This window comes from Nostoc sp. DedQUE08 (genome assembly GCF_034530895.1).
Classification (GTDB): domain Bacteria; phylum Cyanobacteriota; class Cyanobacteriia; order Cyanobacteriales; family Nostocaceae; genus Nostoc.
Genome location: NZ_JAVRCD010000033.1, coordinates 1 through 91,705, shown reverse-complemented (window position 1 = coordinate 91,705; position 91,705 = coordinate 1). Strand labels below are relative to the sequence as shown.

Sequence of the window (91,705 nt, the reverse complement as noted above, 5' to 3'; positions counted from 1 at the left end):
GAGATTTGCGGCGGTTGAGCGATCGGTTAGCAGATGCTTTACGCGAGTGGTTGAATAAAGGGGAGAATGAAAAATACTTAATGCAGGGGGGATTGCTGGCAGAGGTGCGCGAAAATTGGGACAAGCTAGAGTTTTTATCATCACCTCAAGCCAAAAATTTTTATCAATGCAGTGATGCTTATGAACAGCACCAGATTGCCACATTAGAAAAGGCACTCACTGAATCACGATTGCGAGAGAAAGCCACGAGGGTAGAGAATTTATTGCCTTTCCAACCCCTAGAAAGTCTAGTTTTGGCAATTCAAGCTATGGGTGAGAATCTGGAAAAACTACCCCAGCAGATTCTCGCACCAGTTCAGAACAGTTTGAATCAAGTGACGAATAAAGCAAGAGTCTCCATTCCTTTCCGTGGTCATGAGGGTGTTGTCAGTTATGTAGCCATCAGCGCCGATGGGCAGACGATTGTCAGTGGCGGTGAAGACGGCACTGTGCGGTTGTGGAACCTGCAAGGTCAGACCTTAGCTCAACCATTGCGTGGTCATCAGGGGAATGTCTCTTCTGTAGCCATCAGCGCCGATGGGCAGACGATTGTCAGTGGCGGTGAAGACGGCACTGTGCGGTTGTGGAACCTGCAAGGTCAGACCTTAGCTCAACCATTGCGTGGTCATCAGGGGAATGTCTCTTCTGTCGCCATTAGCACCGATGGGCAGACCATTGTCAGTGGCGGTGAAGACGGTACTGTGCGGTTGTGGAACCTGCAAGGTCAGACCTTAGCTGAACCTTTGCGTGGTCATGAAAGTTATGTCAATTCTGTCGCCATCAGCGCCGATGGGCAGACCATTGTCAGTGGCGGTCGTGACGGCACAGTGCGGTTGTGGAACCGCCAAGGTCTTCCTTTAGCTAAACCATTGCGTGGTCATAAGAATAATGTCAATTCTGTTGCTATTAGTGCCGATGGGCAGACGATTGTCAGTGGCGGTCATTACGGCACGGTGCGGTTGTGGAACCTCCAAGGTCTTCTCTTAGCTGAACCTTTGCGTGTTGATGAGAATACTGTCAATTCTGTTGCTATTAGTGCCGATGGGCAGACGATTGTCAGTGGCGGTCATTACGGCACGGTGCGGTTGTGGAATCGCCAAGGTCTTCTCTTAGCTGAACCTTTGCGTGGTGATGAGAGTACTGTCAATTCTGTTGCTATCAGCGGCAATGGGCAGACGATTGTCAGTGGCGGTCGTGACGGCACAGTGCGGTTGTGGAACCACCAAGGTCTTCCTTTAGCCGAACCTTTGTGTGGTCATGAGGGTATTGTTTCTTCTATCGCCATCAGCGGCAATGGGCAGACGATTGTCAGTGGCGGTGAAGACGGCACAGTGCGGTTGTGGAATCGCCAAGGTTTTCCCTTAGCTGAACCATTGCGTGTTCATGAGGGTGTTGTCGATTCTGTCGCCATCAGCGCCGATGGGCAGACAATTGTCAGTGGCGGTGAAGACGGCACAGTGCGGTTGTGGAATCGCCAAGGTTTTCCCTTAGCTGAACCATTGCGTGTTCATGAGGGTGTTGTCGATTCTGTCGCCATCAGCGGCAATGGGCAGACGATTGTCAGTGGCGGTCGTGACGGCACAGTGCGGTTGTGGAACCACCAAGGTTTTCCCTTAGCTGAACCATTACGCGGTCATGAGGATGTTGTTTGGTCTGTCGCCATTAGCGCCGATGGGCAGACGATTGTCAGTGGCGGTCATTACGGCACGGTGCGGTTGTGGAATCGCCAAGGTCTTTCCTTAGCTGAACCATTGCGTGGACATGAGAGTATTGTTTCTTCTGTCGCCATTAGCGCCGATGGGCAAACGATTGTCAGTGGCGGTGAAGACGGCACAGTGCGGTTATGGAATCGCCAAGGTCTTCCCTTAGCTGAACCATTGCGTGGACATGAGAGTATTGTCAATTCTGTCGCCATCAGCTCCGATGGGCAAACGATTGTCAGTATCGGTACTAACGACACAGTGCGGTTGTGGAATCGCCAAGGTTTTCCATTAGCTGAACCATTGCGTGGTCATGAGGGTAAGGTCTATTCTGTTGCCATTAGCGGCGATGGGCAGACGATTGTCAGTGGCGGTGAAGACGGCACTGTGCGGTTGTGGCGGGGTGGTTGGCGTGCATGGTTGCAAGTCTGTTGCGACAGGTTACGTTACCATCCCATCTTCACCAATCCGCAAACAGAGGAAGCAAAAGCCGCTTGCGAAACCTGCCGTAAATATGTTTGGAGTAAAGTAAGCGGGTAAAAACACAGCATTGCCGTGTCTCTAAGAAGGTCTGTACTCGATTCAATTGCAAACGGCGATCAAAGCAGTAAGTGCCGATTTGCGCTGGCAGTAACTTGCTGCTTACCTGCAACCACAAATACACGAATACGCGATCGCCTTCCTGGATTTGCAATATATCTATGCATTGGTACGGGGGGTAAAGATGACTGGGCGGCAGAGATGTTAGAAAGTATGCAAACTCATGGAGAAAACGTCTTATATCATGTCCGGCTAATTAGTTATAATGCTTTTTTAGGCAGTATTCAAGATTTTTATTCATACTTGTTATTTCTAACGGTACAAGACAAAGAACTAAAAATGGTGCAATTTAAAAGTAGTGTAAATATGGTCAATTATGGACGCTGCCAAACGCCTTGCTACTCTAAATCGCATCCGCAAACTTAGCCGTCTGATGGATACATCAATACGTATCCCTTTAACAGGTTTTCGCATTGGCATAGACCCAATCATTGGTCTAGTTCCAGGTGCTGGTGATTTAATCAGTACAGCGTTTTCAGCTTACATTATATTTTTAGCTACTCAGTTTGGCATCCCGCGTCAAGACTTAGTCAAAATGATTTTTAATGTAGGTTTGGAAACAGTCGTTGGTACTGTGCCTTTAGTGGGTGATTTGTTTGATGCTTTCTATAAGTCCAACATTCGGAATTTGGCAATTTTGGAGCAACATTTGACAGTAGTTGAACCAGAACTAAAAAAAGTGTCTGATGAACTTTACTCTCAAAAAATCAGCCAAATTTAAGTAGGAAAAGAGCGTAGTTTACGGCCGCAGGCACTACCATTGCACATTTACTATGTATTTTCTAGTACATTACTAGCCAGTTGTAGTGAAGCGATGACCGAGCGCTGTGGGGGGCTGCTGAGTTCGTCTACAGCGTTAGGTCAACAACTGGCGATTTGCGTCTGTTCTGTTGATATCTTATTTAAAGGGCAATTCAGAGATAAGTTATGCCAAATTGCCAGAACCTTTGAACGTGGTATCGTCACTTCAACTTTTTCTTGAAGTGGAAAGAATTGATGCGCGAACCTATCGGTTAAATTAAGCCTTGGTGTAATTAGACCTCTTGCATAAATAAAAAATAAAGAACCCCACCCCGCATTTGCTAACGCAAACGCTCCCCTCCCCGCTAGCGGCGGGGAGGGGTTGGGGGTGGGGTGTTAGAGACTTTTGCAAGAGGTCTATTGAAAATATTGTAGAGTATAGAGTTGTCCTAAGTATTGCCCTACGCAACTCCCCCTATGACTACCGCACCCTTAAGCTGGGAAGAACTAGAAACCCTCACGGACTATCAAATGGATACCGTTAATGGTCTCACCAATGCTAGAGCCAGGTTGCGCTTGTTTAGTCAGGCGGAATCTGATGTGCGGGTAACGCTGTACCGCGATAACCACGCTTGGTGTCCTTACTGTCAAAAAGTTTGGTTATGGCTAGAGGAAAAACAGATCCCCTACCGCATCGAAAAAGTGACAATGTTCTGCTATGGGGAAAAAGAAAGTTGGTACAAACGTAAGGTACCATCAGGAATGCTCCCCGCGATCGAGCTAGATGGACGGATTATTAAGGAAAGCGATGACATTTTGATCGCTTTGGAAAAGGTTTTTGCTCCATTGAACCAAGGGATGGAAGACCATAGGGTGCTTCCTCTACGGCAATTAGAACGACTTTTATTTAGAGCCTGGTGCGTTTGGCTATGCTCTAAAGCAGGTTCGTCTCAACAAGAACAACGCAACCGAGAACAATTTATCGGAGTGGTGGCTAGGGTAGAGTCGGCTCTGGGTAGCACCCCAAGCCCTTACTTTCTAGATAGCTTCGGCATTGTCGATGTCATTTTTACGCCATATCTCGAACGGATGAATGCGAGCCTTTACTACTACAAAGGCTACTCACTGCGGGAGGAAAACCCTCGTTTGAGTGCATGGTTTGCCGCAATGGAAAGCCGACCGACCTACTGCGGTACCCAGAGCGACTTTCACACCCACGCACATGATTTGCCGCCCCAGATGGGAGGTTGTTGGGAAAACGGCGAAAGCCAGATGCTTCTCAATAAAGCGCGGGTGGATAACGGCCCCTGGTTCGGGCTACCAGATGTTACTTATCCAGAACCGGAAAACTCCCGTATGGAAGCTCTTAAACGAACAATCGATCACCGCATTAATATTATCCGAGTCAACCCCTTAGATGATAAATTGTTCGATCGCGCGCTACGTTGTGCTTTAACACACATGATGACAGGGGAAGACTGCGTACCTCCATCGGGATCTGATGTGGCTCTGCGATATTTGCGCGATCGCATTAATGTACCACGAGATATGTCTATCTACGCAGCCAAGCGATTGAGAGAATCCCTGGAAAAAACCGCAGCCCTTGCGGGTGATGGGCAGCCAGCCCCCATTCCCATTAAGCATCGACGAGATCAAGACCCGTCTAACTTTGCCATCAAGTAGGATTTCAGATATTTATGTCTAACCGAGTGGCAGCAACCATGTAGCGAAAGATGTAGTCTAATAACTCAATATAATTACGAGCAGCTTCAAGAGAACAAGCCCAAACTGTCAAACCATGATCCCGAATTAGTAATGCGGATATTTGCGGTGGAGTGACGGCAAAGCGTTGTTCAATATCACCAGCAATCTGGGCAACTTGGAAATGATTAGCAAAAATTGGCATTACACAACAGGAATTTTCTTGCCAAACTCCCAAACCTTTGAGCATTTCTAGGGGTGGTAAAAGTAAACTATCACCTTCAACCAAACGAGAAACCAAATTGCTCTCAATAGAATGTATATGATAACAAGCAAGTGATTGTGGAAACAGGCGGTAAACTAATTGATGAATAGCTGTTTCAGCTGAAGGTATCATCTGGGTGGCTGATGCTTCTATTTTGCCATCTGGAGCAATCAGAACAAAATCGTTGAGTAATAACTCACCCTTAGATTTACCACTAGCTGTAATCCAAAAACTACCATCAGCTAATCGAGCCGAGAGGTTGCCGGCAGTTCCTACCATCCAACCTTGTTGGTAAAAATACCGAGCAGTGGCAATTAGTTGCAAACGAGGATCTGGTAATGTTGGGTTTAACTCCATGATTTTGCTAAATAATCGCGGATTTGGAAAAAATCATTCCAAGGAATATAGGGTTTTTGGTGTTCATCTAAATATTCTGCTAAGGGAGAGCGTGCAAAGACAACAGAAGCTTGCAATCCCATATTTAAGTCGGTAATGGAGTCACCAATCGCGATTTTTTCATCGGCTGGGTACCGATCCATAACTTGCACCTTAGCGATCAGTTCCGTATCTCCTTCGTATTCAGAATTTACTTTTAAATAAGCACTGCTAATATTGACATCTACAGCATAAATTTTCTCTATTCTATGCACTATCCTATCCAAAACAACCTCTACCATTCCCCGTAGTCCCCCAGAAATTACTATTAATGAAACTCCCTGAAACTCCAGAAAATCCAACAATTCTATAAACCCAGGACGTATCAATTGAGGTTTAGTAAATTCCAGAATTTCTGGATAACTTGCAGATGGAATTGATTGCAGAATTTCTTTGACTCCCTCTCGCAGTGTCAGCCTTTTTGCATACATTTCAGGCAGTAGTTTTGCAGAAAGTACTGGTGCAAACTTTTTCAGAACCGCGACAAAAGTTTCATCAACTGTAATAGTGCCATCAAAGTCACAAAAAACAATCCGCTTCATACTAATTCGTAATTCGTAATTCGTAATTCGTAATGTTTGATAATTTAGAATTGAGCGAAGAAAGATAGAAGGCAGAAAATATATTTTTACCCTCTGCGGAGCGGGTTTAAAGCCTCTAAATTTATTTATGGGGATTATTTTCTGCCTTGTGCCTTCTCAACTCAGCAGGGGTTGGCGGGTGCGAATTTCTCTGCCTGTATATTGGGGTATCCAACCTTCTGTGGTGATGAAATAGCGTACTGCTTTCACTCGCTTTGCTGGGGTGAGATAAAACCAATGTTCGGTTCCGGCTGGAATGTTGATATATTCTTCTGGTTGTACTGTCAGTTCTACTTGACTACCATCAGAACGTACAAAGCCAAAAATCGCTTCTCCATCAATGATGTAACGGACTTCATCATCTGCATGGGTATGAATTTGGTCAAACTTTGCCATTGACTCATCAAGGTTAGGAATCCCTTGATGAAGGACAACCAAATCACGAGATTTATAGCCGGCTGTCTGTTGTAGTTGCTCAAAGTAACTATCTATTGCTTTGAGTACTTGTTCCTTTTCATCTTCGTTAAGACTATCTTGTGCCAACAAATGTTGGAGTTTGGGGTTATCTCCTACCGTCTGACGATTAATTTGAATATTCAGGGGGGCTAATTCTTGAGCAATGTGAATTAAATCGGTGTAGAGAGTTCCATTTTCTAGTTTGAGAACTGCCATTTTTGACCTCCAGTAAAATAGTTAGAATAAGCCTTTTGAGGCATAAGGAACTTCCAACTAAAAAAATATCCTATCGTTCGTTGTGTAAGTAAAGGAGAAGGCTTGCTGTGAGTGACCCGTGCCGAGCGGTACTGAGGTAAGCCAACGGGAGCAGGGGAAGAAATGGTATTAGGTAATTTCTATTGTGAGCGCGGTGAAACTTCTGCATTCAACCAATTGACAAAACCCTGATTAACTGCTGTCGGAGAAATTTCGGCGATGAAATTAGTATAAGTAATGTGCTCATGAATAAGTTTTTCGATTTCTAAAGCATAACCATCTTGAGTTTTGATAATTAAAACAACTTCTGGTTCTTCAGTAATTTCTCCTTGCCAACTATAAGCACAAGTAATCGGGAACCAATTGACACAAACTGCTAACTTACATTCTAGTAATGCCCGACCAATTTGACGCGCTTCATCTGTATTATTTAAAGTTACATAGTAGATTTTCATAAAAGTTTCCGACTTACAATTAGAGTGAGAAAACACGCCTTAATCCCTCTTGCTGGGCTACTGTTGCTTGCAAATGGGGTAAATGAGTATCTAGAGCTTCCACAGATGCCCACTTCTGTCCAAAAGTAAACTTATTTTATCTCGTTATGCCAGTATATTGACTCTGTTCTATCGATTGAGGCAGCAGTCGTGACTATTGCTTTGAAGTTTTGGGCTTACCTACTAATAGGATCGGTAGGGCTGGATGCCATTTAATACTTCTTGGTTAAGCAGAAAAGGGAAAAGAAAAAACCTTTAACCCAAACCCAGTAACCTTTTCGCAAAATCCGATTCCGAATTAAAAATACTTAACCGAGAAATATTGGGATGCCATTGAGTCGTGTGTGAATCTTTTGGCAGGGGGAGTAATCCAAGACTCAGCTAATAGTACTTCTTTAGTCGCTTTGATAGCAGCTAAAAAACAGTTAAAAGCAGATATTAATCAACTGGTTGTCTACACTTCTACTCAAGCACACTTTTCAATTGAGAAAGCCGCTATTGTAGCGGAAATTAAGCGAGAAAATTTCCATTTAATTAAGGTTGACGCTGATTATACAATGTGTCCCGAATTACTACAACAGCAAATTGTTACAGATATTAAATTTGGGTTAATTCCTTTTTATATTGCTGCTACTGTGGGGATATTAACTTATTCGTCTCAAAAAAGTATTTCACGGACGAGTAAGCTTTTTCTACCTTTGTCACTTTGGGGGTTTATCTTTTGATAGCAACATTTTGACTGCGATCGCAAAGCCTTCAAGCTCTTTAAATAGTAATTTTTGTTTGAATATTTATCTAAGATTGTAGACCATAGGCTTTTCTATAACATAGCTTATGGTCTAGGCTCCTAATCTTGTAGATTGCAAAGTTGATGAAAATTTTTACCCATTTACTTTAAAGACTTCTGAGCTTGGATTCGATCGAAAATAGCACCTTCATCAAAAAATTTCTGTTGAATCTTGTTCCATCCTCCTAAATCTTCAGCTTTGAACAGAGTTTTAACTTTAGGAAAATTGCTACCCAATTCTTTTGCAATTGTATTATTCACAGGACGAAATCCTATTTTGGAAAATTCCCGTTGTACCTCTGGGGTATAGAGATATTGAACAAATGCTTCTGCAACTTTCCGAGTCCCGTGTTGCTCGACGTTCTTATCTACCACAGCAATTGGATTATCAATAGATATATTCACATTAGGGACAATATATGAGAATTTTTCGCCTTTTTGTTTTGATAAAATCATTTCATTTTCATAGTTGAGTAAAGCATCCCCTTGACCTTGTTTAAAGAACAATTCGCTGGCATTACGAGCAGTCTTGGGTAGCACAGGTACATTTTTATAAACTTTAGAAGTAAAATCTAATGCTTGCTTCTCATTCTGACCAGTTTTTGTTATGTAACCCCATAAACTTAAGAAGTTCCATCGCGCACCACCAGATGTTTTTGGGTTAGCTGTCAGTACGCTCACTCCTGGTCTTGTCAAATCTGTCCATGTTTTAATATTTTTGGGATTTCCCTCACGAGTAGCGATCGCACCTACGGATTGGGTGACAATTGCATTATTTGGTGCTTCTTTTTCCCAACCCGGTTGAATAAAACCTGTCTGAACCAGTTTGTCAACATCAAGGGCTAGTGACAGATGTATCACATCAGCCTCTAAACCATCAATCACATTTAGGGTTTGAGAACCAGACCCATCATAACTTTCAGTAAACTTCAGATTTTGGTTATGCTCTTTTTTCCATTTTTCTACAAATTGGGGAATAATTTGCTCGTATGCAGCCTTTGTCACTGAGTAAGAAACAAACGTTAGGTTTAGATCGCGCTCTGAAGTGGCGATTCTATTACCACTGTTATCAACATTAGCTCCAGAGCAAGCACTCATCACTATACTTAAGCTTACTCCCGCCAAAAATAGGGATATAAACCCCCAGTTTCTTATAGCTTGCCAAGCTTTAACAGTACGAGTGTGAACTTGTTTCCTGATATAGTTTAACTTCCAAGTATGCTGCCGCTTGTTTCTCAAAATTTCCCTCCTCTATTAAATTCGGTAAGCCGAGAGATTTACTGTAGTTTAGAGGTATTATAAGATAGTTGCGATTCATTGCATAACCTTTGGTTAACCTCAATTTAAACAAGTTGTATATGTAGAACACCGAAAGCACTTCGCCTGCCGGATCGTTGAGGCTCAAATGGTGTCAAGTTAAGCTCAAACAAGCAACTAGTAGTTCGCGAAGGAAACGCAAGCGGGGTAAAGGGAAAGGGGTAAAGGGGAAAGGGAAAATAACAAACCTTTCCCCCTTTCCCCCACCCCTTATCCCCAGAGGGGGCCCCACCTTCACTTTTTCCCGACTTTTGCCAAGAAGTCTAATGACCATGAAAATTGCAAATCCCTCAAAGCGTCGGCTAGAGAGGGATTTTTGGTTGTTGGGTATTGGGTGTTAGGGATTGGGTTGCTAGTTTAAATTATTTGCTTTCTCAACTGCTTCCTTTAACTTTTCAAAGGTAATACTACCGTCTTTGTCTGCATAATTTACTAGCAATTCCTGGGGACTAGTGGTATTTGTTTCTGATGAAATGATTGCACTTAAGCCAGGACTTAAAAAAAGATCGTTAATGAATACTTTACCATCTCCATCGGTATCTAAGGAATTAAAAAGGGATTGAAGCTCTTGCTCGGTCATGATAAGTTTCTATCTGAACTAGTTTTTCAACTTAATATCTCATTAATCTTTGATTAATATCTCAAAATTAAAAAAACTTGTATCTTTAGACGTAGAAACGGCGATCGCTGGGGCTTAGATCGGTTGTACGCTGTGGGTTACAGGGTTTACAGTCTGACAACGAAAATAAATCGACATGGATGCGCCTTCTTTCTAACGTAGTCAGATATTTCCCTCGACGACTGCCCGAATTCAATATAGGAATTTAGCAAACTTGCTTTTATTAAACACAAAAGCGATCGCTTTGCCAACGCCTGCCGTAGGATGCTCGAAGGGCTGTAGGGCGCGCAACAGTTGAACTGATACAAAGCGTAGACGCTGCATCAGTGAGGAGTCGCAGTCTTCTTCCAAGGGGAGACAGTTAGTAAGGGCGGGTTTCCCGACTTGAGACGACTGTCGTAGGCTCTGCCGACTTGTACTCCTACGCGGTAATAGTTACATTAAAGAAAAAGTTACAAATCACTAATCAACCTCGCCTTACGGAGAAAGAATTGCAGCACGGTTTCTTCACGGGAAATAATATCAACCCTACCCTCCATACCCAATTGAATATGACACTGGTTTTTCCCTTTACCTAAAACCAGAGTTTCCGGTTCAATTGTGACTTCATAAAAAGCACCAGGCGCAGTAGCTTTTGGGCTAGTAGTCCCATTCATCGATGTATTTGTGCCATTCTTTTGAGGAGCGATCGCATCTGGAGAAATGGTCTGCACTTGACCATTCAGAGTACCATAATCTGGGTAAGGACAAGCGCTGACCCGCATTTGGACTTTTTGACCAATTTTTAACTTACTTTGCTCATCAGATGCCACCGCAGCCTTCAAAACTTGAGGTGCATCAGTGGGGACAATTTGCAATACTTCCTCGCCAGCCCGCACAGTTTGACCTGGGTTTCGCAGATTGAGTTGGGAAATGATACCATCGGCGGTAGCTGCGATCGCGGTTTGAGCTAAATCTATTTCTGCTTGCTTGAGTTCGCTAGTATCATGCTCTAACTGCTTTTCAATTTCAATCCGTTGGTTAACTAGGGTTTGGCGTTCTTTTTCTAATGTTGCTTTGTTGCTTTCCCCTCCGGCTTTTTCTTGAGCGATTCGCTCAGTAGCAACAGTTACTGCTGCATTACTTGGATTTACGGCAACTTGGGCGCGTTGTTTTCTGGCAATCACAGCAGATACCGCTTGTTGTAACCGTTCAATTGTCTGTTTTTGCGCCTCCACTGCTGCAAGTTGTGCCTTTACCGCTTGCTCTTGCTGTCTGGCAGATAATTGTGCTTCTTCCAATTGATCTTGAGATAGCGCCCCTTGGTTAGCTACACTCTCATATCGCTTCTGTTTTGACTGAGCTACACCCAAAGCAGCTTCAGCAGCATGGAGATTTGCTTGTGTTGTTTTTAACTGTGCTTCCCCAGCCAGCAATTCTTTCTCAGCAATTTTGACGTTGGCATCAGCTTCTTGAAGTTCGGAAACAGTGGTAAGATTTTTATCTTGATACTCGCGACGGCGACCGCTCAATTCGGCTTGAGCGCCAGTAATAATCCGGTTAAGGCGGTCAGTTTCGGCTCGAATCTGGCTATTAAGAGAACTAATCTGGGCATTGATTTGCACTAGTTGTAACTTAGATTGTTGAATACTAGTTTGCAATTGGCTTTTTTTAGTTTGCAGACGCGAGTCATCAATAGTTGCGATCGCATCTCCTTTTTTGATAAGCTGATTTTCTTTGACATAAATGTGCATAACCTGACCTTCAGTCGCCGCTTGCACAATTCGCAATTCACCCGCCGGACGCACAACCGCCTGTGCTTGGACTGTAACCTTATACTTACTAATAGCAGCAAGTGGCCCAGCTAATCCGAGAACGCAGAGAATAAACATTCCGCCCCATGTTGTCCAACGAGTAATTGGTGGGAGGAATTCGTTTGTTTGAATTGGGGGGAGAAAATTTGTATTGCTAACCATGATCTCTTACGAATTACAAATTAGGTTGCCGAGCGGAGCCGAGGTACGAATTATCTTAATTAATAGTGGCAGTCTTGCCATTATGATGAGCCGGGGAAGATATCAGCGCCAACCCATTATGAGAAGGAAAAATATCATCTAAGAAATCTAAATGTTCGCCAGGTAAAGAGCGCAATTCTTCTGGTGTACCTTGGATTTTTAAGCGTCCTTGTTCTAAAAATACAATTAAATCTGCTCTCTGTATTACCTTGGGACGGTGACTAATTAAAATAGTCGTTTGATTGTGACGATGGGATAAAAGTCTATCTAATACTTGTCTTTCGCTTACTGGGTCAAGTGCCCCCGTGGATTCATCTAAAATTAAGACTGGTGGCTGAGTAACTATGGCTCTGGCTATGGCTAATCTTTGACGTTGTCCACCAGAAAGATTTGCCCCAAATTCTCCTAAAACAGTTTGATATTTGTCAGGTAGTTTGCTAATAAATTCATCTGCACCTGCAATTTGACAAGCTTTGACAATTTCTTCAAAACTAATATGGGGATAGCTAAAGTTGAAGTTATCAATAATCGAACGACTCCAAAAGTGGGGTTCTTGAGGAACTAATACTACTTGTTGACGCAAACATTCTAAGGATAAATCTTGCTGATTATAAAAACCATAACGAATATTGCCAGACTCAACTTTATATAAACCAGTCAGCAATTTTGCCAGGGTACTTTTACCACAGCCAGATTTGCCAATTAAAGCAATAACTTTACCGCCAGGAATAGTTAAGGAAAAATCTTGTAAGAGGTCAACTCTACCTGCGTGATGAAAGTTCAGTTCAGTGCAAGTTATATCTGCATTGCCAGGAATTTGTGCCCAAGGCTTTTTAAAATCATTTTCGGATTCTGGGGTAGCGTCAATCACTTCTGTCATCCGTTGCAGGACTATCTGGGCTGTGATAAACTCATCTACTAAGCCGATCGCAGCACCTAAGAAGCCAAGAAAGTTGCCACTCATGCCGTTATATGCCATTAATTGACCGATTGTTAAGGTGCGATTAATGACTAAATAGCTACCCATCCAAAGAATGCCAATACTAATGAAGGTAGAAAGAATACCAGTAACTGTACTGCTATACAGTCCCAGTTTCATCATACTCCAGCCCAAGTTGGCGAGGCGACCATAATTCCCTTGATATTCTGACCAAGCTTGGGGAGTGGCTTGGGTAGTTTTTAATACTTGGATGCCGCGAAATGTTTCTACCAAAAAGCCTTGGTTTTCTGTACCAGAAATAATCAGATTCCGGGTTTTCTGGCGCATCGCGGGTAAGAAAAGCAGGTTAACACCCGTGACAACTATAAATGCAACTATGGAAGCTAAAGTTAGTTCCCAACTGTAAAAGAGCATAAAACCTAAGGAAATTACAGCAATAAAGAATTGACTGGGTAATCCGAGGACAATTTGGGAAACTAAGTTATTGATGGCTTTGACATCGGCAATGCGGCTGACAACTTCTCCACTGCGTCGTCCTTCAAAGTAAGATAGGGGTAAATGTAAGAGTTTGCGTCCGTATTCTAGAATTAACCCTAATTGCAATCTTTGACCGAAATGACCGATAAGGTGAGATTGGACTAAGCTAATGGCGCTTCTAATTAAGTTCATGGCAATAACGCCAATGGCGACGGTGGTTAGTAGTTGGGTATCACCTCGTACTAAGACATCATCGGTGAGGAGTTGCATCATGAAGGGAGATGCCAAAGAAAGTAGTCCAATAGCGATGTTAATAGCGATCGCTTGAGCGAGAATAGAACGATAAGGCCAAACCCGTTGCAGATATCTTCCCAAACCGCCAATTTTATCTGATTCTTGTTGATAAAAACGACTGTCGTCTGGAGTCAGCAGTAACATGACGCCATTACCCCAACCCGCCATTAACTCTTGACGGGTAAGATAACGAATACCAACACCAGGGTCAGCGATGACGTATTTTTTGCCTTTTTGCCCGTATAATACGACCCAGTGGTAGCCTTTCCAGTGGATAATTGCTGGTAAGGGAGCTTGATGTAATTGGTCGATTAGTTGGGGACTAGCTTTAACTTGACGGGCGTTGAATCCTAGTACTTCTGCACCCCGCTTCAATCCTAGCAAGGATGTTCCTCTACAACCAGTGCCTACGGCTTCTCGAACGCGGTTGAGGGTAAATGTGCGTCCGTAGTGTTTGGCAATCGTGGCAAGACTTGCTGCACCGCAGTCTTCTTCGCTGTGTTGAAGGACTATTTGGTATTTCATTGTCAAGACGAATAGTAATGGAAAAAGAGAAGTCGGGGAGAAAACCCCGACTAGAGATGATATTTAGTTTGTCTAACCTAAATATCTAAGTACTAAGCTATTTCTGGAAAGTTCTACCAATTTGAAAAATGATTGCAATATATGGATTGCCCAAAAGCTTAGTCACTAACTCTTTTACAATCCAAAATCCAAAATCTAAAATCCAAAATGGTACTACTCAAGTCGGTTTGTAATCTCTTCAACTGACTGAGTAAGATACTCTGTATCTAGAACCGCCCCCACTTATAGTAGTTCTTTGTATGCCGTTTGTTGGGCCGGAGACGGAAAAACCGCCTAGAGCGTCGTCAGAGTCTGGCCAATCACTATCGAAAAAGCTGATTTCTGCATTTTCAAAAAAGTTAAATTCCCAACCTAGATTTTTACCATCTCCTGCACTCATGCCACCTACATCGAGTCTACTGCTTATCTCGTCAACAGTGACGTTAGCATAAACATCATCCTGGCTAAAACTATCTGCACCATCTTTCAGGCAAACTATACTACTTACATAGAGGTTATATCCTCCTTCGATGATAGCCGCTTCTTCTGGTGTTAGGTTAGTGAAAAGTTGTTCTTGAGCAACAACAGAAGCGTTAGTAGAAATGATTTTTGACATGATTTTTATCCTTGATTTTAGTTTGCTAAATACACTTAAGAATTGCAGATTAGGCTACCTTGTTAATTAGATCGTACAAAGATAATTAAGTAGCTTTTAAAAAGTTGCATATTTGTGGGATGAATTTGCGGCTGTAACCATCGAAATTTTGTTCTGTATTTGACGAACTTATCCAATGATTGCGCTAGTCTCCAAAGAAAGCATCTTTCTAAATGAACTTCTCTGCATATCACTTTTTACGATGAATTTTAGTCTTTATGCACTGCGATCGGAAAAATTTTGAAAAAGCTGTAAAATACTTATGCATAAAAAATCGGGGCACTTGCCCCGACGTTATATTGTATTCAGCTTTTTAGCCCAGATTTTTGAGTAGTTAGCTCTTTGAACTGAACCGAGATAGGATAATCTAACCTCGAAAATTAAAATCAGTAAATCAACTTGAGAATTGCAGATTAGTCTACCCGATAGAGTTCGATATCATATGGATTGCCAGGAGTATTTAGGTTGTCTTGAAACTCATACACTCCTCCATCGGCTAAATTGTATTTTTTGTATAGCTCGTAGCCACTTCGACCGTCAGAGTCAAATTCAATGATTCCTCCACTGTAAGCAGTCCATATACGGTCGGAGCCAGGTGATGGATCGCCTGTTGTTGTACCATCAACAGTGTAGGGAATATTGTATCCCGTTTTGTTTTTAACTTCAAAAACTTCGTAACCGCCACTAATTGTTTCAGCAGCTTGTTCGTCAAGTTCTTCAATTAAACCAAAAGATTCTAAGCAGCTTTGATTAGTTAACATGGTTTTTCCCTCTTTGTTAATTAGGTGATGCAGAGATAATTAGGTAACTTTTAAGAAGTTGCATATTTGTGGAATAAATTTGCGGTTGTAACTATCGAAATTTGGTTCTGTATTTGACGAACTTATTCAATGATTCCGCTAGTCCCCAAAGAAAGCATCTTTTTAAATGAATTTCTCTGCATATAACTCTCTACGATGACTTTTAGTTTTTATGCACTTGGATAAAAAATTGTTTGGAAAATCTGTAAAGTCCTTACGCAGCAAGCAATTAGCTTTTGTACCTCTGGCAGTATAATTGAAATCAGCTATGGTTCTTGAAAATTTTAATTGTGAATTGGTATGATTCACATCCAGGTTTTTTCTTCCGGTGACAGTTGATTTACTTGCTGTTTAAACCAAGTTTCAAAATTTTCTTGCAGTAATCGCTGGCGCATAAAGTTGTCCAACTGGGCAGTTATAAACTTTTCCACACGTAAAATGATCCATGATTCTCCAAAGGGTATGGGTGGTTGAACTATACCCACTTGCCTTGTGCAAAGTAACTGAGCAAAATTGGGAGTAATACTACCAAGTTCTACTGGGCCGACGATGCCGCCTGTATCAGCTTCTGTCCCTTGAGAATATTCACGCGCTAGTTCAGCAAATGACTGTTCCCCTTCTGTAATTCGGAAAAATAGTTCGTTGGCAGTTTCTCTATTTTCAGTCCGAATTAAAGAATAAATGACTTTATCAAAATGTTTTTTGTATTTGATAAAGTAAGATTCTAGTTGATGTCCCCAAGTTATTTGCTTGAACTTTTCAACTCTGAGCTTTCGGGTTGCGAAAAGTTCTAATTGCTCTTGAGTCAGACAATAACGCGAACACCAATCTTGGATTTTTTGCTCGCTTGTTAAATCCCAATGCTGATAAAATTGCTCTAGAGCATGAGATGTTTCTGCTTGTGTGCAGGTGATTGGTGCGATCGCAGATTCGATAATGCTCTGAGATAACAATTGCCCAATCAGGTTGTAACTAGCCAAAAATGGAATAATTTCTTTAGGTAAGACCGAGATGCAGCTATGCCCGTCGTAGACATCGCCTATTTGTAAAGCTTTAGTCATATTTCAAGACTATTTTGTTGAAATATTTAATAAGTGCAGCGATCGTTTTTGGAATAAAGCGGCAAAGTTCAAGTATGATTCTTTGCCGCAATACTATTTACGTACACTTGAGAACATTACCTTACAATGCTTTCAATTACCGCCTATCACTTCTAATGCCTAAACTTAAGCATCGGTGGTGGTAAATTGGTCAAAAGTTAAGGTGTAAGCAGTCTGTGTACTACTAAATTGATTGACCTGCAAGAAGTAATTACCAGAAAGATTAGTGTTGGAAATTACTTCCGATGTAATACCACTACTGGTAGAACGTGCAACTTCCTCACCTACATCAACAATACGATTGTTGTTATAGTCCGCAATCAGTCGGATGTCAGCATCACTTTGGAGTCCGCTTAGTGTAATGTCGACACCCTCAAATAATCCCAGAGAGAATTCGTAAGTATCTGTGGTGTTGGTATTACTTATTGTCCCAAAGCGGGTAACATCACCTGACAAGTCACCAAGTGCAAACTCTCTAGGCAAAAGATTGCTGAAACCACTTGTCGAATTGGGTGTAGTTGCAGACAAGGCTAAATTGTAACTTACATCGCCTGATGAAGTGCTAAAGCGACTGACTTCGGCAAAATAAGTACCTGCGTCTGCTCGACGATTAAGGAAGTCATCTTGGTTGCTTCCCCTTCTGGAAGAATCAACTAGTTGGTCGCCTGTATCAAAGAAACCGTTACCGTTATCTTGATAAAGGCGCAAATCGGCATCATCACCAGCACTGATATTTGTCAGAGACAAATTGATGTTTTGGGTAGTGTCAATTCTGAACTTAAAGACATCAGTGGAATCTAAAACATTTAAATTAAAGTCATTGCGGGTAACAGGGGTAGCAGGTAGAACACCGATATCATCGTAGACAGTCATTTTTGACTCCTTTTGTTGTTGATGTTGGTTAATTAGGTGATGCAGAGATAATTAGGTAACTTTTAAGAAGTTGCATATTTGTGGAATAAATTTGCGGTTGTAACTATCGAAATTTGGTTCTGTATTTGACGAACTTATTCAATGATTCCGCTAGTCCCCAAAGAAAGCATCTTTTTAGATGAACTTCTCTGCATATCACTCTCTACGATGACTTTTAGTTTTTATGCACTTGGATGAAAAATTTTTTGAAAAATCTGTAAAGTCCTTGCTGCATAAGGATTTAGCTTTTGTACCTATGGCTGTATAATTGAAATCAGCTATGTTTCAAACAACGGCAAGTATTCCATGCAACCCCGACAGGGCATTATTGAAATCTTTTCTACGTTTGTGCAATTCGATGTAGACCAATTTAGTGGTTGGGCAACAGATGCCAAACTGCGACGTAGTATGAAATTTTGCCTGGAGGAGTCGTCAACTGAGAAATCAGATACCTTTTGGGCACTTTACTGGTATAGAGTTTGGCAGACTCAATCTAGTGCTGTGGCACAGGCACATATTTCTGCTTATTTACAAGAGGTGTGCTATTGGACTGCTAGAAAATTCGCCCTCAACTTTCCCACGCAGTCGTCTGTAGCCGATTGTTTTCAGATGGCGATCGCTAATATTAACAAAATCCTCAAAACTTTCAACCCTCAATACAGTTCGCATTTAAAAGCCTATGCACAATTAACTTTTGAATCGATTATCAAAGATACAGTGCGCTTACAGCGAGAAGCAGACATTTGCTCAGACTGGGCATTATTGCATAAACTCAGCCGCAAACGATTAGTGCAGTCATTAGAAAATGCCGGATTTAACAAAGAAAGCATCGAGAGTTATGTTTTAGCCTGGGAATGCTTTAAGGAACTCTACACAGGTGACAATACAAAAATTCGTCAGCTTCCTAAACCAGATGCTCGGACTTGGGAGGCTATTAGTAATCTTTATAATGCAGAACGTTTGGGCCGATTGAGTTCGTCCACTGCCGCAGTCAATCAGCAAACTATAGAAACCTGGGTATTATCTGCTGCTAAAGCTGCCCGTACTTTCCTCTATCCTAAGTTTGTTTCCGCAGACGCTCCCCTCAAAGAAGATGAAGGTAATTTATTAGATATACTGCCTGTAGATTTGCAAACATCTTTACTAACGGAAATTATTGAGCAGGAAGAAGCTGTGAATATGCGATCGCAGCAAGCTCAGTTAAACCAAGTTTTGTCCGAAGCGATCGCTGGACTCGATGCTGAGTCTCAAAAAGTACTACAAGCTTACTACGTTCAACAACTGACTCAACAAGAAATTGCTGCCCAGCTAGAAATTAAGCAATATACTGTTTCCCGTCGCCTGAGCAGCATTAAAAAGTCATTGCTCCTGACTCTCACACAATGGAGTCAAAACACCTTGCATATTTCCCCTAAATCCGATGTAGTAGATGCCATAAACACAAGTTTAGAGGAATGGCTCAAAGTCCAATATAGCCATACCCAAATTCAATCAGTAGACAAGAAATAATTTTGTCTCTTCCCTCTCCCTAATATGGTCTTTATATGGAGCCATTCTAAAATTATTTATGTTGAACCCACCTCACCCATTCACTATTAACTCACAGCATTTATACTTGGAAATTACTCAATTTCCAGAAGTGCAAGAACAACCATACTCAACAGCTGGTGCTTGTCAACGTGGGTGGATAAATCAAAAATGCTTGCAAGCATTTTTGCCTTGGTTCCAGGAGGAAATTGCTCCCACCGCCAGGGTTTATCCTAACAGTGCGGCATTGCCGAGTTTTTGGGAAATAGTCAATGGCACAGCTATTACTTTCGATCGCGATCGCCTTGTCTTAATTCCCACCCTGGCGATCGATGATGATGAGTTACGCGTACCGCAAGAATGGGTAGATATACCAGAGTGGGTTGCTGACTATTACGTAGCAGTACAAGTCAATCCCGATGATGGCTGGATGAAGATTTTTGGCTACACAACCCATCAAATTCTGAAAACAAAAGGAGTTTATGATGCTGGCGATCGCACTTACAGCTTGGAAAGTGAAGATTTAATTCCAGATATTAATGTGCTGTGGGTTACACGCCAACTCGCTCGCTCAGAAGCCTTACGTGCTGAGATTGCACCAATAGATCCTATTGGCAAAACCCAGGCAGAAAACCTTTTAGAAAGGTTGGGCGATCGCGATGTAAAATTCCCGCGTTTGGCAGTTCCATTTTCACTCTGGGGTGCGCTCTTGGCACATAGCGGTTGGCGAAAAAAGTTGTATGAACTGCGTCAGGGTTTACTCATACAGCGATCGATTCCGCAATGGTTGCAGACAGGAGTAGCCAATTTAGCTCAACAGTGGGGATGGGAAAAAAGAGAATTCGTTGTAGTACCTGCCGGAATGCGGAGTGCAGAACCAGTTCTCGGTTTGTCTCGGCAAATAAAAGTTGCAGAGCAAACATACGAGTTACGCATTTTCCCAAAAAGCACTTCTGAGGATTATGTTTGGCGTTTTGAATTGCGAAGTACAACTGTTGATGGTCAAATTCCGGCTGGGTTTAAGCTCCGACTACTAACGGAAGATTTACAAACTTTTGAAAATAATCAAGATACAGCAACAACTCCTGTAGATATGTTGTATTTGGAAGTAATTTTGGAACTAGGAGAAGGATTGGTTTGGGAAATAGAACCCACACCTGAAGACTATGACCGAGAGATTTTGCGGTTTTAAGTTTTACCTTCAAAAATCTTCACGGTTAGCTTCTATTATTTACTCTTAAACTGAATTTTACTACACACAACAACCTAGTTAGCAACCAAGATATATATAGCAGGGTGTAAGGGCACGGCAGTGCCCATAGGTGTCAATTTAACGTGAAACCTTGTCAAGACGTGATATTGAGTTCATTCACTTATGGTTACTCACAGCGTCACCTCACCTCGGTTTTGTCTAAACCCAAAACCGTCCCTCCTCTTACCACGGCTACGGTGTACACACAAGTCAAATTACCCCCCTCAATCCCCCCTTGTAAAGGGGGGAAGCCGGAAATCGAATTCCCTCTTAAAGGGGCTGGAGAATTGTCGCCCACTAACTAACCTTGCAAAGAAGAGAAGCCGGAAATCCAGTTCCCTCCCCTTTACAAGGGGAGGGTTAGGGTGGGGTAAAACATATGTGCAACAAGCGTTTAAGCTGAAGTTGACACCAATGGTCAGTGCCCTGCCCCTACGGGTGTACTCAACATCTAGGGAGAACTAGCTGTGGACAAGTTAATCATCTTAAAGTTAGGGGAGGGAAACTTTGAACAAGGGTTTACCGTGACTCTACAGATTGGCGATGAAAATGTCCGCCCGACTGTGGAAATCACAGGTGAGCTTCCCCCCAACCCAGAGATTCTCCGCGATTATCATCGTTGGCAATCTATTTATCGTAATTTAAGGCTGCCATCTCGTCCGATTGGTTTAGCTAAAGAACTTACCCAAGCCCCTAGCCTCGAATACTGCCAGCAGGTGAGTGAGGAATTTAAAGTAAGTTTTAACGCTTGGCTTGCTTCCGATTCCTTTCGTTCCATCCGCGAGAAATTGTTAGAAAAACTCATGCTTGCGGATAATATTCGGATGCTTTTACAAACCAAAGACCTGCGATTACAGAAATTCCCCTGGCATCTTTGGGATTTGCTAGAACGCTATCCCCAAGCGGAAATCGCCTTGAGCGCTCCCGCCTACGAACAAGTCAACCTTAACCGCATAGCAACTACATCCGACAAAGTAAAAATCTTAGCGATTTTGGGTAACAGTCAAGGTATTGATACCAAAGCAGACCAAGCGCTACTTAATTTGTTACCCAATACAGATATCACTTTTTTAGTTGAACCACAATGCCTTGACCTTACCGATCAGTTATGGGAGCAGAATTGGCAGATTCTATTTTTCGCCGGACATAGTTCCACTCAGGAAACGAATCAAACCGGAAAAATCTATATCAATCAAACTGAAAGTCTCACAATTAGCCAGTTAAAGTATGCCTTGAAAAAGGCAGTAGAACGAGGTCTAAAACTAGCGATTTTCAATTCTTGTGATGGCTTGGGATTGGCCTGGGAGTTTGCAGATTTACATATTCCCCAAATTATCGTGATGCGAGAGCCTGTACCCGATCGCGTCGCGCAACAGTTTTTAAAGTATTTTTTAGAAGCCTTTGCGCGGGGAGGCTCGTTGTATTTAGCCGTCAGGGAAGCACGAGAAAGGTTACAGGGACTAGAAAACCAATTTCCCTGTGCTACATGGTTGCCTGTCATCTTTCAAAATCCGGCTGAGATGCCGTTGAATTGGCGGGAATTGTTTAGAAATCCACCCAATCTTCCTGCATCTTTGTCTCAAACCACGCCTGTTAGAAGAACCACAAATCGGCTTGGCTTCTCATTAATCTTACTGACGAGCATGGTAGTAACCGTAATATTAATTGGGATAAGGTTTTTGGGCGTGCTGCAAACATTAGAGTTAAGTGCATTTGACCAACTGGTACGCTTGCGCCCTCCTGAAAAACCAGACTCACGCCTACTGATTGTCACTGTAACTGAAGAAGATGTCCAGGCGCAAAAACCGGAAAAACCTCAAGGTTCGTTGTCAGACAAATCACTTGCCAAACTGTTAGAAAAATTAGAGGCATATCAACCACAAGTTATTGGTTTGGATATATACCGAGATTATCCAGTGGATAAAGATTATCCAGCATTGGCAGCAAGGATGCGAAAAAGCGATCGCTTTGTCGGGGTGTGTCAACTCAGCGATTCTCAAGCCAGAAAACCAGGTGTAAAACCACCCCCAGAAGTTTATTCACATAATCTCGGTTTTAGCGATATCGCCATCGATTCAGATAATGTTGTGCGTCGCCATCTGTTAGCGTTAACTCCTGCGCCCTCATCTCCTTGTACTGCGCCCTATGCCTTGAACGTTCAACTGGCGCTGCGTTACCTGTATACGAAAGGAATTCGGTTGCAATTTACCCCTGATGGCGCATGGCAATTAGGGAAGGTGACATTTAAACCAATAGAAGCTCATACCGGAGGTTATCAAGGAGTTGATGCTTTTGGACACCAAATTTTATTAAATTATCGTTCTTCTCCTTCACCAGAAGCGATTGCACCAAGTATGACCTTACAACAAGTGTTAAGAGGTAAGCTAAATGCCAATGCAGTCAAAGGCAAAATAGTAATTATTGGCACAACAGCAGAAACTTTTGGTGATTACTGGTTAACTCCCTACATCACTCCTCAAGGAAAATTACAGGCAATACCAGGAGTATTTTTACAAGCCCAGATGGTCAGTCAACTGCTCAGTGCTGCTTTGGACGGAAAACCTCTGTTGTGGACTTGGCCGCTTTGGGGTGAGGTAATTTGGGTTTGGGGTTGGTCTTTTTTAGGCGGTTTATTTACTGCTTATCTGCACCGATTCATTTACTTAAGTTTGGCAGGAGGAATAGCCATTATTAGTTTATACGTTAGCTGTTTTATATTTTTAATTGTATATAGTTGTTGGGTTCCGCTAATTCCTGCTATGTTGGCTTTAGTAGTTAATAGTTTAATAGCTACAACTTACTTAAACATGAAATTTAAAAATTAATAATAATGCCAATTTGAAGCATGAAAATCGCCGTTCAGCAAGCAAGTGTTAGGAGGTTTTATGAAAAGCTATTGGCAAAAAATGCAATTAATCGCGGCAGTGGGAATGACTTTGTGGGGAATTATCGGCTATTCTCCAATGATTTGGATGACACCAGTTGCGGCGGCGGCTACTCCTAAGAAATTTTCGCCTCCTCCGCCTCCTCCAGACAGGGGTGCAGCAGGCGATCGCGGAGGGGCTGCCAGTCGCGGTTGTGGCGTTGGGAATCAGTCTGTAGTTGGACTTATACCTATATATAAAGAGACAGTCAATCAAGGAAAAACAGAAGCTGTTTCTGTTACTAAAGTTTGGGGCTTGACGAATGAGGAATATCCAACTTTTTGGTTTTTTGTCCCCTATCAAAAGTCTCTAATTGATTCCATTGAATTTGTTGTCAAAGATGAGTCAGGTAAATCAAGTCAAACTCTTTACCGAACAATAGTAACAATACCAGAAACACCAGGAATTGTTAGCATTCGCTTAAACGCAAATGCTTCTCCATTGCAAGTAGACAAGATGTATCACTGGTTTTTTAAGATAAAAGTCATTTGCAATCCACAACAACCTCCAGAACGAGAGTATGTGGAAGGATGGGTGCAACGAGTCAATCCAAATCCTCAATTAGTAGATAGCTTGAAGCAAGCAACTCCTCAGCAACGGGTAAACCTTTATGCCGAGAATGGTATTTGGTTCGATGCCTTAACTACTTTAGCTGAATTACGTCTTAGCAAACCTGAAGATCCAACTCTAGCGGTGGAGTGGATGAATTTGCTTCAATCCGTAGATTTAGAGAATTTAGCTAAACAACCTTTGATAAAATGTTGCCAAGCTAATGCAAAGTAGCACAGCAGAGCAATAGACCTTTTGCAAAAGTCGTCAGGCAAATTCGGTTTGAGCGATCGCTCATGAACAGCTTTTGTCACACTCCAAAAGGGCAACCTCTAGAAACTTCAATAAATGAGTAGAATTTGTCAAAGCCAGTTACCAACTAAAACATAAGGTGCCCAGTAGCCAGGACGACTGTAATTGGGATAATCTTTTAACAACTTTATTTGGGCACGACGCAAGGCTTCAGCCTTTGTCACCTCATTTTTAACTAACTCACGATAAAATTCCCCAATTAAGATAGCAGTAGATTTATCGCTGATATGCCATAGTGAAGCCAAGGTACTACGGGCGCCAGCTTTCACGGATGCTCCTGCTAGCCCTAGCGTGGCGCGATTGTCACCAGTAGCAGTTTGGCAAGCACTTAACACCAGCAATTCCAAGGCTTCTGAGCGAGTTCGATCTCGACGGCGCAACAAGCTATCAAATTGCGTAACGTTAATCGGCCCATCGTTTGCAAGTATAAAAGTATTCTCAACATTGGAGCTAAATTGACCGTGGGTTGCCAGATGTAACACATTAAATGGTACGGTATTTACCTTACTCTCTAGGTTTTTGCTGTTGAAGTCTCGATCTAGTAACTGGGTGGTAGAGGCGATCGCTTGGGAAATAGAGTCGAATTCTGATTTAATTTCTGGTAGCGGTGGAAATTGCTGTTGAAAGCCTTGTGGTGGTTGCATTAACCCGGCAGCTAGTACATTGAGTTTTGTTTGTGTCAAGGGTTTGAGTGCGAGTAACTGGAGTCCTAAGCTGAGTGCTACAGCGTATTTTTCTACCAAATATTGCTGACCGTCATACAATATAGCCATTGGCACATTTCGCAATATGCCATCCAGTACAAATACAAGGGTTTTGACGCCACTATCTTTTAAATCTGACTCAATTTCTTTGATTAACCACGCATAGACTTCCTGTGATAGCGCCTGCACTTCTTCATTGCGATCAGGTTCTAATAAATACTCTCTGAGTTGTTTTATAGTACCTTCTACCTCATTCTGGGGCTTATTTACTGTATAATTACGCAGTGGTTGTTTAGGAATTTTGACAATCACTTGGAGTCGATCGGGCAAAATAATTGGATAAACGATCGCGGCTGTAGGATTATCTTTATCTACCACTGTGTCAAGCAAAACAGTTTTGGCATTAATGCAAGCTTCCCGAAAAAAGTCGTCTAATTCGGCTAGTTGCAGTGCTTCAATCCTCTGTCTGGCTTTGTCTAGGATTGGTTCGCTCGGATGAGTTTGCTGAAACTGCAACAATAATTCTACGGACTCTCGATATACAGGTTCTACACTTTCTTTAAAGGAAAACTGGACATCTCGATTCACAACTACTAAGTCACTACGGAGAGTCTGCAACTCACCGATCGCAGTATCATAGCTGGCAATAGCGCCCTCAATTTCTCCCTGCTGTTTTAACAAGCGTCCTAACTGCCAATGCCAACGATAAGCGATATCTGGGGCATTAATTGTTTGGGCGATGTTCAGTGCTTGTTGGGTGAGGTTCTGGGCAATTGACCATTGCTTAGTTTGTTCGTATACACTACCTAGAGTCCCAAGGGCAAAGCTCTCGGCTCGTTTATCTGCTAAATTTTCAGCTTGTTGCAAGGCTCTGGCGCAGATTTGAGCGATCGCTTCGGGTGTAGTTCCGAATTTCATCAAGCTTTGAGCTAGATTAATCTGCGCATAAATAGTTGTCACAGAAGCAGGTAGTTGTGCCAGCTGAGTTTGGATTTGCGGCAATAATGTCTGCACGGCGGCTGTTTGTCCCGCGTTCACTAGTAAATTCAACTGATTAACTTGAGCCTGAACTTTGCTAATCGGGTGAGGAGCGATCGCAGCAGCTTGCTGATAAAACTGTATTGCACCCTTAAAATCTTGCTGTACTTGTGCCGTGTTGCCTAAACTAAATAAAGCCGCGCTGACATCCTGGGGAGAATCCAATTTTTGGGCAATTGACAAACTTTGCTGTAATATCTGACGAGATTGATTCAAATCTCCTGCTAATTGCAGAGCATTCCCAAAAGACCGTAATTCTACTGCTTTACTAACTGAATTAGGTTTTGATTGTAACTCCTGCTGCAATTGAGTCAAGATCGTCAAAGCCCGACGGTAAAATCCCAAAACTTGCCATGCTTGTGCTTGATTGATGCGATCGCGGATAATGCCATTGCGATCGCCTAATTGCTTATAGCTAACTTCCGCACGTTGCCAGGTGTTGAGTGCCTGTTCAGCTTGTCCTAAGTCTAGTTGAATACTACCTTGAATATCTAGAATTGGAGCCAAAACCTGAAGATTTTGGGAATTAGAGGATTTTTCGAGCAACTTCAAGCTATCTGTAATTGCCTGTTGCGCTGGTGGTAAATTACCCAGTTTTTGATATGCCAACGCCAAATTACTTAATGCTACAGCTTGTTGCAATTCATTGCCTTGGCTGCCAAAACTTTTAACTGCTTGTTGCAAAACTTTAACCGCTTCTGCAAATTGTCCTGCCTCATACAGCACTTTACCCTGTTGCAGCAAGTCTTGTGTTTGTGCAGTCGGATTTTGGATTGAGACTCCAAGAGGTGCGATATTTTGTGTTTCTATAGTTGCAGCAACGGGAAAAGCAGTAACGCACAAAAAAGCTGTCACCACAACCAAGAGGATGAAAACAGGCAAGTTATAGTTTTTAAAGAAACGAATGAACCATCTGTTGCATCCGTTATATATCTGTTGCCACTGATTATTTTTATAACTCTTGAGTTTCATCGTAATTCCTCTCCCGATTCTTGGAGTAACGAATTATTGACTACAGGACATGGCAGAAGGAATAGAAGAACTTTGCCCAGACTGAGCCACAAGCATAATATCACCGTTACCATCAACAATCCATCCTTGAGCCTCCACAATTGGGTTGCTAGATTTGGTGATAGTTGCAGTAGATAAATTATCCGCGATCGCTGTTGCTTGTGGTGGCATATCTACCCAACCAGTAATCACTGCTCGTCCCTGCAACGGTTCGTTAGGACTTTGAGGTAATCCACCGCGTCCTGTAGCGATAAAACGACTAGCGTTTTGTCCTCTTCTGGGAGTGCAACCTTGGGCAATTTGTTGAGATGCATCCACGAGGTTAGAGGGTAGTTGAATTAAGCCGCGACTGGGGTCAGTATCTGGACTGTTGATAGTTACTTCCCCACTCACTCCCAATTCTGAACTTGCTGTAATGTCGCTATTTTCGGTTGGGCTTTTTTGCGAGAGAATACCGAAAATACCGTTAGTTGTAATGTCAACTCTACCACCAATTCCTGTAAAGGCGTTAGCGCTGATATCGCTATTTTCGTTGGGAACTGCAACGATAAATCTTGAATTGATTTTGATGTTACCGCCATTGCCACCTAATTTTTCTGTTCCTGCGTTGGTGGAGATTTGACTATTGCGGCGGAGTAAGAGTAAGTCGCTGTTGACGTTGATGTTACCACCGTTACCGGATGCAGATTCGGCGTTGAGTTTACCTTGGTTATCTAAGGTAATTTTGGGTGAGTTAATTTCGATGTCGCCTGTGATTCCTGAACTAGTAGAACTTACAAATAAGCCACTGTTATCGCCGATATGACTAGTTCCAGAAACAGTTACCGCATCTTTTGCATTGATGCGAATATTCCCTGCATTCCCCACTCCTGAAGTTGAGGCAGAAAGTTTAGCACCATCTCGTAACCAAAAGTCACGAGAATCGATAGTAATGTTACCCCCATTGCCAACTGTTCCCGTTTCCACACTGCTGAAAATTGCACTAACCAAACCATTTTTCTCTCCAGCAATATCAACAGCGCCAGTAACATTCACATTGACATTCCCCGCATTCCCCTGTCCTGCTGGCTGGGTATCAAATGCACTACGAGTAAAGGTTAGCAGTTGAGCACCATCAGTGAGTGACAGGGTTGCTGCATTGATGTTGATATTGCCACTCTTACCCACACCTCCGGCTTCCACCGTACTGAGAATGCCAGCATTAACTAGGGAAACAGCATTTTTTGCAATTACCATCACATTCCCTGCATTCCCCTGTCCAAGAGTTGAGGCAGAAAGTTGAGCGCCATCTCGTAGTGAGAAGTCACCAGAATCGATGGTAATGTTACCCCCATTGCCAACTGTTCCCGTGGACACTATACTGGCGATCGCACTTTTCAAACCGTTTTTCTCCCCAGCAATATCAACAGCACCTGTTACCAAAATATTGACATTCCCCGCATCCCCTCTTCCTGCTGGTTGGGTATCAGATGCACCACGAGTAATGGTTATCAGTTGAGCGCCATCAGTGAGTGACAAAGTTGTTGCATTGATGTCAATATTGCCACCCTTACCCACACCTCCGGCTTCCACGGTGCTGAAGATGCTAGCATCTGCAAGGAAAACAGCATCTTTTGCAATCACCGTCACATTCCCTGCATTCCCCACTCCAAAAGTTGAGGCATTGAGTCGAGCACCATCTCGTAATGAGAAGTCACCGGAGTCGATGGTAATGTTACCTCCATGGCCAACAGTCCCGGTATCCACTCTGCTGAAAATCGCACTGGGAAAATCGTTTTTCTCTCCAGCAATATCAACGGCGCCAGTGACTTTCACATTGACATTCCCCGCATCCCCTATTCCTGCTGGCTGGGTATCAGATGCTTCACGAGTAATAGTTAGCAGTTGAGCGCTATCAGTGAGTGACAAAGTTGCTGCATTGATGTCGATATTGCCACCCTTACCCACACCTCCGGCTTCTACGGTGCTGAGGATGGCAGCATCTGCAAGGGAAACAGCATCTTTTGCAATTAACGTCACATTCCCTGCATTCCCCTGTCCAAAAGTTGAAGCATTAAGTCGGGCGCTATCTCGTAATAAGAAGTTACCAGAATCGATGGTAATGTTACCCCCATTGCCAACTGTTCCTGTGGCCACACTGCTGACAATCCCACTGAGAAAACCGTTTTTTTCCCCAGCAATATCTACAGCACCTGCTACTTTAACATTGACATTCCCTGCATCCCCAATTCCTGCTGGTTGGGTATCAGATGCTTCACGAGTAATGGTTATCAGTTGAGCGCCATCAGTAAGTGACAGGGTTGCTGCATTAATGTCGATATTGCCACCCTTACCCACACCTCCTGCTGCCACAGCGCTGTAGATGGCAGCAGCATCTGCAAGAGAAACAGCATCTTTTGCAATCACCGTCACATTCCCTGCATTCCCCACTCCAGAAGTTGAGGCATTAATTTCAGCACTATCTCGTAATGAGAAGTCACCAGAATCGATAGTAATGTTACCTCCATTTCCTTGTCCACGAGTTGAGGCATTAATTTCAGCACTATCTCGTAATGAAAAGTCACCAGAATTAATGGTAATGTTACCCCCATTGCCAACTGTCCCCGTTTCCACACTGCTGACAATCCCACTGAGAAAACCGTTTTTCTCCCCAGCAATATCAACATCACCTGTTACCAAAATATTGACATTGCCTGCATCTCCTCTTCCTGCTGGTTGAGTATCAGATGCTTCACGAGTAATGGTTATCAGTTGAGCACCATCAGTGAGTGACAGGGTTGCTGCATTAATGTCGATATTGCCACCCTTACCCACACCTCCGGCTGCCACTGTGGTCAAAATGCCAGTATTACCTGTCAGAGACACACCATCTTTTGCACGCACCGTTACATTCCCCGCATTCCCTTGTCCAAGAATTGAGGCAGAGAGTGTAGCGCCATCAGTGAGTGACAGTGTTGTAGCATTGATGTTGATATTGCCACCTTTACCCACACCTCCGGCTTCCACTCTGCTGAAGATGGCAGCGTTACCTGCAAGGGAAACAGTATTTTTTGCATCCACTGTCACATTCCCCGCATTTCCCACTCCAGAAGTTAAGGCAATAAGTTGAGCGCCATCTTGTAATGAGAAGTCACCAGAATCGATAGTAATGTTGCCTCCTTTGCCTTTTGCTCCTTCTTCTACAAAATTGGCAATCCCGCTACCATAATCAGCAATTTTGATGTCTCCGGTAGCATTTAGCGTGATATCCCCAGCAACAGTCTCAGGTGTACCCAAACCCCCCACAATCCCAGCATAAAGGACACTCCCGCCTAATATCTCCAAATTTCGGGCATTGATAGCAATATTACCGCCACCAGCAGCTTGTACATACACACGCGCCTGATTGGTAAGCGATACCGAAGCACGAGTCGCATTATCAGGAAATTTCAAGCTGAGATTATCTCCATTAAAAAGAAGATTGACATTTCCAGGTGCTGCTAACCCTCCTAACTCAACTCTCCCACCATAAGCATTTAACTGTCCGCCATCCATGCTGACATTACCACCCACTAACAGCAAACTTTTACCATCTCCTACTCGTAAACCAAATGCATTAAAACCAGCAGGAGCTATTCCTGCTGGTGCAATTGACCTGTTTTCAATTCTGCCAGCCTGAAGTTGATTGAATAGCAAAGCGGAAGGATTGACCGTCAGTAGTGCAGGAGAATTTGGATTGTTAACATTGAAAAAACCTTGATTGCCAAATTGAATCGCATTTGCGGTCATTGCAACAAACGACCCGCCAATATTCAATTGGCCATTTTCGCCAAAAATAATCCCATTGGGATTAAGGAGAAACAGGTTTGCTGTACCCGACGCGCGGATTAACCCATCAATGTTAGAAACTGACTTACCCGTTACCCTGCTAATGATATTCTGAATGTCAAGAGCATTATTAAAGAAAGCAGTGCTTGCAGTGGGAACGGAAAACTCCCTAAAGCTGTGGAACAAATTGCCACCCGCTCTGGTTCCTCCTTCAATAATTCTGGTGTTACCTTCTAGTTTGACGGTGGAATTATTAGGTAGAGTGGCATCGGGAGTAATTTGGGCAGAAGCGCAATTTGCCCAAAAAGCTGCGATCGCAATTCCCATCCCCACACAAACAGCAATTGTTGAATCAAGGTTAGTTTGTATAGTAATTGTGGTGGTGGGTCTTTTAGGCTGTGTCATCGCTGTAGCGATTCGCTTTAATGCTTTGGCCTAATTTTATTCTGCTAAGAGTAGTGAAAAGTAATAACTTTTCTGAAGAAATACTTAGATCAATAGAAATTCCTCTGCCGATTAGAGTAACAAATTATTGACTACAGGATATGGCAGAGGGAATAGAAGAACTTTGCCCAGATTGAGCCACAAGCATAATATCACCGTTACCATCAACAATCCATCCTTGAGCCTCCACAATTGGGTTGCTAGATTTGGTGATAGTTGCAGTAGATAAATTATCCGCGATCGCTGTTGCTTGTGGTGGCATATCTACCCAACCAGTAATCACTGCTCGTCCCTGCAACGGTTCGTTAGGACTTTGAGGTAATCCACCGCGTCCTGTAGCGATAAAACGACTAGCGTTTTGTCCTCTTCTGGGAGTGCAACCTTGGGCAATTTGTTGAGATGCATCCACGAGGTTAGAGGGTAGTTGAATTAAGCCGCGACTGGGGTCAGTATCTGGACTGTTGATAATTACTTCCCCACTCACTCCCAATTTTGAACTTGCTGTAATGTCGCTATTTTCGGTTGGGCTTTGTTGCGAGAGAATACCGAAAATACCGTTAGTTGTAATGTCAACTCTACCACCAGTTCCTGTAAAGGCGTTAGCGCTGATATCGCTATTTTCTTTAGGAACGGCGACAATGAAAGGGCTATTAATGGTGATGTTACCGCCATCGCCACCGAATTCGCTACTGCCGGCGGTGGTAGAAATTTGACTATGATTGCGTAGTAATAATAAGTCTTGCAACTTCAGGGTAATATTACCACCATTCCCCGATCTGGTTATGGCGGCGATCGCTCCTTGATTATCCAGGCTCAAAGACCGAGCTTGGATGTCAAGGTTGCCTGCCGTCCCTGCGCCGGTACTACTGACAGTGACTTCACCTCCATCCCGGACACTCATCTGCTCAGTTTCAATCTTTATACTTCCCCCACTACCAGTACCTTCTGGCGTCACCGCAGCGCTGATTTGGCTGTTAAAGTTACCATTTGCTGATTTGCCAACGACTTCTACAGATTTCGACGCCTGAATTCGTAATTTACCTGCATTGCCCACTCCAGCAGTTCCAACCGATACTACTGCACCACCTCTCACACTCAAGCGATCGGTTTCAATTGTTAAATCGCCACCGTTGCCTCTGGGTGGAATCACTGTTTCGTCTGCATCTACTTCAACACCTGCATTGATACCTGTAGCATAGAGGTTATCAATAGGTGTATCAAATACTTCTACCTCAGAAGCCCGAATTGTGAGATTCCCAGCGTCGCCTTGACCAAAAGTAGCGACTTGCACTTTACCTCCATTACTGACACTCAAGCGTTTTGTCTCAATGGTCAAGTTGCCACCGCGACCCTCACCTCTAGGGTTTACCTGAGCAAATAAGCCAGCAGGATTTTCAATATTAGATGTAAATGATTTGATTTTTCCGCTAATTTCCACTGACTCGGCAGCGTGAATAGTCAAATTTCCGGCAAACCCTTTACGATAAACACTGCTTCCCACTTGACTATCAATGATATTCATAGTGACAGTTTCAATGTTTATATTGCCAGCATTCCCTTGTCCAAAAGTACTGGCAGATAGTTGTCCTTGTCGGACAATCAACTGATTGGTATTAATTGCCAAATCTCCTGCTGTTCCTGTACTCGATGTTTGAGTTAACAAACTGCTGGGAAAGGGAAATAAACTATTACTATTAGTAGCAGATCCTATCAGTTTAACTGATTGGGAGGCATTGACTGTCAAGCTTCCTCCAGCCCCACTACTGCTAGTTCGAGCTGAAATTGCTGCTCCATCTTGGATTAATAACTGATTGGTGTTAATCGTAATCTTTCCTGCGGGCCCTATGTCATAGGCGTTAGAACTTATTCTGCTAGGATACCATCTATTAGGAAACTGTGGCAGAATAGCAGTACCGACTAGCTGCACTGATTCGGCATTTACTGTTATACTCCCTCCAACCCCTTTACCTTCGCTATCGGTTATAATTCCGGCTCCATTTTGGATAAGTAACTGTCTAGTGTTAATCGTGATGTCTCCGGCGTCTCCTACTCCATTAGATGCAGCAAACATACCAGTAGAGCCTAAATTGGGATTATCTGGAACACCGATTATTTGCACTGATTCTGAGGCATTCACAATCAAATTTCCTGCCACACCTGCATTTGTTGTACTAGATGAAATCTTTCCTCCTGCTAATATTTGTAACTGTCTGGTGTTAATTGTCAGGTCTCCTGCATCTCCTGTTCCAGAATTTTCAGCAAATAAACCACTGCGAATTCCAGTAGGTGATTCTCCAACGACTTGCACTGATTCGGAAGCATTTACACTCAATCCTTTTCCAGGTAATGCTCCTAAAGTGCTGGCTTCAATCTTGGAACCTCCACTAACTGTAACTCCTTTACCCCACACCTGAATAGCGCCGCCACCTTCGCCACTGGTACTGACCAAGGCTTGATTACTGAGTGAGATATCGGCTTTAGCTAGATTATCAGGAACAATCAAACTTAAATTATTACCATCCACATTCAGTCCGACTGTCCCCTCACCTGCAACTCCTGCCAATTCCACTCGCCCACCCGGAGCATTCAATTGACCTTCGTTGATGGCAATTTCTCCACCGACTAATAGCAAACTTCGAGCATCTGGTACTCGTAGACCAAAGATATTATCTCCTGTTGGTGCAATTGACCTGTTTTCAATTCTGCCAGCCTGAAGTTGATTGAATAGCAAAGCCGAAGGATTAACTGTTAGTAATACAGAAGGAGTCTGAGGATTAGTTGCACTAAATTCCAACCCATTGCCAAACACAAAAGAATTCGCCGTACTCGCCACAAACGAACCCGCCACATCTAGTCGTGCATTGTTCCCAAATAAAATGCCATTGGGATTAATCAAAAACAAATTTGCATTCCCATTCACCCCCAATGTGCCAAGAATATTCGAGATATTACTTCCCGTCACCCTTGTGAGAATATTGGAGATTCCCGTGGGATTGGCAAAATAAACACGCTGCAATTCACTCACATTGAATTCCTGGAAACTATGGAACAGGTTTGTACCGCGAATTGCTCCACCATCAATCCGGTCAGCAGCACTACCTTTGATATTGACATTGCCAGTGATTATTGAAGAGTTATTACCCAATGTTCCATCAGGGGTAATCTGGGCTAAGGCGTGATTTTCACAAGAAAATATGCCATGAGCAAGCACTCCAATAATGCTTATAGCTTCTAATAAATCTGAGTGCCAATTCCTATTTTTACAGGTTGTCATATCAGAACCAGCCTCGCTTGCTCATTTCTTACCTGTGAATATGCAATCAATTTTTTGAGAAATTTATCTATAATTAATTTTATTTCAGCAGATATTTTGACTAGATGAGAGGAAAATATTAAAAAATTAAAATTAATTAATAGACATTTAGTGAAATTAAATATGCGTTATCCAGAACCCTTGTAAGCAGTTTAAAGAAAAAATAGCACTATAGATGAATTGCTTTACCACTAGCAATAACCAGGATTTTAAATCCATTGAGTATCAAAAGAGTCTTGCCCGGCACCATAAATTAAGTCGCCATACTCCTGCCAATGAGTTAATTCCTGCTGCGAAAGTTGGGGTGAGTGCAGCACAGAAAGATTTTCCAGTAATTGCTGCCTATTTTTTGGGGCAGTAAGTGCCAGACGCACTGCCCGATGGCTTAGTGCCATTCGGTAACAGTCTGCTGCTAGTGGTGGTTTTTGTTGCCAGTTGGGATGCCCCTTAAGTAATGACCCCCAACGAGTACAGGTAAAGGCTACTACTGGAATACCTGCCTTTGAAGCGCTGGGAAGAACATCTTCTTCAGCTTTTCGATGTGCCATATTATAACGGAGCATCAGCACATCAATGTGACGTGCTTCAATTAATTGTTTGGCAATAGGTAGGTTGTGAGTTGTGACTCCTACATAACGCACGAGTTTTTGATCTTTCCAAGAATGCAGTTCGTCAAGTACCGCTTGAAGTTGACCTATGTCATCAGCAGGGGAAACATATTCAGCAAAAAATACATCTACTTGCGCGATATTTAAACGATGGCGCACGCAGTCCAAGTAATTGCGTAAAGATTCTATATTCCGATTTTCACTACCTGTTGCTATCAAGGTCTGCTCACGCTTTCCTACCAACAGAGATTTCAAGCCATCCAAGAAGTTTTCCGATTCCAAATTGTAAAAGAAAAAGTAATTGATCCCCGCTTCAAATGCCAATGAAACAGTTGCAGCATCTATCGATTGCCCTGCTAAACCAAGAATGCTTGCTGGCTGTCTGTGTATAGTTACTAACTCCACGTCAACGCTCCAATTCTCACTTTTACTCTATTACACCTTCATGATGTTAGTGAAAACTCAATGAATCTTAATTTTTAATCATCTTCTGCAATGATTGATAAAAATTGGTTAACTTATGAAAAAAGGAAGTCAGGAGTATTGAATTAGAAGCTACAAGTTGGAAACCACGCAATCATGTCACGGGTAAGTATATAGCAATTCCTAGTTACGTGAAGTACAGAAATAATGTTTTTAAACGCAGAGGAGCGCAGAGTCAAACGCAAAGGTACGCAGAGGCTTACCTAAAAGCTTGAGGCTGTTGTCAAAGAACGGGATCTATTGTTGATTCGTACCGCTTGGTCAGATCAGCATGGGATTGTTCGCAGCAAATCGCTCTTACCGCAGACATTTTTCAGCGCCTTAGAAAATGGTATACAAATCAGCACAGGGACATTTCTGTTTGATACTGGTGATGCAATAGTATTTAACCCGTTTGTTCCTGGCGGTAGTTTAGATATGCCTTTGATGACAGGTGCGCCAAATCTTGTGGCTGTTCCTGTCCCTGATACCTTCAAAATTCTGCCTTGGGCAAAACGTACTGGTTTTATTCTCTGTAACGAGTACTTTCAAAATGGTCAGGTAATGCCCTTTTCCAGTCGCGGTATTTTGCGCCAATCATTGGTAGAGTTACATCAAAGGGGATTGGAGTATATTGTCGGCTTAGAAGTTGAGTGGTATCTGGCAAAATTAGAAGATCCAATGTTAGCGATCGCTAATGTTGGTACTTCTGGAAAACCTGGTGAACCTGCAAAAGTTAGCGCTGTAGAGCATAGTTTCCAATATCTTTTAGAATCCCACAATCCAGAGATTCACGACTTACTGCGCGTTTTAGCAGAAAACTTAACAGAATGAAATTAATCGCTTTTTGCAGTCCGTCGGCGATCGCCCACCAGAAGACTATTTAAAACAGGTGACTAACTGGGAGCAAAGAGAATATTTTGAATTATTTTGAAGTAAATAATTCCTAGAAATGTTGCGCTTTTAAGGATGATTATTAAGATATTTAAGTGAATTTTTTGATAATTACCTGCCCCACCATCCCCAGTCCCCAGTCCCCAGTCCCTTGCTATACTGTTTCACAATTGCGCCCCGTTCATACTTGCTGTAAGAAAAATTATTATATTTTTAACTTTATACAAGCAATGATTATACAAAAGTAAATATTTGTTAAAGGATAAATTAATACTTATTTTGGTAAGTCAAACTTCGCCAATTTCCGAGGTTGAGTTGATGTATAAACTCTTTTTTTGGCAAAGGTATTAGTATGTAATATGTCATATAATACAGGAGATATTTAAGTTCAGTTGTTATAGGAGAAAGATTGTGTCTGAAAACAAACCAGAAAAGTTGAATTCACAAGCAGTACCATTCTTCGCTCGATTCTTAGAAGGGCAAAGCCTTGAAGACCTTTCTGAGGAAGAATCAAAAGCGATTATCGGTGGTAAATGTAATAATGCCACAAACAAGAATAAGGATGAACTTGTAACAACTCTGAAGTCTCCATCCGATCAAGAAGATGGCGTAGTAACTAAGAAGTACCCTTCCGATAGTGATGAGTTGGCTGTTACTCAGAAGCATCCATCAGATGGTGAAGACAGTTCGCCGTCTTCACCTTCAGACTTGGCTTTTACTCTGAAGTATCCTTCAGATAATGAGGACAGTTCGCAGTCTTCACCTTCATAGCTGCATACTTTTGATTACACTAGAGATGCGGTTTTAAAACTATTGTCAGTATAAAAATACAGTTAGTGCCAACTTCGTCTAGGGGTTGGCTTCTCATTAAAATTAAGTTCACTTGTTTAAAATTTTGCTTTCTCAAGAGTTAACAATACTGAAAATGCAAAAACTAATAAAAATATTTTATGCACCTCGAACGTGATGTAGTTTTATTAATCACCCATAGTGGTGATTATTTTACAATAGATAAAGTTGCAGAAGCAGTATCAAAACTAGGTGCACAGCCATTTCGTCTTGATACTGATAAGTTTCCGATCGCACTCCAACTCCAAGCTAATTTAAGTAACTCTGGTAGCAATCATTCACTGATATATAGCGATCGCTCCCTCAACACCGAGCAAGTGCAAGCAGTATGGATGCGGCGTATTTGGCAACCCGATCTTGGTCAAGAATTGGCTCCACAATTTCAAGCAGCCTGTTCTAATGAATCACTCGCAGTCTTAGATGGCTTTTGGGACAGCCTCAGAGATGCTAAGTGGGTGGATGATTTACACCGGATAAGTGCAACTGAAAACAAGTTACGCCAACTGCGGATTGCATCGGAAGTAGGTCTTGTCATACCTCGGACTCTTGTCACCAACAATCCTCAAGAAGCACGAGAATTTTTCCACCAAGTTAAGGGAAAAATGATTGTCAAGCTGCTCAGACCCCTTTCTTCTGGGATGCAAGCCTCTTCTTTTTTCATGTATACCAGCGTCGTTAAAGAAGAAGACTTACTTGATGCTGAAACACTGCGCTATTGTCCAGTTATGTTTCAAGAACAAATTCCTAAACAGCAAGAACTACGAGCAGTATATGTGGATGGCAATCTGTTTGTCGGGGCGCTAGATGCGTCTGAATATGCAGCATCTACCCAGGATTGGCGACGCGAGACAAAAAAGATTCTTACCTGGCAACCACATCAATTACCCGATCGACTAATCCGTTGTTTGGATGCCTTTATGGCTAAGTTTGGACTGGTTTTTGGAGCATTTGATTTAATTAAAACGCCATCTGGAGAATATGTTTTTTTAGAAATTAATCCTACAGGAGAGTGGGGAATGCTGGAGAGAGATTTGGACTATCCAATTGCTTTTGCGATCGCATCTGCACTACTTTCAACAAGCCCGAAGTAAAATGCTCTTACTTAAAAATTCCCAACCAACTGATAACCCATATCTATATCTGTAGCGTACTTCATTCTCCATATTTATAAATGACCGAAAAAGCAAAGGATACAAGCCTTTGAATTTATTTATGGGATTATTAATTTTGAATTTTGAATTTTGAATTTTGAATTCGGAGCGAAGCGACGTGACTATTTTAATCATTACTCACAGCCAAGATAACGAAAGTATTCCTTTAGTTATTCAGGCAATTGAAGCCCAAGGAAAGAAAGCATTTCGTTTTGACACAGACCGATTTCCCACAGAAATGCAGTTAGATATTTACTATGGTAGTAGTCAGCGAGTAATTTTGAGTGTCGATGACCAGACATTAGATTTAAATGAAGTGTCAGCAGTTTGGTATCGGCGCATTGCAATTGGGTCAAAAATTCCCAACTCAATGGACAGGCAACTTAGAGAAGCCTCACTGAAAGAATCTCGCGTCAGCATTGAGGGAATGATTGCTAGTATCAGGGGGTTTCATCTTGACCCTCTGCCAAATATTCGCCGAGCCGAAAATAAGCAACTGCAATTACAAATAGCAAGAGATATCGGTCTAGATACGCCTCGCACTCTGACTACAAATAATCCAATAGCAGTAAAGCTATTTGCCCAAGAGTGTCAGCAGGGAATAATTACCAAAATGCTGTCTTCTTTCGCTATTTATGATGAACAAGGGCGAGAAAAAGTTGTGTTTACAAATCCAATTTCCTCAGAGGATCTAGACAACCTTGATGGCTTACAATACTGCCCAATGACATTTCAAGAAAAGATTCCCAAGGCATTGGAATTGCGGACAATTATTGTCGGTAAACGCGTGCTAACGGCTGCGGTTGATTCTCAAGCTTTGGATAAGGCACGTTACGACTGGCGCAAACAGGGAATCGCCTTACTCGACGCTTGGGAGTCATACACTTTGCCCGAAGATGTCGAAGAGAAATTGCTCAAACTCATGGCAGAATTTGGTTTAAATTATGGGGCGCTTGATATTATTTTGACTCCTGATGGTCGTCATGTATTCCTGGAAGTTAACCCAGTTGGCGAGTTCTTCTGGCTGGAACGCTGTCCTGGTTTACCGATTTCCCAGGCGATCGCTGAGGTTTTAAATAATTCAGCTAGTTGATTACAAATTCTCTTTATAGGATGTCTGAAAAGTTCTTTTATATACATCTAATCCTTGGAGATCCCCCTAAATCCCCCTTAAAAAGGGGGACTTTAAGACTCTTATTCCCCCCTTTTTTAAGGCTACGGTGTACACACAAGTGTTGGTGCAGTGTATCTATCCCGCCTCGGAATAAATTCCGAGTCTCATAACCAAAGTCTTCTAAAAGAAGACTAAACAAGAAATTTAGTTTAGTCCTCTTTTAGAGGACTTTCGCTTATCAGCCCGGAACTTTAGTTCAGGGCGGGACATTTGCTCAGTGTGGGACTTTCACTTGAACAGAAATATTGGGTGGGTAGGATTTTTAGAGATGTGTGTACACCGTAGCTTTTTTAAGGGGGTTAGGGGGGATCGATAAATATTTGATACTTCTCAGACATCCTCTTTAGCTGGCGTTGCGATACCGCGTTTAACTAGACTTGCTTCAAGTTCTTGAATAAATTTTAAGTCTTCCTCCAATAAAGGTTGGCTTTCGCTAGAAGAAAGATTTTTTTCCAGAAAAGCAAATGCTTGCCGAAATTGACGCGGATTTGCTTTAATTAGCGATTCAAAGTGACAGGAAATAATCTGCTGAAAATCCCAACTTGCAACTGTATCAGCCCATTTGAGGACTTGTTTTGGTGCTTGAGGAAAAATGAGGATTTGCAAAATCGGTGCGACAAATGGTCGTCCCTGGCCTCGTAGAGCGTCGAATGCCTGCTTCCAGGTTGCTTGCCAGCGAAAAGGAAATAAACCAAAGTACGTTTTTAGCGATCGCTCTGGTGCTTTGAGAGCATCACGAAACATCTGTCCGATTGAAGCAACTTCCAAAGCACTTGGACGGAAGTAAAGCGCAAACAGTGAAATGCGTTGCCATCCCTTGCGGCGGTTGTCTTCATTGTCCTCGATTGTCTCCGAGGCATTGTCCCTGGCATGAAACAGTAAGGGATAAGGATCTAATTGGAGGATTTCTGGTGGGTCAACTGGCACAGAAAGTATAGAATCAGTTACAAGCAGAGTACGCGATCGCTTGTGAAACAATGCAACTTCTGCAAAAGATCCTCGTCCCAAGTCGATGTCCAATATTGCATAGTCAAACTCCAGAGCAAAGGGAGCAAGGCTTGAGTCCTCTGGGAGTTCTTGAGTTCGTTTTTGGGGAAAACCTAGCCAACTAAGCGGCAGATTGAACGGGAAACTCCACTGGTGCGGGGCAACAAACACTTGTGCTTGAGGAAAGCGACGAGCAAAGGGGCCAACGAAGACTTTATGCTCTAGACCAGAACTGGTTGGCAGTAAGATATACTTAACTTCACCATGCTTTGCTACCAACTCATTAACCAAGCGGACACACTCAGTTGTGGGAGCAACGGGTGCATAAACCAGAAGTCCTCCGGCAAAAAGCTTGACGATAGTCATGCGAATCGGCACGATGGTGTAGAGAATGCCGTGAAGCTGATCGAATGTCCAGATAGTATCCTTAACTATTTCCTGACGAATTGTCCGCCGCCTGCCGTAGGGGTAGAGTGGGACAGCAGCCCAGAATGGCCATGACCAATCCTTGGGGTTGTTCAAAGGAGACATCCCTCGATCTTGTAGTTCAACTCTCGACTTAGATCCAAGTGAATTCATCGTCGTTCCATTGTCCTGGCGTGGGCCAGTTATGAGAGTGCTGTAGTGGCTACAAGATTTGGTATAGCACGCTTGTCGGGCGAGAGCAACTGGCTAGAATCTCCACACAACACTTGTCGGTAATTGAACTATTTTACTGGTATTTAACTGCTTAAATGTTCATCTCATCGTCAGCCTTACCCTGAGAACTCCGATGTTCTAAACTGGAACTACATTGTTAGCGATCGCGGATCGCACAAATCACGTTTAAGGATGGAGCATTTTGGGATTTATATCAAGTCCGGGTAATTCATTGTACCCTTCCCACTCTTCGGACTACAGTTTACACACAAGTCGAATTACCCCCCTTAATCCCCCCTTATAAAGGGGGGAAATAGGAAATTTGGTTCCCTCCCCTTTATACTACGGTGTACACACATCTTGGTAATGAAGCCCGAATCCTGGATTTACCCCCCTTAATCCCCCCTTGCAAAGGGGGGAAATATCCGGTTCTCCCCCTTTGCAAGGGGGAGTTAGAGGGGGTGAAAAGGACTTGTGTGTACACCGTAGCCCCTTTATAAGGGGAGGGTTAGGGTGGGGTAAAACCTTAGTTAATCAACTATTTGAGACTTGTGTGTACACCGTACTACTAGAATTTCGATAGGAGGTAAAAACAATGCTACGAACCATTGAAGGAATTTATAAAAACGGCAAAATCGAACTAGCTGAAAAACCACAAGGCATTACTGAAAGCAAAGTCTTTGTTACTTTCTTAGAAACAAAACCCATGACTTGGCCAGAAACTATTATGCAACATCAAGGTGTAGTAGAAAGTATTATTTTTGAGTCCTATCGAGACAAACTGCTACCACCTAACGAAATCGAGTTTTAATGATGGGTTATTTACTCGCATAATTACGGCGCTTATGTTGCCCACCCCACAAAAATTATATAAATTTTAGATATGCAAACTAGATGTGGTTTAGCTTTTTGTTGTAACATCTAATGTTCGAGAATTTCAAAGAGTAAACGGTTTGCAAATAGAAAATTGGCGTTCTTCTTAAATTACATATCAATGTATTGGAAATGGGGCTTTAGGCTATTAATCGGATTTTTGGGGCTGTGGCTACTGTTGGATCTGGGTTGCCGTTTGGGAGCAGAGATTTTTTGGTTTCGGGAAGTCGGCTATCTGCAAGTATTTTTGTTGAGGCTGCTGACTCGTGGTATTTTGTGGGTAGTCGTGGCTGGGATAACTGCTGCCTATCTACTGTTAAACCTGGCTTTAGCACAACGGCTAAAATATTCCCAGTTAAAGATTGAGCAAGCAGAACTCAACAGTGAATTAACAAATTTTCTCAGTCCTAATTATCCAAGACGCAACGAAACCCGGATACTTACGCCACAACGCCCTCAAGCATTAAAATTGCGCTGGTTATTACCCTTAACTCTGATATTGAGCTTGTTAATTGGGTTAATGTTGGCTCACTATGGTCAAATTGCTCTTTTCTATTGGCATTCTCCAGTTAATCAGGCTATTCTACCCGTTCCCGCTCTATTTCGACCGGAGACAATCTGGCAACTTTTGAAGCAGATTGTCTCTCAAGTTTGGTATCTCGGTTTAATTGGGGGAGTAGCGATCGCCATTTTAATCTATCCGCAATTTTTACTGACTGCGATCGCAATTCTCTCTAGTCCCATTTTTGCCTTCATCATCTTTCGACACTGGCCAAAGGTGCTGGAATATTTGCACCCTACACTTTTCAACAGCACTGAGCCTTTATTTGGTCGAGATATCAGCTTTTACGTATTTTCCTTACCTTTTTGGGAACTGCTAGAACTCTGGCTGATGGGTTTATGTTTGTATGGCTTCGTCGCCGTTACTCTCACTTATCTTTTGTCGGCTGACAGTTTGAGTCAGGGGATTTTCCCTGGTTTTTCACCCCAGCAACAGCGTCATTTATTCGGTATGGGTGGCTTGTTGATGCTGGTAGTGGCTTTTAGTTATTGGCAAAGTCGCTATGAACTGGTGTATTCTAGCCGGGGAGTGAGTTATGGTGCTAGCTATACGGATGTGACAGTCCAGTTGCCAGCTTACACGGTTTTGGGGATTGTGGCAGTAGCGATCGCAACTTACCTCCTTTGGCGAACGTTTTTCTGGAAATCCAAATCTCGGTATCGTCGCTTTTTCTTTTATGGGTTAGGGGTTTATTTAGTATTAGTTGTAGCTGCTGATGTTGTTTTACCTACTGTGGTGCAATATTTAATTGTTCAACCTAATGAGTTGCAACGAGAGCAACCTTACATTCAGCGGACTATTGCCTTAACTCGTCAAGCATTCGATTTAGAGGCGATCGATTCTAGAAGCTTCAACCCGCAAGGAACACTGACTGAAGTTGATATTCAAAAGAATGCCTCGACAATTCGCAATATTCGCCTTTGGGATGAGCGACCACTTTTAGAAACTAATCGTCAACTGCAACAAATTCGCCCGTATTATCGGTTTCCCGATGCCGATATCGATCGATATACTCTCAAAACAGATGAACCTTCACCTCAGCCACCAGAACCTAAGCAAGAAGCAGTTGACTCAACAGAACGGCGGCAAGTATTAATTGCCGCGCGAGAATTAGACTACACTGCCGTACCACAGGAAGCTCAAACATGGGTTAATCGTCATTTAATTTATACCCACGGTTTCGGGTTTACTGTTAGTCCAGTTAATACAGTTGGGCCGGGTGGACTACCAGAATATTTTGTTAAAGATATTAGCGGTAATAGTAGCGCTCTCACAACTTCTAATCAAGCCGTTCGTGAAAGTATTCCGATTGGGCAACCCCGGATTTATTACGGTGAAATTACGAATACTTATGTAATGACTGGCACAAGAGTTAGAGAGCTAGACTATCCTAGCGGTAGTGATAATGTTTACAACTCTTATGAGGGTCTAGGTGGCGTTGAAATCGGTTCAATATGGCGACGGTGGCTATTTGCAATGTATTTGAAAGATTGGCAGATGGTGCTGACGCGGGACTTTTTACCAGATACAAAAGTGCTACTGCGACGAAATGTCAAGCAAAGAATTCAAGCGATCGCACCCTTCCTCAAATTTGACAGCGATCCTTATTTAGTCGCTGCTGCTGCTAATCAAGATTTCCCCAGTAATCCCAGTTATCTTTATTGGATTGTTGATGCTTACACAACCAGCGATCGCTATCCCTATTCAGACACGGGTAGCGATGGTATCAATTACATTCGCAATTCTATCAAAGTAGCGATCGATGCCTATCACGGCACTGTAAAGTTTTATATTGCCGATCGAAGCGATCCAATCATTGCCACTTGGTCAGCGATATTTCCCAATATGTTCAAACCGCTCAGTACAATGCCAGTTAATCTCCGCAGTCATACCCGATATCCAGAGGACTTTTTCAAAATTCAATCTGAGCGGTTGATGACTTACCACATGACCGACCCCCAAGTATTTTACAACCGGGAAGACCAGTGGCAGATTCCGAATGAAATCTATGGTAGCGAACCCCGTCCGGTAGAGCCGTATTATTTGATTACTAGTTTACCCACCGGAGACTTTGTTGGCGAAGCCTCTGGTAGAGAAGAATTTCTTCTGTTTTTACCTTATACTCCCAAACAGCGGACTAATTTAATCGCTTGGTTAGCGGCGCGATCGGATGGCAAAAACTACGGTAAGCTGCTGCTATACGTCTTTCCTAAAGAACGCCTGATTTACGGAACAGAGCAAATCGAGGCGCGGATTAACCAAGATCCAGTAATTTCTCAGCAAATTTCCTTATGGAATCGCCAGGGTTCGAGAGCGATTCAAGGTAATCTACTAGTAATTCCCATTCAGCAATCGCTGCTGTATGTCGAGCCAATCTATATAGAAGCCACACAGAATAGTCTGCCAACCTTGGTACGAGTAGTAGTAGCTTACGAAAACCGGATTGTCATGGCGCAAACCTTAGAACAAGCATTGCAGGGAATCTTTAAACCAGAAGTGACACCAGCCCCAGCGATTATCCGTCCCTTTGAAGAAGCAGCCCCGCCAGGTTAAGTAGGGGCGCAAGGACTTGCGCCCCTACAAATCTATAAATAATTTGGGATAATTTATTTTTTAGAAAAGAATGCAACAAATAGACCATTTGTAGAGACATTGTAGAGACGCGATTCATGAGCCAGCGCGTTGCGGGGGTTCCCACGGCAGTCGCTCATGGGGGGAACCCCCAAGACCGCGCTGCCTTCCCGTTGTAGCGACTGGCGTCGCGTCTTTACCCAAGGATGTGTTGCAATCATTAATTGAATTGGTATACATATCAGGCGATTTTTTGTATCCCTTGATTCGTGCGATCGCAACTAATGGTTATCACTGGCGATTGCTACGTGATTTTTCATTGAGTACAAAAGTCTACTGAAAGTAGAAAAGTTCTTCGCAGTCTTTGCAATTGCCCTGGAAAGGTAGATTATTAATTAACTTTTAATATAAAAGGAGTTAAAAAAGCGCATTTTTTTAACTCTAAGTTCCCTATTTTATTTCAGTTTTTTCATTTGAAAACTTTCCTTTCAAAATTGCAGTGACTTTTTTACATACCCCCAAACTCCTTTTCAAAAGCTGCACATAAGATTCAAATTACCGTGTAATAACCTGATAATCAAGGGGTGATAGAAAACATCCTACTTTTCCTACTTTTCCCACCTTTCTTGCTTTTTATCTATACATAGGCAATTTCCAATCAGATATGAAGATGAAAAGGAATATTAAAATTATCTTATGAAATATTTATTATGGGATATTTATAATACAGTGATCAGCTAGAAAATTTATTATGTCTTTTTTAAATCGGAAAAGTAAATTTTTCAGTAAGTTTAATCGCCGAGATTTAAAGACTAGCTTGATTATATCTAGCATATTTTTATTTTTAGGAACTGCTGGTGGTGTGGTGCAAGTTAAAACAGCACAGAAGTCAGGGTTCACATTACAACTTTTACATACTTCCGACCAAGAAGCAGGTGTCCCGGCGCTGAAGGATGCACCGAACTTTTCGGCGGTGTTGAATGCACTGAAAAATCAGGATGCTAATCGCGACGGTAAGCCTGATTATCCTAATACCTTAATTCTTTCATCTGGAGATGCTTATATTCCCAGTCCCTTTTTATTTGCCAGTGACACAGCTTTTGGTGGACAGGGGCGGGGAGATATTTTAATTTTAAATGCTCTTGGGTTTGGTGCGATCGCCTTTGGCAATCACGAATTTGATTTAGGTACGGGTGTTGTCGCTGACTTGCTGCGTGCTAAAGAAGATTACCCAGGTACAAAATTTCCCTATCTCAGCGCAAATCTAGACTTCAGCACTGATAAAGACCTGGCAAAATTAGTTACTGCTGATGCGCAAGAGGCAAATAAAATTCCGAATAAAATTGCCCGTAGCACCATTATTACTGTCAATGGTGAAAAAATTGCTGTAGTTGGGGCAACAACTCCCACACTGCGGACTATTTCTTCTCCCGGTGGTGTGACTGTCTTGCCTAAAAAATTTAATGACCGCGATGCCGCAGATATCGCTGCCTTAGCTGCTGAAATTCAAACTTCTGTTGATACATTGCTGACAAAAAATCCAGAGATTAATAAGGTCATTTTGTTGGCACACATGCAGCAAATTGTGATTGAACAAAAGCTAGCAAAATTACTTAAGGGAGTAGACATTATTGTTGCTGGTGGTTCCAATACCTTACTAGCCGACAAAACAGACCGTCTGCGAGTGGGTGATAAATCTGCTGGAACTTATCCAATCATCAAAAAAGCCGCAGATGGTAATCCGATAGCTGTAGTTAATACCGATGGTAACTATCGCTATGTCGGTCGTCTAGTAGTTAACTTTGATGCCAAGGGAGTAATTATTCCTAAAAGTATTGACCCCAAAATTAGTGGTGCTTATGCGACTGATTCCCAAGGGGTAGCAGCTGTAGGCGGGAAACCCGATGCTAAAATTGTTGCGATTACAGAAGCGCTCAAAAAAGTGATTATTGCCCAAGATGGTCAGATTTTTGGGAAAACCAACGTTTTCCTCAACGGCTGGCGGGGTGATGTCCGCACCCAAGAAACCAATTTAGGGAATTTGACAGCTGAAGCTAATTTAGCGATCGCAAAGAGATACGATCCTAAAACTGTCATTTCCATTAAAAATGGTGGCGGTATCCGTGACAATATTGGTACATATACCTTTCCCCCAGGTTCGACTCGCTCGCGGGATGTTATCAAACTGCCACCCCAAGCAAATCCTGTGGCAGGTAAGAAAGAAAAGGAAATTTCCCAACTTGATATCACCAATGCTTTACGGTTCAACAATGGCTTGACTTTAGTGACTTTGAATGATAAGGAACTACTAGTAATAATTGAACACAGTGTAGCAGGCATCGCAACAGGTGCTACCCCTGGCAGTTTTCCCCAAATAGCGGGATTAGCCTTTAGCTTTGATCCAGATTTGCCAGCAGGTAAGCGTGTTAAATCCCTAGCTATCAAAGATGGAAAAGGCAAAATTATTGATGTAGTGGTGAAAAATGCAGAGTTAGTGGGTGACTCTAATCGCATCTTCCGCGCTGTCACCTTAAACTTCCTCGCAAATGGTGGTGATGGTTATCCTTTTCCTAAAAGAGAACGAGTTGATTTGATATCAAAAGATGCTAAACGTACAGGTTTAGCTACCTTTGCTGCTGATGGTTCTGAACAAGATGCATTAGCAGAATATCTGGCTGCTAACTTTAAACAGATTCCATTTGCTCAGAAGGATGTACCAGCTACCGAAGATACTCGCATTCAAAATCTGAAGCTGCGTAAAGATGTGGTATTTTGAATCAATGGTTAGAATTCCAGTAATTGATTTCACTAATTTTACTAAGGGCAACGCAATAAATCGGCAAGCTGTCATCAAACAAATTTATGAGGCTTGTCATGAAATTGGCTTCATGTACTTGCAAAATTCGGGAATATCAAAAGACCTAATCGAGAAAGTATTCACTCACAGCAAATCTTTTTTCAATTTAACTTTAGAAGTTAAGCAAAAACAAGCTTGGAGTGATGAATTTAGTAATATGGGTTACGTTGGGATTGAAAGAGAACGTCTTAACCCCAATCAACCAGGCGATTTAAAAGAAGCATTTAATGTCAACAAACAAGCGCTAGGGATAGATGCTTCTCTTGTCACCTTCTACGCTGGTTGTACAGAACTTGCTAATACGATATTACAAGCTTATGCGTTGGCATTGGAATTGCCAGAAGATTTTTTTACTATCAGACATAATCAACAAAATCATACCTTGCGACTATTACACTATCCGCCATTGCAGACACCACCTAAACCCGGACAGGTACGTGCTGGCGAGCATTCCGATTATGGCAGTATTACCTTACTTTTCCAAGATGAGGTTGGCGGGTTAGAAGTACAGACAGTATCTAAAGAGTGGATTGTTGCGCCTGCAATTCCTGATACTGTAATAGTCAATACTGGCGATTTAATGCAACGGTGGACAAATCATCAATTTTGCTCAACTAAGCATCGAGTGATGATTCCCACTGATAAAAGAGTGAATCAGTCGCGGTATTCTATGGCTTTTTTCTGTCATCCTAATGATGATACAGAAATTAGTTCTTTGGAGAGTTGCCAGAAAGAACAATCGCCTATCTATCCGCCTATCCTGGCGGGAGAATATCTTTTACAACGTTTACAAGCAACTTATGGTAATTCGTAATTAAGAAAGTAGGCCTCTTGCATAAGTTGAATAGACCCCCCTTTATTCCCCTTTCAAAGGCAGGTTTTTAAGCTTTCGATAAATAGTTGAGAATGTTCTCAATTATTGAACGTAGTTTTAAGTTCTCATATCATGTCCGCCAAATTACCCATAATAAAAGAACCCCACCCCCAACCCCTCTACGGTGTACACACAAGTGTTGGTGCAGTGTATCTATCCCGCCTCGGAATAAATTCCGAGTCTCATAACCAAAGTCTTCTAAAAGAAGACTAAACAAGAAATTTAGTTTAGTCCTCTTTTAGAGGACTTTCGCTTATCAGCCCGGAACTAAAGTTCCGGGCGGGATATTTGCTCAGTGTAGGACTTTCATTTGAACAGAAATATTGGGTGAGTAGGATTTTTAGAGATGTGTGTACACCGCGCCTTCACGTTTGAGTATTTCGCGCACTCTGGATCGAATTTTGCCTTCACGTTTGAGTGTTTCGCGCACTCTAGATCGAATTCCGTCTTCCCTGGATCGAATTTTGCCTTCACGTTTGAGTGTTTCGCGCACTCTGGATCGAATTCCGCCTTCACGTTATCAGAAGTCGCCGGAAATTACTTAAATTTTAGGTTTTTAAATAAAAACCAATAATTTTACGTATGACAACTTTTGAAACAATTGTCCATTATTGAGTTATGGTAAATTTGAAAAATAAGTAACAATTATGGCAAGACCAAAACGTAATTCACGTATTCTTGGTAAAGCTGAAACACGTCTAGCAAGCGTTAAATCTATCAATTCAAGTCTAGATGTCGGAGAGGGATTGTCAGTCAAAGATTATACTGGAAAAATCGAAAGCCTGCGACAATCTCTAGAAGCATACAATACTACCCTCTCCACTATTGATGTCTTGCTAACCCAGATCCTTGAAAATGAGCAAGATTTAGCAGATTATTCTGAGCAAATTTTGCGTGGTATTGCTTATAAATTTGGTAAGAATAGCTATGAATATCAGATGGCTGGAGGTATTCGTAAAAGCGATCGCAAGCGTAATGTGCGTAAAAACGTGGTTTCAGCTGTCGGCGAACCCGCACCTACTGCTTTGTAAAGGATTACCAAGAAATAAATTATCCACTCTTGTGGGGTGGACATCTTGTCCGCCCTATGAACTGGGCGGGCGAGACGCCCACCCCACAATAAAAGTTGTATATTTTTTTATTTATCAGTCCCTAAATCGAATAGAAAAGAGACGTTGCATTGCAACGTCTCGACATTTAGGTTAGTGGATAAGAATCTGGCGGATTAAAATGCTCATCACCTTATCTGGATTCTCGGTGGGTACTAATGGACTCCAGTCTCCAACGCTGGCATAACCAATTACTTGTAAATAGTGGATGGTGCTGGTAACGGCTTTGGCAGAACCAATCAATGTATGTTTTATCGGTTCTCGCCGGGGTAATGGTTGTTGGGTTGGTTGATGGCTGGTGGATGTATCGAAATTTTCCCCAGACAAAAACTGTTTTAACTTGGACTGGGCAGATTCTGGTAATTGTGACATGATGATATTCATACTCCGATATTGGGGTTTATATAAAGGCGATCGCTGTCTTCTTTGCGGGATTTGGCGATCGCCTTTATCGATCTTGGGGTTTAGATAGGGGCGATGTCTACGACGGGCTATGCCTACGCTGTCTTCTTTGCGGGATTTAGCGATCGCCTCGATCGTATTCTGATATTAATGTATAATTTTATACTTATTAAGCAGTAATTGAAAAATTTTTATTAGTAATTATCGAGTTTTAACGAAAATAAATTATGCATAATTTTAGTAATATTAGTTACTGAAATATCTATAGAACTGAGTACAAATTATTGTTTTAGGGACTGACAAATAAAAAAACATACAATTTTTCTTGTGGGGTGGACATCTTGTCCGCCCCAAGCCTTGGGCGGGCGAGACGCCCACCCCACAAGATTGGATAATTTATTTCTTGGTAATCTTCAAGAGATTGATGAATTACTATTACTATCTTCTCTTTGAGACGCTCCGCGAACGTCATTATCAATTACGAATTACCTTAAGCTATTTATAATTTGCAAAATATGAAAACCTACGACTGGATTGTGGTTGGTGGCGGAATTACGGGTGCTACACTCTCTTACGAACTAGCGAAAAAAGGTTTTGCTGTACTTTTGCTAGAACAAAATGTTACACCACAAAATGCAACTCGTTATAGTTATGGTGGGCTTGCCTATTGGTCTGGTAGTACACCACTAACTCGGCGATTGTGCGAAGAAGCGATCGCACGTTACCATATCCTATCTCAAGAGTTAGACGCTGATATTCAATTTCGAGAATTAGATTTATTACTGACTGTTTCAGCCGATAACGACCCAGAAGCAACTGCGGCATCATATAATGATTGTGCTATTCCACCCCATTTACTCGATATTCAAGAAGCTTGTGAGTTGGAACCGCAGCTAAATCGAGAGGCGATATCTGGGGCTTTAACTGTCAAACACGGTCATATTAACCCAGAAAAAACGGCACAAGCTTACATCCAAGCTTTTGAGCGGGCTGGGGGTGAAATGCAGATTACTCAAGTATTGCAAATATTGCAAGATGGCGTACAAACCACCACTGCAACTTTTCACAGCGCTAACGTTGTCGTTTGTGCGGGTGGACTCAGCCGCCAGCTTCTCAAATCTGCTGGTGTTTCCATCAAGCTGTATTTTACCCATGAAGAAATCATTGAAACCCCACCCGTTGATGTCAGGTTACGCACCTTAGTTATGCCAGCGAATCAGCAACGGTTTCAACTAGAAGCTGAATCTACTCAAGTTGATGAATTATGGGATGAACTTGGTAATGATTTAGTAGCACCGATTTTAGATGTGGGTGCGATTCAGTTTCAAGATGGTAGTATCCGCATCGGTCAAATTAGCCGTGCGATCGCAGATCCTCATGCCAAGGTAAACTCAGACGTAAGCGAAAAATGGTTGCGAAAAGGTGCTGGTCAAATTTTACCAGCATTAGAGCATTTACCAGGGACTTGGTATCACTGCTTAGTGGCATTTAGTAGCAATCAACTTCCCTTAATTGGTGCTATCCCAGGATTTGAAGGCGTTCATGTTTTCTCTGGATTTAGCAATCCCCTAGTACTTATACCACCTTTGGCAAAGCGCTTTGCTAATTTTGCAACTGGCAAAGAAGATGAAATTATTACACAAATGCTAATCTAAAAGCCCTAAAACCCTTTTCAAACCTCGTTTCCAGCCTCTGGCTGGAAATGCACTTCAATTGCGGCGGCTGTGCCGCAAGTCTTGAGGCGGAGCCTCTAGGAAGGCAGGCATTCCCAGTCGGAGACTGGGAACAAGACAACTGGAAGTCCCTAAAAGCCCCGCAGTGAAAAACACAAATATTACTGATGCTGACACATTAAGCGCTGCACTGATTTTAATTCAATCTCAAACTTGGTTAATTGACAATAGTGCATCTTGTCTGTCTAAATAAATAACTAGAGTTCGCTTAATTTTCAGTAGAGGAACAGCAGCAATGTCTTCCATTGAGAACAACAAAATCATTGCTCAACGATGGATGGAACTTATTAGCGAGCATAAAATCGAAGAAATTTGCGAGATAACTGCCCCAAATTGGAAAATGCACGGTAGTTTACCAGGACTTCCCCTCGGCCCTGAAGGGGTACGCAAACTCTTTGGTTCATTTGGCTCTATCGAGCAGAAATGGACAATCGAAGACGTAATTGCTGAAGGTGATAAAGTTGTTGTGCGTGCGACTAATACCTGCATCCAAGAGAGTTTTTTTGGCATACCAAGTCGCGGCCGTCAACAGACATTCACTGCTACGTTCATTCATTATATTGTTGATGGTAAGATCGTCGAAACCTGGCGAAACGCTGACGACCTTGGACGAGTTCTTCAGCTTGGCGCACGAATTGAACCAGGAATATCTGAGTAATAGCAGTAGTTGATTAAAACTATTGTTGTGTTAACCAGCTACCTGTTCAGCACAGACCAAAATTTTGAAAACAGATAAGTAGGTAAACATAATTAAATATAAAATAAACTCCTAGTTTGTAGTGAGCGATAATATCATGTCCGCTTGATTGCTTATTAAACCCGAAGAACCCCACCCCGCCAAAGCTATGCTTTGTCTCCCCTCCCCGCAGGCGGGGAGGGGTTGGGGGTGGGGTTCTTTTATTATGGGTAATTTGGCGGACATGATATTATCGCTCAGAGCAAGGATTATCGGGACTAAAGTCCTTACTACAAACTTAAAATTTATTTATGCCTAGATACTTAGCAGTTTTTAACTGTCTAGAATCAAAGACGTTTCTGGAAGAGAAAGCTTTTGTTCTTCCATAACGTGTTGCATAGATATGAGAATCTTTATAAAGTTAATAAAGCTTAATCTTAAAAAGTTTGTTTTTTATTACAAAAACAAAGATTTTTGTATAAGGCGTCACTTTTTACTAGTAAACTATCGCACTATTATCACACTTTAAAGTTTGATATTGTCAGCTTTCTATTAAGTTAGCTGATTCATCTACAGTAAAATTCATACAAAGATGAGAAGACAATTTAACCGACGCAAGTTTATAATCTACGGTTCTTTAACTTTTGGTAGCAGCTTTTTTTTGAAAGCTTGCGCGAATAATTCTCCATCTGCGACAGAAAGTCCAGCCGCACCTCCTACAGCTTCTCCAGCGGCGGCTACTGCTGGTGACACGATCAAAGTAGGTATTTTGCACTCTTTGAGTGGTACGATGTCTATTAGTGAAAAAAGCGTTGTTGATGCTGAAAAGTTAGCAATCAAAGAAATTAACGCAGCTGGTGGTGTCTTAGGTAAACAAATTGAAGCAATTACCGAAGATGGCGCTTCTAACTGGGATACTTTTAGAGAAAAAGCAACTAAGCTAATCGATCAAGATAAAGTCGCTGTAGTTTTTGGTTGTTGGACTTCTGCTAGCCGCAAGAACGTTAAGCCAGTATTCGAGAGCAAAAACCACATGCTCTGGTATCCCGTGCAATACGAAGGTCAAGAGTGTTCTAAAAATATTTTCTACACTGGCGCTGCACCCAATCAACAAATCGAACCATCTGTTGATTGGCTGTTAAAAAATAAGGGCAAAGAATTCTTCTTAGTTGGCTCTGACTACGTTTTTCCTCGGACAGCTAATACCATCATTAAAGCTCAACTGGAAGCTTTAGGCGGAAAAACAGTTGGTGAAGATTATTTACCTCTTGGTAATACAGAAGTTACACCAATTATCACTAAAATCAAGCAAAATTTGCCCAATGGGGGCGTGATTTACAACACCTTAAATGGTGATAGCAATGTTGCTTTCTTCAAACAATTAAAAGGGGCTGGATTGACACCAGATAAATATCCCTCCATGTCTGTAAGTATTGCCGAAGAAGAAGTGAAAGCAATTGGTGTAGAGTATCTCAAAGGTCATTATGCAGCTTGGAACTATTTTCAAACAATAGACACACCTGCTAATAAGAAGTTTGTAGCAGCTTTCAAAAAAGAGTACGGTGAAAATCGGGTGACAAATGACCCAATGGAAGCTGCCTATATTGCAGTTTATTTGTGGAAACAAGCAGTCCAAAAAGCTGGTACTACAGACATAGCTAAGGTAAGCGCTGCGGCTTATGGTCAAACTCTAGATGCGCCTGAAGGTAAAGTGACAATGGATGCCAATCATCACATATCCAAAATTGTGCGAATTGGTGAAGTTAGACAAGATGGTTTATTTGATATTGTCTATGCTACTCCGACAGCAGTTGAGCCGGTTCCTTGGAATCAATTTGTGAAAGAAACTAAAGGATTTGCTTGTGATTGGAGTGACCCTGCTAAGGGTGGTAAGTACAAGAAAGTTTAATTCATTAGTCATTAGTCATTAGTCATTAGTCATTGGTGAATAACAAAGGACGAATGACAAATGACCAATGACAAATAAGGAGAAATAAGTGTTAGCAGGATTTTTAGAAGCTGTATTTAATGGTATTAGTATTGGCGCGGTATTATTAATCGCGGCGTTGGGGCTGGCGATTATATTTGGCTTGATGGGCGTCATTAATATGGCGCATGGTGAATTGATGATGTTTGGTGCTTATACAACATTTGTTGTGCAAAATGTATGTAAGCAATTGGGTGGGGTGTGGTTTGAAGTCTATATATTTTTGGCTTTGATTATTGCATTTATATTCACGGCAGGTGTGGGATTAATTTTAGAAAAAGGTGTGATTCGTTATCTCTATGGACGCCCATTAGAAACTTTACTAGCAACTTGGGGAGTAAGTTTAATTTTTCAACAGTTTGTCCGCAGTGTGAATTGGGTATTGATAATTGGTATCGGCTTATTTTCTCTGCTGTTTTTTGGAGGTTTATGGATTTTAAATTCTCGTACTGATTTGGGAAGGGTTCGTAACTGGATTGTGGCAGTGATATTTTTATTATCGCTAGGGGTGACAATCACAACGAGCAATTTATTGAGTCAAACTTATCAGTTAGCAGTAACTCAACCTTGGTTTGGCGCTCAAAATGTGGATGTAACAGCACCGACTTGGTTACAAGCAGGGATATCTTTAGGTGGTGTGCAATTGCCCTTTGCCAGGTTATTTATTATTGCTTTAACAATAATCTGTGTGGCAGGAATTTACTTATTTTTACAACGTTCTAGCTGGGGTTTAAGAATTCGGGCGGTAACACAAAATCGGAGTATGAGTGCTTGTTTGGGTATCCCAACTCAAAAGGTGGACGCGATTACTTTTGCACTGGGTTCTGGTTTAGCTGGTGTGGCGGGATGTGCGATTAGTTTACTTGGTTCTGTGGGGCCAAATACGGGACAAAACTATATTATTGATACTTTTATGGTGGTTGTCGTTGGGGGTGTAGGCAATTTAGCCGGGACGATTGTGGCGGCGTTGGGTATTGGTACGGCTAATTTTTTAATTGGTTCTGGGACTTTGGCTTTGTTGTTGACTCCTGTTAAACCTTTGACTGATTTTTTTACTTTTTTTGCAACGACAAGTATGGCGAAGGTGATGGTATTTGCGCTGATTATTGTGTTTTTACAGTGGAAGCCTGGGGGAATTTTTCCGCAGAAGGGACGTACTGTTGATGTTTAAACCGCAGAGACGCAGAGGACGCAGAGAATGAGGAAGAGGGGAGGAGGGTTATTAATTGAGGTGGGGGTGACGATCGCGATCGCACTCTTCCTTATAATTGTTATGCCACTGCTACTGTCGGAGTTTCGCCTAAATTTGTTGGGGCGATTTTTATCGCTGGCGATCGCAGCTTTGGGTATCGATTTGATTTGGGGTTATACTGGTTTACTAAGTTTGGGACATGGTATTTTCTTTGGTTTGGGTGGATATGCGATCGCAATGTACCTGAAGCTGCAAGTCCCTACTGGAGAATTGCCTGATTTTATGGGGCTTTATGGGGTTACAGAACTTCCCGCCTTTTGGCAGCCTTTTTATTCGTTTCCTTTGACAATAGCTTTGGTGGTATTAATTCCGGGGTTATTGGCGGGATTGTTGGGATATTTGGTTTTCCGAAATCGCCTCAAGGGAGTTTATTTTTCCATCTTGACTCAAGCCGGAACGATTGTATTTTTCAACTTCTTTAACGGTCAACAACAATTTTTCAACGGCACGAACGGACTGATAGATTTTACAACTTTGTTTGGGGCAACGGTGAGCGATGCCAAGACGCAGTTTATTTTCTACACGCTGACGGTAGTGTTTCTCGCAGCCACCTACGGAATTTGTCGCTGGTTGACAACTGGACGCTTTGGGAGGTTGTTGATAGCGATTCGTGATGATGAAAGTCGGGTAAGATTTTCTGGCTACGACCCTACAGATTTTAAGGTATTGGTGTTTGCAGTTTCCGGTGCGATCGCAGGTATAGCAGGAGCATTTTACACCATTCAAAGTGGTTCTGTATCACCCAGAGCAATGGATATTGCCTTTTCGATTGAAATGGTGATTTGGGTAGCAGTAGGCGGACGCGCTACTTTAATTGGCGCGATTGTCGGAACTTTGTTAGTCAATTATGCCCGCACTTTTTTAAGCGAACAATTTGCCGAAATCTGGCTATTTTTCCAAGGCGCACTATTTTTGATAGTCGTTACAGTCCTTCCTGACGGCATTGTGGGATGGTTGCGCAGTCAGAATATTTCTCTTTTCCACCGTCGTCAAGAAATTGCTACATATCCCACTTTAGAAGAAGACCCCGAAGTGCAACATGAACGCGAAAATATTGGAAACTGAAAATGTAACTGTTAGCTTTGACGGTTTTAAGGCTTTAAACCAGCTTAACTTTAGTATGGATGTGGGTGAATTACGAGTCGTAATTGGCCCAAATGGTGCGGGAAAGACAACGTTTCTAGATGTGATTACGGGGAAAGTTCAGCCAACCGTGGGGCGAGTTTTATTCAAAGGAAGAAACCTGCGTTCTTTACCTGAATATAAAATTGCCCGATTGGGAATTGGACGCAAGTTTCAAACACCCCGAATTTACTTAAACTTAACGCCTCGTGAAAATTTAGACATTACCAGTCACAAGAAGAAAAATGTCTTTTCTACTTTGTTTGAACGTTCTCATGCTGTTGAAAAGAATAATATTAAAGGATTATTAGAAACCATTGGTTTAACGCCGAAAGCCGATATCAGAGCAGCTTTACTTTCTCATGGAGAAAAGCAACGTTTAGAAATTGGGATGTTAGTAGCACAGTCACCTGATTTATTACTTGTTGATGAACCCGTTGCTGGTTTAACAGATGAAGAAACCTACAACATTGGCGAACTACTTTTAGCACTAGCGCAGAGTCATTCAATTTTAGTAATTGAACATGATATGGAATTTGTGCGTCAAATTGCTAAGAAAGTGACAGTATTACATGAAGGTTCGGTGCTGTGCGAAGGTAATTTTGAAGAAGTGCAAAATGACTCTCGTGTGATTGAAGTATATTTGGGAAAACAGGAAGACTAAATTTTTAGCTCTACAAGGCTTAGATATACTATAGTCACAAGCTTAGTGACCGAGTATTTGTGGAAAAAGCTATAATTGCCCTAGCTTTAGTTGAAATCGTTTATTCTTATGAGCCAACTGCTAACACTGGAATTAAGTGATGATGTCTATGCAGCTTTGCAGCAGCAAGCTGATGCCATCGGGCTTTCGGTAGCAGAATTGATTGTGACATCTCTTGATGGGCAGCATGGTCTTCTGACTGGTGCAAAGCTACAACCAGAAGTTCAGCCAGAAGAAGCACGTCAACGGTTACTTAGTTATGCAGGTGCAATTAGCTTGGGTTATGCCACAGGTATAGATAACGAAAGCATTGATGCTGACTTGGCAAAAGCTTATGCCAATGATTTTTAAACATTGGAATGTAGATAATGCTGCTTGATACGTCAGGATTGCTCTGCTTTCTCCATAAAGATGAGCCACAACATGAAAGGGCAGTTGAACTGATTGCTACTACAAGCAGAAGTCGGCTTACGCACAACTATGTTTTAGCAGAATTAGTGGCTCTAGCATTGGTTCGAGGTTTTTCCCGTTCAATTGTACTCTCATATAGCCTTGAACTAATCAACAATTCAAACGTTCAAATTGTATGGGTTGATGAGCGGCTACATCGAGAAGCAATAGATTTATTGTTAGCAAGACAAGATAAAACCTATTCATTATGTGATGCTGTAAGCTTTGTGTTAATGCGTAGGCAAGGAATTATGGAGGCATTAACAACTGATAAACACTTTGAGCAAGAAGGTTTTACTCGTTTGTTGCAGTCAGCAGGCTAACACTGCGCTGCACCTCTGTATGAAATTTTCATCTCTATATCTTCCATAGAAATTTCTAATGTCTGGCGAACAAATAGAAAATTGTGGACATCCCAATTGTGATAAAAAGCTTGCTTTAGCATAAGTAGAAACACCTTTGAGATTTTAGATTGTTCAATCCAAAATCTCAAATCCAAAATCCAAAATAATATTATCTCATTTTCTATGCAGTTTTCTCATTTTTATCTGATGCTTGCTCTGCAATATTTTTTAAGCGGCTCGCTCTCATTTTGCGGAGGCGATCGCTATTACGAACACCACCCGCCATTTCATATTCAGCGCTGTCTTTACCGTACTTGATAGCAACCACCATTAACATTTTCTCAGAAAACTGCTTCAAGTTTTTTTCCATATCTTCAACTTCTGTTAAAGTAGAGTCAACTATAGCCAGAGCGCTATTATGAACATCAATTTTATTACGTAACTGTTCGATTGAATCAATCAGTTTTTCTAAAGTATAATCTTCTTCAAATTTAATGCTTGGAATAATCGATTTCATTCCAGATGCTCTTAATTCAGCTTTTTCTAAAACGCGGGATGTACGTTTTTGACGAGACATAAATTTTCTCTTTTAAGATACTTCTAGAACTAGCTTGCCTTAATTAAACCCGATTCTGGTTCAGCATAAATCGCAAATTGCGATCGCAAAATTTTTCGCTTATACCAGTAATATCCCGGTATATAATTACTCATATACGAGGGCAAGAGGTAGAAAACACGAGAGTAGTCGCTACAGACTTGAGAGTAGTCGATACAGGCTTGAGAGTAGTCGCTACAGACTTGAGAGTAGTCGCTACAGACTTGAGAGTAGTCGCTACAGACTTGGGAGTAGTCGCTACAGACTTGGGAGTAGTCGCTACAGACTTGGGAGTAGTCGCTACAGACTTGAGAGTAGTCGCTACAGGCTTGGGAGTAGTCGCTACAGACTTGGGAGTAGTCGCTACAGGCTTGAGAGTAGTCGCTACAGGCTTGAGAGTAGTCGCTACAGACTTGAGAGTATTTGATTTTTGAAAAAAACTCAGTACACTACACTTCTTGGCATTTGTCGGGAAAAGGGGAAGGAGAAAGGGGGAAAGGTTTGTTATTTTCCCTTTCCCCTTTAACCTTTACCCTTTTCCCCTCTCTTGCAAAAAGCACTTTTGCAAGAGGTCTACTTTTATTCCTTCTTCCCTGTTCCCTGTTCCCTATTACCTATTCCCTGCCTACGCAAATAATTTCAGGAATCAAAATGGATTCCTATACTTTCAGATTTAACGCCATAAAAAACCCCACTAACTTATAGAAAGTGGAGCAATCAAGTTACAAATTTAGGAGTTACTCATCGTTAAAATCGCTATTTATACTAGACTAGCGAAATTATTCTAAAACTTTTTTCAGTTCGTCTTTAATATTTTCTACGGTGTGACCAATTTGGGCTTCAGCTTGCTTTGCTTGTCCTTCAGTTTTATCTTGTGGATTACCTGTGACTTCACCCACAATCTCTTGAATTTTTCCTTCAATATTTTTTACAGTCGCTTCTATTCTCTTTTCGACACTCATGGTTTTTATCTCCAGCTTGTAGTTGATTCAGAGAACTCGCAAGATAACAGGATTTACGCAACTGGGATATTATTTTCAGTTCGTAGTGTACCCCTCCGGGGAAGCAAGCTACGCGCAGCGTCTCGTTGGCGTAGCCTCTCGCAGAGAAGAGAGGACTAAAGTCCTCAATATAAGGGCTAGAGCCGCTTACTACAAACTACAAATCCGATTTTTTTGTGACACTTGCGTAAGTCATAGATAAATTACTACTACTTGCAAAGTGGGACGAAAAGCCCGCCCATTTCACGGGACGGGTAAGACGCTCACCCTACAAGTAATAAAATATTGCTTATCTTATTACTTGTAAGTCCCTAAAGCTATTACATAATCTAACAGTTATGTATTGTTTTTTACTTCCATCAACCGAGAGAATATTTTGGTAAATTATATTATCTTAAGATAGATGCCGATCGGTACTGTAGCAGATATTACAAAACATGAAAATCTGATAAATAAAATTTATATATATTAAACAAATAACTTTTTCGCCAATAAATGAACTATAAATTAAAACAAAATTTAAATAAAAGGAAAATAAAGGAGTGCCAACGAAAAGTCAAAAAAATATCTGGAAGAATGAGATTAATGACATCATTCGAGGTGCTTGTGGAGGTTTTTTGTTTGGCATACCCTTGCTGTACACAATGGAGGTTTGGTGGATTGGATCGCTGGCGAAAGCACAATTTATCATGACGGCGATCGCATTAATGTTTATTGTGGTTTACTTGCTCAATTATACAGAAGGCTTTCGGAAACGCAGATATACAGGTCTCGCTCATCAAGCCGCAATCGATACCATCGAAGCGATCGCGATCGGCATAGCTTGTTCTACCTTTGTGCTGTTACTATTGCGAGAATTGGCACCAGAAACCTCCCTAAAGGAATCTTTAGGTAAAATTATCTTTGAAAGTGTGCCCTTCGCTCTCGGTGTAGCATTAGCGAATCAGTTTTTGGGAGAGACTGAAAACACTAATGGAAAAGGACAAGGAAGCGATCGCGAAAATAACACAACCAAGAACAAAGGTGATGAGTTACACGCCACTTTTGTGGATGTGGGTGGAACCCTGATTGGTGCAACCATAATTGCATTTAACATCGCTCCCACAGATGAAATTCCTATGCTTGCAGCCGCAACTTCTCCACCTTGGGAGTTGGCAATGATCGCCGCATCTTTGCTGATTTCTTATGGCATTGTATTTCAGGCAGGTTTTTCTAACCAGCAAAAACGTAAAGAGCAAAAGGGAATTTTTCAACGACCATCGAGCGAAACTATTATGTCCTACTTAGTATCATTGCTAGCAGGCGCTTTTATGCTGTGGTTCTTTCAAAAATTAACTTTTAGCGACCCCTGGACAATGTGGTTAGATCACACATTGATACTGGGTTTACCCGCAACCATTGGTGGTGCAGCCGGAAGATTAGCAATATGACTAAAACAGAACAACCAAAGCGCTCAATAGCTGAGTGGATAACATTCAGCATCGCCTCATTCATCTTAGCAACCATTGTGATTCTAGTAGGCTACACTTGGCTGAACGAAAAAAATCAACCTCCCGTCCTTTCTGTCACTAAAAAACAAACAATTCGAGAAATTAATAGCCAGTTTTATGTTCCTTTTGAAGTTGTGAATAATGGAGGAGATACAGCTGAGTCAGTTCAGATTATAGCTGAGTTAATGATTGACGGCAAAGTTACAGAAACAGGAGAGCAACAAATCGACTTTTTATCTAGTGGGGAAAGCGAAGAAGGCGCATTTATATTCAGCCATAACCCGCGCCAAGGTCAGTTAAATCTACGTGTTGGTAGCTATAAATTGCCATAAGGTACTGACATATAATTTTAAGAAATAGGTAATCGTATTTTTTTCTCTCGCCAGAGATATAAAATCGGATTAACTATTTTTAAGTATATTTCATCAGAAATTTATAATTGCGATCGTTGTAATATGGGACTATTACGACGATCGAATACATTTGATCTACAAAACTATAAAGGTATATTTTATATCTATCGTTGCTGGTACTCCCCTAACGATAACTTTTTGCTAGGTAGTAGTGACGAGTATATTTTTACTCGTGGAGGCAATAATAATATCTCTACTAATCTGGAAATAACCTGATTGATGCTGGAGAAGACAATAACAAGTTGGTTAGTAATGGCGGTAATGAAACATTTAAGCTCAGTCGGTGCGATCGCAGCAGTTGCTTTCACTATCTCGATCTGAGCAAAGCATTGTCTGAACGTGAATATTTAATTGTTGCATTTGATGATATTATCTTAAAAAATTAAGGAGAAAACTTTGTGGGAGTTACAATAAATAAATTATTTAAGTTATCTGTAAAATATTTTTCAGCGATCGCAGCTATAATAACGGTTCTCCCATTACCAGTTAAAGCCGCTACATTTTTAGTAACTGACCGCGCTGGTTTAGGAGGCAATGATGAAGTTAATTGGGAAAGTTTAGGTAAAGTCTTTAATCCTTCTGCCCCTGATTTTTCGGCTTTTCTACCTAACTCTTTTTCAGCAACATCGCAACGTGGTTTAGGCTTGAATATAAATATAACTCCAACTAATAAGCCTCAAATTACTCCACCATTTGTTTTTCAAACTTTACCTCCACCTGGCATTCGGAGTAACTTCACTCTAGGTGATTTTATTCTCTTCGGAGGTATAGACCCAACAGGTTTTATTCCTCTTCCTCCCGGTACTCCCGATCCTGGTACTCAGGGAAACGGCGGGCCTTTTTCGATTAGTTTTGCCCAGCCAGTTTTTGGCGCTGGAACTCAGATAGCTGTAGACACTAGTAAATTGAAAATTGAAAATTCGATCGCCGCTTTTGATAAAGCTAATAACCTATTGGGTACTTTCTCAGTTCCAAATATTTCATCTTTAGCATTAGATAATTCGGCAGTATTCTTGGGGATTCGTAGTGATACTCCAAACATCTCACGGCTTGTTTTTAGCAGTTCTGCTCCACAATACGGCTTGGCTATTAATCAGGTAAGTATTCTTGCAACTCCCGAACCAACTTATACCTTAGCGATATTAGCTTTTGGTATTTCAGGTGGTGTTTTGAAACGACGTAAAAGTTCTTGACACTCGCGCTGCATTGAAATAATTTTCATTTAATAAGTTAGACATAAGTTAGAGATTTCGGACATACTCTAACTTATGTAAGTAACGTAAGTTTCAGATAATTATTGTCTTTAACCAAGTTCAACTCAATGTTATACAAAGAATTAGAAAACATCATAGACGCTAAGATACAAAAAGCCATACGGAAGCACGAAATTATTGTTGCTTTCATTAGTAGTATTATTGGCTTGATTTTTATTATGGGTTTGTTCCATGCTATTTTGCTCAACCACACTGAAATTCATACACTTTGCTTGTACTGATTACTGGTTGTATTCAATAGGTCTTTACGATCGAGCATTCCCTGCTGTGCAGAAAGCTAATTCAAGTTACACATCTTTTTTATAAAATGGCATTGCCCAGATGGAGAGTAAAAATAATCGCAGGGCTATATTCGTCTTATTTTTGACTGTATTTATAGACTTGCTCGGCTTCGGAATTATTCTGCCGATACTGCCTTTGTATGCCGAACAATTTGGTGCAAAACCTAATGAAGCGACTTTACTTGTAGCTATTTATTCTTTAATGCAGTTCTTATTTGCACCATTATGGGGCAGATTTAGCGATCGCTACGGTCGCCGTCCGATTTTATTACTGACTTTATTCGGTTCGGTAATTGCATACGCAGGCTTAGGTTTTGCCAACTCCTTATGGATTTTGTTTATTGCTCGTAGTCTAGCCGGGATTATGTCAGGGAATATTGCCACTGCTCAAGCGTACATAGCAGATATTACTACGCTAACTAATCGAGCTCGTGGCATGGGTGTAATCGGCGCGGCTTTTGGTCTTGGCTTCATTCTCGGTCCAGCGATTGGAGGTCTTCTAATCGGGTCAGATCCGAACAACGCTAACTTTCATCTACCGTCGTTGTTTGCAGCCGGATTATCTTTATTGGCATTTCTTTGTGCTTTAATATTACTTCCAGAATCTCTAAATTCTGAGACTAAAGCCAAAATTCAACTTCATCGCCACCGTCAGCAATCGCTAAACTTGTTACAGTTGTCACAGCGATCGCAGTTTTGTGTACTTGTTGGCATCTACTTTTTAGTCACCTTTGCTGTTGCAGCTATGGACTCTACATTAGCTTTATGGTCTAAGCAGCAATTAAATTGGGGCCCTCAACAAGCTAGTTATCTTTTTGCCTTCATGGGGATTGTCAGCACAATCATTCAAGGAGGACTAATCGGATTTCTCAAGAAACAATTAGGTGAAATCAAGTTACTTATCTTGGGGATATTAGGATTAGGTTTAGGATTACTGTTAATTGGATTCTCGCAAAGCTTAATTTTATTATTAGTCGCCGCCACACTTGTGGCATGGGGAATTAGTGTTAGTCAACCAATATTGAACAGCTTGATTTCCCAGATGACAGCCCCAGAAGAACAAGGACAAATATTAGGAATTGCCAGTTCTTGCTCTGCATTGGCACGCATCGCTGGGCCAACATGGGCAGGGGCGAGTTTTATGAAATTTGGAAGTTCTGCTCCTTTTTTGAGTGGATTTTTAGTAATGCTAGTAGCTTTAACTCTTAGTTTTCGAGTAACGAAAAGTGCATCTGAATCAAAAACAGAACGTATCGCCTGACAATCTTGATTTCAAAGTTTAATAATTTTTTGAAACAGCCTTGTATTAACGTGAGTTCGATGAACCTCTCCCTCCCAGCCTCCCTCTCCCACGGGGAAAGGGAGGAGCAACGAGAAATTAGGGTTTTGGCTCCCCTCTCCGTGTCGGAGAGGGGTTGGGGGAGAGGTCAAAAAAGGGCTTGTCGAACTCACGTTGGATTAAAAATTTTTAATCAAAAATCTAAAATCTAAAATCTAAAATTACTATGACTGGTCGCCGAGTATTATTTTTAGGTATCTTTGTAAGCATCCTCCTCACCTACGGAATTTGGATCGGTGGGAGCATTCCTGCAAGCATTATCAAACTTCCTGACCAAGGATTAAACTGGTACTACTGGAAACTTCCCCAACCAACCTTTTGGAGTCGAGCAACGGCTTGGGGTATGTACATTGGGCATCAGTTTAGCATCTGGGCGTGTATCTTGTGGGCGCAGCGATCGCAGTTGAAATACAAATCAGCGTTGCATCCGATAAATTACCTCATGCTTGCCATCAATGGTGGATTTATCGCTTTACACTTTCTCCAAACATATATTTGGTACGATGCTCTAGCTCAAGATACTTCAATTTGGGCTTCTCAAGGTGCAGTTGTACTTTTACTAGTCTTCGTACTGATTTTAGAAACACCTCGACGCGGTTTATTTTTTGGCAATTCTGTTCCCTTCCATCAACAGTTTTTGCAAATTATCAAGCTGTACCACGGCTATTTTTTCTCCTTCGCCGCTATCTACACCTTCTGGTATCACCCAATGGAAGCGACTTTGGGGCACTTGATTGGTTTTCTCTATATGTTCTTGCTTCTGCTCCAATCTTCCTTGATTTTTAACCGCACCCATGTAAACCGTTGGTGGACATTTACTTTGGAGGCTTCAGTGCTTTTACATAGTGTAATCGTGTCATTAATACTAGGACAAAGCAAGTGGCCCACATTTCTCTTTGGTTTTTTTGGTATTCTCGTGCTTACTCAGCTTCACGGTTTACCTGTGGGTATCTGGGCTAAACGTACTATCTACGGAGCCTTTTTAGTGAGTGTCCTGGCCGTTTATGCACTGACTGAACGCGGCTTGGGCAGAATTTACGAAGTAACCTATATTCCTCTAATTGAATTTGGGATAATTGGCGCAATTTACTTAATCTTCCTGCTCATCTTATGGACAATTTCTCATTTACCTGTCAAGACTTAATGTCATGTTAGCGTTGTAACTCGTTGAACTCCAGCAAGCTGAATTGCAAAATTAGAATAAAATAATAACTCACCTGGATTATTTGAGATAAACTTTAAAGAATTGAAATATTGTTTAAGTGTCCATAATTATGTCCTTTATTATCACGTTGTATAGAAGAAGCATTCTGTTTTGAAAGGATTAATTCTGCCCAATTATTAAGACTTCTATCGGAAATCCAATGTTCAAACTCATGTATAGAATGCACAATTGGCGGTATATTCAATCCCATACGAGAGCAATAGTCAGTTTGCTTTACCATCTCCTCAAATACTGTAGATGCAGCAATACTGTCATAAAAAGTCAAAATAAGAGGAATCACTGGCTTGTCGTGAAGATTTAAAGCTTCTACTGTGTTGCCAATTTGCTCGAATGCAGAATGAATTCGACACCAAACATCAGCAAGTTTATCAGCATGAAAATAGGCGCTTGTATCGGCAGACATAATACTACTTTTGCATTCTAATACGATATATGAACTTGAAGTTTCAATGAGAAAATCAGCACGCTTATCTTTGCTAGAGGTAGAATTTTTGACTTCGGGAATTCTCTGAAAATAATTAGGAATAATAAAGGGAAGAAGTGTATTTTCAAGATAATCCTCGAATGAGCGACTTAATAATCCTTCTAACCTTTTCCTAGTATTCTCCTCGAAAATAAGACCTCTAATCTGATTCCAACAAGATTCCGTAAAAGAGAAGGGATCTGGCAAACAGAATCTTTCACTATTCAATTTAATAAAAGGAACTTCTAGAAAATAATTGTAAAATAGAGGTTGATAAAAATTAGGAACACTGTTAAGTGTTTGATTAATTTTATTACGAAAGGAATTGTCAGCTTCCGAGGAAAAAAGCTCACTATTTTGCTTAACAAATATTTTTATATTTTCTGGGTTAATACCTTGTTTTTGAATTTCATCATCTATATCGAGAAATTGAGTAAAATCCCAGAATCCTTTTTTATTATAAAAATTGCTAAACACGATTAAGCAACCTATAATTTGTTTGAAGTAATTTATTTTACTTAGCTTTGTGCGCTCTAAAAAATCATCTGAAAATTTTTTATCGGAATGTTTATCTAGTAGATCAATAAATTTCATCGTTCGATGTATGCGAGCAACAGGGTATCCAAAACCTGCATTTTGAAAAGCTAGTAGTCTTTGTGCGAATAAACCAGCTATATGATCGCGAATTACTTCTAAATCCAAAATATTACTCAATCTTAACGACCAATTACGTGCTGTTTTCTCATGTTTATTTTCCCATTTTTTGATATAACTTAATAGGGCTTCTGCTTCTTTATCAAGAATACGTTTGTTTGAAATGGTATGATGTTCCCAACTATGGTAAGTATTAATTAAGCTGTCAAACGTCTCAACACTAATATCCCCATGCCGATGAGGATTACCTGCACTAGCTAGTAACATAAGTCGGACAGCATAATTGCGTTCAGTATTACTAAGCACCCAATCTAGAGGATCTGAGTATTTTTTCGGTTCCCACTTTTGCCAGCATTTCTTAGCTCCAATCTCTAGAATGGATGTTGAGTTGTAGCGGCGAATAAACTCACGTAGCTCAGAAAAACTTTTGAAATCCATTTGTAGTTAAAAAGCAGCAAGCTAAGAGGTAACATAGCAAAATTTGTATTATGTTACTATATTACTCTTAGCTCAACATTAGGTATCTCCATAAATTAATTATACATTTACCAAAACTCATGTAGGCACAATTCATTAATTATGCCTACATGAGTTTTGGAAATATCTATTAAAAAAAATAATTTTACTCACCACTACTAAGGATTTTTTGCTGTTGATAACGCAGTTTAAACTGCTGTTGCTGTATTTTATGATCCACAATTGGGTCAGGATAGCCAACAGCATGACGTTCTAAAGGTGGAATTTTCCCAGTAACTAAATATTCTGTATCTACAGACCGCAATTCTGATACCCATTGCCGAATATATTCCCCATCTGGATCGAATTTTTGTGTTTGACTGGCTGGGTTGAAAATCCGCACAGGTTTGGGGTCCATACCGCTAGAAGCACTCCATTGCCAACCGCCATTATTGGCAGATAAATCACCATCAATCAGGTGCTGCATAAAGTATTTTTCTCCCAATTGGGGATTAATTAGCAAGTCTTTAGTAAGGAAACTGGCAACAATCATTCGACAACGGTTGTGCATCCAGCCACTTTCATTCATCTGGCGCATTGCTGCATCTACAATGGGATAGCCTGTTCTCCCCTCACACCAAGCTTGGAAATGTTCTTCGTTAGTTTGCCAAGGAAAGTTTTTAAAGGCGTCGCGGAAAGCACCATCAGCTAATTCCGGAAAGTTGTACATTGCGTGTTGATAAAACTCCCGCCAAGCTAATTCCTGTTGCCATGTGCGGATATTAACTGCTGTTTCCTCACTGCGGCTATTTTCCTGTGCCTCTATAGTGGCTTGCCAAACGGTGCGAATGCCAATTACGCCAAATTTTAAAGCTGCACTCAGTTGTGATGTTCCGTCAACTGCGGGAAAATTGCGCTGTTCTTGATATTCAGTAATAGCTTTATTTGTAAATTCTTCTAATCGTTCTTGTGCCGCCGCCTCTCCTGGTGAAATAATCAAGTCACCATCCCAAATAAATCCTAAATCTTTCGCTGAAGGTAGTGCGATCGCTCCTGCAACTTTGGCAATTTCCTGTTCGGCTTCCGTTAATCCCTCAATATTTTGCAGTGTTTCTACTGGTTGAGCTTTCGGTTTGGCAATCCAATTTTTCCAGAAGGGTGTGTAAACCGTGTAAGGATTGTTACTACCCGTGCGTAACTCCTCTGGAGAGTTGAGGATTTGATCCCAGTTTTGGTTAAGAAACTCAATACCTTTTTCTTTGAGGGCATTTATAATGGTGCGATCGCGTTCTTGTGAATAAGGCTCTACATCCCAATTCCAAAAAACAGCTTTGGCATTTATTGCTTCGGCTAAAGCTGGTATCGCTTGTACAGGATCGGCGTGGAGTATTAACAACTGGCTACCAACTTGAGCATATCGCTCTTGGAGTTTCTGCAAACAGCCAATCATATAAGTTATTTTCACAGGAGCAACATCATCCCGTTCCAGAAGATTTGGATCTAGGCAAAACACGCCCACTACCTTCGGACTTTGCCGTTTTGCCGCAGCCAGTCCCGTATTATCAGAAACGCGTAAATCGCGCCGATGCCAAAACAGAATTAAGTCAGACATTCCATGCTGGATATAGTTCACCCGTACTAGCTTAGATGCTAGTGGTACCAATAAGCATCATTCTGGCGATAAATTTATTCTTTTAATGGGTATTGGGAATTGGGTATTGGGCACTGGGCATTGGGTATTGGGCATTGGGCATTGGTTATTTTTGTTGTCCCTCTAAAATTCTGATCTAAGGAAGCCTTATCTTAGTTTTTGTATACATTCCCTATTGCCCATGCCCCATGCCCTATTCCCTATTCACCATGCCTCATTCCCCGGTTTCTCAGTCGGGAATAGTGGCTTTTCATTTCAAAATTGAGTATACTCTTCTTAACAGTTAATTAGTCTTTTTGTCATGGCTAACCTACTACTTGACGACGGTACGATTGAGAGCGATTTAGACGAAATAGCTTGCGAACTTGCGCCTCTTGGCATTCAACTCAAACACTACGACCCAGGAACATCGCTACTCTTCCCTAATCTGCGAGACCAGGACGTTTTAACTGAGACCGAGAAACGTTATTGCGTAGAACTCCATAACAGCGTTTTTGAATTTCTTCAGCAAGAAAATGGCGCTCTCTGGTGTGACTTACTAAATGTGCATCCAGGTTCGTTCAATCTTCACCACCTGATCGCAACCTACGGTCGTTATCATACTCATCCTGCGCCTGAACCCCTGTATGTGTTGTCAGGAGAAATGATTTATGGCTTCGTGCAACCTGATGGCAGCCAGGTACAGCTTTTAGTTCAGGCACAAGACTATCTCTACATCCCCGCTGGAGTTGAGCATTGGTGCAGCCCAACTGCATCGTTGAATTTCAAAGGGATACGCTATTTTGCGATCGCAGAAGGTTGGGTTCCCAATTATACAGGGACTCAAGTGAGTGATTCGATCCAAAAGCCGCGTTAAAGCTCATTTATGCACGTCCTTTGGCCGAGGTCACGAAATCGCGTTGCTCCCCCCTAAGCCTTGTGAAATGCGCTGTCTTTGAGTATATCCTGTAGTCTTTAAAGCAACAGTCTCAATTCGACTGTAAAGGAACTGGGGCAAAAGACGAAGGAAATAGGCAGCTCCTAGGGTTAAAAGTGTACGGCGTGGTTCTTTAGAGAGAATATGCCAGTTGGTTGCTAATGCTTGATTCACCAACTTCACAGCCATTGCACCATCTTGCAGGCTGACTGCTCTGCGGGCTAAGTAACGCAACATATAGGCTCTAGCTAGTGTTTCCCATTGATTAACTATTTCTGGAGCATATAAGCGTGCCCTACTAACCATTAATTCCCAAGCATCTAGCTGCTTGAGAACGTTTGCTGATAGTCCCCCTGAATTTACCCTATATAAGGTCAAAGCTTCAGGAATACCCTCTATTTCCAGATCGCTCTTAACAGACATCCGAAACCAACATTCAACATCTGTTGTGTCACCATTAGGATGGCGCGATCGCTCATCGAAATAAAAATTTTCAACTGTACCGTAAAGATTGTCTTGGAATTCAATAGCTTCAAAAACTTCTCTTTTAATTACTGCTACCGAACCATTGCTAATTGGATTGCGGCAAAAGACAATTGCTGGAGTTATTCCTTCCATCTGAGGCATTTGATAAATACCTAAAGGGTTGCCATTATCATCAATAAAAGCAGAGCGGCTAAAGCTTACCCCGACATTAGGCGAATTATCTAAATGCTTAACGTGTTTTTCTAATTTTTCTGGCAACCATAAGTCATCAGCATCTAAAAGAGTTAAATATTCTCCCTGTGCATGGCGAATCCCAGTGTTTCTTGCCCCAGGTAGACCCCGATTTTTTTGACGAATAATTTTAATTCTAGGGTCTGTAAATTGCTGACAAATTTCTATACTTTTATCAGGAGTACCATCATCAATAATTAAAATCTCGAAGTTCTCGTAAGTTTGTTCAAGAGCCGATTGCAGTGTAGCAGCTATATATTTTTCTGCTTTGTAAACCGGAATAATGATAGAAACTTTCTTCATTGTTGACTATTCCCATTGATTTAATTTAATTAATCTCTAATTAAATTTACTATGCATTATTAAGAAATCTAATTATGCTTTAGCATAGAAACTTCTTAATTATTTATAGAAAAGTTATTAATTATTTCTAGATATTTTCTTGAAGAATACGACGTTTTTGGTTAGCCCCTACTATATTATTTGAAACCAGAGCTTCAAATTTATTATAAACATTTTGAGGTAAGAGTAAAAGTAAATAGGCTGCTACCAGTGTCAAAAGTGTACTTTTGGGATTTTCAAGAAGAATATGCCAATCAGCTATTAAAGCCCGATTAATTAATTTTACAGCCATTAAACCTTCTCGTAGTCTTACGGCATTACGAGCTAAATACTGCAACTGGTAAGCTCTAGCTAGTGTTTCCTCTTGAGTAAATATTTCTGGAGCGTAGGAGCGTGTCTTTTCAATTAGCTTTTCCCAAAAATCTAACTGCTTGAGCATATTTGCTGAAAGCCCTTTTGAATTAACCCGATACAAGGTCAAGGGTTCTGGAATGCCCTCTATTTGCCAATTGCTTTTAATGGAAATACGAATCCAAAATTCGTTATCTTCTGATTGGAGTAAGCGTTCATCAAAATAACAATCTTCATTAGTACCGTAAAGATTATCTTGAAATTTAATCGCTTCCAAAACTTCTCTGCGCATTACCGCAGCCGAGCCATTACCAACCGGATTGCAACTGAGCAAATAGGATGGCGTGATTTCTTTAAGCTTGGGCATCTGATACGTACCTAAAGCTTGTCCAGCTTCATCAATAAAAGCAGAACGACTGAAGCTAACACCGACTGCTGGTGAATTTTCTAAGTGAGCAATTTGTTTTTCTAACTTTTCTGGCAACCAAAGATCATCTCCATCCAAAAAAGCTAAATATTCTCCTTGAGCATGGCGAATACCAGTATTCCTAGCTCCAGATACCCCTCGATTTGCCTGACGAATAATTTTAATTCTGGGGTCAGTAAATTGCTGACAAATATTTATACTCCTGTCCAAAGAAGCATCATCGATAATTAGAAGCTCGAAATTTGTATAGGTTTGCTCAAGAACAGATTGTACAGTAGCAGCTATATATTTTTCGACTCCATAAACCGGAATAATTACAGAAACTTTTTTCATTTTCTAGACTGACTTTAGTTTCAGTTTGCTCTCAGGTTTTACTAGTAGTACAGTAATCTTTGATATGGCAATGGGAATACTATCTGATGGATACGATCGCACCTTCTAGTGATAGCATCTAAAAAAGTGAGATATTTATCCACTTGGCTATCCGTCTAGTTATAAAACGAATCCCACTTCCTAACTTTTCACCGGATAATGTAAGATATTTCCTTCTAGTATGCGTTATAAAGCAATTATTGTAGTTAATGATACATTTTTTCTACGTGTGGATAGTCTGATTGAAATTTTTAGCAAGCGATCGCTCCACCATTATCCAGAATAAGACTGAGTAACTATCCCATTGAGTTACCAAGTGGCAAGTACTACAACTTACCTCAACCGATTCTTTTTTCATGAATATTTAACTTTTGAACGTGAGCAACGCGAATTTTACTAATAATCTGGAGCAAGTATGCAGAAATATTTTCTACAAGTATTTTTTTCAACAACAATTTAATAATTAGCTTTTGAGTTTCCTTTTCCAGGAGAATTTTTGGATATAGCTGAATTGCCTTCCCCAATTTTTGACTTGCTTTTTCAACTCCTTCATCACCTGTAATTCTTGTTAAGCATAGCTTACAAGAATATCGGTAAACATAAGCTAAACTATAATTTTTCAGTATTTGAATTTCTGGCGATCCTGATTGAAAAGCTCGCTCCAATACTTGGAACTGACAGTCTTCCATAAATTCAACTTTAGATGACATTGAATTTGAAGATTGACGATAAAAAATCTGCGGTTTGCTAACTACAACAAACGACCATTTTGCAGCTAAACGTAGCCAATAATCCCAGTCTGCTGCTCCTGATACTGAAGGTTCAAACTCTCCTACAGATTCAATGGCTTGCTTACGGATTAAGGGATTTGAACCACTAGCAATAAAGTTCCAGGTTAATAAATTCGCCAAAACCTTACCTTGGAAAAAGATCGGCCGATCCAGATGGCAATTTCCAGTTTGTTCATCCATAAAATAAGTCCAGCTATAAGCAACACCTGCTTCTGGATTTTTTTGCAAAGCTTCTAACTGAAGTTCTAGCTTGTCGGCTGTCCATAAATCGTCAGCATCAAGAAAGGCTATAAAATCTCCCTTAGCATGAGAGATACCACGATTACGAGCTACTGATAAACCCCCATTCTCATAGGAAAAGACTTTTATACGACCATCTTTCAACTCATCCAGTAGCTTAAGAGTTCCGTCTGTTGAACCATCATTGATAACAATTATCTCAAAATCAGAAAAAGTTTGTTGTTGTACCGAGACAATTGTATCGACAATTGTGCGCTCAGAATTATAAGCGGGAATAATGACAGATATAGTTGGCATATGATTTCAATAAGTTGCTAAATTATACTAGCTAATTAGTATCAAAAGGTTGCTTTCTAATAACAGCCTCTATTGCAGCCTTGGAACCGCAACAGACCTAGCCAAAGAAAAAGGTCGAGTCAAGTACTTAGCAATTTGAGGAGAAAGGACTTGCATTACTAGCCATTTCATTAAATAACGCTGAGTTACTCTTTCTCGCAAAATCTGAGGATATAAAGAAACCGTCTTCCACAATTTACGACCAGCTTGGTTGAGCTGTTCTCTATTAGTCACATGAGCTAGTTCCATACCCGTTAAATATTGATAGATATTTGCTAGGCTTTGATTTTTAAGATTTTGTAACTCTGGCGGTGCTGCTTGAAAGCCTCTCTCCAAGACAATAAGCAAATATTTCTCCATCTTCTCAACTTTTGTTGACATAGATTTTGAAGAGTGACGATAGAAAATTTGAGGTTTGGGAACTACTGCAAAATCCCAGTGCTGTGCTACACGAAACCAATAATCCCAATCTTCCACGGAAAAAAGAGTTGGGTCGAATTCTCCAGCAGATTCAATTGCTTGTTTACGAATTAAAGGATTAGAACCATTGGAAATAAAGTTACTAAGTAATAATTTGTCATACACATTACCTTCGTAGACTACATTATGACCAGGGTGAAAAATCTCTGCTGTTTCACTCATGTTCAGAGTCCAGCTATAAGCAAGTCCTGCCTCTGGATGTTTTTGCAATGCTGCTAGTTGTAGCTCTAATTTATCAGGTGTCCATAAGTCATCGGCATCGAGAAATGCCATAAACTCTCCCGTGGCATGAAAAATACCACGATTACGAGCTACTGATAGACCAGCATTGCTGTATGAAAAAATCTTGAGACGAGAATCTTCAACAGTCTTCAATAGTTCTAAAGTCCGGTCGGTTGAGCCATCATTAATAATAATTAACTCAAAATCAGAAAAGGTTTGTTGAAAAACGGATTTTATTGTTTCTAAAATAGTGCGTTCAGCATTGTAAGCGGGAATAATAACGGATATAGTTGTCACGTTGCTTCGCTCCGAATTCAAAATTCAAAATTCAAAATTAATGATCCCTATAAATAAATTTAGTTGCTCTGTATCATGAGTCGTTTTCGGTCATAGAGTTTAACCAGATGGAAAGTAGAAATATTTTTGTAATTTTTCGTGTAGGCAGAGCATAAACCAGTTAGTTTGGGAATAGTTCCAAGAGTTCTTGTGCAGCCACCTGAATTTGTGAAGATTCTTTTACAAATCTGCAAAAGGGAATTGAGTAAGTCCAAGCTTGATAAAATGCCTCATTTTTATGGTAAGCATTAGGTAGAAAGACATGAGGAATACCCATAAGAATGCAGAGAATATGTCCGTGCAGGCGGTTTGTAATAATTAGACGATGCTGTTTAAATTGATACATCCCATGATGCATATAACTTAAGGATTTAAGATGCATTGAGGAGTTATATAAGCTATTGAATCCAAAGGAATAATGATGGAAGTATTTCCAAAGATGTCGATATATCCACTCACCAGGAATCACTGTACCTTTTTGCAAGCCTTCCCGAATTCGCTCCATACGTTCAGTTGTGTCATATTTGAAAGAAGTCCAATCTTCTACAACTAAATTAGGGAGATCGATAGAAGTCTGAGAATTACTTTGATTCAACTCTTTGTCATTTCTATAGTGATATAAAATAGAGTTACTACGGTTAGACCTAGATAAGAGGCCAGGTAGATTGACCATTTGAAAAGCCATATCAGGTGCTTTAATTACCTGACAGTTGTAGAAATATTTTAGAGCTAGTTCATAGCTATATTCGTCACGCACAAACAAAGTCAAATTAGGATGTGAGTTGAATACATTTGCTGCTTCTATTAAATTGGTAGGTTCAACAAAATAAATACTTTGTGGTAGGATAATTATTGGTCGATCTCGGTATTTAGAAATAATCTGTTCGCGAAATTTTTGATGAGCAGTCCAAAGATCGCCTAAATTCCCTCCTCCTTGAAGGAAAATAGGAGCTTTTCCAATTCTTTCTTCCATTACTTTGCTAGAAAAGTTATTAGGACTAGCAGTATATTTAATTTTTGTTTTTTGCACATTAATTAAATAAAGTATAGTACCTAAACCGATAAGGTGATCGCCAATATTAGGATAGTCAGGATAGTCTAGTAATGCACACTCTGGAAATGTCTCTAATTTCTCTAGTGATTTATGCAGAAGTTCTTTCAGCTGTTCCGGTTGGGGGGTAGCCATTAATTTTAGTTCCTCGTTGTTATTCGTTATGTCTCAATGAACAAGTGTAGTTAGAAAAAGGTATTTTTCTAACAAGCCAAATTTTTACTCAGCTTTAGTTTTTATTTTGCAATTGATAAAGATTGAGTTCTAGATAAAACATATTTACTAACCCAAATGCTGTAAAGAGGTAATGCTAATATATGAGCCATGAACACCGCAACAGCTACCCAAAAAATTCCCCATTTCACAGCTACTAGTAATGAAATTGTAAAAATTACAGTAAAAATTAAGTTCCAGTAAAGATTAATATGACTTTTATCTACAGAGTTAAGTAACATAGAAGCGCCATCAGCAAATGGGCGTGGTATGGCTGACAAGCAGATAACTATCAATACTGGAATTGCTGTTACCCACTTTTGCCCAAAAACAATTGGGACATAAAATGGAGCTAGACTTGACTGTAGCAAAACCAATGGAAAGACAATTAAGGCAAATGTTTTGAGGCTACTAAAATAACGTTCTCGAAGCTGCTTAACGTTTCCCCGAGCAGCACAAAGATGCGGGTATAAAGACCAAGTCATTGTATTTATTACATTCATGCTGATTCCTAAGCCAGCATTGAAAGCAAAATAGTAAATTCCTAGCGCCTGGACTCCTAAAAAACGTCCAATAATCAGGTAATCAAGATTAGCTCTTAGCTTATTTAGTAACTCAACGCCAAGAATATTTCTAGCATAACTAACAACTTCCTGCCACTTATTAAAACTAAAGAACATGGTAGGACGCCAAGGATGATTCATTAGATTGATAACAATCCAGACTGGAGTCGTAATAACAATAGGTATAACAACAGCCCACATTCCCATCCCTAATAGAGCTAAACATATAGTGAGAATATTGATTAGAAACGACTGAGTAGCATTACATAATGCTGTGATTTTCAGGCGGTTCTCTCGCTGGATTAAGGCAGATTGAACTGCAAAGATTGGTAGCATTAAGTAAACTAATGCCATAATGCAGATAGGCAAGATAACTTGGTTATTACTATAAAATAAAGCAACTGGTAAAGCGGCAAGACACTGAAGAATAAACATTACTCCACATAGTATCCAATTAAGGCAGTAGGATGTCTGACAAATAATTTTCAGATCCTTCTCTGCTGCCTGAACAATCTTAGAGCCAATTCCAGCTCTTAAGGTAAAAACAGTTGCGAATTCATTGGTAGTCAAAACGATTGCTATCAATCCATAATCGTAAGGATTTAACAGTTGAGATAAAGTAACTGTTGTTCCCAATCGGAAAACACGATTTACTAACTCTGCTCCCCCCATCCAACCAATATTACGCACATATTGACTAGATACTTTTTGCCTTAGCTTTTTGATTAACATGAGGGCATCCTTAAGAGAAAATTAGATATTTTTTATCAATTTTAAATTTAAGTATAAGCAGCTTCAGGCTTCTTATTAAGAGAAGATTTAGGAAGCTGCACTTCTTCTTTAAATGCAATTCCCATGATAATTAAACCGGGATAGTATAAGTAACCTAAAACCTCTTGGCTATCATTAAATGTAAAAAGTAATAGAGTGACAAGAAAATATAATGCTACCCTAGCAGTTGTGCTTTTCTGTGCTTTAATCAGCAAAACTATAAAACTCAATAAAATTGGTACTAAAAAAGCGATGAAGCCAACTATCCCTTTCACAAATAAGAGACCAAACCAAGTATGGTGAGAGCCGATAGGCATTTCCGCTAATGCTTTAGGCCCTGGTGCTTCTCGAAAACCATGACCCCATATAGGAGCTTCTTTCCATTTCTCCAAGGCAATCATACCTAAAGCTTCATGCACTCGTGAAGAGTCCGGTCTAGCATTATAAAATGCTTCTTTAGCATCCCTAATAGTACCAAGAAGTGCCGTACTAAAAATACCTGCTAAAAAGCTAACAAATCCGAGTGCAATTTGTGTAGTAGGTTTAGTAATTTTTGTAAGTAACAAAACTAATATGAAAACTATTGGTAAAGCTATAAAAGATAAGCGAGAAACAGATACTATACTCATCGCTAAAGAGCCAGCTATACCAATCCAGCGCCACTTGTTGTTACGTTCTTCAACAGCAAGGAAGAAGTAGATGTTTCCAATAAGACCGAGCGCAGGTGCCCAAGGTGCAAATAGAAATAGACGGATATCATTCGTACCGTAATCACTACCATAGAGATTTACATTGTAAAAAAGCTCACCATTCTGGATTAATCTTTCAATTGGAGAAGAATATAGGTGTGCAGGTAACTTTAGTATCCAAGCTAGATAAAAAAAGGGAATTAAAATCAAACTTTGAAGACATAAGATGCAGACGGCCCTATAGATTAGTTGTGGTCGAATATTGAGACAGCCGCTTAATGGAAATAGTGCTAGCAAAGCCCAATCTGTAAACCAGTTAATCAATGACCTAAGAGTTTGATTTGTACCTACATCATAAGTTATACAGCCTACAATTGTAGCGATCGCTACGATCAGAATAGAGACAATCCAAACCCAATGTATCCAATAAACTTTGATTCTTTTTTCAATACGAGTTTGCGCTGTTTGGTTCCAAAGCCGCTTACATAAGTAAAAAAACAGTATCCAGGCTAATACAAAATTTACAGGATATAAAATACCAATAAAATAAAATACATAGGTACTAATTATCCAATACCAAACAAGACTTTCTTCAAAGTTTTGAGGTTTCATTGTTCCATTCTCTTCCTCTCTGTACTCACAGTCTTATCAGATATTAAATTTTTACGTTCGCGCCACCAAAGTAACACCAGTCCAAGGGATACGAAAAGGGAGCCTAAAGTTGAACCTAGTAAAACTAATTTATCTTTTGGTGAAGTCGGTTTCTCAGGTAATGTAGGCTGTATAACAAGTTGAATCAGTGGATAAGATCCAAAAGTATTCGACTTACCAATATCCAGTCTGGTCAAATTTGAAGAAAAGACCGCTCCAGCAATTTGCGTATTTCGCTTCAACGAATCCAAGGTGCTTTCCAACTGTGTTAAATTCTTGAGCCTACTTTCAAGCTGGTTAATCTGTTGTTCTATTGCTTGAGCTTGAGCAGTGAATCCCTTTTGGTCTGCCTGAACTATAACTAGTTCTTGGGAAAGAGCGTCTCGAGGAACGTTGTTACCAGAGTTATTGCTACTAAGGCTTAATTGCCTTAGAACTGCCAAAGTGAATTTTCGCCCTAAAAGAGACTGACCTCGAACTAGCAGTGCCTCTTGAGCAGCGTCTCTTTTCGCTTTCTCTGTAATTAATGTCGGATGGCTAGGCAGAAATTTGGATTCTAAAACTACCACAGAAGCGCTAGCATCACTATAATTTTTTAAGTTTTGTTGAAATATCTGGTCTGTTTGAAGGGTAAAAGCATCTGTAGCTTGTCCAGCAGATAGTTTTAAATTATTCGATAATTGTGCCAAACGAGTAGTAGCTTGTTGCTGTTGACCGATTATTTCAGCTCGTTGTCTGCGGAGCTGTTCAATGTTGGTTGTCAAATCCTTAATTTGATCTTCAGAATTCAAACCCGAACGTGCTTTGTAATCGGAAAGCCGCTTATGAGCATCTGCTAATTTTTTTTGCGAAGAAATCAGGGACGTTTGATAACCTATATCTCTTTGAACAGCTTCTTGATTTCGTAGCTTGTTGAGTCTTGTTTGCAAGGCTTTGTAAAAAGCTAAAGATTTATTTTGAGCTTCCTGGGGACTCGCGCCTTCGAAGTCAACGCTCATCATGGAAGTATTAATTATTAGCTTGAGCCGAGGTTTGCCAAACTCTTCTAAAGACATATTAAGTTGCTCGGCTGCCGATCTTAATATAGGTTCGCTTTCAGCTATAAATTTATAAATTTCTCTTGGATCTTGAGAAGAAAGAGCAGCGTATGGAGACACATTTTCATAATTAGCATAGCCAATGTCTGGTAGATTAATATTGGCATTTGACCATGCTCCTGGCAGATTAATAGCTGAAGAACTAGTGTAGGTCGGTGGTGTAAGTTTTAGATAAAGAAAAGTTGCAGCCCAAAATGCTATGTTTGTTGTTATACCTAGAAGTAAGTAACGCTGCCAACATCCTTTTCTCGCTACTAATTTTCTCAAACTGCTAGGGTAACCCGCAGAGATTTCTGTATGATTGGCCATTAAAAATCCTCTAAAGTCGGGAACTGGCTGCGGAATTACAAAGTCTAGGTGGGTTTTACGATTTGCCTAAGTAAACTTACAGGATCGTACTACATTGTTACTTAAAAATTGATTAATAATTCTTAGTAAAGTTTCCTTCCTAAACAGCAATGACAAAACCGCCTGATGGTCAATATTGCATCCATGCAGACAGCATCCTCTAGGGTTCAATAAAATTATCCACCCGGATATCCACTTAAGTAGGTGCAAATAAAGATAAGCAGTGAGGGTTGTCATTTGTCATTTGTCCTTAGTCATTTGTAAGGGTTTTAGGTGTATTTACATTTCGTAACCTAGTTAGGTTTTTTCTCGCAGACTTACTTAATTGGGCTAACCGAGAAGTATCGATCTGTAGCTGATTTACTTGACTTTAATTTACTTCCTGTAACGTCAATTAAAATAAATACGTGCAAATATCATGAAAATAGCAATGAGCGATCGCCGTTTCTGGAGACTGCTAGGGAAAACAATTTGTATTGCTATACTTGCGCTGGCTATTATCGTCAAATTTACACCCCTCAAGTCTAGTTGGAGTACTACATCAAGGTATCACTGGAATAATGTCTCTATCGGAGGAGGTGGTTATGTTACAGGCATTTATTTGCATCCACAAGAGCGAAATTTAGCCTACATCAGAACTGATATGGGTGGCTTTTATCGTTGGAATTCAAAAGATTACAAATGGATTCCGCTAACAGATATATTTAGCTTGCAACACAGCAATTACTACGGGGGAGAAGCCTTAGCACTTGACCCAAATAACCCAGATATTGTATACATCGCAGCAGGGAAATATACTACTAGTTGGGGTGGATTAGGAACAATCTTCAAATCGAGCGATCGCGGTCAAACCTGGAATAAGCTGAAAATAGACTTGCCAATGGGTGGCAATGAAACTAAACGTTGGCTCGGAGAGAGGCTAGCCGTTAATCCCTTTAATTCCCATGTTATTTTATTTGGTTCGCGATTGAATGGGCTATGGAAGTCTTCAGATGGTGGTACAACATGGGGCAAGGTTAGCTCCTTTCCCGAAAAGCCGGAAACAAAGATTGGAATTACAGGTATTGTATTTAGCAAAAATGTATCTGAACTAGTCTATGCCAATGCCTATGGAAATGGCATATATGAATCCACTGATGCGGGTGTTACCTGGAGCAAAATACCAGGAAGCCCATCAAAAGTGAATCGAATCGCTCTGGCAAAAGACAAAGTTCTGTATGTAACGCATACGTCGGGTGTCAGCAAATATGCAAACAGTATTTGGAGCGATATCACACCAAGTAACGCGAAAACTACATTTAATGCCATTGCTGTAGATCCAAACAATCCCAATCATCTTTTAATTGTTTATGACCAGTATGTTTCCACAACAAACAATCGTGTCATATTTCAATCTACTGATGGTGGAGCTACATGGCAACAGAAAAAGCATACTTTGAAACCTCAAGTGCCCTGGTGGCCTAAGTGGTTTTTTGCCTCCTCAACCTCAGCGATTGAGTTTGACCCAAAAACTGCTGGACGATTATGGTTAACAGACTGGTATGGAACATGGCAAACAGATAACATCAACGCAGAGTCATCTGTTTGGTCGAACTATGAAAAAGGACACGAGCAGCTAGTTAGCTTCGCCCTAGTCTCACCTCGAAGTGGCTCTAAATTGTTGAGCGGTGTTGCTGATACGGATGGGTTTGACCACAGCAATGGACTAGATGTCTACCCATCTACGCAGTTTGGCGGCAAAAATAGTCCTCGGTTCCAGGATACCTATGGTCTTGCTTATAGCGAAAGCAATCCTTCACAAATGGTACGTGTTGGTGGTAATCGGTGGAACAATACTTATACGGGAGCAACTTCGCAAGATGGGGGACTGACATGGAAACAATTTTCCTCGTTTCCGAAGAACACAATCCCGTTGCGTGTAGCCATGTCAGCAACAAATTCAAATCTATTTGTCGCAATTATTAATCAAGGACAGCCTATTCGTACAACCAATGGCGGATGTTCTTGGAGCAAAGTATCAGGATTACCCAAAGGCCCTAAAGGCCCGTGGTACTGGGGTCAACCATTAGTAGCTGACAAATTAGATGGCAACACTTTTTACTACTACAGTGGTGGCAAGTTATACCGCAGTAAGAACGGAGGCGCATCCTTTAAGATTGTCAACTCATTATTGCCTTCTGAAAGTTGGTCTATGCTCAAAACAGTTCCGGGGGTTAATGGCGAAGTTTGGCTCAGTCTTAACTCTCACGGACTTTATCGCTCAACAAATGGCGGTGTAAAATTTGCCCAGATTCCTAAAGTGAAGAAAGCTTACTTATTCGCCCTTGGTAAGGCACAAAAGGGAAGCAAAATTCCTGCACTGTATTTGTATGGGGAAATTGCTGGTATGGGCGAAGGAGTATTTCGCTCTCTCGACAAAGGAAAAACATGGATAAATATCGCCTATTTACACCAACCTATGGGCAATGAGCCTAATGTCATGGAGGCTAGCTGGCAGAAATTTGGACTAGTCTTTATTGGCACTAACGGTAGGGGAATCTACTATGGAAGTCCGTAAAAAAATACTCTTGTGTTTTTCTCTCACGCAACTGACATCAGTTGCAAGAAAACCACGAAGCTAAAAGATTATTAATTTTTGTGCATTATGTTAATTTTTGTAAAAAAGGTAGTAGTATATCTTTGCTACATTATTTAATACAATTAAGTTGTTAATATGAAGGATATTGATATGTAACACACGCATAGTTAACGCTTTTGAATCACAGCTGAACACCAGCAAAGCTTTTTCAGTACTGGTGTATAAGGGTTTTAAGTAGTATTCTAGGTAACTTTAATTAAGGTGGTAGAGATATTAAATAGTGATAGCTATTAGCTTGATACCTTTCTTAATTCACTCATCTAGGAAAGGTAATTTTTTAAACCCTCTGCATACTAGTATTTTACTGCTAGTGTTCTTTTTATTTGGACAGCAAGTCTTCAATCTCTTGATAGCACACCTAAATCATGAGGCATATAACCAGATAACCCATGCTTTATTCATAGGGCGAGAAGGAGAACGTCTACTTAATGCTGTAATAGATAATCAAGAAAAAGGTTTTCTAGAAAATTCTAATCAGGGACAAACTAATCCGATAAGTTATCGTCAGAAGAAGCCCAGCTTCCACAACAGCTTCAACCATCTGTACAATCTCGTACAAGACAACCCTGCTCAAATAAAGCAACTCGATAAAATTAAATATATCTATAACCAGTGGCAAAGGGAGTTGAAGCAAAAAGCGCTTTCTGGGTCTGTAAGGAATTCTGCTTTGACAAAAAGCACTTTATTTGATTCTTTGCATAAGGAGATTGAGAAACTCATTCAGCACGAAGAGATGCTTTTGAGAGTTCGCAAAAATCGTATACAGCAATTGAATAGTATTAACAGTGCGATCAATATTTTCAGCACATTCATCATTTTATTAGTAGCAATTTTAAATATCCAGTTGTTGCATTGGCGAGTCAAACTTCCATTAAACAAATTGACACAAGTTTGTAAACTTTGGCAAGCGGGACAAATGGAAGTGCAACTATCCCATTCTTCTATAGATGAGATCGGGCAACTAGCTGGAGTTCTTAACGCGATGGCTGATAAGACTCGTCACCGTCAACAAAGTATTGAGGTGCGTAACCAACAGCTTGAAGACATGATATCTGCACTTTCCCACGACCTACGTATTCCTTTACTTGCGACTCGTAACACTTTAAACTGTATGCTCAGAGGAGCTTTTGGTTCAGTCAATGACACTTGGAAGGAAGTTTTTGAAGAGTACCATGAAGCTAATGAGGATTTGCTTAAGCTTGTGGAACTCCTTTTAGATATCTCCCGTTATGAAGCAGGCAGCACTTGTTTAATGTGCGATCGCCTAAACTGGGAAAAGATTTTAATTAAAGTAATTAGTCAGATAAAAGCAACATCTACACGTGAGTTAGCCTTCATTTGTAAAACTTCTCAATTGCTGCCAGCTGTCTATGGTGATGAATTAGAAATTCAAAGAGTTCTACAAAACTTACTTGATAACGCTGTGCGGGTAAGTAAGCCTAACGGGGAAATTCTGATTGAGATAATGCCTTATGAACAAAAGCAAGTGCGGATTTCGGTGCGCGATCGCGGTTTGGGAATTGCACCGCAAGCTCAGGAAAAGCTGTTCCACCGCTTTATTCAAGGACGAGGGCATCGTGGAAGAAGTGGGCTTGGTCTGTACTTATGTCGTCAAATTATTGAGGCTCACGGAGGAAACATTGGTGTTGAAAGTTCTCTTGGAGAGGGAAGTACTTTCTGGTTTACTCTCCCAAGTGCCATAAATCAAGTTGATAGTAACGATGAACAGAATATAACCAGATGTAGCAATAATGATATCTAATATTGACGAAAAGAAAACTGTACGGATTCTATTAGTTGACGATCACGCTTTAATCCGCCGAGGGATAAAAGGGCAATTTAGCTTAGAACCTGGTTTTAGTATAGTTGGAGAGGCATTGGACGGTGGAGAAGCTGTTGAATTAGCTAGTCAACTCCAACCAGATGTAGTTTTAATGGATATCGATCTACCAGTTATGGATGGGATTACAGCCACCCAGCATATAAAAAGCAACTGCTTGACTACTTGTGTTTTAGCCTTAAGTGCCTTTGACGACGATATTCAGGTCATGGGGATGCTTGCAGCTGGTGCTGATGGTTACTGTCTTAAAACCATTGAATGGGAACAGCTCATCGCCGTTATTCAATTGATACTTCAAGGTGGTGCTTACTTAGATCCTCTAATCGCTCAAAAAGTTGCTCGGATGCTTAGGTCAACCGCTGTTGCTCCCGATGTTCCTGTATCTCAGGTAATAGCGCAACCTATTCTCAGTAATCGCGAACGCGAGATTCTTAAACTTATTGCACAGGGGCGCTCAAACCAGCAGATTGCAAACCAACTCTACCTCTCACTCGGAACCGTCAAGTCTTATGTACGTATGGTTCTCAACAAACTTAGCGTTGACGATCGCGTTCAAGCAGCAGCTTTAGCTGTACGCCAAGGGCTGATTTAAGCTTAGAGGAATTTATGTAAACAGTCAGATAATTCTGTCAAAGTAGTAGCCAGTGGTGAGATGTCATTCACGAGTTGTTCTGACCACAAAATGTAAGGCTGAAGTAGTTGATGCTGGAATTGCTCAGGTATGGGTAGACATAGCACCAATATATGAGGTTCAAACAAAGTTATCTCTTCCGGCGTGGGAATACAATAATATGGGAAAACTTCTGCATTTTGTTTTAAGCAATGACTGCTGACGCGCTGCACGGTCATGACATTTTTACCAATAACCATAATTCGGTGTCTTTTCATATTTCTATACTTATCTGCAAACGGGAAATGCCTACTATACAACAATGGTTTTAGCGATCGCAAAGGAAGTGCGATGGCGTAACCGCCCAGTGTTGAATGGATGTAACAATAAGGCTTGGGCGAATAAGTTGAGCTAAATCATCAGTTAAGAGCAAAAAGATAGAAAGAAGAAAGATTTATTTTTCTCACACAGGCTCAAGTCATTAACAGATAAAAAGCATAAGCAATTAAATTGCAATCTGACAACTCTACAGACTGCCATTATTACCTGAATATAAAAATGACGAGAGAAACAGAAATTCTCACTCGCTACTGGAAATATTTTCACTCAACATATCATCTGTTCAACATCAATTCTGGGTGGCAATAATTGTTTGTTATCTTATTTCTGTAGTTGTCAAAGCTCTGATTTTTTTGGTTTTTTATGTCCTGTAGTCAGTCAATCAGTGTTAAAAAAGTAAGCTATGTAAAGAAATGTAAATTTGCTGAATAGCTTATAAGTTGGTTCTTGTACAGGTTTGAAAAAACTAAACATACGTTTGTTTTTCCGTGCCTAATTATCTTATTATGAAATTTATACTATCTGTACGCCACAGCCAAACGGATAGTTAGCTGGATAATTTTATTCCTCATTAGGATACTGTATAAAAAATAATTTAAGTAGCCATCAGATAGTATTTTCTATCGGTATTTGCGTAAGAAAGTATACGTAGAGTTCACTAAGTCTTGACTCAACCTCGCGAACAAAGTCTCAAGTCCTATCAAATCTATGGCGTTGCATGAATGCGGTATAAATTGGCAGTTGAAACAATTGAAAGGCCGTTCAAAACTGAGTGAAATCATCCCATAATTCAGCAACACCAAATCTTTTATGGTGCTTATGCGTAGCAATGCAACTGTATTAAAAGCTTTGACAGATAAAAATTGAAGTCTGGCAACAGACATTGTTCATATTTTTAGCATTTATATGGTTTGATATCACCCAAACGTAACACTCTAAATATACCCGCATAAGCAGAAAACATCGGCAATGTTCTAACTTTTACTATTTCTCAATTGTAGATAGCGAACTTCAAAGTTATATGGCACACAAAAATAGTCTCTTTAACATTCGCTTTGACCGTATTTTCTCATCTGAAACACTCAGTTTTTTCCTAGTACAGCTTTTAAGACATCAGGGTAAATCCTTTGAATGGAAGAACAACCAAGTACAAAAGGTTAATCTCTTAAATATTGAGATTAACAATGTCTTGACAACAGAAGTTTTAGAAAATCTTAAATATGGTACTGTATTTACTCCCAATGTAGATCACATAATGAAATTGCAAAACGATCGTGAATTTCTTGAAGCTTATAAGACTGCTGATTACAAACTATGTGATAGTCAAATTTTAATATATGCATCTCGTTTCTTAGGTCAGCCCATCCAAGAAAAAATTTCCGGTTCTGACTTTTTTCCAGCATTTTATAACTTCCACAAACAAAATGAAACAATTAAAATATTTTTATTAGGTGCAGCACAAGGTGTAGCTATTAAAGCTCAAGAGAAAATTAATGCTAAGGTTCATAGAAATATAATTGTCAGCTCATATTCACCACCTTTTGGATTTGAAAAAAAAGAAGCGGAATGTAGAAAAATAGTTGAGATGATTAATTCTTCAGATGCCACAGTATTAGCCGTTGGGCTAGGCGCACCAAAACAAGAAAAATGGATATATAAATACAAAAACCAACTGCCAAATATCAAAATATTTTTAGCAATAGGTGCCACTATTGATTTTGAAGCAGGTAATATACAAAGGGCACCAAAATATATAAGTAATATGGGTTTTGAATGGTTATATAGAATGGTATCGGAGCCTCAAAGATTATGGAAAAGATATTTAATAGAAGGATTACCATTTTTTTGGTTAATTTTGCAACAGAAATTTCAGATAAATAAAATAACAAATAATCCTGGCTCTTAAATACCTTATCAGTTAAATATAATGAAACGAGTATGTGTGGTTTACCACACAGTTTCATGCTTTTGAAAGTCAGCTTCTTAGTTAATTAAATCTATAAAACTTATGACTCTGACACAAGAAAGGCAACCGATCGTGATTCAAACTCAGCAATGCTTAGATTTTGAGCATGGTAATACCTTAAGGGAACAGCTATCTAGCTTAGTACCTCACCCCAAACATCTTTGGGTGATTGATCTAGTCAAAGTAAATTTTATGGATAGTTCAAGCTTAATCGCTTTACTTAAGGAGGTTTTGTCTAGACGTTCAAGTGCCTATTGTTCGGTAATTTGCAAGCACTTGTTCGGACGATTTTTGAACTGACTCAGATGGATTCAGTGTTTGAAATTTATGATAACTAAATGCCGTCGTAATGATGTTGAATGCTTAAATATGAAGCATCGATCGCTACCGTCATTGCAAATATCTTAAAGAACAGATTGACTGGTGACATATTTACTTGCTTAACCTATTAAAAAATTTCATTCTCGCTTTTACAGGGTACTGAAATAAGTAAATGTACAGACGATCGAGTCGATCGACTTACTACTGAAACTGCAATTACCATGTCTAATACTTTTACTCCCCATCGTTTTGATATGCAAGTTCTAGATGATACCCATACTCTTCCTAAAGTTAAAGTTCCAGTTCATCCCTCTGTCATCAGTAAAGCCAAGCGAATGATTGACATCTTGGGTGCTGTTATTGGGCTATCGATTACAGTATTCTTAGCAATTCCGATTGCGATCGCGATTAAGTTAGATAGCCCAGGTTCTATATTTTACAGTCAAATTCGCTGTGGTTTGAATGGGCGTCACTTCCGAATTTGGAAGTTCCGTTCGATGTCAGTTGGAGCTGACCAACTTAAGCATCTAGTTAAGAATGAAGCTCAAAGCGATCGGATATTCAAAAATGAGAATGACCCCCGCATTACCTGTGTAGGAAGGTTTCTCCGCCGCACTAGCTTAGATGAACTCCCTCAGTTTTGGAACGTGCTGCTGGGGGAAATGAGTCTAGTAGGCACCCGCCCTCCTACTCCTAATGAAGTGATACACTACTCAAAGCACCACTGGGAACGTTTGAATGTCAAGCCGGGTATGACTGGTGAATGGCAGGCTCATGGCCGCTCCAGTATTAAAGACTTTGAAGATATTGTTCACATGGACTTAGACTACCAACGTAAGTGGTCTATAGTTTATGATATTAGTCTAATCTTCAAAACTTTAAAAGTTGTGTCAGATAAGAGTGGTGCCTGCTAACGCAGAGTTAATCGAAAAAAGTTATAACTTCACTGAAAAATAAGCTTGCAACAGTTCCTCCGAAATTGTGTAGGCGAACGCAAGTGCATCTCGTAAAAAAACCGTCGTAGATATCGCAGATTGAAGTATTGTCTCTGACTCAATTAAAGGATTTAAGAGGTTGTTTGAAAAGTGTTTTGTTGTGACTTTAGGCACTTTTAGATCCGTCCTAACCCACCTGAAAAAGGGAATTTAGAGGAAGTTAAAACTTTTGATAACGACAACGAACTTTTCAAACATCCTCTCAGTTCAACTTTATTCAAACAAGACACGATTTATTGCGTCTCTACATGAGTATTTTGGACAGCAGGGGATTTGATTTGCTAGTTCAATAATTTTAAAAAAACCTAACTAATTTACTCAACTTCCTCACAATGAATTAACAGCTTTTCCATCGCTTCTGCTAGAGAAATCAATTCTGTCCAAGAGGAACCACTAACTAAATTTTGGGCGTGAGCTAATCGGTTTCGCAACTGTTCAGCAGATTTGAGGAAACGTTCGCCAAACCGTTTTGATTTTAGTCCTAGTTGCTGGAGAAGTTCTGGTTGATTTAAAATCAACTCTCGCTTATCGCAGAATTGTAGATAATCTAATAAATCGGTGGCTTCGTTTCTTTCCTGACTTTCTCGCCATAGTCGTTGAGCAACTTCTAAGCGCTCAGGTTTAAGGACTTTTTGCCAAGAATCTTGAGGATAGTAAATCCGCACCAGCCGTAGTAAATTCATTTCTAGCAGCGTTACTAAGCCAAATAGTAACATTCGCACCGGTGCTTTCTGCAAGTCACCACAGGTGACAATACCACTTACCTGATTGCAATCTAAGACAAACAATCGCGGAGTTTGTTGCAAAATGGGTAGCAACTTTATCAGTGGGGTGGAAATGGCAATTAGTTCTTTGGGATGAAACACTCGTTGATAGTCGCTACATTTACCTTTTTTGCCTGGGATCAAACTAGAGCGTTCTACATAACCGCTAATAATATCTCCCGTCTCCACGCCGATAACATCAAAATTTTGCGCTTGCATCCAATGCAGCACTTCTTTCGCCTCCGCATCAGCTGGCATAGCTTTTAGGGGTTCTGCCACGTATTCAATGGTGATATTGTTCTCAAATAAACTCCGCAAGTCTTGAGAACGTGATTTTAAGTGTTTCATCCCCCGGCTGTGAACTCACGTTAAATAATCCTACGGCACTCACGCGATGTCTGCGACGGGCTACGCCTACGCCAGTGGAATTTTCTGTTAGATTATCCTTGCATAAGCGTAGCTATCCCAACAAATACCATAGACTAATGTTATACCATCTTAGTTGGTATCATTTTAGTGATGGTTTAGACAATCTCAAGTAACAAAATATTTCGCATCTAGAAAAAAATAAATATATATGTAGTTAACTATATGAGAATAGTTGATTAATTGCGGTAGAAATGCCGAAAATACCGACAAAAAAATGTTATTACTAAAACGACGTATCGAATTGATACTTGGTAGAATCTTACCAAGATAACCAAAATTGATAATAATATTATTATGCCAAGAAAAGAACAAGGATGGGTTACATTTCAAACCTCAGAGGATGAGCGGAAGATTCTAGAGGAGTTCTGCGAACAGTCTCAACGCACTAAGACTGAGATTCTGCGGGAACTCGTGCGTAGTCTCACTCAGCAAAACTTAGCACCAATATCACCACCAACTCAGCAGGAACAACAGGCAGATATCTATTACACTCAAAAGCCTAACATAGAAAGTAGTATTCAAAAGAAACCACTAAAAGTTAGCTCTCGCAATATTCTTAAAGGTGTGGTTAAACGAGTTGTTTATGGAGCAGTTAATAGTGAGGTTACTTTGGAGATTATTCACAAAGTAGAATTAACTTCGATTATCACCAGAGCTTCTGCAGAAGAGTTAGAATTATCTGAAGGAAAAGAAGCTTATGCAGTTATTAAATCTAACGATATTGTCATTGCCAGAGAATAGAAATACGTTGATTTGGGGCGTTATATAGCAATCCTATTTGATTCCTGATTACTTGTAAAGATCGGGGACTAGGGACTGGGGACTGGGAAGATAGGAATAAAGGTGTATTGAGTTTTTTCAGAAATAAAATATGAGTCCTATAGTTAAATATTAAGAGAATAAACTTTCTTTACTTGAGTAAATATAGTTGATGCGATCGCTTATGTAATAACCAATACTTTTGGGTTAAGGGGGAAAGGGGAAAGGTTTGAATTTACCTTTATCCGCAAACCCATTAGCCTTACCCCCAGACCAAAAAAGAGATTGTTGGGTTTATCCGAAAAGTATTGATGTAATAGCTGGTTTTCGTATTAATGGAATACACGATAAGCTCGACTTTATCCATTTTTGGCTACGGGTCATCACAAATGTAGGCGATCGC

General features: G+C 40.8%; 70 protein-coding genes and 1 pseudogene. 39 read left to right on the top strand and 32 right to left on the bottom strand.

Annotated elements, in window-relative coordinates:
• The 3 genes and pseudogenes from RMY64_RS21555 to RMY64_RS21545 all read left to right on the top strand — a co-directional run.
• A pseudogene (locus RMY64_RS21555) lies at positions 1 to 2,279 on the top strand (WD40 repeat domain-containing protein); the annotation flags it as partial.
• A 376-nt stretch (positions 2,280 to 2,655) separates the two neighbouring features.
• Positions 2,656 to 3,060 carry a DUF4112 domain-containing protein gene (locus tag RMY64_RS21550; protein WP_322701060.1) on the top strand — a complete coding sequence of 135 codons (405 nt, stop codon included), beginning with the start codon at positions 2,656 to 2,658 and terminating at the stop codon, positions 3,058 to 3,060.
• Between the two features lie 497 nt (positions 3,061 to 3,557).
• Positions 3,558 to 4,763, top strand: coding sequence for a glutathione S-transferase family protein (locus tag RMY64_RS21545; protein WP_322701059.1), 1,206 nt, complete (start codon positions 3,558 to 3,560; stop codon positions 4,761 to 4,763).
• A gap of 4 nt (positions 4,764 to 4,767) precedes the next feature.
• Here RMY64_RS21545 and mtnB read toward each other — a convergent pair whose 3' ends face one another.
• The 4 genes from mtnB to cutA all read right to left on the bottom strand — a co-directional run bounded on the left by mtnB (position 4,768) and on the right by cutA (position 7,228).
• Entirely contained in the window at positions 4,768 to 5,403 is a 636-nt protein-coding gene (mtnB, locus tag RMY64_RS21540) for a methylthioribulose 1-phosphate dehydratase (RefSeq protein ID WP_322701058.1), read from the bottom strand.
• Positions 5,394 to 6,023: an HAD-IB family phosphatase gene (locus RMY64_RS21535; RefSeq protein WP_322701057.1), complete on the bottom strand. Its 630-nt coding sequence runs from the start codon at positions 6,021 to 6,023 to the stop codon at positions 5,394 to 5,396. The genes mtnB and RMY64_RS21535 overlap by 10 nt, the downstream gene beginning before the upstream one ends.
• 156 nt (positions 6,024 to 6,179) lie before the next feature.
• On the bottom strand, positions 6,180 to 6,734 hold the full coding sequence (locus RMY64_RS21530) for an acireductone dioxygenase (protein ID WP_322701056.1): 555 nt from the start codon (positions 6,732 to 6,734) through the stop codon (positions 6,180 to 6,182).
• Positions 6,735 to 6,913: 179 nt separating this feature from the next.
• Positions 6,914 to 7,228, bottom strand: coding sequence for a divalent-cation tolerance protein CutA (cutA, locus tag RMY64_RS21525; protein ID WP_322701055.1), 315 nt, complete (start codon positions 7,226 to 7,228; stop codon positions 6,914 to 6,916).
• A gap of 383 nt (positions 7,229 to 7,611) precedes the next feature.
• On the opposite strand from cutA, the gene RMY64_RS21520 reads away from it, so the two are divergent.
• Positions 7,612 to 7,992, top strand: a complete 381-nt coding sequence (locus RMY64_RS21520; RefSeq protein ID WP_322701054.1) for a pyridoxal-dependent decarboxylase — start codon at positions 7,612 to 7,614, stop codon at positions 7,990 to 7,992.
• 164 nt (positions 7,993 to 8,156) lie between these two features.
• Here RMY64_RS21520 and RMY64_RS21515 read toward each other — a convergent pair whose 3' ends face one another.
• The 8 genes from RMY64_RS21515 to RMY64_RS21480 form a co-directional block, all read right to left on the bottom strand.
• A complete protein-coding gene (locus tag RMY64_RS21515; protein WP_322701062.1) occupies positions 8,157 to 9,254 on the bottom strand; it encodes a sulfate ABC transporter substrate-binding protein in 1,098 nt (365 codons plus the stop codon).
• 469 nt (positions 9,255 to 9,723) lie between these two features.
• A complete protein-coding gene (locus tag RMY64_RS21510) occupies positions 9,724 to 9,954 on the bottom strand; it encodes an EF-hand domain-containing protein (RefSeq protein WP_322671254.1) in 231 nt (76 codons plus the stop codon).
• 488 nt (positions 9,955 to 10,442) lie between these two features.
• The gene (locus RMY64_RS21505; RefSeq protein WP_322701053.1) at positions 10,443 to 11,945 is read right to left on the bottom strand and encodes an HlyD family efflux transporter periplasmic adaptor subunit; all 1,503 of its coding nucleotides are present in this window, start codon (positions 11,943 to 11,945) and stop codon (positions 10,443 to 10,445) included.
• 55 nt (positions 11,946 to 12,000) lie between these two features.
• Positions 12,001 to 14,220: a peptidase domain-containing ABC transporter gene (locus RMY64_RS21500; RefSeq protein ID WP_322701052.1), complete on the bottom strand. Its 2,220-nt coding sequence runs from the start codon at positions 14,218 to 14,220 to the stop codon at positions 12,001 to 12,003.
• A 238-nt stretch (positions 14,221 to 14,458) separates the two neighbouring features.
• Entirely contained in the window at positions 14,459 to 14,875 is a 417-nt protein-coding gene (locus RMY64_RS21495; RefSeq protein WP_322701051.1) for a hypothetical protein, read from the bottom strand.
• A gap of 452 nt (positions 14,876 to 15,327) precedes the next feature.
• Complete coding sequence (locus RMY64_RS21490; RefSeq protein ID WP_322671229.1) at positions 15,328 to 15,675, bottom strand: hypothetical protein; 348 nt, start codon at positions 15,673 to 15,675, stop codon at positions 15,328 to 15,330.
• Between the two features lie 344 nt (positions 15,676 to 16,019).
• Positions 16,020 to 16,775, bottom strand: a complete 756-nt coding sequence (locus tag RMY64_RS21485; protein WP_322701050.1) for a peptidylprolyl isomerase — start codon at positions 16,773 to 16,775, stop codon at positions 16,020 to 16,022.
• Between the two features lie 165 nt (positions 16,776 to 16,940).
• Positions 16,941 to 17,687, bottom strand: coding sequence for a pre-peptidase C-terminal domain-containing protein (locus tag RMY64_RS21480; RefSeq protein ID WP_322701049.1), 747 nt, complete (start codon positions 17,685 to 17,687; stop codon positions 16,941 to 16,943).
• A 345-nt stretch (positions 17,688 to 18,032) separates the two neighbouring features.
• On the opposite strand from RMY64_RS21480, the gene RMY64_RS21475 reads away from it, so the two are divergent.
• The 4 genes from RMY64_RS21475 (at position 18,033) to RMY64_RS21460 (ending at position 24,212) form a co-directional block, all read left to right on the top strand.
• Positions 18,033 to 19,235 (top strand): sigma-70 family RNA polymerase sigma factor, encoded by a 1,203-nt coding sequence (locus tag RMY64_RS21475; RefSeq protein WP_322701048.1) that lies wholly within the window; start codon positions 18,033 to 18,035, stop codon positions 19,233 to 19,235.
• A 58-nt stretch (positions 19,236 to 19,293) separates the two neighbouring features.
• Positions 19,294 to 20,445 (top strand): DUF1822 family protein, encoded by a 1,152-nt coding sequence (locus RMY64_RS21470; RefSeq protein WP_322701047.1) that lies wholly within the window; start codon positions 19,294 to 19,296, stop codon positions 20,443 to 20,445.
• A 527-nt stretch (positions 20,446 to 20,972) separates the two neighbouring features.
• Entirely contained in the window at positions 20,973 to 23,330 is a 2,358-nt protein-coding gene (locus tag RMY64_RS21465) for a CHASE2 domain-containing protein (protein WP_322701046.1), read from the top strand.
• A gap of 60 nt (positions 23,331 to 23,390) precedes the next feature.
• Positions 23,391 to 24,212 (top strand): DUF928 domain-containing protein, encoded by an 822-nt coding sequence (locus RMY64_RS21460; RefSeq protein ID WP_322701045.1) that lies wholly within the window; start codon positions 23,391 to 23,393, stop codon positions 24,210 to 24,212.
• Between the two features lie 128 nt (positions 24,213 to 24,340).
• On the opposite strand, the gene RMY64_RS21455 is transcribed toward RMY64_RS21460, so the two are convergent.
• The 4 genes from RMY64_RS21455 to RMY64_RS21440 all read right to left on the bottom strand — a co-directional run bounded on the left by RMY64_RS21455 (position 24,341) and on the right by RMY64_RS21440 (position 35,620).
• On the bottom strand, positions 24,341 to 27,004 hold the full coding sequence (locus tag RMY64_RS21455) for a CHAT domain-containing protein (RefSeq protein WP_322701044.1): 2,664 nt from the start codon (positions 27,002 to 27,004) through the stop codon (positions 24,341 to 24,343).
• 33 nt (positions 27,005 to 27,037) lie between these two features.
• On the bottom strand, positions 27,038 to 31,255 hold the full coding sequence (locus RMY64_RS21450) for a filamentous hemagglutinin N-terminal domain-containing protein (protein WP_322701043.1): 4,218 nt from the start codon (positions 31,253 to 31,255) through the stop codon (positions 27,038 to 27,040).
• A 124-nt stretch (positions 31,256 to 31,379) separates the two neighbouring features.
• Complete coding sequence (locus tag RMY64_RS21445; protein ID WP_322701042.1) at positions 31,380 to 34,568, bottom strand: S-layer family protein; 3,189 nt, start codon at positions 34,566 to 34,568, stop codon at positions 31,380 to 31,382.
• Between the two features lie 248 nt (positions 34,569 to 34,816).
• Positions 34,817 to 35,620, bottom strand: coding sequence for an aldo/keto reductase (locus RMY64_RS21440; RefSeq protein WP_322701041.1), 804 nt, complete (start codon positions 35,618 to 35,620; stop codon positions 34,817 to 34,819).
• Positions 35,621 to 35,938: 318 nt separating this feature from the next.
• Between RMY64_RS21440 and RMY64_RS21435 the strand changes: the two genes are divergently transcribed.
• The 4 genes from RMY64_RS21435 (at position 35,939) to RMY64_RS21420 (ending at position 39,664) form a co-directional block, all read left to right on the top strand.
• Complete coding sequence (locus RMY64_RS21435) at positions 35,939 to 36,511, top strand: hypothetical protein (RefSeq protein ID WP_322701040.1); 573 nt, start codon at positions 35,939 to 35,941, stop codon at positions 36,509 to 36,511.
• A 471-nt stretch (positions 36,512 to 36,982) separates the two neighbouring features.
• Entirely contained in the window at positions 36,983 to 37,342 is a 360-nt protein-coding gene (locus tag RMY64_RS21430; protein ID WP_322701039.1) for a microviridin/marinostatin family tricyclic proteinase inhibitor, read from the top strand.
• 179 nt (positions 37,343 to 37,521) lie between these two features.
• Positions 37,522 to 38,511, top strand: coding sequence for an MvdC family ATP-grasp ribosomal peptide maturase (locus tag RMY64_RS21425; protein WP_322701038.1), 990 nt, complete (start codon positions 37,522 to 37,524; stop codon positions 38,509 to 38,511).
• Between the two features lie 178 nt (positions 38,512 to 38,689).
• Positions 38,690 to 39,664: an MvdD family ATP-grasp ribosomal peptide maturase gene (locus RMY64_RS21420; protein ID WP_322701037.1), complete on the top strand. Its 975-nt coding sequence runs from the start codon at positions 38,690 to 38,692 to the stop codon at positions 39,662 to 39,664.
• Positions 39,665 to 40,075: 411 nt separating this feature from the next.
• Here the strand turns inward: RMY64_RS21420 and RMY64_RS21415 are convergent, their stop codons facing one another.
• Positions 40,076 to 41,311: a DUF4336 domain-containing protein gene (locus tag RMY64_RS21415; protein WP_322701036.1), complete on the bottom strand. Its 1,236-nt coding sequence runs from the start codon at positions 41,309 to 41,311 to the stop codon at positions 40,076 to 40,078.
• Between the two features lie 655 nt (positions 41,312 to 41,966).
• Here RMY64_RS21415 and RMY64_RS21410 point away from each other — a divergent pair.
• From RMY64_RS21410 to RMY64_RS21390, 5 genes are all read left to right on the top strand, one after another.
• The gene (locus RMY64_RS21410; RefSeq protein ID WP_322701035.1) at positions 41,967 to 42,182 is read left to right on the top strand and encodes a hypothetical protein; all 216 of its coding nucleotides are present in this window, start codon (positions 41,967 to 41,969) and stop codon (positions 42,180 to 42,182) included.
• A gap of 183 nt (positions 42,183 to 42,365) precedes the next feature.
• A complete protein-coding gene (locus RMY64_RS21405) occupies positions 42,366 to 45,359 on the top strand; it encodes a UPF0182 family protein (protein WP_322701034.1) in 2,994 nt (997 codons plus the stop codon).
• Between the two features lie 769 nt (positions 45,360 to 46,128).
• Positions 46,129 to 48,153 carry a bifunctional metallophosphatase/5'-nucleotidase gene (locus tag RMY64_RS21400; protein WP_322701033.1) on the top strand — a complete coding sequence of 675 codons (2,025 nt, stop codon included), beginning with the start codon at positions 46,129 to 46,131 and terminating at the stop codon, positions 48,151 to 48,153.
• Positions 48,154 to 48,157: 4 nt separating this feature from the next.
• Complete coding sequence (locus RMY64_RS21395; protein WP_322701032.1) at positions 48,158 to 49,048, top strand: isopenicillin N synthase family dioxygenase; 891 nt, start codon at positions 48,158 to 48,160, stop codon at positions 49,046 to 49,048.
• Between the two features lie 707 nt (positions 49,049 to 49,755).
• Positions 49,756 to 50,139: a hypothetical protein gene (locus RMY64_RS21390; RefSeq protein WP_289799826.1), complete on the top strand. Its 384-nt coding sequence runs from the start codon at positions 49,756 to 49,758 to the stop codon at positions 50,137 to 50,139.
• 171 nt (positions 50,140 to 50,310) lie between these two features.
• Here RMY64_RS21390 and RMY64_RS21385 read toward each other — a convergent pair whose 3' ends face one another.
• Positions 50,311 to 50,589, bottom strand: a complete 279-nt coding sequence (locus RMY64_RS21385; RefSeq protein ID WP_322691158.1) for a hypothetical protein — start codon at positions 50,587 to 50,589, stop codon at positions 50,311 to 50,313.
• A 545-nt stretch (positions 50,590 to 51,134) separates the two neighbouring features.
• Here RMY64_RS21385 and RMY64_RS21380 point away from each other — a divergent pair.
• From RMY64_RS21380 to RMY64_RS21345, 8 genes are all read left to right on the top strand, one after another.
• Positions 51,135 to 52,274, top strand: a complete 1,140-nt coding sequence (locus RMY64_RS21380) for an FAD-binding oxidoreductase (RefSeq protein WP_322701031.1) — start codon at positions 51,135 to 51,137, stop codon at positions 52,272 to 52,274.
• Positions 52,275 to 52,587: 313 nt separating this feature from the next.
• A complete protein-coding gene (locus tag RMY64_RS21375) occupies positions 52,588 to 53,010 on the top strand; it encodes an ester cyclase (protein ID WP_322701030.1) in 423 nt (140 codons plus the stop codon).
• A gap of 610 nt (positions 53,011 to 53,620) precedes the next feature.
• On the top strand, positions 53,621 to 54,937 hold the full coding sequence (gene urtA, locus RMY64_RS21370; RefSeq protein WP_322701029.1) for an urea ABC transporter substrate-binding protein: 1,317 nt from the start codon (positions 53,621 to 53,623) through the stop codon (positions 54,935 to 54,937).
• 88 nt (positions 54,938 to 55,025) lie between these two features.
• The gene (locus RMY64_RS21365) at positions 55,026 to 56,186 is read left to right on the top strand and encodes an ABC transporter permease subunit (RefSeq protein ID WP_322701028.1); all 1,161 of its coding nucleotides are present in this window, start codon (positions 55,026 to 55,028) and stop codon (positions 56,184 to 56,186) included.
• A 27-nt stretch (positions 56,187 to 56,213) separates the two neighbouring features.
• Positions 56,214 to 57,332, top strand: a complete 1,119-nt coding sequence (gene urtC, locus RMY64_RS21360) for an urea ABC transporter permease subunit UrtC (protein ID WP_322701027.1) — start codon at positions 56,214 to 56,216, stop codon at positions 57,330 to 57,332.
• Complete coding sequence (gene urtD / locus RMY64_RS21355) at positions 57,307 to 58,053, top strand: urea ABC transporter ATP-binding protein UrtD (protein WP_322682855.1); 747 nt, start codon at positions 57,307 to 57,309, stop codon at positions 58,051 to 58,053. The genes urtC and urtD overlap by 26 nt, the downstream gene beginning before the upstream one ends.
• Positions 58,054 to 58,161: 108 nt before the next feature.
• Positions 58,162 to 58,443 carry a hypothetical protein gene (locus RMY64_RS21350; RefSeq protein ID WP_322675043.1) on the top strand — a complete coding sequence of 94 codons (282 nt, stop codon included), beginning with the start codon at positions 58,162 to 58,164 and terminating at the stop codon, positions 58,441 to 58,443.
• A 17-nt stretch (positions 58,444 to 58,460) separates the two neighbouring features.
• The gene (locus tag RMY64_RS21345; RefSeq protein WP_322682856.1) at positions 58,461 to 58,865 is read left to right on the top strand and encodes a type II toxin-antitoxin system VapC family toxin; all 405 of its coding nucleotides are present in this window, start codon (positions 58,461 to 58,463) and stop codon (positions 58,863 to 58,865) included.
• A 202-nt stretch (positions 58,866 to 59,067) separates the two neighbouring features.
• Here the strand turns inward: RMY64_RS21345 and RMY64_RS21340 are convergent, their stop codons facing one another.
• Positions 59,068 to 59,463 (bottom strand): hypothetical protein, encoded by a 396-nt coding sequence (locus RMY64_RS21340; RefSeq protein WP_322682858.1) that lies wholly within the window; start codon positions 59,461 to 59,463, stop codon positions 59,068 to 59,070.
• Between the two features lie 179 nt (positions 59,464 to 59,642).
• Here RMY64_RS21340 and RMY64_RS21335 point away from each other — a divergent pair, with 179 nt between their 5' ends.
• A complete protein-coding gene (locus tag RMY64_RS21335; RefSeq protein ID WP_322701026.1) occupies positions 59,643 to 59,915 on the top strand; it encodes a hypothetical protein in 273 nt (90 codons plus the stop codon).
• Positions 59,916 to 60,260: 345 nt separating this feature from the next.
• Here the strand turns inward: RMY64_RS21335 and RMY64_RS21330 are convergent, their stop codons facing one another.
• Positions 60,261 to 60,443: a CsbD family protein gene (locus RMY64_RS21330; RefSeq protein WP_322675039.1), complete on the bottom strand. Its 183-nt coding sequence runs from the start codon at positions 60,441 to 60,443 to the stop codon at positions 60,261 to 60,263.
• Positions 60,444 to 61,024: 581 nt separating this feature from the next.
• Between RMY64_RS21330 and RMY64_RS21325 the strand changes: the two genes are divergently transcribed.
• The 5 genes from RMY64_RS21325 to RMY64_RS21305 all read left to right on the top strand — a co-directional run bounded on the left by RMY64_RS21325 (position 61,025) and on the right by RMY64_RS21305 (position 66,423).
• A complete protein-coding gene (locus RMY64_RS21325; protein WP_322675038.1) occupies positions 61,025 to 61,912 on the top strand; it encodes a TIGR02587 family membrane protein in 888 nt (295 codons plus the stop codon).
• Positions 61,909 to 62,304 carry a TIGR02588 family protein gene (locus RMY64_RS21320; protein ID WP_322675037.1) on the top strand — a complete coding sequence of 132 codons (396 nt, stop codon included), beginning with the start codon at positions 61,909 to 61,911 and terminating at the stop codon, positions 62,302 to 62,304. Before RMY64_RS21325 ends, RMY64_RS21320 begins: the two co-directional genes overlap by 4 nt.
• A gap of 479 nt (positions 62,305 to 62,783) precedes the next feature.
• A complete protein-coding gene (locus tag RMY64_RS21315) occupies positions 62,784 to 63,578 on the top strand; it encodes a hypothetical protein (protein ID WP_322701025.1) in 795 nt (264 codons plus the stop codon).
• Positions 63,579 to 63,980: 402 nt separating this feature from the next.
• A complete protein-coding gene (locus RMY64_RS21310) occupies positions 63,981 to 65,201 on the top strand; it encodes an MFS transporter (RefSeq protein WP_322701024.1) in 1,221 nt (406 codons plus the stop codon).
• 244 nt (positions 65,202 to 65,445) lie between these two features.
• Entirely contained in the window at positions 65,446 to 66,423 is a 978-nt protein-coding gene (locus tag RMY64_RS21305; RefSeq protein ID WP_322701023.1) for a hypothetical protein, read from the top strand.
• A 94-nt stretch (positions 66,424 to 66,517) separates the two neighbouring features.
• Here the strand turns inward: RMY64_RS21305 and RMY64_RS21300 are convergent, their stop codons facing one another.
• Both RMY64_RS21300 and RMY64_RS21295 read right to left on the bottom strand, forming a co-directional pair.
• The gene (locus RMY64_RS21300) at positions 66,518 to 68,059 is read right to left on the bottom strand and encodes a hypothetical protein (protein ID WP_322701022.1); all 1,542 of its coding nucleotides are present in this window, start codon (positions 68,057 to 68,059) and stop codon (positions 66,518 to 66,520) included.
• A gap of 184 nt (positions 68,060 to 68,243) precedes the next feature.
• Entirely contained in the window at positions 68,244 to 69,689 is a 1,446-nt protein-coding gene (locus RMY64_RS21295; protein ID WP_322701021.1) for a deoxyribodipyrimidine photo-lyase, 8-HDF type, read from the bottom strand.
• 340 nt (positions 69,690 to 70,029) lie between these two features.
• Here RMY64_RS21295 and RMY64_RS21290 point away from each other — a divergent pair, with 340 nt between their 5' ends.
• Positions 70,030 to 70,584, top strand: coding sequence for a cupin domain-containing protein (locus tag RMY64_RS21290; protein ID WP_322701020.1), 555 nt, complete (start codon positions 70,030 to 70,032; stop codon positions 70,582 to 70,584).
• Between the two features lie 30 nt (positions 70,585 to 70,614).
• On the opposite strand, the gene RMY64_RS21285 is transcribed toward RMY64_RS21290, so the two are convergent.
• The 8 genes from RMY64_RS21285 to RMY64_RS21250 form a co-directional block, all read right to left on the bottom strand.
• On the bottom strand, positions 70,615 to 71,664 hold the full coding sequence (locus RMY64_RS21285; protein ID WP_322675032.1) for a glycosyltransferase family 2 protein: 1,050 nt from the start codon (positions 71,662 to 71,664) through the stop codon (positions 70,615 to 70,617).
• Positions 71,665 to 71,791: 127 nt separating this feature from the next.
• Entirely contained in the window at positions 71,792 to 72,814 is a 1,023-nt protein-coding gene (locus RMY64_RS21280; RefSeq protein WP_322675031.1) for a glycosyltransferase family 2 protein, read from the bottom strand.
• A 377-nt stretch (positions 72,815 to 73,191) separates the two neighbouring features.
• Positions 73,192 to 74,181 (bottom strand): glycosyltransferase family 2 protein, encoded by a 990-nt coding sequence (locus RMY64_RS21275; protein ID WP_322701019.1) that lies wholly within the window; start codon positions 74,179 to 74,181, stop codon positions 73,192 to 73,194.
• A gap of 69 nt (positions 74,182 to 74,250) precedes the next feature.
• A complete protein-coding gene (locus RMY64_RS21270; protein ID WP_322675029.1) occupies positions 74,251 to 75,219 on the bottom strand; it encodes a glycosyltransferase family 2 protein in 969 nt (322 codons plus the stop codon).
• 160 nt (positions 75,220 to 75,379) lie between these two features.
• Entirely contained in the window at positions 75,380 to 76,444 is a 1,065-nt protein-coding gene (locus RMY64_RS21265) for a polysaccharide pyruvyl transferase family protein (protein ID WP_322701018.1), read from the bottom strand.
• Positions 76,445 to 76,545: 101 nt separating this feature from the next.
• Complete coding sequence (locus tag RMY64_RS21260) at positions 76,546 to 77,817, bottom strand: lipopolysaccharide biosynthesis protein (RefSeq protein WP_322682869.1); 1,272 nt, start codon at positions 77,815 to 77,817, stop codon at positions 76,546 to 76,548.
• A 47-nt stretch (positions 77,818 to 77,864) separates the two neighbouring features.
• Positions 77,865 to 79,157 carry an O-antigen ligase family protein gene (locus RMY64_RS21255; protein WP_322701017.1) on the bottom strand — a complete coding sequence of 431 codons (1,293 nt, stop codon included), beginning with the start codon at positions 79,155 to 79,157 and terminating at the stop codon, positions 77,865 to 77,867.
• Positions 79,154 to 80,602, bottom strand: coding sequence for a hypothetical protein (locus RMY64_RS21250; protein ID WP_322701016.1), 1,449 nt, complete (start codon positions 80,600 to 80,602; stop codon positions 79,154 to 79,156). The genes RMY64_RS21255 and RMY64_RS21250 overlap by 4 nt, the downstream gene beginning before the upstream one ends.
• Before the next feature lie 457 nt (positions 80,603 to 81,059).
• Between RMY64_RS21250 and RMY64_RS21245 the strand changes: the two genes are divergently transcribed.
• From RMY64_RS21245 to RMY64_RS21235, 3 genes are all read left to right on the top strand, one after another.
• On the top strand, positions 81,060 to 83,198 hold the full coding sequence (locus RMY64_RS21245) for a hypothetical protein (RefSeq protein WP_322701015.1): 2,139 nt from the start codon (positions 81,060 to 81,062) through the stop codon (positions 83,196 to 83,198).
• A 391-nt stretch (positions 83,199 to 83,589) separates the two neighbouring features.
• Positions 83,590 to 85,041 carry an ATP-binding protein gene (locus RMY64_RS21240; RefSeq protein WP_322701014.1) on the top strand — a complete coding sequence of 484 codons (1,452 nt, stop codon included), beginning with the start codon at positions 83,590 to 83,592 and terminating at the stop codon, positions 85,039 to 85,041.
• Positions 85,031 to 85,711 carry a response regulator transcription factor gene (locus tag RMY64_RS21235; protein ID WP_322701013.1) on the top strand — a complete coding sequence of 227 codons (681 nt, stop codon included), beginning with the start codon at positions 85,031 to 85,033 and terminating at the stop codon, positions 85,709 to 85,711. Before RMY64_RS21240 ends, RMY64_RS21235 begins: the two co-directional genes overlap by 11 nt.
• Positions 85,712 to 85,713: 2 nt before the next feature.
• On the opposite strand, the gene RMY64_RS21230 is transcribed toward RMY64_RS21235, so the two are convergent.
• Positions 85,714 to 86,007 carry a hypothetical protein gene (locus RMY64_RS21230; RefSeq protein WP_322692128.1) on the bottom strand — a complete coding sequence of 98 codons (294 nt, stop codon included), beginning with the start codon at positions 86,005 to 86,007 and terminating at the stop codon, positions 85,714 to 85,716.
• Positions 86,008 to 87,089: 1,082 nt separating this feature from the next.
• On the opposite strand from RMY64_RS21230, the gene RMY64_RS21225 reads away from it, so the two are divergent.
• The 3 genes from RMY64_RS21225 (at position 87,090) to RMY64_RS21220 (ending at position 89,269) form a co-directional block, all read left to right on the top strand.
• Positions 87,090 to 87,974, top strand: a complete 885-nt coding sequence (locus RMY64_RS21225; RefSeq protein WP_322701012.1) for a WecB/TagA/CpsF family glycosyltransferase — start codon at positions 87,090 to 87,092, stop codon at positions 87,972 to 87,974.
• Between the two features lie 102 nt (positions 87,975 to 88,076).
• Complete coding sequence (locus RMY64_RS36865) at positions 88,077 to 88,334, top strand: STAS domain-containing protein (protein WP_322705686.1); 258 nt, start codon at positions 88,077 to 88,079, stop codon at positions 88,332 to 88,334.
• Positions 88,335 to 88,609: 275 nt separating this feature from the next.
• The gene (locus RMY64_RS21220) at positions 88,610 to 89,269 is read left to right on the top strand and encodes a sugar transferase (RefSeq protein ID WP_322682876.1); all 660 of its coding nucleotides are present in this window, start codon (positions 88,610 to 88,612) and stop codon (positions 89,267 to 89,269) included.
• A 395-nt stretch (positions 89,270 to 89,664) separates the two neighbouring features.
• On the opposite strand, the gene RMY64_RS21215 is transcribed toward RMY64_RS21220, so the two are convergent.
• Positions 89,665 to 90,462 (bottom strand): hypothetical protein, encoded by a 798-nt coding sequence (locus RMY64_RS21215; RefSeq protein ID WP_292731256.1) that lies wholly within the window; start codon positions 90,460 to 90,462, stop codon positions 89,665 to 89,667.
• 375 nt (positions 90,463 to 90,837) lie between these two features.
• Here RMY64_RS21215 and RMY64_RS21210 point away from each other — a divergent pair, with 375 nt between their 5' ends.
• Entirely contained in the window at positions 90,838 to 91,284 is a 447-nt protein-coding gene (locus RMY64_RS21210) for a molybdopterin-binding protein (RefSeq protein WP_322675018.1), read from the top strand.
• The last annotated feature ends 421 nt before the right edge of the window (positions 91,285 to 91,705 follow it).

Coding starts and splice junctions, on each gene's coding strand:
- RMY64_RS21455 (WP_322701044.1), bottom strand. CDS start 27,004: ATGAAACTCAAGAGTTATAAAAATAATCAGTGGCAACAGATATATAAC.
- RMY64_RS21350 (WP_322675043.1), top strand. CDS start 58,162: ATGAGCCAACTGCTAACACTGGAATTAAGTGATGATGTCTATGCAGCT.
- RMY64_RS21500 (WP_322701052.1), bottom strand. CDS start 14,220: ATGAAATACCAAATAGTCCTTCAACACAGCGAAGAAGACTGCGGTGCA.
- RMY64_RS21225 (WP_322701012.1), top strand. CDS start 87,090: ATGGCACACAAAAATAGTCTCTTTAACATTCGCTTTGACCGTATTTTC.
- RMY64_RS21395 (WP_322701032.1), top strand. CDS start 48,158: ATGGTTAGAATTCCAGTAATTGATTTCACTAATTTTACTAAGGGCAAC.
- RMY64_RS21310 (WP_322701024.1), top strand. CDS start 63,981: ATGGAGAGTAAAAATAATCGCAGGGCTATATTCGTCTTATTTTTGACT.
- RMY64_RS21300 (WP_322701022.1), bottom strand. CDS start 68,059: ATGGATTTCAAAAGTTTTTCTGAGCTACGTGAGTTTATTCGCCGCTAC.
- RMY64_RS21290 (WP_322701020.1), top strand. CDS start 70,030: ATGGCTAACCTACTACTTGACGACGGTACGATTGAGAGCGATTTAGAC.
- RMY64_RS21215 (WP_292731256.1), bottom strand. CDS start 90,462: ATGAAACACTTAAAATCACGTTCTCAAGACTTGCGGAGTTTATTTGAG.
- RMY64_RS21210 (WP_322675018.1), top strand. CDS start 90,838: ATGCCAAGAAAAGAACAAGGATGGGTTACATTTCAAACCTCAGAGGAT.
- RMY64_RS21275 (WP_322701019.1), bottom strand. CDS start 74,181: ATGCCAACTATATCTGTCATTATTCCCGCTTATAATTCTGAGCGCACA.
- RMY64_RS21490 (WP_322671229.1), bottom strand. CDS start 15,675: ATGTTAACTAATCAAAGCTGCTTAGAATCTTTTGGTTTAATTGAAGAA.
- RMY64_RS21345 (WP_322682856.1), top strand. CDS start 58,461: ATGCTGCTTGATACGTCAGGATTGCTCTGCTTTCTCCATAAAGATGAG.
- RMY64_RS21390 (WP_289799826.1), top strand. CDS start 49,756: ATGGCAAGACCAAAACGTAATTCACGTATTCTTGGTAAAGCTGAAACA.
- urtA (WP_322701029.1), top strand. CDS start 53,621: ATGAGAAGACAATTTAACCGACGCAAGTTTATAATCTACGGTTCTTTA.
- urtC (WP_322701027.1), top strand. CDS start 56,214: ATGAGGAAGAGGGGAGGAGGGTTATTAATTGAGGTGGGGGTGACGATC.
- RMY64_RS21470 (WP_322701047.1), top strand. CDS start 19,294: ATGTTGAACCCACCTCACCCATTCACTATTAACTCACAGCATTTATAC.
- RMY64_RS21485 (WP_322701050.1), bottom strand. CDS start 16,775: ATGACTAAAGCTTTACAAATAGGCGATGTCTACGACGGGCATAGCTGC.
- RMY64_RS21545 (WP_322701059.1), top strand. CDS start 3,558: ATGACTACCGCACCCTTAAGCTGGGAAGAACTAGAAACCCTCACGGAC.
- cutA (WP_322701055.1), bottom strand. CDS start 7,228: ATGAAAATCTACTATGTAACTTTAAATAATACAGATGAAGCGCGTCAA.
- RMY64_RS21530 (WP_322701056.1), bottom strand. CDS start 6,734: ATGGCAGTTCTCAAACTAGAAAATGGAACTCTCTACACCGATTTAATT.
- RMY64_RS21255 (WP_322701017.1), bottom strand. CDS start 79,157: ATGAAACCTCAAAACTTTGAAGAAAGTCTTGTTTGGTATTGGATAATT.
- RMY64_RS21415 (WP_322701036.1), bottom strand. CDS start 41,311: ATGAATTCACTTGGATCTAAGTCGAGAGTTGAACTACAAGATCGAGGG.
- RMY64_RS21230 (WP_322692128.1), bottom strand. CDS start 86,007: ATGAAAAGACACCGAATTATGGTTATTGGTAAAAATGTCATGACCGTG.
- RMY64_RS21340 (WP_322682858.1), bottom strand. CDS start 59,463: ATGTCTCGTCAAAAACGTACATCCCGCGTTTTAGAAAAAGCTGAATTA.
- RMY64_RS21400 (WP_322701033.1), top strand. CDS start 46,129: ATGTCTTTTTTAAATCGGAAAAGTAAATTTTTCAGTAAGTTTAATCGC.
- RMY64_RS21250 (WP_322701016.1), bottom strand. CDS start 80,602: ATGGCCAATCATACAGAAATCTCTGCGGGTTACCCTAGCAGTTTGAGA.
- RMY64_RS21265 (WP_322701018.1), bottom strand. CDS start 76,444: ATGGCTACCCCCCAACCGGAACAGCTGAAAGAACTTCTGCATAAATCA.
- RMY64_RS21220 (WP_322682876.1), top strand. CDS start 88,610: ATGCAAGTTCTAGATGATACCCATACTCTTCCTAAAGTTAAAGTTCCA.
- RMY64_RS21450 (WP_322701043.1), bottom strand. CDS start 31,255: ATGACACAGCCTAAAAGACCCACCACCACAATTACTATACAAACTAAC.
- RMY64_RS21460 (WP_322701045.1), top strand. CDS start 23,391: ATGAAAAGCTATTGGCAAAAAATGCAATTAATCGCGGCAGTGGGAATG.
- RMY64_RS21425 (WP_322701038.1), top strand. CDS start 37,522: ATGCACCTCGAACGTGATGTAGTTTTATTAATCACCCATAGTGGTGAT.
- RMY64_RS21550 (WP_322701060.1), top strand. CDS start 2,656: ATGGACGCTGCCAAACGCCTTGCTACTCTAAATCGCATCCGCAAACTT.
- RMY64_RS21375 (WP_322701030.1), top strand. CDS start 52,588: ATGTCTTCCATTGAGAACAACAAAATCATTGCTCAACGATGGATGGAA.
- RMY64_RS21295 (WP_322701021.1), bottom strand. CDS start 69,689: ATGTCTGACTTAATTCTGTTTTGGCATCGGCGCGATTTACGCGTTTCT.
- RMY64_RS21535 (WP_322701057.1), bottom strand. CDS start 6,023: ATGAAGCGGATTGTTTTTTGTGACTTTGATGGCACTATTACAGTTGAT.
- RMY64_RS21475 (WP_322701048.1), top strand. CDS start 18,033: ATGCAACCCCGACAGGGCATTATTGAAATCTTTTCTACGTTTGTGCAA.
- RMY64_RS21410 (WP_322701035.1), top strand. CDS start 41,967: ATGCTACGAACCATTGAAGGAATTTATAAAAACGGCAAAATCGAACTA.
- RMY64_RS21505 (WP_322701053.1), bottom strand. CDS start 11,945: ATGGTTAGCAATACAAATTTTCTCCCCCCAATTCAAACAAACGAATTC.
- mtnB (WP_322701058.1), bottom strand. CDS start 5,403: ATGGAGTTAAACCCAACATTACCAGATCCTCGTTTGCAACTAATTGCC.
- RMY64_RS21305 (WP_322701023.1), top strand. CDS start 65,446: ATGACTGGTCGCCGAGTATTATTTTTAGGTATCTTTGTAAGCATCCTC.
- RMY64_RS21285 (WP_322675032.1), bottom strand. CDS start 71,664: ATGAAGAAAGTTTCTATCATTATTCCGGTTTACAAAGCAGAAAAATAT.
- RMY64_RS21445 (WP_322701042.1), bottom strand. CDS start 34,568: ATGACAACCTGTAAAAATAGGAATTGGCACTCAGATTTATTAGAAGCT.
- RMY64_RS21380 (WP_322701031.1), top strand. CDS start 51,135: ATGAAAACCTACGACTGGATTGTGGTTGGTGGCGGAATTACGGGTGCT.
- RMY64_RS21245 (WP_322701015.1), top strand. CDS start 81,060: ATGAAAATAGCAATGAGCGATCGCCGTTTCTGGAGACTGCTAGGGAAA.
- RMY64_RS21480 (WP_322701049.1), bottom strand. CDS start 17,687: ATGACTGTCTACGATGATATCGGTGTTCTACCTGCTACCCCTGTTACC.
- urtD (WP_322682855.1), top strand. CDS start 57,307: ATGAACGCGAAAATATTGGAAACTGAAAATGTAACTGTTAGCTTTGAC.
- RMY64_RS21280 (WP_322675031.1), bottom strand. CDS start 72,814: ATGAAAAAAGTTTCTGTAATTATTCCGGTTTATGGAGTCGAAAAATAT.
- RMY64_RS21320 (WP_322675037.1), top strand. CDS start 61,909: ATGACTAAAACAGAACAACCAAAGCGCTCAATAGCTGAGTGGATAACA.
- RMY64_RS21260 (WP_322682869.1), bottom strand. CDS start 77,817: ATGTTAATCAAAAAGCTAAGGCAAAAAGTATCTAGTCAATATGTGCGT.
- RMY64_RS21405 (WP_322701034.1), top strand. CDS start 42,366: ATGTATTGGAAATGGGGCTTTAGGCTATTAATCGGATTTTTGGGGCTG.
- RMY64_RS21235 (WP_322701013.1), top strand. CDS start 85,031: ATGATATCTAATATTGACGAAAAGAAAACTGTACGGATTCTATTAGTT.
- RMY64_RS36865 (WP_322705686.1), top strand. CDS start 88,077: ATGACTCTGACACAAGAAAGGCAACCGATCGTGATTCAAACTCAGCAA.
- RMY64_RS21385 (WP_322691158.1), bottom strand. CDS start 50,589: ATGTCACAATTACCAGAATCTGCCCAGTCCAAGTTAAAACAGTTTTTG.
- RMY64_RS21330 (WP_322675039.1), bottom strand. CDS start 60,443: ATGAGTGTCGAAAAGAGAATAGAAGCGACTGTAAAAAATATTGAAGGA.
- RMY64_RS21495 (WP_322701051.1), bottom strand. CDS start 14,875: ATGTCAAAAATCATTTCTACTAACGCTTCTGTTGTTGCTCAAGAACAA.